This window comes from Polaromonas sp. YR568 (assembly GCF_943371715.1).
Lineage (GTDB): Bacteria > Pseudomonadota > Gammaproteobacteria > Burkholderiales > Burkholderiaceae_C > Polaromonas.
The window spans coordinates 1-115,343 of the sequence record NZ_CALRVW010000004.1; the positions used below are offsets into that span (position 1 = coordinate 1).

Consider the following 115,343-nt stretch of genomic DNA (forward strand, 5'->3'; position numbering starts at 1 on the left):
AATTTGTCTTGGTATTTTTCTCCCCCACCCGTCGGGCTGGGCCGAGGAGCGCAGGCAAAAGCGGATCAGGGCTCGCGATTGTCTGAGCCGAAGGCGAGTTCGAGCGAGACCCCGCTTTTGTCGAGCACCGCAGGTTGCCCCGAAGCGCAGCGCAGGGGTCCCAGACCATCGGGTCGCCTTTCTTTTCCTTAGGTTTCTTTGGCGAAGCAAAGAAAAGTAAGTCGCCCGCCGGGGCGAGACCCGGCTTGCCTGAAGCACTACCAACGATCAAGCTGGCACAGGCTTCGACAAGCTCAGCCCGAACGGACAGAAAAAACTAAACCTCCGCCGCCCGCTTGTAAGCCTGCGCCGCAGCCACCGCATCACCACGCTGCTCGGCCAGCAGCGCCAGCGCGCGCCAGGCGTTGCGGTGCAGGGTGCCGTCCTGCAGGGCCAGCACGGCCTGGGACAGCAGTTGCTGGGCCTTGCCCCAGAGCTGGCGCTTCAGGCAAGCCATGCCTGCGAGGTACTGGACGTTGGCATCGCGCGGCCGCAGCTGCTGCGCCGTCTCGATGCGTGCCAGCCAGGCGGCGTCGATGGAGTCCAGCCCCTGCTCGAGCACCCGGATCAGCTTGATGCGCTGGGAATCGCTGACCTCGGAGTGCGGCCGCATCACCGGCTCCCAGACCTGCAGCAGCCAGCTGCGAGCCAGGTCGGCGTCACCGTGCAGCGCCATCAGGCGCGCGGCGGCGTGGATCACCAGCTCGGGCATGGCGCGTTCGCTGGCGTCGAGGGACTGCCAGGCGGTCTGCAGCTGCGCCGGGTCATGGGCGCCGCCGAGCAGCTCGAGTGCCAGCCCGCGCACGATGCTCTGCGCGGCAGCGGGTGAAAAAGCCCGGTGTTTGGCCAGCAGGCGCGCGGTTTCCAGCGCCTGGGAAATCTGCCCGGCCTGGCGCGTGGCGCGCAGCTTGGTGCGCAGGGCCAGTGTGCGGCGCGACGCGCCCTGTGGCAACTGGTTGAGCAGCTCCAGCGCACCGACCGGGTCCCGGTCGTCGAGTGCCCAGCGCGCGGCGCGCAACTGCACACCTTCACGGGTCTCCTGGGCAATCTTGTGGCTGCTGACTTCCAGCGCCTGCTGCAGTTGCTCTTCACGCTCGGCCTTGTTCTGCAGGGCCTGCGCACTTTCGGCGGCCAGCAGGTGCGCCAGCAGACGCAGCTGGGTCGCGCGCGCCGGACTGTAGCCGCCGACATGGCCGGAAGCCCGGGCCAGCAGGCTGAGGCTTTTTTCCTGGGTGATGGCGTTCTGCGCGAGCTTGGCCGCACGGATAAAGCGCCCGGCCATCAGGTGCGACAGCGCGTCCATGAAGGCGGCGTACATGGCACGCTCTTTTTGCTGGGCACGCCAGCGCCTGGCCTCGGCCGGCAGCGAAAACACCGCCACCGCGGCACGCAGCGCCAGGTACAGCAGGGTGAACAGGCCGGCCAGCAGCAGCACCAGCAGGTTGAAGGAAATGTCGACGCGGTGCGGCGGCCAGAACAGCGTGACCACCGCCTGGTTGTTGCCGGCCACCAGCGCCACCGCCACCGCGATGCCGAACAGGGCCAGGAGCCAGAGAGCGCTGCGCATACCGGGCCCGGCGTCCTAGCGGCCCGCAGCCGCCGTGGCCAGCGCGGCCAGGGTCTCGTCCAGGCGCGGCAACTCGCTGGACTTCATCTGGCTTTGCACCTGCTGCAGCAGCTGGGCCGCCGCCTGGGTCCTGCGCGACGCAGGATCAAAATACTTCGCCAGCGAGGCGCTGGCGGCGGCCAGGTCGGAGCGGGCGCTGGCCGTCTGGCGCGACAGCAGGCCGAGCCGGGCGTTGAGCAGTTTGAGCTTGAGGTTTTCACGCAGGAAAAACGCCTGCTCGGGTGCCAGCAGGGCCGCGTCAGGCTGGTCGATGCGGCTCACGCGCAGCAAGCCGCGGGCCTCGTCCAGCGTGCCCTGCAGTGTGCGCTGCCACCAGGCCCTGAGCGCCAGGCTGTCCAGCCAGGCCGTGGAAGTGCCGGCTGCCGAGGCGGGGCTGGCCGGCGCGGGTGCGGCGGCCGGCGCCACCAGGCGGGCGGCGGCCGCGCCGGTGACCATCGCGTTGGCCAGCGGCAGATCGTCCACCGCACGTGTCAGTTCGTCGAGTTTGAGCAGCAGGCCGGGCACATCGGTCACGGTAGTGGCCTTGATGCGCTCCACGTCCCGGGCAATAGCGCGCTGCAGCGGATTGAGGCGGGGTTGCGCCGCGCGCGCCAGCCGCTGGTCGGCCGACTTGAGGGCGGCCAGCAGCGGCTCGGCACTGCCGGTCAGCTGGGCCTGTTGCTGGGCCAGCCGCAGCGCGGACTCCACATCGACCACCAGGTTTTCATCGCGCGAACGCGACAGGCTTTGCATCAGTTCTTCCAGCTGGGTGCGCTGCAGGCTGACTTCGCTGAGCCGCGTCTCCAGCAGCGCCAGGCGTGCCGTCAATTCGCGCGTGCCTTCCTGCGCCTGCCGCGCCAGGGTGCGGGCCTCGATGGATTGCGCGGTCGAGTCTGTGCTGCGCCGGGCCAGCTCTTCCTGGATGTTGCCGAGCTTTTGCCACAGCAGGATGCTGAGCACGAGGCCGCCGACAGCCACCAACCCGGTCGCCAGCAACCAGCGACGCCCCGCACCCGCCGCGGGTGCGGCCGGCAGCTCGGCCAGGGGCACCGGCAAGGGAGGGGGGACGGGTTCGCTGTCGCTCATGGTGGCATTGATTCTATCGAGCCCACGATGTCCGCTATCTCCGGACGTGACTGCACAACAACACCCCAGCCGGCGGCGCGCGCCGCTTCGGCAATGCGCGGATGGGTGGCGACGGCACGGGCGCGCGACCAGTCGCCTACCGGCAGGTGGGCCAGCGCCTCGGAGCTGCTCAGCAGCCAGACCGAGCCGTCGTGCGCCGCGGCCGCTATGCGCTGGCGCTGCGATACGGTGAAAACCGGCGCGCGGCGCTGGTACACCGCCACCACCTCGACCCGGGCGCCTGCAGCAACGAACTGCTGCGCCAGCCAGTCGCGACCGACGCCGCCCGCCTGCGGGTCCTGGCCTGCGCCCTGACCGCGCAAGATCAGCACACGCCGGCCCTGCCAGTGACGCTGCCCCACCACCGCCCACAAGGCTTCGGAGTCGAACTGCCCGGCGTCTGCCGCCGGGGCGTCGATCAGTACCTCGGGTACACCCGCACGGCGCAGTGCGGCCACCGTGCCCGGACCGGGCGCCAGAAAACGTGGCCCCGGGTTTGCTACTGAATCAGGAGCTGCTTGCGCTCTCTGCACAAGGGCTGCAGCCTGATTTGATGCAAAAAATCCGTCCACGGCATTGCCGCTGACAAACATCAGGGCCGAATAAACGCTGATCTCACGCCAAGCCTGCTGCAGGGCCGGTGACTCTGGCAACGCGGCGATCTCGATCAGGGGCAGCGCCTCGGCCTGCAGGCCGTGCGCCTGCAGGGCCTGCACCCAGCCAGCGGCATCGCGCGCAGGCCGGGTGACGATGACTCGCACAGCGTTCAAGGCTGCGGCGCAGGGGCGGCCCAGACGGCGCCGCCGGCCCGCAAGGCGGCGGCCACACGTTCACCCAGGGCCTCGGCGTCGGCGAAGCTGCGTACCGGCGCGCGATGTTCGGCGCGCACCAGCGGCTGACCGGCCACGCCCTGTCCGTCCGCGCCGGGTTCGCCCCAGGCGGCTTCCAGGGTCATCTCGCCGCCTTGCGGTTCGCGGATGAAGGCGGCCAGCGGCATCGAGCAGCTGCCACCCATGGCACGCGACACGGTGCGCTCGGCCGTCACGGCCAGCCAGGTCGGCTGGTGCGCCAGTGTGCCCAGCGCGTCCAGCAGATCCTGCCGGTCGGCACGCACTTCGATGCCCAGTGCGCCCTGCCCGGCGGCCGGCAGCATCTGCGCCGGCTCGAAGGCACAGCGGATGCGCGAAGCCAGGCCCAAGCGTTTCAGGCCGGCGGCGGCCAGCACAATGGCCTGGTACTGCCCTTCGTCGAGCTTGCGCAGGCGGGTGTCGAGGTTGCCGCGCAGGGGTTCAATTTTCAGGTCCGGCCGCAAGGCCTTGAGCAACACCAGCCGGCGCAGGCTGGAGGTGCCGACGACGGCACCGGGCGGCAGCGCGTCCAGCGACGAAAAGTGATTCGACACCAGCGCATCGCGCGGATCCTCGCGCTCGAGCACGCAGGCCAGGGCGAAGCCGGCTGGCAGGTCCATCGGCACGTCCTTGAGCGAATGCACGGCGATGTCGGCGCGGCCGTCCAGCAGCGCGGTTTCCAGCTCCTTGACGAACAGCCCCTTGCCGCCGACCTTGCTCAGCGAGCGGTCCAGGATCTGGTCTCCCAGCGTGGTCATGCCCAGCAACTCGACCTGCCAGCCCAGGCGGGTCTCCAGCAAGGCCTTGACGTGTTCCGCCTGCCACATGGCGAGCCGGCTTTCACGCGTGGCAATCACAACGCGGGGAGAAGGGGAAGAAGCAGCGCTCACTCGTAACCTGTCTGTAATCTTGGGGGGTGCCCGGATGCTAGCATGCTGCACTGCAAAACAAGAGCCAACACGAGGTGAACCATGGTAACGACGGCGCGTGCGACCCCCCCCAAGGAACAAGCCGGGGGAACTGCCAAAGACAGTGACCGCCCGCGCGCCCGAAGCAGGGACAACGAGCGCCCGCTGGTCGAGGACATCCGCTTGCTGGGCCGCATCCTCGGTGACGTGATCCGCGAGCAGGAAGGCGTGGCCGCCTACGAACTGATCGAGGAAGTGCGCAAGCTGTCCGTGGCCTTTCGCCGCGATGCCGACCACGAGGCCGACAAGGCGCTCAAAAAACTGCTCAAGGGCCTGTCCGGCGACCAGACCGTCAGCGTGATCCGCGCCTTCACCTACTTCAGCCACCTGGCCAACCTGGCGGAGGACCGCCACCACATCCGCCGCCGCGCCATTCACGAACGTGCCGGCGACACCCAGGAAGGCAGCATCGAAGTGGCGCTGGCCCGCCTGCGTTGGGCGGGAATAGCTCCCAAAACCATAGCAAACACGCTGGCGCACAGTTTTGTCTCGCCGGTGCTCACGGCGCACCCGACCGAGGTGCAGCGCAAGAGCATCCTGGACGCCGAGCGCGACATTGCGCAGTTGCTGACGGCGCGCGACGAGATCAAGGCGCTGGCTCTCGCCATCAATGCGGCGCGCGACGCGCTGACGCCGCGCGAACTCGCCGCCAACGAGGCGCAGTTGCGCGCCCGTGTGATGCAGCTCTGGCAGACCCGGTTGCTGCGTTTCACCAAACTCACGGTGGCCGACGAGATCGAGAACGCGCTCAGTTATTACGAATCGACCTTTCTGCGCGAGATTCCCAAGCTCTACGGTGACCTTGAACGTGCACTGGGCAACCAGCCGGTGCACAGCTTTCTGCGCATGGGCCAGTGGATAGGCGGCGACCGGGACGGCAACCCCAATGTCAGCGCCGACACCCTCAACTACGCCCTGCGCCGCCAGGCCGAAGTGGCGCTGCGCCACTACCTGACCGAGGTGCACTACCTGGGCGGCGAACTCTCCCTGTCGGCCATGCTGGTGGACTTCACGCCGCAGATGCGGGCGCTGGCCGAAAGCTCACCCGACACCAACGAACACCGCCTTGACGAGCCCTACCGCCGCGCGCTGACCGGTGTGTATGCGCGGCTGGCCGCCACACTGAAAGACCTCACCGGCACCGAAGCCGCGCGCCATGCGGTGGCGCCGCAAAACGCCTACCTGACGTCCGGGGACTTCCTGGTGGACCTGCGCACGATTGCATCCTCGCTGCACGCCAACCACGGCGGCGCGCTGGTCGCGCAGCGCCTGCATCCGCTGATCCGTGCGGTGGAGGTGTTCGGCTTTCACCTGGCCACGGTGGACCTGCGCCAGAGCTCGGACAAACACGAAGAAGTGGTAGCCGAGCTGCTCGCCGTCGCGCGTATCGAGCCCCACTACGCCGGCCTGGACGAAATGGCCAAGCGCGCCTTGCTGCTGCAGTTGCTCAACGACGCCAGGCCGCTGCGTGTGGTCGGCACCACCTACTCGGCGCACGCCACCGGCGAGCTGGCGATTTTCGAGGCGGCCCGCACGGCGCGTGCACGTTTCGGCCGGGAAGCCATCCGCCACTACATCATCAGCCACACCGAAACCGTCAGCGACCTGCTCGAGGTCCTGCTGCTGCAAAAGGAAGTCGGCCTGATGCACGGCACGCTGGACAGCGCTGCCAGCAACGACCTGATCGTCGTGCCGCTGTTTGAAACGATTGAAGACCTGCGCAATGCCGCCCCCATCATGCGGGAGTTTTATGCCCTGCCCGGCATCGCCCGGCTCGTGCAGCGCAGCGGCGCCGAGCAGGACATCATGCTCGGCTACTCGGACAGCAACAAGGACGGCGGCATCTTCACCAGCAACTGGGAGCTGTACCGCGCCGAGATCGCGCTGGTCGAGCTGTTCGACCAGCTCGCCAACTCGCACAACATCCAGCTGCGCATGTTCCACGGCCGCGGCGGCACCGTCGGCCGCGGCGGCGGCCCGAGCTACCAGGCCATCCTGGCCCAGCCCCCGGGCACGGTGCGCGGGCAGATCCGCCTGACCGAGCAGGGCGAAGTCATCGGCTCCAAATACGCCAACCCGGAAATCGGCCGGCGCAACCTGGAAACCCTGGTCGCCGCCACGCTGGAAGCGACCCTGCTGCAACCCACCAAGCCGGCCACCAAGGCCTTTCTGCAAGCCGCCGACCAGCTCTCGCAAGCCAGCATGGCGGCCTACCGCGCGCTGGTCTATGAGACCCCGGGCTTCACCGAGTATTTCTTCAGCGCGACACCGATCCGCGAGATCGCCGAACTCAACATCGGCTCCCGGCCGGCGTCCCGAAAGGCCACGCAGAAGATCGAGGACCTGCGCGCCATCCCCTGGGGTTTCAGCTGGGGCCAGTGCCGCCTGACCCTGCCGGGCTGGTATGGCTTTGGCGCGGCGATTGCACAGTTTCTCGACCAGGGCGGCACGCCGGCCAGCCGCAAGGAGGCGCTCGCGCTGCTGCAGAAGATGTACAAGCAGTGGCCGTTTTTCCGCACCCTGCTCAGCAACATGGACATGGTGCTGGCCAAAAGCGACCTGGCGCTGGCCTCGCGTTATGCCGAACTCGTCGGCGACGCGCGCCTGCGCAAGAAGATTTTCAGCGCGATCGAGGTCGAGTGGCACCGCACGGCCGAAGCGCTGACCCTGATCACCGGCGACAAGCAGCGCCTGGCAAACAATGCGGCCCTGCAGCGCTCCATCCGCCACCGCTTTCCCTACATCGACCCGCTGCACCATCTGCAGGTCGAGCTGGTGCGCCGCTACCGCGAGGGCAAGGCCGACGAACGCGTGCAGCGCGGCATCCACATCTCGATCAACGGCATCGCGGCGGGCTTGCGCAACACCGGTTGAGGTGCGCTGGGCAGGCGGTGATTGCTATTTATTCAGTAGCTGCTGGCGCCCTTTCCACAAGGGCTTTCGGCCCTTTTTTATCCTGATCGCCTTCCACGCTGATGAATACAAAAAGCGCAGGCCGTGGCGTTTTAACCAAGGAAGTCCCAGTGAATCCATCCGCAGCCCATGCCGACCTGATCGCCACGTACCGGAGGGCGCAGGCAGAGGCTGCCCACAAGTCCGGATTGATCCAGGCTGCTGCAAGCAAAGGGCCCAGGGCGATTCAGGCGGCCGTCGAAACCGCTGCCAAGGCCGCCAAACGCAGGGATTCGTACGCGAAAAAGCTCGCCCTGCTGGGGGTGGATCTCAAGGACTGAGCCTCGGACCCGCAAGCGCGGGGCGGGTTGCGGATAATCAGGATTTGGAAAGAAACCCGATGGACATGGAAGAACCAGAAGAAGTGGAAGGACCGGAGCCGCTGGAGGAATACGTCCCTGGCGTCGCGGGCGGCCGGCACTACATGGCCCAGCTGTGTCATGTCCCTGACGGTCCCTGGTACATCGCCGTCATTCACGTTGAGTCATTGCCGCCTCTGCACGACAGCCACAGGACCTGGCCCACGCGCGAGGAAGCCGTTCAGGCGGCAGACAAGCTGGTGGCCGACCTGGGTCACTGAGCCGGGGGTGCCCCGTCGCCGCCGTGCAGGAGCCCGGGTGCCAGATCCGGCGGCAACCCGTCGGCAGCCCACACTGTCGGACTGTTCCTACAGGTCTTCCAGTGGAATCCGATGGCGGCAACCGCGGGTGAACCCTAGGATGGGTTGAACGCCACACGGCATTGCCTCAGGCAGTGCCGGCGACCCCACCCCCTGGAGCCTGAACCATGTCTACGCCACACGCCGAGGCGGTCAGCCGCCTTTCCGCCTCTCATGACCCGATGAGCAATGAGTTTGTGAGCAGTGACTTCACGGCACTGGCCGCACACATGAACGATTGCCAGCTTTCGCGTGGCCGCTTTTTTGCACTGCGTGCCGCCCTGGAGTCCCTGCATGCCACCGCGTCTCCGCGGATTGTGACCACAGGCGCCGTTTTCGTCTGCTGCGGCGTGGCCTTGCTGGCCGTGGTTTGAGAGGGTGGACGCCGCTGTTCTTGACCGGCTGGAATCCCTCACCCCGCACGCACGCCAGATCCTCCTGACCCAGAGGTCGGAAGCCGATCCGCCGATCCGCGCCGAGCTGTTCGGCATACACCGCTTTGAACAACACGGCCGCAGCCTGGCCGCGGCCCAGACGGTGCAGGCCGACGGCCCTTCGCGGCGCGGCGCTTCCTTTTTTCCCCGTGTCGAGGAAAACCTGGTCGCGCTGCGCCAGGCCTACGACTATGTGGCGCTGACCTCGAGCAGCGGCCACTACGTGACCCCTGCCGCGGAATGGCTGCTCGACAACTTTCACCTCGTCGAAGCCCAGCTGCAGCAGATCCGCGAAGGCGTGCCGCGGCGTTATTACGCGAGCCTGCCCAAGCTGGCGGGCGCGCCGCTGGAAGGCCTGCCCCGCGTCTACGGCATCGCCTGGGCTTACGTCGCCCATACCGACAGCGTGCTCAACCCGGAGCTGTTCACCGCCTTTCTCAACGCCTACCAGGAGCGCAGCGAACTCCGGCTGAGCGAGCTCTGGGCCCTGCCGACCACGCTGCGCGTGGTGCTGCTTGAAAACCTGCGGCGCATGGCCGACAACATTGCCCAAAGCAAGGTGGCGCGGGAAGTCGCCCATGCGGTCTGGGACTGCGTGGACCGGCTCGACGACGCAGACCTGGATGCCATCAATGCCCTGATGCAGCAACGCGGCCTGCAGCGCAACTACCTCACGCAGCTGTGGCAGCGCATGCCCACGGTCAAGCTCGACATCTCGCCGTCCCTGGTTCTCTGGACCGAACGGCATTGCCCGGACGGGCCGGCGCTGATGGTTGAAAGCCAGACCGCGCAGGTGGCGGCCAACCTCACCGTCGGCAACATCGTCACCACCCTGCGCCTGATCGGGCAAGTCGACTGGGTCGAGCTGATCGAGCCGGTGAGCCGGTCGCTGCGCATGCTCCGGCGGCTGCCCAGCTTTGCCCAGGAAAGCGAACTGACGCGCCAGCAGATCACCCAGTCCATGGAGCGCCTGGCGCGCCTGAGCCGCCACTCCGAGCGCGAGGTGGCCGAGGCGGTGGTCGCGGCCGCGCGCGCGGTGCCCCACACCCTGCCTGCGACCGCCGTGGAGCGCACCGCCGGCTACTACCTGCTCGGCGGTGGCCGGGCCGCCCTGGAGGCGAGCCTGGGCATGAAAACACGCGGCGCACCGGCCGCCCTGCGCCACTGGCGCAACTGGCGCCTGCCGCTGTACATCACCCCCATCATCCTGGGCACCGTCCTCATCATGCTGGCAGCCGCCAACCGAATGGATCTGCACAGCTGGCCGGCGCTGGCAGCGCTGTTCCTGCTGGCCTGGCCGGCGTCCGAGGCCGCTGCGGCCTTCGTGCACCGCCTGATTGCCGAATCGCTCAAGATCCGCTTCCTGCCACGACTCGATTTCGCGGCCGGCATTCCGCCCGAACACCGCGTGCTGGTGGTCCTGCCGACGCTGCTGAGCTCCAGCGCGACCATTCTCGAGCTGGCAGAACGGCTGGAGCTGCACTGGCTGGCCAACCGCGAGCGCGAGGCCCAGTTCGCCCTGCTCACCGACTGGGTGGACGCGCCGCGCGAAAACATGGCGGGCGATGCGGCCCTGCTCAAGGCGGCGCTGGCGCAAGTGGCGGAACTCAATACGCGCCACCCCGCACCGGCCGGCGCGGCGGCGCGTTTTCTGCTCATCCATCGCCCGCGCGAATGGAGCGACACCCAGCAAAAATGGCTGGGCTGGGAACGCAAGCGGGGCAAGCTCGAACAGCTGCTGCGCACGCTGGTCACCGGCAGCATGGCCGGCTTCATGCCGCTCGCCGACGGCCAGCAGCTGGCCGACGGCATCCGCTACGTCGTGACGCTGGACAGCGACACTGGCCTGCCGCCCGGCTCCCTGCGCGACCTGGTGGCCGTGGCGGCCCACCCGCTGAACACCCCGCAGGTCGATGCCGCCTCGCGCCGCGTGGTGGCCGGTTACGGCATCCTGCAACCGCGCGTGGTCACCCCGCTGCCGGGCCCTGCCGAACGCACCCCTTTTCACCGCCTGTTTGCCGGCCAATGCGGCATTGACCCCTACAGCAACGGCGTGTCCGAGGTGTACCAGGACCTGTTCGGCAGCGGCAGCTTCAGCGGCAAGGGCCTGCTGCATGTCGCCGCGGTGCATGCGGTCCTCGACGACCGCCTGCCCACGGGCGCCATCCTCAGCCACGACCTGCTGGAGGGCAACATCGCGCGCTGCGGCTTTGTCAGCGACGTGACGCTGGTCGAGGAGCAGCCCCACCATGCGGGCGTGGCCGCCTCGCGCATTCACCGCTGGACCCGCGGCGACTGGCAGTTGCTGCCCTTCATGGCGCGCGCCAGGCACTACGGCATCGATGCGCTGGGCCTGTGGAAAATGGCCGACAACCTGCGCCGCTCGCTGGTCATCCCCGCCACGGTCGGCCTGCTCGTCTGCGTCGTTTTCACGGCGGCCATGCCGCTGGCCACGGCCCTGATCGTCACCTTCGCGGCCTTGCTGGCCGGGCCCCTGCTCGGCGCGCTGGCCGGCCTGGTGCCGACACGCCGCGGCATCGCCTGGCGTCATTTTTTCCATGTGGGCCGCAGCGAGATGCTGCGTGCCCTGGTCGGCGCCGCCTGGCAGTTCAGCCAGTTGCCGGTGCAGGCCGCCCTGCTGCTCGACGCCATCGTGCGCTCTGCCTGGCGCATGCGCGTGAGCCGGCGCGGGTTGCTCGAGTGGAGCACCGCCGCCCAGGCCCAGGCCGCCGCACGCCACGAGCTGTCCGCCTTTGTGCGCCAGCACGCACCGGTGTCACTGCTGTGCGCGGCGCTGGCAGTCGCCGCGCTGTGGAGCCCCTACCCGGTGGCCGGCACCGCGCTGTTCCTGCTTTGGACGGCGTCGCCGCTGGCGGCCTGGTGGGCCAGCAGGCCGCGTCCGCCGGATCCCGCCCACCGCCTGCGCGACGAGGACCGGAAATACCTGCACACGCTGGCGCGCGACACCTGGCGCTTTTTCGAGCAATCGGTCGGCGCCGAGGACAACCACCTGCCGCCGGACAACCTGCAGCTGGTGCCGATTCCCACCCTGGCGCACCGCACCTCGCCAACCAACATCGGCCTGTACCTGCTGGCCGTCTGCTGCGCCCGCGAGTTCGGCTGGATCAGCACCAATGAAGTCATCAGCCGGCTGCAAGCCTCGCTGGACAGCATAGACCGCCTGCCCAAGCACGATGGCCACCTGCTCAACTGGTACGACACGCGAACGCTGGAGGTGCTGCAGCCGGCCTATGTGTCGGTCGTCGACAGCGGCAACCTGGCCGGCCTGTTGCTGGCCGTCGCGCAGGCCTGCACCGTCCTGGCGCAACGCGGCGTGGACGGAAAACCGGCGCAGGCCAGCCTGCTGCAGCTGGCGGCGCGCTGCCAGGCGCTGTACGCGGCCATGGACTTTCGCGGGCTGTACGACGCCAAGCGCCACCTGTTTCATATCGGCCTGCGCGTGCAGGAACATGCGCTGGACGCGAGTTATTACGACCTGCTGGCGTCCGAATCGCGGCTCACCAGCTTTCTGGCGATCGCCAAGGGCGACGTGCCGCGGCGCCACTGGGCCGCCCTCGGCCGGCCTTTTCTGTCGGTGGGCGTGGTGCCGGGCCTGAAGTCCTGGTCGGGTTCGATGTTCGAATACCTGATGCCCTCGCTGCTGATGTCCGAGCCCGGCTACGGGCTGCTGCACACGGCGGCCCACGCCGCGGTGGCCGAGCAACGCGCCTACGGTGCCGCTCAGCAACTCCCGTGGGGCGTGTCAGAGTCCGGTTATTTCGCGCAGGACCATTCGCTGGCCTTCCAGTACTCCCCTTTTGGTGTCCCGCGGCTGGCGCTGCGGCGCACGCCGCACACCGACCGCGTGGTTGCGCCTTACGCCACCCTGCTGGCGACGCTGTTCGATGCGCGCGGCGCCGTGCGCAACCTGCAGCGCCTGGAAAAACTGGGCGCCCGCGGCGAACTGGGGTTTTACGAGGCCCTGGACTTCACCGTCGCACGGCAGCCGGAAAAGTCGGGCACCGAGGCGTTCAGCATTGTGGAAGCCTTCATGGCTCACCACCAGGGCATGGCGCTGGTGGCGCTGTGCAACGTGCTGTGCACCAACGCCCCGCGGCGCTGGTTCTGCGGCGACCCGCTGGTGCGCGCGCACGAGACCCTGCTGCATGAAAATACGCCGCGCCAGATCGTCCGCAGTGCCGACCCGCGCCTGCCGCCGGAGCCCGGCGGCTACGCGCCGGAACCGGTGTTCCAGTCACGCGAGCTGAACCCGCTGGGCACCGGCTGGAAACCCACGCACCTGCTGTCCAACGGCCACTACAACGTCGCGCTGCGCGCCAACGGCGCCGGGCTGAGCCGCTGGCGCGGCCGCAACATCACGCGCTGGCGCGATGACCTGCTGCGTGACAGTTACGGCAGCTTTTTCTACCTGGTCCACCCCGACCAGGCCGGTGTTCCCAGCGTCAGTTCGCTTACCGCGCGGCCTGCGCCGGGACAGGGCTGGCACTACCAGGCCCGCTTCATGGCCGACCGGGTGCAGTTCGACGCGCAGGGCGGGGACCTGAGCACCACGCTGACCGTGCTGGTCAGCCCCGAGGACGACACCGAGCTGCGCACCGTGACGCTGCTCAACACCGGGCGCACCGAGCAGGTGCTGGAACTGGTGTCCTGCTTCGAGGCGGTGCTGGCCGACCCGCGCGCCGACGAAGCCCACCCGGCGTTTTCCAACCTGTTTGTGCAGACCCGCTGGGAGCCGCAGTGGCGCGCCCTTTTGCTCACGCGCCGGCCGCGCCTGCACGGCGACCCGCAAATGGCGGTGGCGCATTTTCTGGCCGAGGCGGATGCCGACCTGATTTCGGTGGCGTGTATCGCCGACCGCCGCGTGTTTGCCGGACGCCATCACCCGGCGCACCAGCCGGCCTTGGGCGACCAGCCGTTCGACGCGCAGGGCCAGCCCGTCAACGGCCTGGACCCGGTGGCCAGCCTGCGCGTGACGCTGCGGCTGGCGCCCGGCGCCCTGGCCCGCCTGAGTTTTGCCACGACGGCCGCCGAGACGGCCGACGAGCTGGTGCCCCGCATCGACAAATACCTGCAGCCCATGCACGTGGAGCGTGCGACCCGCATGGCGGCGACGCTGGCCCAGGTGCGCTTGCGCGACGTGGCGCTGACCCCGGAGGAAAACCTCGCACTGCAGGACATGAGCACGGCGCTGATGTACAGCGTGGCACGGCCTGCCGAACGCACGCCACTGGACCAGCGCCTGCTCTGGCGCTTTGGCATCTCCGGCGACAAACCCATCGTCCTGCTGCGTATTCACTCGCACAGCGGCGTGCCGCTGGTGCATGCGCTGCTGCGTGCCCAGCCGTGGTGGGCCTTTGGCGGGCTGGGTGTGGATGTGGTGGTGCTCAACAGCGAGGCCAACTCCTACCTGATGCCGCTGCAGCGCGACATCCTGGCGCTGCGCGACCGGCTGCTGCAGGCCGTGCAGCACAGCTTCAGGCGTGACGAGGCGGCCAGCTCGGCGCCCGGCTTTTTCCTTCTGCGCGAGCAGGAGATGGCCCCCGGCGAAAAAACCGCCCTCACCGGCCTGGCACGCGTGGTCTTCAGCGCCGACGGCCGGCCGCTGGAAGTGCAGGTCGCGGCCATGCGCGAAGACTGGTCGCCGCAAAAATTCACCGCTCTCACCCGCACCGCGCTGACCGGCGACGCCGCCCATTCCCCTGGCAACCCGGAGCGGCCCGGGCCCGGCGCCTTTGATGCAGAAAGTGGCGAATTCCGCTTCGGGCTCAAGGGCGGCCAGCGGCTACCCAAGCCGTGGATCAATGTGATCAGCAACCCCGGCTTCGGTTTTCAGGTGTCGGAAACCGGCAGCGGCTACACCTGGGCGACCAACAGTCGCCTGCATCCGGTCACCACCTGGTCCAACGACCCGGTGCGCGACCCCGCATCGGAACACTGGCTGCTGCAGGACCTGGACAGCGGCGAGGTGTTTCCCCTGACCCCATCACTGCTCGCCGCGCCCGGCAGCGACTGGCGCGTGCGCCATGGGCAGGGCTACACGGTGTTCGAAGGCAGGCATGCCGGCCTGCAGCTGGAAACCACTTTTTTTGCCGATCTGGCAGACGCCGTCAAGGTGGTCCAGGTGCGTGTGCGGCTGGACGGCGGGCGGCAGCGGCGCCTTCGCGCCGTCGCCATGGTCGAATGGCAGATGGGCGAAGCCAGGGCCCACAGGCGCACCCTTCACACCTGGAACGGCGCCGAGCGGGTGGCCGTGTTTGCGCAGCAGCGCGAAAGCCGCGACGGCTATGGCGGCAGCACGGCTTTTCTGGCCCTGGTCGGCACCGCAGGCGGCACCCAATGGACCTGCGACCGCAGCGAATTTTTCGACACGCTGGGTCAACTCGTGCTGCCGGCCACTTTGGGACGGCGCAGCGGCGCCGCATTTGACCCTTGTGCCGCCATTTCAAGCGAGTTCGAGCTCAACCCCGGGGACGGCGTGGCCTTCAGCTTCGTCCTCGGCCATGCGGCCGACGGCGCCGGCGCCGAGCAGTTGGCCCGCCAGTGGGCGCAACGCGATACGGCCCGGGCGCTGGCAGAGGTGCAAGGCTGGTGGTCAGGACTTCTGGGCAAGGTGCAGGTCAGCACGCCCGACCCGCTGTTCGACGCGCTGGTCAACCGCTGGCTGATCTACCAGACCGTGGTCTGCCGGCTGTGGTCCAAGGCGGGGTTCTACCAGGCCGGTGGCGCATTCGGCTTTCGCGACCAGCTGCAGGACGCCATGGCGCTGGGCCTGGCCGATCCGGCGCGGCTGCGTGCGCAGATCGTCCTCAATGCCTCGCGCCAGTTCCCCGAAGGTGACGTGCAGCACTGGTGGCACGCACCCGGCGGCGAAGGCGTGCGCACGCACTTTTCCGACGACCTGCTCTGGCTGCCCCATGCCTGCGCACACTACATCGACATCACCGGCGACCTGGCCCTGCTTGACGAATCCGTGACCTTCATCGACGGCCCGCCGATTCCCGACGGCGCCGAAGACGCCTACTACCCGCCGCAGACCAGCACCCAGTCGGCCAGCGTCTACGAACACTGCGCGCGTACCATCGACCGCAGCCTGGCCGTGGGCCGGCACGGCTTGCCGCTGATGGGCACCGGCGACTGGAACGACGGCATGAACCGTGTCGGCCATGAGGGCAAGGGCGAGTCCGTCTGGCTGGGCTGGTTCCTGTGCCGCGTGGTGCAGGACTTTGCGCCGCTGGCCCAGGCCCGGGGCGAAACCGCGCGCGCCGACAAATGGCTGCAGGCCCGACAAGGCTGGATCGCCGCCCTGCACGACGCCGGCTGGGACGGTGCCTGGTTCCGCCGCGCGTTTTTCGACAACGGCGCGCCGCTCGGCTCCAGCGCCAACAGCGAGTGCCGCATCGACCTGATCGCGCAGGCCTGGTCCGTGCTGTCCGGCGCCTCCACCGAGGCCTTCACCGTGCCGGCCATGCGGGCCGTCAAGCAGCAGCTGATCGACCCGGACGCCGGCCTGCTGCGCCTGCTGGACCCGCCGCTGCAGCATTCGAAAAACAACCCGGGCTACATCCAGGCCTACCCGCCCGGCGTGCGTGAAAACGGCGGCCAGTACTCGCACGCCGGGGTCTGGGCCATGATGGCGCAGGCCCTGAGCGGCGACACCGAAGCCGCCTGGCGCAGCTTCGAAGCCCTGAGCCCGGCGCACCGCAGTGTCCACCCGGTACGCGGCCCGGCCTATGAAATTGAACCCTATGTGCTGGCCGGCGACATCTACAGCGCAGCGCCCTACGTCGGGCGCGGCGGCTGGAGCTGGTACACCGGCTCGGCGGCCTGGCTGCACCGCGCGGCGCTGGAGACCCTGCTGGGCCTGTCGGTGCGCCAGGGTGAGCTGTCACTGACGCCGCGTGTGCCCGCACACTGGCCGTCGTTTGGCATCACGCTGCGACTCGATGGACGCGTGCTGACCTTGCGCTGGCAGCGCGCCGATGTGGCGCAGGAAGAAGGCTTCAAGCCGGACCGTGTGCTGGCGCCGGGCGAGGTGGTGCGGCTGGCGGACCTGCCGCTGCAGGCCAGCGTGCTGGTGCAGGCCCGCACCTGAGGCGTGGGGCTGCGAGTGCTATTTTTTATGTAGCACCTTGCGCCCGCCCCACCAGGACCAACGGCCGTTTACATGCGCCATGGTGGCGCAGGGCTGCTTTGTGGCGCCGGGGCTGCCTTACTTGTAGATGCCGCAACCAATCACCAGGTCGTCCATTTTTTCGACGTACATGGATTTTTGCTGGACGACTTTGGTGATCGGGTTGGGCCATTTGAAATCGACCCAGCCGTTGCCCTTGGCCTTGGCCAGGTCGACATATTCCTTGACGAAATATTTGCCATCGATGTCCTTGAGTTCGATCAGCGACTTGCCGACGAGTTTGGGATTGACACCATGGGCCAGCATCTTGCCGTCCGTGTCCACCGTGGTCACGTAAAGGTCGCGGTCCCGGAACGGACCGTTCGGATTGGCGAATTCCGCGAAGGCTTTTTCACGGCCGTTGGCCTTGATGTAGGCAATGGCTTTCTTGACGAGCGCGCTGGCTTCTGCGGCCGAACCCTGTTCGCCGGCGGCCAGCGCTGTCATGTTGAAGCTCAGGGCGGCCATGCCGAACACGAGGACCTGGAGAATTTTTTTCATGATGACTGTTCCTGTATTTCTGAAAATCCGGATTGACGGATGACTTGTTGTGAAGGCTTGCGCCACCCATCGCACCCACAGGCCCACAGACGCGGCCGGGTCGCGGCCACGTCTGGCTGCAGGGCAGCGGTTCACGCAGGCAGCGCATGGACGCCTGCCTTCATGCATAACGGCAGCGGGCAGAAAATTGTGAAGGGCCGGGGCTTTTTTCTTTCGGCCCATCGTGTCCAATACAGGCATGACCCACCCTGACCCGAACGACCGCTCCCACCCGCCCGCCCCGCCTGCAATGGCCGCGTCCGCGGTGCTTCAGGCGCACGGCTTGCGCTTTGCGCATCCCGGGCCAGGTCCCCGGCGGGAGCTTTTCACCGGCCTGTCGCTTGTTGTTTCGCCGGGTCTCACCTTCGTGCTCGGCGGCGACGGGCGTGGCAAGACCACGCTGCTGCGTCTGCTGGCAGGGGATCTGGCGGCCGATACAGGCGAGTTCAGCATCCACGGCGTTACCCTGCAAACCCACACAAAGGACTACCGCCAGCAGCTGTTCTGGACCGAGCCACGCACCGACGCGTTTGACCAGATGACACCGGCGCACTACTTCGATGTGCAGCGCAGCATCCATGCCGGCTTTGACGACGGCGTGCTGGCCACCTGTGTGGATGGCCTGGCGCTGGCGCCGGAGCTGAACAAGCAGCTGTTCATGCTGTCCACCGGTTCGAAGCGCAAGGTCTGGCTGGCGGCAGCCTTTGCCTCGGGTGCGGCGCTCACGCTGCTGGACATGCCCTTTGCCGCGCTGGACAAGGCGTCGATTCGTTTTGTGCTGGCGCTGCTGGAAGACGCCGCCGCTGATCCGGCACGCGCCTTCGTGGTGGCGGACTATGCGGCGCCAGCCGGTGTTTCTCTGGCGGGTGTTATCGACCTGGGCGATTAGAAAAATAACCGAGCTGCTGCGCCACAAAGCCGTCAAAGGCCGCCAGCAAGGGCTGGAAGCTTTCCGCGCCGCCTTCCAGTTGCGCCAGTGCCGCACAGGTCGCCTCCAGCGTTGACAGCTGGTCGGGCCGGTGCGCCTTGCGGATGCGGTAGCTGGAAGCGGCAGGACTCTGCAGCGAGAGGCGCGGCAGCGTCTGCAGCGGCGGGCTGAGGCAAAGCATCTTGCGGCTCTTGCGCCAGGTGCCGTCGAGCACGATCAGGCGCAGCCTGGCGGGGTCGCGCAGCCAGCCGGCCGGCAGGGCCGGCGGGGCCGGAACGCCCAGCGCCTGATCCTGCGGCCCGTCCGGGTACAACAAAACGTGGTGTCGCGGAGCGCCGGCCACGGGCCCCGCCGCGTCAAACGGCGCGGCCAGCAGAGCCGCGTCGGCATACACCTCACCCGTCAGCAGGCGGCTGCGCGGCAGGCTCAGGTGCAGCAGCCGCGCGCTGCCCTTGGGGTGATGGACCTCCAGCGGGTGCTGCAGGATCAGCACCTCAACCTCGTGCGCCACCGGTGTGACCCAGGCGCACAGGCAGGCACTTTGCGGTCGCCCGCAGGCCGCGCAGCGTGGGCGGCCGGGCCGGGCCGCAGTGGACGTGTCCAGGGATTCGGTCACTCTCAAATCAATAGCTGCTGGCGACCGCTGCATGCCGGCTGGCGGCCAAAAAGATGGTTAGAACTGCTCAGTCGGCCCGCTTTGCGCCAGGCTGCACGTCGGCCACATAGGCGTCGTGCAGGTGCACCGGTTTGGCCGAGCGCCGCCGCACGCGGATATTGAGCATCTCGACACCGATGGAAAACGCCATCGCGAAGTAGACATAGCCTTTGGGCACGTGGTGGTCAAAGCCCTCGGCGATCAGCACCACGCCGACCACGACCAGGAAGGACAGCGCCAGCATCTTGACGGTGGGGTGCGCCGACACGAAGCGGCCGATGGCGCCGGCGAACAGCATCATCATGGCGACCGAGGCCACCACGGCAGCAACCATCACCGCCAGTTCGTCCACCATGCCGACGGCGGTGATGATGGAGTCCAGCGAAAACACCATGTCCACCACCATGATCTGCAGGATGACCGCGGTGAAGGTGGCCTTGACGGCGGTGGAGGCGTGGCCCTCCTCGCCCTCGAGCGACTGGTGGATCTCACCGGTACTTTTCCAGATCAGGAACAGGCCGCCGGCAATCAGGATCAGGTCGCGGCCGGAGATCTCCTGGTTCAACACCGTGAACAGCGGCGCCACCAGCCCGATGATCCACGACAGCACCAGCAGCAGGCCGATACGCATGAACATGGCCATGAACAGCCCGATGCGCCGCGCCAGTGCCTGCTGCTCCTTCGGCAGCTTGTCGACCAGAATCGAGATGAAGACGATGTTGTCGATACCCAGCACCAGTTCGAGCGCGGTGAGCGTGCCAAAGGCAATCCAGGCTTGCGGGTCGGTCAGCAGTTCCATCATCGGGTTACCTCTTTTGGTTCATTTATACAGGACCGCACGCGGTGACCATGGGACCTTGCCAGCAGGGGCCGCGGAACCGGCTTCGCCGGGCCGCAGGCGCAGCGCCCCCTCGGGGGGCAGCGCAGTACACGCAGTGACAAGCGTGGGGGCATCAGCTTCCCAGAAACTCACCCAGCGGCTTGAGGTCGTCCACCCGGTCGCAGACCGATTTGACCATCATCATGATGGGAATGCCCAGCAACAGGCCCCACACGCCCCAGAGCCAGCCCCAGGCCAGCAGGCCGACAAAAACCGCCACCGGGCTCAGGCGGCTGGCGCGGCTGGTAAGCCAGGGCGTGATCAGGTTGCCGACGATGGTGTGGATCACCAGCGAGGCGCCGCCGACCACCAGCGCCATGTTGAGCGTGCCGAACTGCAGGAAACCGACCAGCGCCGTGGCGGCCGCGGTGATCAGCGAGCCCACATAAGGCACGAAGTTGAGCACGAAGGCCACAATGCCCCAGACCGCAGCGTTCTCCAGCCCGATGGCCAGCAGGGCCAGCCAGGTCAGCACCCCGACCAGCGCGCTGGTGAGCAGTTGCACCTGCAGGTAGCGCTGGATCTGGCCGGTGATTTCATGCAGGGCCTGCAGCGTCACTTTTTTCTTGCTCAGGCTGGGACCGGCCAGCTTGAGCAGCTTGCGCCGGAAGCTGTCGCCCGAGAGCAGCAGGAAGTAGGTCAGGAAAATGACCGCGACGGTCTGACCGATCAGCGCGATCAGGCCGATGGTGCCGGTCCAGAGATAGTCCTTGACGTTGAAACTGGCCCGCTCGACCACCACCCGCATGGCGCCGCGCGTGTTGCCCGGCTTGGCGCCGTCCTGGGTGGCCTGCTCGATCTGCGACGCGGCCTTCTGCACGGTGTCCAGCGTGCTGTCCGACTGTCCGGTCTTGACCTTGGTCGCGTTGCGGAATTTTTGCGCGGCCACCGGCAGCGATTCCACCAGTTGCGCCGCGTTGTCCCGCAGCGACCAGGCGGTCGAACCGATGGCGCCCAGAATCGCCAGCAGCAGCACGGCGGAGCTGAGCCAGCGCGGCACGCGTTTGAGTTCCAGCCAGTTGACCACCGGCGAGAGCGCATAACTGAACAGCACGCCGACCATCACCGGGATGAACACCGCCTTGGCCCAGTGCAACACGAACAGGATGGCCAGGCCGGCCAGCACCATCAGCGACATGTTGCGGATGTCCACCGGCATGTGCAGCAGCAGGCGGTCCGGCTCCGGGAAGGTGGTCACCCCGGGGTCGGCAGGCGCCGCGGAGCCGGGCGCTGCCGGCAGGGTCTCGGGCAGGTGTTCTTCAGTCATCGGTGTTCCTTGTCTGGCGCTCCACGGGCTTGCACTGGCAAAACCGTCCCGGGGCGAAGTCTCCATTCGTGTACCGGCCTCATTTCATCGCGGCCGGTGGCGGGCCGGTGCAGGACGCCGCCGCCGGAACGGGTAGGCGGTTCCGGCCAGGCGGCGTGTTCAAGCGGCGATGGCCTCGCGCACCGCGCTGAGCTGGCGCCGCGACACCGCCAGCAACTCGTCGATGCCATTGAGCCGCACGGCCCAGCCCTCGCCTTCTTCGGGATCAAAGTGTTTTTCCAGGGCGCGCACCGCGCGGCGCGCCACCAGCGCGTTACGGTGAATGCGCATGAACTGCTGGGGGTATTTTTCCTCCAGTTCGTTGAGGCTGCCGTCGAGGATGTAGCTTTTGCCCGCCGTGCGCACCGTGATGTACTTGAGTTCGGCCTTGAGGTACAGCACCTCGGCCAGCGGCACACGCTCGGTCCGGCCGCGGTCCTGGATGATCAGGAATTCACCATTCGAATCACCTTCCAGCCCCTTACCTGCCTGCGCCAGCCGCTCTACTTTTTGTAGCGCCTGCTGCAGGCGCTCGAGCCGCACCGGCTTGGTCAGGTAGTCCACCGCCTCGAGGTCGAAGGCCTGCACGGCGTGTTCGGAATGCGCGGTGACAAACACCACCGCCGGCGGCTGCGGCAGGCGGGCAATGGTCTGCGCCAGGGCGATGCCGTCGGCGCCGGGCATGCGGATGTCCAGCAGCACCACATCAAAGGTGTCGCGGCGCAACGCGTCCATGGCCTGGGCCGCATGCGCGGCTTCGGCGGCCACGCAGGCGGCTGGCGCCGTGCAGTCGCCCAGCAGCGTGCGCAGGCGCGAACGCGCCAGCGCCTCGTCATCCACAATCAGCGCCCTCAGCTTGCCTGTCATAGCGGAATCTCCAGCCTCACTTGAAACACACCGTCCTTGAACACGGTCTTGAATTGCGCCTGCACATCGTGCAGCAGCGCCAGACGCTCGCGCACATTGGCCAGCGCCAACCCGTGCCCCCGCTCGCCGACGCCGGCCGGGGTGGAATTCGTCACCTTGAGCACCACCAGCCCGCCGCGCCGCTCGGTGGTGATCTTGATCTGCGCGCCCTGGGCGCTGGGCTCCACGCCATGGCGCACCGCATTTTCCACCAGCGGCTGCAGCAGCAGCGGCGGCAATTTGGCCGGATCGGCCTCGGGGTCCAGGCTCCACTGCACCTGCAGGCGCTCGCCAAAACGGATCTGCTCGATGGCCATGTAACGCTGCGCCAGGGCGATTTCCTGCCCCAGCGTGACCGACTCGGTCTGGTCGGCCAGCGCATGGCGAAACAGCTCGCTGAGGTCCTCCAGCACGGTTTCGGCCTTGGCCGGTTCGGCGCGCACCAGGGCAATGGCGCTGTTGAGTGTGTTGAACAGGAAATGCGGCCGGATGCGCGACTGCAGTTCGGCCAGGCGCGCCGCGGTGGCCGCCGGTGTGCGCGCCTTGGCGCGCCAGACCAGCCCGGCCACCAGCACCGCCGACAGCAGGGCGCCGGCCGCAGCGCTGGCCCACCAGGGCGCCGGATTGAGCAGGTTCAGCAGCACCAGCAGGCCGCAGCCATACAGGCCCGCCAGCGCGCCCAGGGCCACGCCGGCCACCCACTGCTGCGTCGTGCCGAGCCGGGCCAGCCGCCCCTTGAGCAGACAGGCGGCGATCAGCCAGGCCAGCGTGGCCGGCAACACGCCGCCGGTCAGCAGCGAAAACCGCAGCAGCCAGTCAACAAACAAGCTGGTGCCGAACATCGCGCCGACAGCCACCACCGCCTCGACAAACAAGACGGCGCGCAGTACCACGCCGACATTGCAGGCGTCGAACACATTGACACGGACCGGCAGAGGCGCAGGCGCATCCCCCGGCTGGCTGTAACCACCCAGCACGGTGGACTCGCCAAAGGACGAAAGGTCGGGCTTGAACTGCATGAAAAAGGCTCGCTTGCTCCGTGTCCGGTTCCGCGCGCGGGCCGGCCCGGAAGTCCCGGGCGCCCCCCTTGAGGGGGCTTTCCTGCACGCAGATAAAATCAGGCCCTAGTATTGCACCGGCAACCCGCCTGAAACCGGCGTCAAACCCGTACTTCCTCCAATAATGTTGTCGCCGCGACACGCCATCGCCGCCGCCAGACGGTCCCCCACAGAAAGCCTCCCGTGAGCCAACTCGACAAAAAATCCCAAGCCTGGTCCGCCCTGTTCTCCGAACCCATGAGCGATCTGGTCAAGCGTTACACCGCCAGCGTGTTTTTTGACAAGCGCCTGTGGCAAGCCGACATCACCGGCTCGCTGGCCCACGCCGAGATGCTGGCCGCGCAGAAAATCCTGGGTGCGGACGACCATGCTTCCATCCAGAAGGGCATGGCGCAGATCACTTCGGAAATCGAATCCGGTGCCTTTGAATGGAAGCTGGACCTGGAAGACGTGCACCTGAACATCGAGGCGCGCCTGACCCAGATCGTCGGCGACGCCGGCAAACGCCTGCACACCGGTCGCTCCCGCAACGACCAGGTCGCCACCGACGTGCGCCTGTGGCTGCGCGGCGAAATCGACCTGATCGATGCGCTGCTGACCGACCTGCAGAAGGCGCTGGTCGATATTGCCGAGAAAAACGTCGAGGTCATCCTGCCCGGCTTCACCCACCTGCAGGTGGCGCAACCGGTCAGCTTTGGCCACCACATGCTGGCCTACGTCGAGATGTTTGCGCGCGACGCCGAGCGCCTGCAGGACGTGCGCAAACGCGTGAATCGCCTGCCGCTGGGCGCCGCCGCACTGGCCGGCACCAGCTACCCGCTGGACCGCGAACGTGTCGCCAGAACCCTGGGCATGGTCGATGCGCAGGGCCAGCCCCAGGTCTGCCAGAACAGCCTGGACGCCGTGAGCGACCGCGACTTTGCGATTGAGTTCACCGCCGCCGCCTCGCTGGCCATGGTGCACATCAGCCGCATGAGCGAGGAGCTGATCTTGTGGATGAGCCAGAACTTCGGCTTCATTGAAATTGCCGACCGCTTCACCACCGGCTCGTCCATCATGCCGCAGAAGAAAAACCCCGACGTGCCCGAACTCGCGCGCGGCAAAACCGGCCGCGTGGTCGGCCACCTGATGGGCCTGATTACGCTCATGAAAGGCCAGCCGCTGGCCTACAACAAGGACAACCAGGAAGACAAGGAACCGCTGTTCGACACGGTGGACACATTGAAGGACACGCTGCGGATTTTTGCCGAGATGGTGGGCGGCATCACCGTCAAGCCCGAGGCCATGGAGCGCGCCGCCCTCAAGGGCTACGCCACCGCCACCGACCTGGCCGACTACATGGTCAAGAAGGGCCTGCCCTTCCGCGATGCGCACGAGGCCGTGGCCCATGCGGTGAAAGCCGCCATCTCGCATGCGGTGGACCTGTCAGAGCTGCCGCTGGCCGTGCTGCAGCAGTTCAACCCCAAGATCGAAAAAGACGTGTACGACGTGCTGAGCCTGCGCGGCTCGCTGAATGCGCGCAACACCCTGGGCGGCACCGCGCCGGCGCAGGTGCGCATGCAGATTGCGCGGCACCGCGCGCGGCTCACCCCGGGTTGAACCAGCCGACCGGGATGTTCGACTGACAAGGCGGGTGGTACCCGCCTTTTTTTGCGTCTTTGTTCCGTGGGTCTGCGCTGTCTTGTTACATGCAAATCGGCTACGCTTGACCTCCTCATGAGGAGGATACGTGGCAACAAGCACCATAAGAACAGCCGCAGCGCTGGCGGCAGCCGCCGCTTTGTACCTGCCCACCTGCGTACAGGCCCTGCAGGTCACCAGCGTCTCGCCCCAAGGGGAAATTGCCAGGGTACGGCAGATTGCCGTCAAGTTTGATGACAGCGCCGTCAACTTCGGCGACCCCAAGGCCCCCGCCCCCGTCAGCCTGAGCTGCAGCGACGCGCAGGCTACCCAAGGCTCGGGCCGCTGGATCAGCGATCGCCAGTGGGCATTTGAATTCGACAACGATCTGCCGCCCGGCGTCAGCTGCACGCTGCAGGGCATCACCACCTTCCGTTCGCCCAAAGACCAGCCCATCAGCGGCAAGCTGTCGTGGAAGTTCAACACCGGTGGCCCTTTCGTGCAGAACCTGCGGCCCGGCACTTACCAGCGCATCGACGAAGAACAGTACTTCGTGCTCCAGCTCAACGGCCCGGCCACACTGGTCAGCGTGCGCGAGAACGTCTGGTGCTCGGTCGAGGGCCTGGGCGAGCGGGTACCCGTCAAGCTGATCGAAGGCAAGGACAGGGAGGCACTGCTCAAATCGCAAAACCTGGACAAGGCGGCGGAAAAGGCCCCTTTGAGCGTGGTGACGCTGGCCTGCAACCGCCGCCTCACACCCGCGAGCAAGCTCCAGCTGGTGTATGGCAAGGGTGTGAGCACGCCCAGCGGCGTGGCCAACTCGGTGGAGCGGCGCTACAACTTCCAGGTGCGCGAGCCGTTTTCGGCCAGCTTCAACTGCGAGCGTGAAAACGCGCAGTCGGCCTGCCTGCCGATACGCCCCATGCGTCTGGACTTCAACGCCCCGGTGCCACGCAAGCTGGCCGAGGCTATCCGCCTGAAGTCGGCCAAAGACACGCTCAAGCCGGTGTTCGACACGGAAAGCGGCGACGATGACAACGTGGTCAACGGTGTCAGCTTCAAGCCGCCTTTTGCAGAGCAGACCGCCTTCACGCTGGAACTTCCCAAAGACTTCAGGGACGCCTCCGGCCGCACCCTGCGCAACGCCGACAACTTTCCGCTGAAGGTGGCCAGTGGCGCCATGCCGCCGCTGGCCAAATTTGCCACAGCACCCTTCGGCATCGTCGAGCGCTTTGCCGAACCGGGCGCCAAAGCGGGTGACCCGGCACTGCTGCCGGTCACACTGCGCAACGTCGAAGCCGCGCTGCAGGTCAAGGGCCTCGCGCCGGGCAAGGTCAGCGACCTGCAGCCCAAAACCGATGCCGACATCATTGCCTGGTTTCGCAAGGTGGAGCACTACAACGACTACCAGGTGGACCGCGACCAGGCTGGCCGGGACGTGAAAGGCGCCCTGCCCAAGGCCATTGACCCGCAAGGCAAGGAGTATGTGCAGTCACGCATGCTCTCGCTCCTCAATGGCCAGCCCGGCGTGAAAACGCTGGACCTGCCCAAGCCCGCCAGCGGGGACCCGCGTCCGTTCGAGGTCATCGGCATTCCGCTCTCGCCCGGCTTTCACGTGGTGGAGATCGCCTCGCAGAAACTCGGCACTTCACTTCTGGACGAACGCCACGGCGCCAGCCGCACCATGTATGTCCGCACCTCGGCGCTGGTGACCAACCTGGGCGTGCATTTCAAGCTCGGCCGCGAAAACGCGCTGGCCTGGGTGACCACGCTGGACAAGGGCGCGCCTGTCGCCGGCGCCACCGTACGGGTATCCAGCTGCAATGGCGAGGAACTTGCCCAGGCCGTGACCAACACCCAGGGCATCGCGAGCTTCCAGGGCCTGGCCGCCGAGCCGCCGCGCTGCCGCGGCGATGACGGCCGCAACGCCTACTTTGTCAGTGCGCGCCAGGGTGGCAGCGGTATCGAGGACCTCTCCTTCACCTGGAGCGACTGGCACAAAGGCATAGAACCCTGGCGCTTCAATGTGCCCACCAGCCAGGACCCGCAGCCCGATACACGTGCCCACACCATCTTCGACCGCACGCTGCTGCGCGCCGGCGAAACCGTGTCGATGAAACACATCCTGCGCACCGAGACCAGCCGCGGTTTTGGCCTCGTCGAAGCGCCGCCCGCGGTGCTGGTGGTGACCCACATCGGCAGCGGCCAGCAGTACACCCAGCCCCTGATCTGGCGCAAAACCGCCACCGGCGGCCAGAGCGCCGACAACACCTTTGTCATTCCGCCCGCGGCCAAACTCGGCATCTACGAGGTGCAACTGCGGGCCGACGAAAAAAGCGGCAACTTCAGCAGCGGCCAGTTCCGCGTGGAAGAATTTCGCCTGCCGGTGCTAGAAGGCCGCATCACCCCGGCCGACAAAAAGGCCCTGGTCAACGTGAACTCGGTGCCCACCGATGTGCAGGTCAACTACGTCTCCGGCGGAGCGGCCGTCAACCTGCCGGTGCGCGTGTCGGCCCTGGTGCGCGGCAAAGCCCTCAGCTACAGCGATCACGAGTCCTTCAGCTTCTCGCCGCCGCGCGCCCGGCGCGGGGAAGGCAGCGAAGGCGAGGAGGAAGCCACGGCCGCGCAGGACCAGCGCGTGATTGCCGACAAGCTGCCCCTGAGCCTGGACCGCAACGGCGCCGGCAAGCTCACCATCCAGGACGTGCCGGCCAGCAAGCAGCCCCGGGAGTTGCTGCTCGAAGCCAGCTATGCCGATCCGAACGGTGAGGTGCAGACGATTCGCAGCGTCTCCACGCTCTGGCCGGCCGCCGTGGTCGCCGGCATCAAGACCGAGGGCTGGGTCTCGGCCAGCCAGAAGATCAGGTTCCAGGCGCTGGCTCTGGACCTGACCGGCAAACCGGCGGCCGGCGTACCCCTGGAGGTGAAGGCAGTGGCGCGCATCGTCACCACCAGCCGCAAACGCATGGTGGGTGGCTTCTACACCTACGACAACAAGACCGACATCAAGGACCTCGGCTCTGTCTGCAGTGGCTCCAGCGATGCGCGCGGCCTGCTGCTGTGCGAGGCCAAACTCGGCGAGCCCGGTGAAGTGGAACTGGTCGTGACCGCGAAGGACAAGGACGGCAACACCATCCAGGCGGCCAGCTCGGTCTATGTGACCAAACAGGGCGAGCTCTGGTTCGGCGGCGAGAACCATGACCGCATGGACGTGCTGCCCGAAAAGAAGAGCTACCAACCCGGCGAAACCGCCAAGTTCCAGGTGCGCATGCCCTTCCGTTTTGCGACGGCGTTGGTCGCGATTGAACGCGAAGGCATTATTGAAACGCAGGTGGTGCAGCTCAATGGCCAGGACCCGACCATCCAGCTGCAAGTCAAGGACGGCTGGGGGCCGAATGTGTATGTCAGCGTGCTGGCCTTGCGCGGCCGCCTGCGCGAGGTGCCGTGGTACAGCTTTTTCACCTGGGGTTTCAAGGCGCCACGTGAATGGTGGACCTCCTTCTGGTACGAAGGCCGGGAGTATGTGGCGCCGACCGCGCTGGTGGACCTGAGCAAACCCGCCTTCCGCCTCGGCCTCGCGGAAATCCGAGTCGGCACGCAGGCGCACCAGCTTGCCGTGACGGTTAAGGCCGACAAGGAGAGTTACCCGGTGCGCGGCCAGGCCCAGGTCACCATCACCGCCAAACTTCCCAATGGCCAGCCGGCAGCGAACACCGAAGTAGCCATCGCCGCGGTGGACCAGGCGCTGCTGGAGCTGATGCCCAACACCAGCTGGGACCTGCTGGGCGCCATGCTGCAGCGGCGCGCATGGGGCGTGGAGACCTCGACCGCACAAATGGAAATCATCGGCCGCCGGCATTACGGCCGCAAGGCGGTGCCGGCCGGTGGTGGCGGCGGTCGCAGCAACACGCGCGAGTTGCTGGACACGCTGCTGCTGTGGAACCCCAAGGTCATGCTCGACGCCAAAGGCCAGGCCGTCGTCACGGTGCCGCTCAACGATGCGCTGACCACCTTCCAGATTGTTGCGGTGGCCGACAGCGGCACCGGCCTGTTTGGTACCGGCCAGACCAGCATCAAGGCGACGCAGGACCTGCAGATCATCAGCGGCCTGCCGCCGCTGGTGCGCGAGGACGACCAGTTCCGCGCGCAGATCACCTTGCGCAACACGACCAAAGCGACGATGAAGGTCGAGGTCAGCCCGCGCGCGACGCTGCTTGATCTGAAACCGCAGACGGTGGACATTCCCGCCGGCGAGGCACGTGAAGTGGCGTGGATGGTGACGGCGCCGGCCCAACTCGCGCTGACGAGAACCGAGGCCATCCTCTGGGAAATCGAAGCGAAAGACACGGTCAGCGGCGCGCGCGACGGCCTGAAGGCGCGCCAGCGCATCATCCCCGCCGTGCCGCTCACGGTGCAGCAGGCGACGCTGGTGCAGGTCGATGGCTCGTTCACGCTGGCCGTGAATCCACCGGCCGATGCGCTGCCCGGCCGCGGCGGCCTGAAGATGTCACTGCAACCCAAACTCGCCGAGGGCCTGGACGGCGTGCGCGACTGGTGGGCCAACTACCCGTTCGCCTGCCTGGAACAGAAAACCAGCAAGGCCGTCGGCCTGCGTGACGCGAGACTCTGGCAGACCCTGCTGGCGCAGTTGCCCGGCTACCTCGACCGCGACGGCCTGGCCAACTACTTCCCGCCGCGCGACGGCGACGCCTCGCGCGGCAGCGATACCTTGACCGCCTACCTGCTGGCGGCCACGCACGAAGCCGCGGCCCTGAATCCGGCGTTTGCCCTGCCCGATGAAGCGCGTGCGCCCATGGAGCGCGGCCTGATCGCCTTTGTCGAAGGCCGCATCCAGCGCGAGTTCTGGAGCCCGCGCAAGGACCTGGACATGCGCAAGCTGGCAGCCATCGAGGCACTGTCGCGTTACGGCAAGGCCCAGGGCCGCATGCTGGGCAGCATCACGATTGCGCCCAACCAGTGGCCGACCCACACGGTGATCGATTGGCTGAACATCCTCCAACGCGTGGCCGACGTGCCACAGCGCGAGCAGCGCCTGGCCGAGGCGAACCAGGTGCTCAAGTCGCGCCTGTCCTGGCAGGGCACCAAGCTCGTCTTCAGCACCGAAAAAGACGACTACTGGTGGTGGCTGATGACCAACGGCGATGTCAACACCGCGCGACTGATGCTGGCAGTGATGGACGACCCGGCCTGGAAGGACGACATGGGCCGTCTCGCCAACGGTTTCATCGCGCGCCAGCAACAAGGCGCCTGGCACACCACCACCGCCAACCTGTGGGGCGGGCTGGCGCTGGATCGCTTCTCGGCGAAGTTCGAGGCCACGCAGGTGGCCGGCGTCACCAAGGCTGCACTCGGAGCAGCAACAGCCAGTGTGGACTGGGCAAAAGTGGAACGCATCAAGACCACAGATGCATCGGGCGCAGCGCACCAGGGCACTTTCTTCGGCGCGCCCGCAGCACCGGGCAAGCTGCGCAACAACAGCATGTTCATGCCGTGGGCCAGTGGCGGCAGGGAGCCGCTGACGGTGACGCACCAGGGCGCCGGCAAACCCTGGTTGACCTTGCAATCGCTAGCGGCCGTTCCCCTGAAAGCGCCGTTCAATGCCGGCTACCAGATCAAAAAGACCATCACACCGGTGGAGCAAGCCAATAAATCGTTGCCCATGGGCCTCTACACACGGGGCGACGTGATTCGCATCACCCTCGAAGTCAACGCCAGCGCCGACATGACCTGGGTGGTGATCACCGACCCGGTGCCCGGCGGCGCGACCATTCTCGGAAGCGGCCTGGGCCGTGACTCGCAGATTGCAACAAGTGGCGAGAAGACGGCAGGCGCAGGCTGGCCCGCCTTCGAGGAACGCAGCTTCGAGGCCTTCCGCAGCTACTACGAGTACCTGCCCAAGGGCGTGGTGAAGATGGAATACACCGTGCGCCTGAACAACGTCGGGGACTTTGCGCTGCCGCCCAGCCGTGTGGAAGCCATGTATGCGCCGGAGATGTTTGGTGAAATCCCCAATGCGCGGGTCAAGGTGGAAGCGGTCAAATGATCTCCCGGGTCGTCAGGACAGTTGCAGTCGCTACATTTCTGATAGCTTCTTGCGCTCGTCCCGCCTGGGCTGGAGCCACATTTGACGAAGTAAAACGCGAATACCGCCCGTCCGACACGCTGGTGCTGGACCGCAGCGGTGAAGTCATCCAGCGCCTGCGCACCGATGCCACCGTGCGGCGCGGCCAGTGGGTGGCCTTGTCCGATGTGTCGCCCGCCCTGCGCACGGCGCTGGTGCTCAGCGAAGACAAACGGTTTTACGAACACAGCGGCGTGGACTGGCGCGCGGTCTCCAGCGCAGCCTGGGGCAATCTCTTGAATACCAAGACCCGCGGCGCTTCCACCTTGAGCATGCAGCTGGCCGGGCTGCTCGACGAAGACTGGCGCGCCAGCGCCGGTGGCCGCAGCCTGCCGCAGAAGATCGGCCAGACGGTGTCGGCGCAACTGCTGGAGCGCAGCTGGCGCAAGGACCAGATTCTCGAGGCCTACCTCAATCTCGTTCCCTTCCGCGGCGAGATCGTCGGCATCGATGCGTTGAGCCGCACCCTGTTCGGCAAGGCCGCGCACGGGCTGGACGAGCGCGAGGCAGCCGTGGCGGCGGCGCTGGTGCGGGCGCCGAATGCGAAAGCGGCGCCGGTGACCCAGCGGGCCTGCGGTGTGTTGAAAGCCATGCAGGCACCGGCCAAGACAGATTGCGAGGGGCTGGACCTGTTTGCAACGGCGGCCCTGCAACGCAAGTCATTCGACGCCACCGAGGGAGGAGCGCCGCATCTGGCGCGACGTCTCCTGTCCGTTCGGGCTGAGCCTGTCGAAGCCCTGCGCGGGAAGACGCTCACTTCGACAAGCTCAGTGCGAACGGTCGTTTCCACGGTACGCGCCCCGCTGCAACGCTTTGCGGCGCAAACCCTGACCCAGCATCTGCGCGAACTGCGCGGCCGCCACGTGGAAGACGGCGCCATCGTCGTGCTCGACAACGGGACGGGCGAGGTGCTGGCCTGGGTCGGCTCCTCGGGCGAGCTCAGCGGCGCGGCCGAGGTCGATGGCGTGCTGGCGCTGCGCCAGCCCGGCTCCACGCTCAAGCCTTTTCTGTACGCGCAGGCGATCGCGGAGCGGCGCATCACCGCTGCGTCGCTGCTGGACGATTCGTCAGCGCACCTCAATACGGCGAGCGGCCTCTACATTCCGCAGAATTACGACCGCCAGTTCAAGGGCCTGGTGTCCAGCCGCACCGCGCTGGGTGCCTCACTCAATGTGCCGGCGGTGCGCACCCTCGTGATGGTTTCGCCCGATGCATTTCACAAGCAGCTCCGGGCGGTGGGCCTGCCTTTGCGCGAGACCGGCGACTACTACGGCTACAGCCTGGCGCTGGGCAGCAGCGAGGTCTCGCTGCTGGCGCTGACCAACGCCTACCGCACGCTGGCCAATGGCGGGCGTTACAGCGCCACCTCGCTCAGCCGGCAGGCCAGACCCGATTTCAAACACGCAATCGACCCCGGCGCGACCTTCATCGTCAGCGACATCCTCTCGGACCCGCTGGCGCGCGCGCGCACCTTCGGTACCGACAGCCTGCTGGCCACCCGTTTCTGGACTGCGGTGAAAACCGGCACCAGCAAGGACATGCGCGACAACTGGGCACTGGGCTACTCGCAGCGCTACACCGTCGGCGTCTGGGTGGGCAACGCCAGCGGTGCGCCCATGTGGGATGTCAGCGGCACCAGCGGCGCCGCGCCGGTGTGGGCTGCGCTCATGAAGCACCTGCACCAGCACGAGCCCAGCCGGGCGCCAGTGCCGCCCGCGGGCCTGGTGCAGAAAAACGTGCAGTTCGGCATGCAGGCCGGTGCGCCTGTCGAAGCAGCGCGCTCCGAATGGTTTATTCGTGGTACGGAACAGGTGGTATTTGCTATGGATTCAGGAGCTGCTGACGCCCGCGCAATAAGGGCCAGCAGCACAAAACGCATCATCACTTCGCCCGAGGGCGCGGTTTCCCGCATCACGGCGCCTGCCAACGGCACCATCGTGGCGCTGGACCCCGACATTCCACCCAACCGCCAGCGCCTGAGCTTTGCGGCCGAGGGCAACAACCTGCGCTGGCAAATGGACGGCAAGGAGTTTGCGCGCGGCAACAACGCCAAGTGGTTGCCCTGGCCGGGCCGGCATCGTGTCACGCTGGTTGATGCCAAAAATCAGGTGCTGGACGAGATTCGCCTGGAAGTACGGGGCGCAGGTATACGTGAGGCCAAAAGCCCGGCACCCCAGCTTCGCTAAGCAGGAGGAGAAAAATGAATGCACGACTCAAAACGAATACCAAAACCCCCGCCTGCGCGTGCGTCATTGGCGGAACAATGGTTCATACCAAAGAAGGTCTGATCGCGATCGACAAGCTGAAGGTCTCTGATTGGGTGCTTTCAAGGCCTGAGAACCCGGGGGATGGGACAGAACCCTCATACAAGCGGGTAGTGAACACCTTCCGCCATGAAGCCAGGGAAATCGTCGAGTTCACGTATGAGATCGGGGACAACCTGAATCCATACAAGAACAAGCACTACCAAGTGACAGCCACGCTCAACCACCTCTTGTGGGTGATGGGCGAAGGATGGACCAGCGTCGAGAAGCTGAACGACGGTCGGGACCACCGGCCGAGCTTCGTTCTGACGGACGGGGCCCCTTCCTTTGCCGGAACCTTTTCACGCATCTACCGCACCAATGTTCCGGATCGCGGGTGGGTGGCAACGCACGGCATTTATGGTCCGGGTGATCTTCTCGAATACGGATCAGTGCCAAAGTGCATCGAGAGCAGCGTCGAGTTCGATCGCGAGAATTGGCCGGGCGATGTCGTCGACGACGACATATTTCAGCCATTCCAGACGACCGTCTACAACATCGAGGTCGAAGACTTCCATACCTATTTTGTCGGCGAGCACGGCACCTGGGTGCATGATGCCACCTGCGCGCGTATTAAGTGATGCGGTGGGAGAGGCACAGCACAGGTCCGCCTCAACCACAGGCCCCGCATCCGAGCTTTGCTAACCGGGAGGAGAAAAACGAATGCACAAATCAAAACAAAATCCGGAATCCGAAGCCGGCTTCGTGGCAGGCACTCTTGCCCACACGCGGGAAGGGCTGCGTCCGATCGAACAATTGAAGGTCGGGGACGAGGTGCTCTCGAGGCCTGAGAACCCGGCGGAAGGCACGGGCACCGTCTACAAACGCGTCGTCAACACGTCCCAGCATAAGAACAAGCAGGTTCTTCGCGTCGAGTACATGGTCGAAGAAAACGGTGTCAAGAAGTACGCCCAGGTGACCACGACAGTTGACCATCCTTTCTGGGTGATAGGAGAGGGATGGACTGCGGCCAACGGCATTCTGGGAAACTGGATGGGGCCGTCCAGGTTGATTTTGAAAGACGCCACCGAGATCGATGCAGAGGGAAAGATCTGGGTCTACGCAACCAACGATCCGGACGTTGGCTGGATCGCCGTCAATGGTACGGAAGGCGCGGGGGCGCTCTGGGACTATGCTCAAAGCAGGCTGGTCGAGGCAATCAGGGTCTACGATTTCGAAGCTTGGAGCTCGGGTCCTGACGACACACCCTACTTGCCTTTTACGACACCCGTCTACAACATCGAGGTCGAGGACTACCACACCTACTTCGTGGGAACACACGGGGTGTGGGTGCATGACGCCGACTGCGCGCGCATCAAGCCGGTCAGCGGCGCTACTCCCAAACGGCAGCAGTGATACGCTTTGGAAGCTGAGCTGCTGGCCGTGCCTGGCAAAGCGCCGTCACTCTTGAGAATCCGGGTCCTGTTCAACCTTCATAACCTTATTCCATGAGCCACAGCATCTACATCTTCGACACGGAGCGCCTGAAGCTGCTGCGGCCTTACACAATCGCGCTGCTCTGGAACCATATCCAGAAATTCCGCGACGAGCCGGCGCCGGTCAACCCGCGCTACGTCAAACTTGCTTCAACGATGCTGGAGGAGTTTCCCACCCGCGAAATGCTGGTTGAGCGCGGTGAGGACGAGCGCGACAGCGTCTGGCTCAATTCGCCGCTGAACGAGGCCAGGCAAATTACTCAAGCGGTCTGGCACATGGACTTACCCACGGATCAAGGCCCGCAGGTGCTGGCCAAGCTCGTGAAGTATGGTACCCAGCTTGGGCTGACGATGTACAACGACCAGTTGGGCATCGGCTTCTTGCCGGACGGAGGCGTCATTCCTTCGGAGCGCGCAGAGGAGTGGGAAGCGTTCCAGGACGAAGCCGAATCGATCAAGCATCCGACGAAGGCGCAAATGCGCAGCAAGATGCGAAAACTGTTTACGGATAGCTTGGCCGCGCACGGGTTTTCACCTTATGAAGTTCCCGTGCGACTGGGCTTTGATGCGGCATATCTCCGTCAGGATGCTGATGCCTGGCAGGTAGCCGCTTTTTTCGTTAAGGAACGTTACGGCAATTTTTACTGTGAGGTCAAGTTTTACGGCGCCAATTTCGCAGCTCGCGCGGTCTATGACGCTGCCATGTCTACAGTCAGCAAACCAGGTGACTGGGTTCCGGGGAACTACGAATTCGGACTCAATGACGTTGAGTGGCCTCGGCGCAGCCCCTTTCTGATCGACACACAGCAGCATATCGAGGAACTCAACGACTGGTTGCTCAATAAGGCGATACCGCTTCTGGATAGGGTGCGTACGGTGGAGGGACTTAACTGGCTCATGAACCACCCCGACATGGAGTTCTTGGGACGGTATCTACGCGAAGTGGAATACACATCGCTGATCACCGCCTGGCTCACGAAAAATCCCTGTTTCGAGGAGCGGGTGCGGCGGTTTGCACAGATCGAAGCGGAAGAGGCCCAGCGTCCCAACGGGCGCCCGGCGGGGCGGCTCGCCAGGCTGCTGACGCACCTCCGCGAGCGCTAAAGACCCTGCCCCGACTACTTCGCGTTCACGATGCCCTTGAAGTCATAGGGCACCACAATGGTGTGCACCTTGCCCGCCGCCACACCCTCGGCGATCTTGAGGTTGGCCATGGCGTTCATGTATCCGATGGCCCCTGCGTTGGCGTTCAAGGCGGCAATACGTTCAGCCTCCTTTTTGGCGGTCTGGACCTCAACCTCCTTGGTTTTCAACTCATTCTGGGCCCGTACCAACTCGTTCGCGCTGTGAACGATCACGTCAGCGGGCGTGATGGCCCGCACCTGGATCTGGGAAACCGTGATCTTGTCCGCCAGCTTTTCCTCGCTCAGTGTCTTCATGACGTTTTCGCGGATTTTCTGTTCGATCGCAGGCCGGTTGTCAGCCATCTTGAGAGATTCATACTCGCGCGCGGCCTTGTAGGCCGCGTTGCGCGCGCTCATCGCCACGTAGTTCTGCATCAGCAGGATATCCCCGCCTTTTTCAGACAGGCCATGAAACGTGCGGTTCTTGGTGGTCCACAGTTCGGAAACGGCGGTCGGGTTGACGTTGTAGACAACCGTCATGTCAAAGTCCTTGACGGTGGAGTTGTCAGACGCCAGGGGGGTCATGTTATCCACGGCCACCGCCACGTCCTGAATCTTGAAGGTCAGGATGTCCCCGATCAGCGTTTGATTAAAGGAGCCCGGCAGACGCTCGGTCGGGTCGGTGGTTTTGTCAAAGTTGATACGCAGGCCCACTTCACCGGTTTCAATGCGGGTACAACCCGCAAGCAGCGCAAGCGTCAGGACTGGAATAAGCGTACAGATAGTGCGTTTCATAAATGAGAAATCCCCCGGTATTCGGCCAAGCAGGCCTGTGAGCGTCTCCTTTTTTTTTTACCGCCACAAGGGCGCGCCGGCCCAAATTATGCGGGACCGGGCGGGAGCCAGGCCCTCCACGCAAAGCCGCGTATCAATAATTTCAAAACCCGAGAAGCAAAATTCACGCAGCACCACATGCTCCAGCGCTACCATGACGGCAGCTTCCCCAAAAAAACTGCTGTCTGGAGACTCCATGCCCGTGATCACCACCATCGAAGACCTGCGCGTTCTAGCCAAAAAGCGCGTGCCGCGCATGTTCTACGACTATGCCGACTCCGGCTCATGGACCGAAAGCACCTACCGCGCCAATGAAAGCGACTTCCAGTCCATCAAGCTGCGCCAGCGCGTGGCGGTCAACATGGAAAACCGCAGCACGGCCACGCAGATGATTGGCCAGAACGTGGCCATGCCGGTGGCGATTGCGCCGACCGGCCTGACCGGCATGCAGCATGCCGACGGCGAGATCCTGGGCGCACGTGCGGCGAAAAAATTCGGCATTCCCTTCACGCTCTCGACCATGAGCATCTGCTCCATCGAGGACGTGGCCGCCGGGACCGATCGCCACCCCTTCTGGTTCCAGCTTTATGTGATGAAGGACCGCGACTTCATCGAGCGCCTGATCGACCGCGCCAAGGCCGCCAACTGCTCGGCGCTGGTACTCACGCTGGACCTGCAGATCCTCGGCCAGCGCCACAAGGACCTCAAGAACGGGCTGAGTGCGCCGCCGAAACCGACACTGGCCACCATCCTGAACCTGATGACCAAGCCGCGCTGGGGCCTGGGCATGCTGGGCACCAAACGCCACGGCTTCGGCAACATCGTCGGCCATGTCAAGGGCGTGGAGAACATGGGCTCGCTGTCCGAGTGGACCGCCAAGCAGTTCGACCCGGGCCTGAACTGGGGCGACGTGGAATGGATCAAGAAACGCTGGGGCGGCAAGCTGATCCTCAAGGGCATCCAGGACGTGGAAGACGCGAAACTCGCGGTCAACTCCGGCGCCGACGCGCTGATCGTGTCCAACCATGGCGGGCGCCAGCTCGACGGCGCCGAGTCGTCGATCCGCGCGCTGCCGCAGATCGTGGATGCGGTCGGCAGCCAGATCGAGGTCCATATGGACGGCGGCATTCGCAGCGGCCAGGACGTGCTCAAGGCACGGGCGCTGGGCGCCAAGGGCTGCTACATCGGCCGCTCCTTCCTGTACGGCCTGGGTGCCATGGGGGAGGAAGGTGTGACCAAGGCGCTGCAGATCATCCATCGCGAGCTCGATCTGACGATGGCGTTTTGCGGCCACACCAACATCGAGACGGTGGACAAGTCCATCCTGCTGCCCGGCACCTTCCCGACCTGAAACGCACAGCGTTTCCAGCCATGCCGGGGCACAAGGGAAGCGGCCAGCCGCAGCCCTTGCCGCGGCATGGTCCGGTTGGGGAATGCCCCGATGACAATACAAGGCAGAATCAATAAGCTTGCTTATCAATTGTCTGCCGCCATTCCGACCTCCCCACACCATGACTTCTTCCCAGGAACCCACCACCCACACGCCCCCGGTGCGCCGCTTCAAGGACCCGGACTATGTCGAGGTGGCCCCGACACTGGCCGCGCTGCGCGAGCGCATCGACACGCTCGATGAACAGATCGTCGAACTGCTCGCGCAACGCGCGCTGTGTGTGCGTGACGCCACCCGTTTCAAGCGCGACGCCTTCCAGGTGGCCGCGCCGGCGCGCCAGGCCGAGGTCTTCGCGCGCGTGCGGGCCCTTGCCGCACGCCATGAAGCCGATTTCCCCGGACTGCCCGATATCATGGAGTCCACCTACCGCACCCTCGTCGCCGGCTACATCGCCGGCGAGGGCACCTTTTTTCACGACACGGAACTGATCACCCCATGAACACCCGCACCATCTCCCGTTTTCCGCTGACCCGCCTGCTGGCCCGCTGCACCGTGGCGGCCACGGTGGCACTTGCCACCGCAGGCGCCATGGCCCAGGCCTGGCCGAACAAGCCGGTGCGCATCGTGGTGCCTTACGGCGCGGGCTCGTCACCGGATGTGATCGCGCGCATCATGGCCGAAAAACTCTCGCCGCGCCTGGGCCAGCCGGTGATCATCGAAAACCGCGCCGGCGCCGGCGGCAACAACGGCACCGGCGCCGTTGCCAAGGCGGCAGGCGACGGCTACAACTTCGTCATCAGCACCAACGGCCCGCTGGTGTACAACACCGTGCTTTACAAGAAGCTGCCATATGACCCGTTCACCGAACTGCGCCCGGTGGTGCTGGCCGGCGGCCAGGCCAATGTGTGTGCCGTACGCGCCGATTCGGGCATCACCACGCTCAAGGAGCTGGTCGATGCGATGAAGAAAAACCCCGGCAAGTTCAATTTTTCATCCACCGGCGTCGGCAGCCTGTCGCAGCTTGGCGTGGAGCTGCTCAAGGTCAAGACCGACACCTTCGCGGTCCACATTCCGTATGCCTCCTCGCCGCTGTCCATCCTGGCGATCCTGCAGGGCGACGTGCAGTTTGCCTGCGTGCCCGCGGTGGCGGTGATCCCCCAGGTCAAGGCCGGCAAGATGCGCGCCCTGGCCGTGTCCACCGCCAAACGCAGCCAGCTCATGCCCGACATTCCGACCATGAAGGAAGCCGGCCTGCCCGAGATCGAAAACCTCGCCTGGATGGCCGTGATGGCCCCGGCCAGCACACCGACCGACATCGTGCGGCGCATGAACCAGGAAATCAATGCCGTGCTCGCCATGCCCGAGGTCAAGGAAAAACTCCACGCCCAGTACATGGAACCCATCGGCGGCTCCGAGCAGGACCTGCAGAAGTTCATGCAGCAGGAATTGCGCGTGATGACGCCCATCATCAAGCGCACCGGCATCACCGTCGAGTGATGAGAGCATGATCGGCCTGCGCGTCCAGCGCAGCGCGGCCACCTTGGCGCAGGTGGATGCGGCGCTCGCGCGGCTGGACAGCCAGGCCGGCATGTATTTCGGCGTTGATGCCGGCATTCCCGGCCTGCATCCGCTGCAGGCCACGCTGCTGGTCGAACCCGCGCTCGCCCTGCGTCTGTACGGCGACGGGCTGGAGGTCGAGGCCCTCACCGGTTTTGGCCGGGCCCTGCTGGCGCAGCCGGGGCTGGCCTACTGGCACACGCAGACCGCGCGGGGTGCAAGGGTTTCCGGCATCAACGCCCTGCGCGCTTTCCTGGCCTGCTTCGAACCCTCCCCTGACGTTCTGCTTCTGGGCGCCCTGCCGTTTGCGGCCCACCGCCTGGCCGACCCCGGCAACGATGCCGGCGCGCTCGGCGTACTGTTTTTCGGCCAGCACCTGCTCAGGCGGGATGGCGCCGGCGCCTGGCAACATATCGCCCTGAGCCTTCCGGGTCCCCTGCTGCCAGCGGCCGCCCCCCCTGCCCCCATCGCTGCCGAAGCCGACACCGATCCTGTCGCCGCCGAACCCCGTGACGATTTTCCCGTGGGCGCTTATGCCGACATGGTGCGTCGCGCGCTGGTCTGCCTGAACGAGCGCCCGCTGGTGTCGCTGACCCTGAGCCAGAGCTACCGCCGCCGTGTGCAACTGCCGGCGGTGGCGGCCTTCGGGCGCCTGCGCGAGGCCAATCCCGCGCCAGCCAGCTTTTTTGTCAACGATGGTTCGGGGCTGCAGCTGTTCGGCGCTTCGCCCGACCTGCAGCTGGTCGTCACCAAGCGCAACATCCAGAGCCTGCCCGTCTGTGGCACGGTGGCACGCCGGCCCGGCGCCATCGGCGAGGCCGAGTCACTGCGCGAGCTGCTCAATGAAGAGGTGGACGCCGCATCGCTCGCTGTCTGCACCGACGCGCTGCGCAATGACCTGGCGCCGCTGTGCGAGCCCGGCTCGCTGCGCCTGCTGGACCGGCGCCGGCCGATGTCGCTGGCAACCGTGGTGCACGCGGTGGACCGGCTCGAAGGACGGCTGCGCGACGGCGCCGATGCCTGGGACGCCATCGTGGCCACGGCCGCGCCGGTGATGGTCACCGGCACCCCGCGCGCCGAGGCACTGCGGGCCATCGGTGAACTCGAAGCCAGCCCGCGCGGCTGGTACGGGGGCCTGGTGGTGCAGGTGGCGTCCAACGGCGATGCCCTCGCCGGCACCATCCTGCGCGCCGCTGCGGTCCGGGGCGGCGTGGCCGAAGTGCGCACCGGCGGCGACCTGATGGCCGACTCGTCGCCGCAGCGCGAGGAGCAGGAGTCCCGACTCAAGACACTCTCACTGTGGCGCGCCTTCGGCCTGGAAGCTGCTGCCGCACAAGCTGCTGCGCAACAAGACATCTCCCTGCCGGCTGCCGTTCACCTGGTGGATGCCGGCGATCCTTTTGGCCATGCCATGCGCGACTGCCTGCTGGGCCTGGGCCTGGATCTCGCGTCAGACGCGCCGTGCTGCCTGCTCGTCGGGGCGGGTGACCCGGCTGCTTGCCCGGAGCGGCACCTGGTCGCCGTCGGTGATGCGGCCCTGCGCCTGCTCGGTGCCTCGGGCTGGACCGTGTTGTCCGACCGGCCCGAACATGGCCGCACGCTGCTGTGTACACCCACCGCGGCAGCACCGTGGCGCAGCGACGGCCCGTTTGCGGCGGCGCGTTATGCCAGCGCCGCGCTGCAGGCCGGCGACCTGCCGGCCGGCTGGCAGGCCTGGGCGCTGGACGACCAGAAGCAACCGGTGGCCCTGGCCCATGCCGGCCGGCGCGTGGTCTGCCTGCTGTTCCGCCCCGACTCCATGCTCTCGGGCCCGCAGGCGCTGCAGCTGCTGCGCGCGGCCCTGGCTTTTTCGGCCGTCACCACTGTGCAGTGAGGCACTGCCTGCCGCGCAACTACCGCTGCCCAAAAGGACGGGCCGGCACGGTTTTCAGGTAGGCGTACAGCGCCTGGGCATCCACGTCGTTGAGTTCGCGCAGTGACTCAAAGGGCATGACAGTGACGGCCGTGCCGTCCGGCCGCTTGCCGCTGCGCAGCATGGCGACGAACTGACCGGCATCCTTGTAACGTGTCATGGCGCTGCCCTCACCCGGTGTGAGATTGGCGGCCGGCGCCCAGTCGGGCGGGGTGCCTGGAATCTTGCCGCCGGAAAGCCCCGGCCCGTGGCAGCTGATACACATGTTGGCCACATAGGCGCCGTGCGCCACCGTCACGCCTTCGGCCACGGCGGTGGCCGGCGGCAGGGAATGGTCAATCTTTTGCGCCGCGTCTTCAATCGCGCCGAAGCCATACAGCAGCTTGACCGGCAGCGACAACTCCAGCACGGTTGCGCCGCCCGGCTGCGGCGGCAGGCTGCGCACATAGGCCACCAGCGCACCGAGATCGGCATCGGTGAAGCGGTTGTAGTCTTCGCTGGGCATGACAAACAGTGGCCGGCCATCGGGCTTGAGGCCGTGGCGCAGCGCACGCACCCAGTCTTCCGCTGTGTAGCGCGCCACCACCGTGCCCGCGCCCGGTGTGATGTTCGGGCCAGCCAGGCGCAGGCCATGGCCGTCGTTGACGAACTCGCGGCCAGCGCCGTTGGCACCATGGCAGTCCGTACAACCGCGCGAATTGAACAGGTATTTGCCGCGCTCCAGGGACTGGGCATCGGCCGGAAAAGCCACAGGCTGAACGTTCACCTGAACGATGCGCTGCGCTTTTCGATCCGCCAGCGCCGTTCCCACCAGCGTCGCACCGGCCGCCAGCACCACCAGGGCGGCCACCGCGCCCAGAACCCACTTGACCCATCGTTTCATGGTTTTCCCCCTTGGTTTGATCCCTGTCCCCATCCGTCCGGGACAAAGGCAAAATTCTAGAAAACAGGCACTGCCTTGTCACGCTGAAGGCCGGGCAAAAAGTCACAGCCCCCTCTGTAAAAAAGGCAACGATTTACAGCACCGATCCGGGGGAAAGTCAGACGACCGCAGGGGCTGGCAGGAACGGCGGGTAGCCGTGTTCAACGTTATGCTTGCCGGGTGAGCGCCTCTGTCCCGTCCAACCCTTCCAGCCCGTCCAGGATCCGCCGCATTGCGCACCTCGACATGGATGCCTTTTTTGCGTCCATCGAGCTGCTGCGTTACCCGCAACTCAAGGGCCTGCCGGTGGTCATAGGCGGCGGCCGGCGCAAGGTGGACGAAGCGCTGATGGCGGCGCAGGGTGAACGCGCGCTGCGTTTCATCCCGGTCGCGGAATTTCCGCTGCTCAAGGACTATGTGGGCCGCGGCGTCATCACCACAGCGACCTATGCCGCGCGCCAGTTCGGCGTGGGTTCGGCCATGGGCATGATGAAGGCCGCGAAGCTGTGCCCGCAGGCCATCGTGCTGCCGGTGGATTTTGACGAGGTGCGCAAGTACTCGCGGCTGTTCAAGAGCACCATCACCGACATCGCGCCGCTGATGGAGGACCGCGGCGTCGACGAGGTCTACATCGACTTCACCGACGTGCCCGGCGGCCAGCGCGAAGGCGGCCGTGTGCTGGCGCGCCTGATCCAGAAAGAGATCTTCGAAAAAACCGGCCTGACCTGCTCGGTCGGCGTGGCGCCCAACAAGCTGCTCGCCAAGATGGCCAGCGAGTTCAACAAGCCCAAGGGCATCTCGGTTGTTTACGAAGCCGACCTGCAGGAAAAAATCTGGCCCCTCCATGTGCGCAAGATCAACGGCATCGGTCCCAAGGCCGGCGAAAAACTGGCGGCCCTGGCCATCCATACCATCGGCGAGCTGGCCGCCCAGGAACCGGCCTTCCTGATAAGGCATTTCGGCAAGGCCACCGGCGCCTGGATGCATGAAGCCGCCTGGGGCCGCGACGAGCGGCCGGTGGTCACCGAAAGCGAGCCGGTGTCCATCAGTCGCGAAACCACGTTTGAACGCGACCTGCATGCTGTGCGCGACCGCGCCGCGCTGGGCGCCATCTTCACCAGCCTCTGCGAGAAACTCGCCGACGACCTGCAGCGCAAGGGTTACGTGGCCAAAACCATTGGCATCAAACTGCGTTACGACGATTTCAAAATTGCGACGCGCGACCAGACGGCCGACTTCTACACCGCCGACGGCCCCACCATCCGCAGGGCGGCGGGCCTGTGCCTGAAGCGGGTGCCGCTGGACAAGCGGCTGCGCCTGCTGGGCGTGCGCGCCGCCACGCTGGTGAAAGCCGGCGAAGCGCCGGTTGATGAACAAAATAGAGGCTCAGCCCAATCAGGACGGGCGCAAGCAGCTACTGAATCAATAGCAACCGACCAGCTGTTCTAAGCCGGCCGCCGCTGCCGGCGCGACTCATTTCAAGGTCGCCAGCCAGGCAATCAGGTCGGCGCGCTCTTGCGCGTCGTCCACTTGGAAACCCATGCGCTGGCCGGCCACCAGGTCTTCCGGGTCCTGCAGCCAGGTGTTGAGCGTCTGCGGCGTCCAGCGCAGGCGCGACTGCGCCAGTTCATCCGAATAGCGGTAGCCCTGGAGGCTGCCCACGCGGCGACCCATCACGCCACGGTGCGCCGGCCCGACCTTGTTGCTGTCCACCGCGTGGCAGGCCGTGCAACGCGCCTGGTACAGCGCCTGGCCACGCGACACGTCGCCGGGCGGCGGCGTGCGCCATTCGCGCGCGGCCGTGCCGCCTTGCGCCAGCGCCGGCCCGGCCAGCAGCACGGTGACGGCCATGCCCCCCAGGCCGGTCCGAAGCCGGTCCGACCACATCAACCAGCGTGTATGCGTGAAGTTCATGCCCGGATTACGCAGGAGTCGGCCGGCCGGATTCGGCACCCCTTTGCTCAGACCTGGAAATAGTTTGAATCCAGCGTGCCGGCAGCGCCGTATCACCGCTGCGTACAACTGATTACATCTTTTTTTCAACCCGCGGCCCTGTGCCGCCCCAGGAGCCTGACCATGACATTCACCCCCTCCCTGCTGAGCGCCTGTGCGGCGATCCTCTGCGCCGGTGCCAGCCTGAGCGCCCATGCCGACACCGGCAAGCTGTTGCTGACTGGCGGCGTCAGCAGCGTGGACGGCGCGGCCGGCGGTGGCCTGACGCCGTGGGCCGTGATCGGCAGCAACGCCACCGAGGGCGAAATCGGCGGCTCGGCCTTTGTCACCACGGCCGGAACCAAGGACTACGGCCTGAACATCGTCGGCGCGGCCATCGGCATCCACGACCGTTATGAACTGTCGGTCGCCCAGCAGGACTTCAACACCCGCAACACCGGCACCGCACTGGGCCTGCCCGGCCTGCACCTGAAGCAGACCATCGTGGGCGCCAAGGTGCGCGTGCTCGGCGATGCCGTGCTTGACGCCGACACCCTGATGCCGCAGGTGGCGGTCGGTGTGCAGTACAAAACGCTCGGCTCGACCGGGCTGGACGGCACGCTCCGGGCGCTGGGCGCCAAACGCGAAGGGGTGGACCTGTATGTGAGCGCCACCAAGCTGTTCCTGGGCCAGAGCCTGCTGGTCAACGGCACGCTGCGCGCCACCAAGGCGAACCAGAACGGCCTGCTCGGCTACGGCGCCACCCTGGGTGGCAACGAGAACAAGTACAGCCTGCAGCCGGAGTTCTCGGTGGCTTACCTGCTCACAAAAAATATCGCGGTAGGTGCCGAATACCGCTTCATGCGCAACAAGCTGGAAACCGCCGGCCGCGCCGCCGGCCTGGGCAACGGCCTGCGCTCGGAAGACTGGAAAGACATCTTCATCGCCTGGGCACCGAACAAAAACGTTTCCGTGACCTTGGCCTATGTGGACCTGGGCGTGATCGTGCCCGCCACCACCGCCAGCCGCAAGCAAACCGGCTACTACCTGTCGGCCCAGCTGGCTTTCTGAACCCGCCCCCCACCCGCCCCACTTTTCACAAGGAACTGCCATGAACAAAACCCTGATCTCTTTCGCCCTCGCCGCCGCCAGCCTCCTGGCCGTCGGCACCTCGTTCGCACAGACCGCCCCGCAGGGCGACCAGCTCTACAAGGCCTTCGGCGAAAAGGCCGGGCTGGTCACACTGATGGACGACTTCATGGTGCGCCTGCTCGCTGACCCGCGCACCGGTCCGCACTTCAAGCCGGCCAACCAGCAGCGCGTCAAGGAGCAGCTGGTGGACCAGCTGTGCGCCCTGGCCGGCGGCCCCTGCATCTACAAGGGCGCCGACATGAAAAGTTCACACGCCAACCTGGACATCAAAAAGTCCGACTTCCACGCGCTGGTCGAGGTGCTGCAGCAAAGCATGGACGCCCGGGGCATTCCCTTTCGCACCCAGAACCAGATGCTCGCGCTGCTGGCCCCCATGCACCGCGACACCATCACCGTGCGCTGAACGACTCCACCGACACCCCAAGGACCCGCTGCCATGAAAAAAACCCTGCTCACACTCGCACTGGCCACCCTCTCGGGCTGGGCCGCCGCCGGCAACCTGCAAGTCCTGGTGCTGGACAAGGAAGGCAAACCCGTGGCGGATGCCGTGGTGGTGGTCCTGCCTGCCAACAAGGGCGAACCAAAGGCGGTGCTGCCGCTGCAGGTGACCATCAATCAGGAAAAGATGCGCTTCATTCCGGCCGTCAGCGTGGTCGGGGTGGGAGCCAGGGCGAAATTCATCAACAACGACCCGTGGGAACACCATGTCCGCGGCTCGGCCGCAGGTGTTGCGCAGTTCAACGCCGCCGCCGGCAGCGGCTTCGAGTTGCGCCTGGACGGCAAGGCCGACGGCAAGTCCGGCAAATCGGCCGAGGCCGTGTTCGAAAAAGCCGGCGCCGTGCTTCTGGGCTGCCACATCCATGGCTCCATGCGTGGCCATGTCTATGTCAGCGAGTCGCCATGGACGGTCCTGACCGGTGCCGATGGAATCGCCAATGTGGAACAGATTCCCGACGGTCCCGCCCAGGTCAAGGTCTGGCACGCCGATCAGCTGATCGACATCGCCTCGCAGCAGGCCAGCGTGAGCGCCGCCCCCGCCAAAGCCACGATGCAGCTGAGCGTGGTGCCGCGCCGGCGCCGGATCTAGGGGCCCGACGGCCTTTGCCGGGCCAGCCGAACTCCCTATACTCGGCCGCATGACGCTGGACACCCAAGCGGACTCCCGCAGCCTGGAGGCCCTGATCGCTGCCGCAGCGCGGGGCGACCATGCCTGCTTCGCCCGGATCTATGAGCGTACACACCGGCATCTGTTTGGCGTGGCCGTTCGTATATTGGGCCAGGGACAGGCAGCCGAAGATGTGCTGCAAGAGGCCTATGTGAGCATCTGGAAAAACGCCGGCGGCTACCGCAACGAGGTAGGCGGGCAAACCATTCAACCCATGACATGGCTGATCGCCATTGTCCGCAACAAGGCGCTGGACGCCTTGCGTGCCCGCACACGCCGCCGCGAAAGCGAGTTGCCCGAGTCTGGCGACGTGGATGAAGACGATGTCCAGTCTGTCAACAATCCGGCACCCAGCGCCATGCAACTGCTCGAGCAAGCCAGCCAGGCCCTGCACATTGAGGGCTGCATGAGCGCGCTGGACGGCAGTTACCGGCAAAGCCTAGCGCTGGCCTACTACCAGGGCCTGAGTCACACCGAAGTCGCTCAACAAATGGGCGCGCCGCTGGGTTCGGTCAAGGCCTGGATACGGCGCGGGCTGGAAAAGCTCAAGGGCTGCCTGGCCGCGCAGGGGGTGGTGGCATGAAATACACACAACCCGAACTGCTTGAACACCTGGCGTCGTCGTATGTACTGGGCACGCTGACAGGGGGCGCCCGGCGCCGTTTTGAACGGTTGCAGCGAGACCGCGCCGATGTACGTGGGCTGGTGACGCAATGGGAAACGCGCTTGGGCCAGCTGGCTGTGTCGGTCCCGGCGCAGCAGCCCTCGCCGCAGTTGTGGAAAGCGATTGCGGCACGCACACAACCAGCGGCTACCGCTGCCGCGGCAAACGCCTCTCCGCGCGGATGGCTGGGGTGGCTCAAGCCGGCCGGGGTCGGCCTTGGCGGTCTGGCTGCCGGCGTGATAGCCGCCAGCGTCCTGTTTGTCACGGCGCCTGGCCTATTCATGACCAGCGACCAGATCGCCATGCGTACGGGTGAAAAGCTGCCGCAAAGTTATGTGGGCCTGCTGACCGACGCGCAGGGCAACGGCAAGCTGCTGGTCAGCTCCCTGCGCCACGGCAAGACCCTGACGGTCAAGGTCATCGGTCCCATCACGGCGCCGGCCAGCGGCACCCTGGTGCTGTGGGCCGTGCCCGCCAGCGGTCCGGCCTTCGCGCTGGGCCCGGTGCCGGCCAGTGGTTCGGCCGTGTCCTTGCTGCCTGACACCTCTGAAAAGCTGCTGTCCAAAGTCAGCAAGCTGGTGGTCACCCTGGAGACCAGCCCCGCCGCTGTCAGCCCCAGCGCGACGGTGCTGTTCAGCGGCAACTGCGCCAAATTGTGGTGACGCCGCCATTCATCCATTTCAGGCTGGTTTGCATCCGTTTTCCGGTTTCCGTCGTTTGTCTCAGGTGCTGATCTGACAGCGCACCTCAATCACCAACCCTCAAGGAGCCCGACATGAACGCATTGAATCTTCGCCAATGGACCGCCCTGCCCGTCCTGAGCCTGGCGCTGGCCGGGGGCGCGCTGGCCGCCGACACCCCCACCACGCCGGTGGAAAACGCACGCATCGACGACTTCGCCGCTGGCAAAAAGGCCATGGATGCCAAAAACTGGGCGCAGGCCGTCGCCAGCTTCAACAAGGTCGTCGCGCAGAACCCGAAAAACGCCGACGCCTACAACTACCTCGGCTATTCGAACCGCTGGCTGGGCAAATACGACGAGGCCTTTGCCGCCTACAACAAGGCGCTGACACTGGATCCAAAACACAAGGGCGCGCTTGAATACTCGGGCATCGCCTACCTGAAGACCGGCCAGAAGGCCCAGGCCGAAGCCCAGCTCGCCAAGCTGCAGGCCATCTGCGCCAGCTGCGAGGAGACCGCAGATCTGGCCAAAGCCATCGCGGCCGCCAAATAGCCGGGGACGGCCCGGCCACCCCACCGGGCCCGCACCAAGGGGCGTTGACACAAGCTTGCTTGAAACTTACATTGAAGCCTCTGCAGGAGGCTTTATGGCGTACCCCAGGACATCCGCGCACCACCCCGCCCTCTCGCTGCTGGACTTGCAGCGCATCAAGCGATGGCATCTGGCGCACAAGGACTCGCGCCCGCTGGAATACCAGGTGTGGGACGCCGTGTTGACACTGTGGGTCATGGGCTGGGTCGGCTGGCTGCCGGCCTTTGCACTGGAGGTGCCGCTGGCCTATCCATTCTGTGTGTTGGGCATGGCGGCCCCGCAACTGTATGTACGCTGGCGCGCCCGCGCCCATGCCCGGGGCCGTCTCAGGTGTGACTGGCTGGAACCGGCGCACTGATTTACATTGGCAGGCATGAACCCACTGACCTGCTTCACCCTTTCCACCACCGACCACATCGCCCACCTGGTGCTCAATCGTCCCGAGGCGATGAACACCATGCACCCGACCTTCTGGCGCGAGCTCGATGCGGTGCTGACCCACCTCCACAAGGCCGGCGAGGCGCGGGTGCTGGTGATCTCCAGCACCGGCAAACACTTCAGCGCAGGCATGGCGCTGGAAACTTTTTCGGGCGCCATCGCGATGGACGACCAGAGCCCCGAAGGCCGAGCCGCCATCTTCGACATGCTGACCGAAATGCAGGCCACCTTCACCAAACTCGAGACCCTGCGCATTCCGGTGATCGCGGCCATCCAGGGCGGCTGCATTGGCGGTGCGGTGGACATGGTGACGGCCTGCTGCATTCGTTATGCGACGGCCGACGCGTTTTTCTGCATCCAGGAAATCAACATCGGTATGGTCGCCGACGTCGGCACGCTGCAGCGCCTGCCCAAGCTGGTGCCGCTGGCGGTGGTCAAGGAACTGGCCTACACCGGGCGTCGCCTCAGCGCCACCAAAGCGCTGGGTTACGGCCTGGTCAACGAGGTCTTCGATTCGCCCGAAGCCCTGCTGGCCGGCGCGCTGTTGTGCGCAAAGGAAATTGCCAGCAAGCCGCCGGTCGCCATTTGGGGCACCAAGCAGGCGATCCACTACACGCGTGACCATTCGGTGGACGACGCGCTCAAACAAATGGGCTGGCTGCAGGGCGCGATCTGGAGCAACCAGCATGTGCGCGAGGCGGTGACCGCCATGAAGGAAAAACGCGCGGGCCAGTTCGCGGGCCTGTCACCGCTCCAGAGTTTCAAGGAAATCGGCCTCTAGCCCTTATTGGACGGGCGCGAGCAGCTATTTATTCAATAGCACTCACGAAGAACTCTGTCATTGCGGACCTGATCCGCAATCCATGTATGCATCCTTACGGCCTGGGTTCAAAGGCATGGATGACGGGTCGAAGCCCGCAATGACAGCCACCCCGCCTACTGCCTCGCCGTGCGGATATTCGGCGGCAGCGCCTGCGGGTAACTCGTGCGGAACGGGTTGATGTCCAGCCCGCCGCGCCGGGTGTAACGCGCGTAAACCGACAGCTTGAGCGGCCGGCAGCGCGTCCAGATGTCCATGAAGATGCGCTCCACGCACTGCTCGTGGAACTCGTTGTGGTTGCGAAAACTCACGATGTACTGCAGCAGGCCTTCCTGGTCGATGGGCGCACCCGAATAACTGATCTGCACACTGCCCCAGTCGGGCTGGCCGGTCACCAGGCAGTTGCTCTTGAGCAGGTTGGACACCAGGGTCTCGGTGACCGGTGGCTCTTCATGGTCGGCAAACAACAGCTCCGGCGCCGGTGTGTAGTGCCGGCACTCCACGTCGAGCCGGTCAAGGTTCAGGCCGTCGAGTTCGTGCACAGGCTCCTGGTCAAACAGCTCCGGCCCCAGCGTCTTGACACCCACGCCGGCACCCACCGCGGCATTGAGGTCGGCACGGATGCGCTCGCGCACCTCGCGTGCATCCGCAAAACGCGTGTTGTTGAAACTGTTGAGGTAGAGCTTGAAAGACTTGCTTTCAACGATGTTCGGCGACTCGCAGGGCACGGTGATGTGCGCCAGCGCCACCTGCGGCTTGCCGCGCAGGTTCAGCCAGCTCAGCTCGAACACGGTCCACATGTCGGCCCCGAAAAAAGGCGGATTCTCGCCCAGGCCCAGCTCCTCGCGCTTGACCGCGCGCGGAATGGGAAACAGCAGCGAAGCGTCGTACTGGTCGATGTAGGGCGTCGGCTTGCCCAGTTGGGATTGGTCGGGCGTGTTCATGATGCGGCCTCCGCAGCCTTGAGATGGGGAATCAACGGTTCAAGCAGGCGTTCGACCACCCCTTTGGGCAGGTCATGGCCCATGCCCTCGATGCCGACCAGGCGGGCACCCCGGATGCGCCGCGCGGTGTCCTCGCCGCAGGCAAAGGGCACCAGCGGGTCGGCCTTGCCGTGCACCACCAGGGTCGGCACACGCAGGCCGGCCAGTTCGCTTGCGCGGCGATGGTCGGCAACGATGGCCATCATCTGGCGCAACACCCCTGCCGGATGAAAGCTGCGCCGCGCGGCGGTGGTGATGTGTTCGCGCAGTTCGGCGTCGTCCACCGGAAACCCCGGACTGCCGATCGTCTTGAAGAGCCTGACGTAGTGGTCTGTCACCGAGGAAAGGTCTTTGCCCGCGGGGCGGCTCAGCAGTACACGCATGACGTGCGGCGCGGCCTGCGGCAGGCCACGCGCGCCGCTGGAGCTCATGATGCTGGTCAGGCTCAGCACGCGTTCGGGCGCGGCCAGCGCCACACGCTGGGCGATCATGCCGCCCATGCTGACGCCCACCACGTGCGCCTTCTGCACGCCCAGCGCGTCCAGCACGGCCAGCGCATCGGCGGCCATGTCATGCAGCGCATAAGGCGCCTTGACCGCCAGACCCAGCTTGTACTTGATGCTGGCCCATACCAGGTTGGGCTGACCCAGGTGATCGAACTTCTGCGACAGGCCGATGTCGCGGTTGTCCAGGCGGATCACGCGGTAACCCGCGTCGATCAGCGCCTGCACCATGGCCGGCGGCCAGGCGACCAGCTGCATGCCCAGGCCCATGATCAGCAGCACCGCCGGACGCGGCTGCGCGCCGCTGCCGGGGCCCGAATCCTCGACTTCGATGTTTATGCCGTTTGCTCTTAATTTCATAGCTGCCTACGCCCAACTGCCGGGCGCTTGATGGTAATTCGACCGAAAGAACGATTTTAGGTGAACTCCCGTTCACGCAGCCATTTGGTGGCCACCCATTTTTCGCCGGCCAGCACCGGCGCACCGCCATGCAAGGTCAGTGTGGAGGCATGCGGCTGGTCGTAACTGAAAAAAACCGCATGGCCGCGCTGCGGCATCACTTCCAGCCCGATGTCCGGAAACACCGTGGCGCCGCCGGCTTCGGGCTCGCCCAGGTAAAGAATCAGCGTGCCCACCCGCTGGCCGCCGCGCGCCAGAATGGAGGCCGTGCCGGGCTCGGCGGGATCGAAATAATCATGGTGCGGCTTGTACTCGGCGCCCGGCAGGTACTGCAGCACCTGCAGGCCTTCGCCGTTTTCAAGCGGCCAGCCCAGCAGCCGCGCGATACGTGCCTCGATGCGGCTGACCAGCTCGTTTTCGCCGCGCGTGAAAAACATGCCGCGGCTGGTGCGGTCGTCATTCAGTTCCTCGCCGCCGGTCTTGACCGCCACGGTCAGCGAACGCGACAGGCGCGGCCTGGCGGCCTGCATCAGCGCGTCGCATTCGTCGTCACTGAGCAGGTTGCCGAACAGCACGATGTGCGGCTGGCTCATCTGCATCAACACGTCGACCTGCCGGTCGCCGGCATCGAGCCGCAGCGCCGCACCAATGGCCGGCCGCGGCACCGGCACGGCGGACGGCGTCTGCAAGGTCGCGGCAAGGACTTCGCGTGCCACGTCCGCCAGCCAGCCCGACTTGCGCAGGGCCTTCAGGATGGTGGGCGCCGTGTGGCCCAGAGCGGCCTGGGCACGCACCCAAGCCTGCACCTCGGGCGTCACATGCTGGGGCTGGACCTCGTAGTCGCGCATGCTGGGCGCAGGACTCAGCCGGCCTGCTGGCGGCGAAACACCAGCCGGTCGGGCCCGGACACGGCCGGTGCAAAACGGTAGCCTTCGGCGTCGAAGCCTTCGAGCTTCTTGACGGTGGCCAGTTTCCTGTCGATCGCGTAACGCACCATCAGGCCGCGCGCGCGTTTGGCATGGAAGCTGACGATCTTGTACTTGCCGCCCTTGAACTCCTCGAAGACGCAGCTGACCACGCGCGGCTTGAGAGCCCGGCGGTCCACCGCCTTGAAATACTCCTCGCTGGCCAGGTTGACGATGACCGGCGAGGTGTCGGCAGCCGCACGCGCATTGAGGTAGTCGGCGATCTGCGCGCCCCAGAACTGGTAGAGGTTGCTGCCCTGCGCCGTGGCCAGCCGCGTGCCCATCTCCAGGCGGTAGGGCTGCATCAGGTCCAGCGGACGCAGCACGCCGTACAGGCCGCTGAGGATGCACAGGTGCGCCTGCGCCCAGTCGAGGTCCGCGGCCGGGAGGCTTTTGGCGTCCAGCCCCTCGTAAACATCGCCGTTGAAGGCCAGCACCGCCTGCTTGGCATTTTTGACACTGAACTTCGGCGACCAGGCCTGGTAACGCGCGACATTGAGACCGGCGAGGGTGTCCGACAGCGACATCAGGTCACTGATCTGTGTCGGGGTTTTCTCCCTCAGCACCTTGATCAGTTCGGTGGACTGCTTGACGAACAGCGGCGGCGTGTGCGTGGCGACCTGCGGCGGCGTGGCGAAATCCAACGATTTCGCCGGCGAAAGTAAAAACAGCATGGACCTGGGGATGAAGTAAAGCCAGTCCCGACTTTACGACAGCCCGCGGCCCGGCGCCGCAACATGCCAAAAGCCCGGCTCAGCGCAGGTCGCTGGCCAGCGAGGCCAGCGTTTCGGCGGGGATCGCCACATGCGCCGGGTAGTGGGTGTGGTCGCAACCGAGCTTGACGCCCGCGCCGGCCTTGACCGCGGCGCACATGGCCGGGGTCAACTCAAAACGCACAAAATGCACGGCCGAGGTTTTGTCGTCGTTTTCCCGGTCCATGTCCTCGTCGGCAATGGCGTACACCCGCGGGTGGCCTTCGACCTCGACAAACAGCCGGTCTTCCACACCGATCAGCCGGGCCAGCTCGCGCTTGCGCTCGTTGACGTCGGGGTACTCCAGCATCACGGTGGCCTTCCAGTTGCTGCCGTCGGGCACCAGGGGTGCATAGGCCTCGATCTCCTGGTTGATGCCTTCATCCTCGAAGATTTTTTCGATGCGCAACATTTCCTGGATCTGGTAACGGATGCTGGTCTCGCTTTCGAACTGCAGGTTGATGTGTTCACCCAGGCGCACGCTGCGCAAGCGGCGGTGCGCCATGACGGCGGCCTTGTTGTCCTTGCGGTACCTGCTGTAGGCCTCCAGGGTCATCAGGCTGTCGCGGGTGATTTTTCCGGTGACTTGCATAAGGGCTCCTTGCTGGCTACTTCAGTCCGTAGGCCGTGCGGACCAGGGTCAGCGGGTGTTTTAGCAAAGGCGCGCCGAGCTGGTTGACGTCAAACCCCTGCGCAATGTGGTGACCGCCCAGCGGGCAGTCGCTGCTGATCACGTCGGGCAGGCCGCCGTCCTTGTGGCTGGCCATGGCCTTGAACAGCGGCTTGCCGATTTTCATGGCCTGCTGGTGGTAGGGCACCTTCACGCCGAAGGTGCCGGCGTGGCCCGAGCAGCGTTCGTGCGTATGCACGCTGGTGCCCGGCACCATCTTGAGCATTTCCTCGGTTTTCTTGCCGATGTTCTGCACCCGGCCATGGCAGGGGATCTGGTAGCTGATCTTGCCCAGCGGCACCGGAAATTCGGTTTTGAGCAGGCCGTCGCGCTTGCGTGCCATCAGGTACTCGAACGGGTCCCACATGTGTTCCCTGACCAGCTGCACGTCGGCGTCGTCCGGGTACATCAGCGGGATTTCCTGTTTGAACATCAGGGTGCAACTCGGCACCGCACTCAGGATGGCAAAGCCGTCCTTCGCGTAGTTGGCCAGCACCGGAATGTTGGCTTCCTTGCTCTCGTTGACCGAATCGAGGTCGCCGAGCTCCAGCTTGGGCATGCCGCAGCATTTTTCCTTTTCGACCAGCACATAGGGCACTTCGTTGTGGTCCAAGACCTTGAGCAGGTCGTGGCCGATACCGGGCTCGTTGTAGTTGATGTAGCAGGTCGAAAAAATCACCACCTTGCCGGGTGTCTTGGCGCCGTCCTTCACCGGATGTGGCGGCGACTCGGGGGCGCCAGAGCGGAATTTTTTTGTCGCCAGTTCGGGCAGCCAGGCATTTTTGTCGACCCCCAGGACTTTTTCCATCACGGCGCGGGCCGGCTTCGTCTTGTTGACCGCATTGGCCACCTGGACCACGATGGGAATGCCGGCAAACTGTCCGTGCACATCGGTGGACGACAGGAATTTTTCCCCCAGGCCCACCCCGCCCTTTTTGAACTTGATGGCCTTGGCGCGCAGCATGGTGTGCGGAAAGTCGAGGTTGAACTCGTGCGGCGGCACATAGGGACACTTGGTCATGTAGCAGAGGTCGCACATGTAACACTGGTCGACCACCTTCATGTAGTCCTTCCTGTCCACCCCATCGACCTCGCCGGTCTTGCTTTCGTCAACCAGATCGAACAGCGTCGGGAAGGCCCCGCACAGACTCACACAGCGGCGGCAGCCATGGCAGATGTCGAAGATGCGCTCCATCTCGTGGAAGGTCGCCTCCTCGTTGTAATAATCCGGGTTTTTCCAGTCGATCGGATGACGCGTGGGTGCCTGCAGATTGCCTTCTGTAGCCATGGCTTACCTCTTCTTGTCGTGGGATTTATGAAAGGGCTTGCGTGCGACAAACCCCTTTCATAAATCGCTACGCCCGGGCGGCGTAGCGAGGGGCCGATCAATCAACGAGTTCGGCGAGTGCTTTGGTATAGCGGTTCGCATGCGAACGCTCGGCCTTGGCCAGCGTCTCGAACCAGTCGGCCACTTCGTCGTGGCCCTCGTCACGCGCGGTTTTGGCCATGCCGGGGTACATGTCGGTGTACTCGTGGGTCTCACCGGCCACCGCAGAAGCGAGGTTCTCGCGCGTGCCGCCAAAAGGCATGCCAGTGGCGGGGTCGCCGCACTGCTCCAGCCATTCGAGGTGACCGTGCGCGTGGCCGGTTTCGCCTTCCGCGGTGGAGCGGAACAGCGCGGCGACATCAGGCTGGCCTTCAACGTCAGCCTTGTTTGCGAAATAAAGATAACGGCGGTTGGCCTGTGATTCACCGGCAAATGCGGCTTTCAGGTTTTCTTCCGTTCTGGAGCCTTTGAGAGCAGCCATGGAAATCTCCTTCGTGGTTGGTAAAAATGGTCCTTGCCTTGAACACCATCGTCAAGGACGGAATCACGATAGCCCCATTGCGGTGCGGCGTCTAATTGCCAGGATCAATTTGAACAAAAGACAAAAGCTATGAATCAACTGCAATTGACAATTATTCTCAACAACTCCGCAACACCCGCCAGCAGACCTGCACTTGGCAGGTCCAAATAGTTACGTTATAGTAAACGCATTATGAATAGGTGAATTTGAGACCTTGCTCATCCAAGGCGCAAACACCCGAACCCACCCAATCCGGAGATCGCCATGGCTGCCCAGATGACCGCCCCCACCCTGCGCCCCGCCACCTCGCCGTTGCCGCCGCCTGCGGCGGTGCAGCAGCTGCACCACTACGCCTACCGCGCCAAAGACGCCGAGGAAACGCGGCATTTTTACGAGGACATCCTCGGCCTGCCGCTGTACCACATCATCCAGAGCGACTACGTTCCAAGCACCGGCGAGTACTGCCCCTACACCCACTTCTTCTTCCGCCTGCAGGACGGCTCCTTCATCGCCTTTTTCGACCTTGGCAACGACGAGGCAGCCCTGCCTTCGCCGAACACACCGCTGTGGGTGAACCACATCTCGTTTCGCGTCGACACCGTGGCCGACCTGGAAGCGATGAAAGCGCGCCTCGAGGCCGATGGCATCGAAGTGCTGGGTGTGACCGACCACCACATCTTCAAGAGCATTTATTTCTTCGACCCCAACGGCGTGCGCCTGGAGCTGACGGCGCAGCTGGCCGACGAGTTCCAGATGCTGGAGGAAAGCAAGACCGCCCATGCCCGTCTGGCGGAATGGACAGCACGCAAGCAGCAGTGGCGCAAGGACAAGGCGGCCGGTCAGGCGGCCGAAGCCCTCAAACCGCAGCAAAACGACAGGCCGGAGTTCGGCGGCAAACCCGCCGCCTGACGCGCTCCGGTTACTATTATTTTGATAGCTGTCTGCGCCCTACTGACAAGGGCCAGACCCCAAAAACACTGAAAATCTATCAACGCCGGGAGCGAGACACGCCATGCTGGAGACACCACCTGCCTACGCCGGGACGGCGTTCACCAACGGTTATGAGTTCACCCAGGGCACGGGTTACACCCTGCCGGAATACCCTTTCGTGGCCCCGCCCGAACTCGGCGCGAAACAGCTCGTCCGCCACCCCATCGTCATCGTCGGCGGCGGCATCACCGGCCTGAGCCTGGCCTGCGCGCTGGCGCGTTACGGTGTCAAGGCCGTGCTGCTGGACGAAGACAACACCGTGGGCGTCAAAGGCGCCTCTTCGCGCGGCATCTGCTACACGCAAAAATCGCTGGAGGTCTTCCACCGCCTCGGCATCTACGAGCGTATTGCCGCCAAGGGCGTGCAATGGAGCGTGGGCCGCACCTTTGCAGGCAACGACGAGGTCTATTCCTTCGACCTGCGCCAGCAGAGCAACTTCAACCTCTCGACCCAGCCGCCCTTCATCAACATCCAGCAGTTCTACATCGAGGGCTACCTGGTCGAACGCATCTACGAACTCGGCCATGTGGACCTGCGCTGGAAGTCGCGCGTCACCGCCTTCACGCAGAACGCCGATGTCGCCACGCTGACGGTGGAAACGCCTGCCGGCAGCTACCAGATCGAGGCCGACCACGTGATCGACGCTTCCGGCTCCCACACGCCCTTTCACGACTGGGTGGGCGCCACCATGCAGAACAAACGCGGCGACGACCGCTGGTGCATCGCCGACGTGCGCTTTTCCAAACATCCGCCGGTCGAGCGCCACACCTGGATCGAGGCGCCCTTCAACGACAACCGCGCGGTCTGGCAGCACCTGATGGCCGACGATGTCTGGCGCATCGACTACCAGATGGCGCCCAATGCCGATCCTGACGCCGTGAGCCGCGAAGACGTGGTGCGCGAGCGCCTGCAGCGCCAGTTCGGCAAGGACGTCGAGGTCGAGATCGTCTGGGTGGGCCCCTACGCCTACCGCAGCCGCTGCCTGGACAAGCTGCGCGTGGGCCGCGTGTTCTTCATGGGCGACACCGCCAAAATAGTCAGCCCCTTCGGCGCGCGCGGCGGCAACACCGGCGTGGCCGATGCCGACAACCTCGCCTGGAAGCTGGCGGCCGTGCTGCGCGGCCGTGCCAGCCCGACCTTGCTGGAGAGCTACAACGCCGAGCGGCTCGAAGCGGCCCAGCAGAATGTGCAGGTGACCAACCGCACCGCACGCTTCCTGCGTCCGGCCGACGGCATGGAGCGCTGTTTTCGCACGGCGGCCATCAGCCTGGCCAGGCAGTACCCGTTTGCGCGCTCGCTGGTGAATACCGGCCGCATGGCGGTGGCCAACACCTACACACGTTCGTCCATCTGCGACAACACCGGCGGGCAGTCGGTGCAGAACGTGGCCTTCCGCTGGGCAGACGGCTCCCAGGGTGCCGTCAACGACCTGCTGCAGTGGGCCGACGGCGACCTGCTGGTGCTGGTGTTCGGCGAGCTGCCGGCCGCCGGCCTGCAGCGCCTGCGGCAGCTCGCCCAACACGCCCCGGTGCGCAGCGTGCAGGTGCTTGGCCCGGACGACCGCGCACAGGCACGTGAACATGTGCGCGACATCAATGCCCGCGGCACCGGCCACTTGCAGGGCGCCTGCCACGTCTTCGGCCACGCCTGGGCCCTGCTGCGGCCCGACGGCTACCTGGCGGCCACCGGCGAGGCCGTGGACGGCCACCTGATCGCTGCTGTCGAAAAAACCCTCGGCCTGCGCTGAATCCGGAAAGACATTCATGAAAACCGAAGCCGCCATCAAGACCGCTCCCAACTTCCAGGATGCGGATGCCTTTTACGAATGCCTGCTCGACGCCCACCAGGGCCTGAGCCGCGAGCAGTCCGAGCTGCTCAACGCGCGCCTGATCCTGATCCTGGCCAACCAGCTGGGTGACACCGCGCTGTTGCAGGCCTGTATCACCGCGGCCAAGCCGACCGAGACCGACTGACGCGGCGCGGGCGATATGGAGGCGCCGGCCCCGCCGGTGCGGCGAGTCGAATAAAATCAGGGCAGTACCTCCAACCCAAGGCGGCATCTATTGCAGTGTTGCACGCTATCTGGAACATAAAAATGCGTCTTTTGCGCCATGGCGGCGTTGCAAATCCGCGCGATACCCGGGGTATCGCTGTGGTTTGCGCCTAGCCCTGACCCAAAATCCATCATTTTTATTTGTTCCATCCAGCATGCAACACTGCACTAGGCGATGCCGTTTTTCATTGCCCCATGACCGCCTCTGCCCTCCCCACGCCCGCCAGCCCCGCTCCTGCCGACACACCAGCAACCCGGGTGAGCGTGCCCACCCCGGGCCTGGACGGCCTGGCCAAGTCCTTCGAGCCCGCGGCGATTGAACGCCAGTGGGCTCCGCTCTGGGAAGCAAGCGGCATGTACGAGCCGACGCTGGACGCGGCCAAACCCTCGTTTTCCATCCAGCTGCCGCCGCCCAATGTGACCGGCACCCTGCACATGGGCCATGCCTTCAACCAGACCATCATGGACTCGCTCACGCGTTACCACCGCATGAAGGGCGACAACACGCTGTGGGTGCCGGGTACCGACCACGCCGGCATCGCCACGCAGATCGTCGTCGAACGCAAGCTGCAGGCCGAAGGCCAGAGCCGGCACGACCTAGGGCGCGAGAAGTTTGCCGAAAAGGTCTGGGAGTGGAAAGAAGAGTCTGGCACCACCATCACGCGCCAGATGCGCCGCATGGGCGACTCGGTCTCGTGGAAACACGAGTACTTCACGATGGACCCGAAGATGTCCAAGGTGGTCACCTCCACCTTTGTGCAGCTCTACGAGCAGGGCCTGATCTACCGCGGCAAACGCCTGGTCAACTGGGACCCCATCCTCAAGTCGGCCGTGTCCGACCTGGAAGTCGAAAGCGAGGAGGAAGACGGTTTTCTGTGGCACATCTCCTACCCGCTGGCCGACGGAACCGGTTCGCTGACCGTGGCGACGACCCGGCCGGAAACCATGCTGGGCGACGTGGCCTTGATGGTGCACCCTGACGATGAACGCTACCAACACCTGATCGGCAAGCTCGTGAAGCTGCCGCTCTGCGACCGCGACATCCCGGTGATTGCCGACGACTACGTGGACAAGGCATTCGGTACCGGCGTCGTCAAGGTCACGCCGGCGCATGATGCCAACGACTACGCGGTCGGCCAGCGCCACCAGTTGCCCATCATCGGTGTGCTCACGCTGGACGCGGCCATCAATGACAACGCGCCCGAGAAATACCGCGGCATGGACCGCTTCGTGGCACGCAAACAGGTGGTCGCCGACCTCGACGCGCTGGGCCATCTGGTCGAAGTCAAGAAACACAAACTCATGGTGCCGCGTTGCGCCCGCACCGGCCAGGTCATCGAGCCCATGCTGACCGACCAGTGGTTTGTCGCGGTCAACAAGGTCAGCCCGCAAGACCCGACCGGCAAGTCGATTGCGCAAAAAGCCATTGATGCGGTGGACAGCGGCGCCGTCAAGTTTGTGCCCGAGCAATGGGTCAACACCTACAACCAGTGGATGGGTAACATCCAGGACTGGTGCATTTCGCGCCAGCTCTGGTGGGGCCACCAGATTCCGGCCTGGTACGACGAGGACGGTCAGGTCTATGTCGCCAACAACGAAGCTGCGGCGCAAGCGCAGGCGCCGGGCAAGACCCTGACGCGCGACCCCGACGTGCTCGACACCTGGTACTCCTCGGCACTGGTGCCTTTTTCTTCGCTCGGTTGGCCGGAAAAAACCAAGGAGCTGGACCTGTTCCTGCCGTCCAGCGTGCTGGTCACCGGCTACGACATCATCTTCTTCTGGGTCGCCCGGATGATCATGATGACCACGCATTTCACCGGCCAGGTGCCCTTCCACCACGTCTACATCCACGGCCTGGTGAAAGATGCGCAGGGCAGGAAAATGAGCAAGTCCGAAGGCAATGTGCTGGACCCGGTGGACCTGATTGACGGCATCGAGCTGGCGCCCTTGCTGGACAAACGCTCGCAAGGCCTGCGCAAACCCGAAACTGCGCCGCAAGTGCGCAAAAACACCGAAAAGGAATTTCCGGCGGGCATCCCGGCCTACGGCGCGGACGCGCTGCGTTTCACCTTTGCCTCGCTGGCCAGCCTGGGCCGCAGCATCAACTTCGACAGCAAGCGCTGCGAGGGCTACCGCAACTTCTGCAACAAGCTCTGGAACGCGACACGTTTCACGCTGATGAACTGCGAAGGCCAGGACTGCGGCTTGGCGGAACACACCAAGGAGCAATGTGCACGGGGCGCCGAATTCCACAACTACCTGACGTTTTCGCAGGCCGACCGCTGGATCGCGTCCACGCTGCAACGCGTGGAAGCCGACGTGGCCAAAGGTTTTGCTGAATACCGCCTGGACAACGTGGCCGGCAGCATTTACCAGTTTGTCTGGGACGAGTTCTGCGACTGGTACCTGGAAATCGCCAAGGTGCAGATCCAGAACGGCAGCCCGGCCGAGCAGCGCGCCACCCGCCGCACGCTGATCCGCACACTCGAGGCCATCCTGCGCCTGGCGCATCCGGTGATTCCTTTCATCACCGAAGAGCTCTGGCAAAAAGTCGCCCCGGTGGCTGGCCTGAAAAAGGGCGAGTACATCGGCCAGGCCGCCTACCCGCAAAGCCAGCCCGGCAAGATCGATGCGCTGGCCGAGGCGCACGTGGCCAAGCTCAAAACCCTGGTCGATGCCTGCCGCAACCTGCGTGGCGAAATGAAGGTGTCACCCGCGGCGCGGCTGCCGCTCTTCGTGGTCGGCGACACCGCCTTCATGCGCCAGTCCGCGCCGGTGATCAAGGCGCTGGCCAAGCTCAGCGAAGTCAGGGTGTTCGACAGCGAAACCGAATGGGCGACTGCGGCGCAGGCCGCGCCGGTGGCAGTGGTGGGTGAGGCGAAAGTCTGCCTGCACATGGAAGTGGACGTTGCCGCCGAGAAGGCGCGCATCGGCAAGGAGATCACCCGCCTCGAGGGCGAGCTGGTCAAGGTCCAGGCCAAACTCGCCAACGAGGCCTTTGTGGCCAAGGTGCCGCCGGCCGTGCTGGAGCAGGAACGCAAGCGGCTGACGGACTTCACCGCCACGCTGGAAAAACTTCGCGAGCAGCGGGTGCGTCTCGGCTGAAATCCGGGGTTTGGCCGTTCTAGCGGGCCTCGAATTCCGGTTCAGACCACTGCGAGGACGACACGACGCCGGGCAGCTCGAAGTCCATGGGCGCGCTGGGCACGGAATCCGGGCTCCGCTGCTGGCCGGCCATGATGGCTTCGTGCATGCGGTGCGCCACATACCAGCTGGAGCGCAGGCGCGCTTCACGCGTATGGGAGCCCAGGCGGGGCGTGATGAACAGGTTCTTCAGTCCCAGCACGGGTGAGCCGGCGGCCGTGAAATTGCCCTCGGCGCCGTCCAGGATGCAGGCCTCAATACGGCCATCACACAAGGCCGCAGCCAGCGCGTTTTCGTCAAACAATGCGCTGCGGCTGATGCCCACCCACAACTGGCCGTGTTTGCAGGCGGCCAGCAGCTTCTCGTTGACAAAGCTGCGGAAGCGCTCGGCATAAAGCATCTGGACCGACACCGCGTCCGCCTGGCTGACCAGCTCGGTCAAGGTCACCGGCTGGATGCGCAATCGCTCCCAGATCGGTGCGGTATGGTGAACAGCGGGGTCATAACCGATCAGCCGCACGCCCAGGCCGGTGAGCATGCCCGCCAGCGTGTGCGCGGTTGGCGCCAACCCGAGAATGGCCACCGTGCTGCCGTGCAGCTCACGGCCCATCTGGGTGCTGGGATGACGCCGTCCCATCAAGGCCGACACCACACCACGCCGGTACAGCAGCAGCAGGCCGCTCAGCAGGAACTCGGCGTTGGAGCGCACATTGGCGCTGCTGGCATGAATGACCTTGATGCCGCGTTCCTTGCAGGCCTCCAGGTCGGTGTTGTCGGTGCCGACGTGGAGGCGGCCGACGGCCCTGAGCTTGGGCATGAAGTCGAGAAACTCACGGGTGACCACCGTCTGGCGCGGAAACACGATGCCCCGGCTCTTGTAAGCCGCCTTGCGCAGCAACACCATGTCGTCCGCGAGTTCGGGACGGTATTGCACGCCATGCCGGGTTTCGAGCCAGGCCATGGCTTCGGGAACCAATGCATCAAGAAGTAAGATGTCCACGCGGCGTCCTCTTTACTGTTATTCTTTTTCGTCATGCTTCTGACTCTGTGTCAGTAACGCAACACTCTAGTTCCATTCCCAAGCCAAGTAAATGAAAAAAGTCACAACTTTAAAGAAGGCGGTTTTCCCCGTCGCAGGTCTCGGAACGCGGTTTTTGCCCGCCACCAAAGCCCAGCCCAAGGAAATGCTGCCGGTTGTGGACAAGCCGCTGATTCAGTACGCGGTCGAGGAAGCCTATGCGGCCGGAATACGCCACATGATTTTTGTAACCGGACGCAATAAACGGGCCATCGAAGACCACTTCGACACCGCTTACGAACTCGAGACCGAACTTGAAGCCGCCAAGAAGCACCATTTGCTGGAGCTCGTCCGCTCGATGAACCCGGGTGACATGGATTTTTCCTACGTGCGCCAGCCGCGCTCGCTCGGTCTGGGCCATGCGGTGCTGTGCGCGGAACACCTCGTCGGCGACGAACCTTTTGCAGTGCTGCTGGCCGATGACCTGATGGTCGGCGAGCCGGCCGTCCTGGCCCAGATGGCCGCCCACTTCGAGCAGGTCCAGCAATCGATTCTGGCTGTGCAGGAGGTGCCGCTGGAACATACCCGGCGCTACGGCATTGTGGCGACCGAGCCTGTGGTCGATGGCCTGATGAAGGTCACCAAGATGGTGGAAAAGCCGGCGCCGGACGTGGCGCCTTCACGCATGGGGGTGGCGGGACGCTACATCCTGACGCCTGCCGTGTTCAGGCACATACGCGGCCAGCCCACCGGCGTTGGAGGAGAGATTCAGCTCACCGACGGCATTGCCGGTCTGATGGGTGAAGAGAGCGTCTACGCGCTTCAGTACGCCGGCAAACGGTATGACTGCGGCAGCAAGGAAGGTTTCCTCGAGGCCACCGTCGAGCTGGCTCTGCAGCACCCGGAAGTAGGCGCCCATTTCAGAAACTATCTGGAAAACCTTCAGATCGGCTGGTCAGGCCAGGAACGCAGAAAACCGCATTAAGCGGTTCACTGCGCTGCATCGCCGTTCAGCGGCGCTTGAGCACGTGGATGAAGTCGCCGCCTTCGGCCTGCTGCTCCACCAGATCATTGCCCGTCTGCTTGGCAAACGCCATGAAGTCGCGCGTCGAGCCGGGATCGGTCGAAACCACCCGGAGCAACTGACCGCTGCTCATCTCGGCCAGGGCCTTTTTGGCCTTCAGGATAGGCAGGGGGCAATTCAGGCCGCGGGTGTCTAGCTCTTTGTCGATGTGCATGCGTTTGTCCTTGGATGCCCTGATTTTAAGCAATTCCGGCGCCGGCACCTGCGGGCCACGCCAGACCCTCGCTGCGCGTCCGGGCATCGCCCAATTGCTACAAAAAACAGAGCTGCCTGCGCCCGGTCAGCATGGCCTGGAGCCCATTTTCTTGTACGCCACCAAGAACAAACCCCCGGTCCTGCGTGGCAGGCCGGGGGGTTTGGCGCCGGGAAAAAATCCCGTGCGTCCGGCTTATTTCATGCCGAACTTGGCCTTGGCATCGGCCTCGCAGGCATCCTTGGCATTGCCTGTCATGGCATCGCAACGCTCCTTGGCCGCCTTGTACAGTGCATCATTTTTGTCAGATGCTGCGTCTTTTTTGGCATCGGCCATGGCGCCGGCCTTGTCCTTGTTGGCCTCGGCGCTGACCTTGCTGACCTTGGCATCGGCCTTGGCGGTCGTGCGGGCGGCCTTGGCGTCTTTCACGCAGACATCCTTGGCATTGCCGTTCAGGTCATCACATTTTTCCTTGGCGATGTCGTAAGCGGCATCGGCCTTGGCCTCTGCCACCTGCTGATCGTGGCGGGGGCTGGGTTTGTACTGCGCTTCAAGCTGAGCCTTGGCGACTTTCTCCGCGCCTTTGGCTTCGGCCTGGCAGATATCCCTGGCGTTGGCCGTCAGGGTCTTGCATTTTTCACGGCTGGCCTTGTAGTCAGCTTCCACGCGGTCCTTCTGCGCTTTGTATTCGTCCTTGGTCAACGCCATGGCGTTGCCGGCGAAGGCACAGGACACGGCGAGCGTGAGCATGATCAGTTTCGATTTCATGGGTGATTTCCTTTTCGATGAGGTGAGGTATTTTTCAGGGCTCATGGACCGGAGACCGGCCAGCACGCCCTGGGGTCAATAACGCTCGAAAAACCCGGTCGGGTTGCGTTCCTGAAAGGCTTCCAGCTGTTTTTCAGCCTCGTCCCGGGCAATGCCGTGCCGCTCCTGGATACGGCCCAGCAGCTGGTCCCGCTTGCCGGCAATGATGTCGAGGTCGTCATCGGTGAGCTTGCCCCACTGCTCCTTGACCTTGCCCTTGAACTGCGTCCAGTTGCCCTCGATACGATCCTGGTTCATGGTGACTCCTTTGGTGAATGGGTGTCACGCGGCGGCTTGGCCACGCGACGGGAAAATTCACTGTAGAAGTGCCGTCGGCAGCGTCAGGTAGGCACACGCGGGCGAAGGGCGTAGGTGCCTGCCTACACCCCAGGCATAACGGACCGTGTGACATGCGCACGCCGCCGCTCCCGCGGCTTAACGCGCGCGCAGTGAGCGGCCCAGCAGCAGCACCGGAAACAGACCGACAAGCACCAGCACCAGGGCAGGCAGCGCTGCCTCGCCCAGGCGTTCGTCGCGGGCCAGCTGGTACGTCACCACAGCCAGCGTGTCGCTGTTGAAGGGACGCAGCACCAGTGTGGCCGGCAACTCCTTCATCACGTCGACAAACACCAGCAAGGCAGCCGCCCCGACGGAGCGTTTGAGCAGCGGCCAGTGCACCCTGGCCATCAAGGCAGAACCAGTGGTGCCCAGCATGCGCGCGCTGTCGTCGAAACTGGCCGGTATGCGCGAGTAGCCGCTTTGCACGGACTGCAGCGCCACGGCGGTGAAGCGCACGAGGTAAGCCCAGACAATGCCCAGCGCCGTCCCCGTGATCCAGTAACCCGCGGAGGTCTGCGGGGCCACGGCCTGCAGCCAGCCCACGGGCAGCAGCAGGCCGACCACAATCACGGCGCCGGGCACGGCATAACCCAGGCTCGCCAGTTGCGCCGCGACACGTGTCAGCCAATGGGGCTGGCGGCGCAGCGCAAAGCTCAGGCCAAGTGCCACAGCGGTGGCCAGCACAGCGCTCAAGCCGGCCAGGCTCACGCTGTTGAGGGACCAGCGCACAAACTGCGTCCAGGGCAACTCGCTCCAGCCGGCCACCAGGGGGCGCAGCATGAACAGCACAGGCAGGACAAACCCGAGGGTGATGGGCAGCGCACACAGGGTCCACGCCAAACCGGCCCGCAGCCCGTGCAAGGGCGTGGGCGCAGCGTCGGCGGCGCCGGCGCGGCCACCGCGGCTGCCGGCAAAACGCATGCGTTTTTGCGCATGGTGCTCGATTCTCAGCAGCACGGCCACCACCAGCAACAGGACCGTGGCCAGTTGCGCAGCCGCCAGCCGGTTGTCCATCGCCAGCCAGGCCTTGTAGATGCCGGCGGTGAAGGTCTGGATGCCGAAATAGCTGGACACGCCGAAGTCCGCCAGCGTCTCCATCAAGGCCAGCGCCACACCGGCCGCCACGGCAGGACGGGCCAGCGGCAAGGCCACCTCCCGGATGCGGCGCCGCAGCGGCGCGCCAAGCAGGCGGGCGGCTTCCATGAGATGCACCGCCCGTTCGGACAGCGCGGTGCGGGCCAGCAAATACACGTACGGATACAGCGTGACCGTGAAAACCAGCACCGCCCCGCCCAGGCTGCGGATTTCCGGCAGCAGACGCCCCTGCCAGCCAAAACTCGCGCGCAACCAGCTTTGCAGGGGCCCCGCGTATTGCAGGAAGTCGGTGTAGGCGTAGGCCACCACATAGGCCGGCATGGCCAGTGGCAAGAGCAGCGCCCAGGCAAAAAACCGCCGCCCCGGAAACTCGAACAGCGTCACCGCACAGGCCGTGCCCATGCCGATCAACGCCACACCGCCGGCCACGGACAGACACAGCAGCACCGAGGTGAAGGCGTATTCCGGCAGGACGGTCTGCAGCATCTCCCGCAGGATGGGCAAGGACTGGCTGTCGAGTTCAAACCACGACAGCATCACCGCCAGCACCGGCAGCGTGAGTACCGCCATCAGCAGGAACAGTGGCACGGATGAAAGAAAGCGACGAAGCATGAAGTCCCGAAAAAAAGCCTCTGCTCACGCCGCAGGGCGGATACCTGATGCAGGCGGCGGGCCGTACATCAGGCGAGTGCAAATGAGAATTGTAAGCATCTACAATTGCACCCATGTTCCTGGAACTTTCCAACCTGGTGGTGCATTACAAGGGCCGCTCCAGTCCGGCCGTCGGCGGCGTCTCATTGGGGCTGCGCACCGGTGAAATCGGCGTGCTGATCGGCCCTTCCGGCTGCGGAAAAACCACCCTGTTGCGGGCCGTCGCTGGCCTGGAGCAGGCCCAGGCAGGCAGCATCTCGCTGGCAAAGGAAATCGTCAGCAGCGGCAAGCAACATGTGCCAGCGGAACAGCGGCGTATCGGCATGGTGTTTCAGGACTACGCCCTGTTCCCGCACCTCGATGTGGGCCACAACGTGGCCTTCGGGCTGACGCACCTGAAACCGGCCGAGCGCCAGCAGCGCGTCAGCGAAGTGCTGGACATGGTTGGTCTCGGCAAGGCGCACAAACGTTACCCGCATGAACTGTCGGGCGGGCAGCAGCAACGTGTGGCGCTGGCGCGCGCGCTGGCCCCCCGACCGCGCCTGCTGTTGCTGGACGAGCCTTTTTCCAACCTCGACGTGGATCTGCGCGAGCGCCTGGCGCATGAGGTGCGCGGCATCCTGAAGCTGGCCGGCGCCACGGCGCTGTTTGTCACCCATGACCAGCTCGAAGCCTTCGCCATCGGCGACCGTATCGGCGTCATGCATGAAGGCCAGTTGCACCAGTGGGATGAGGCCTATGAGCTGTACCACCGGCCCGCAACCCGTTTTGTGGCCGAGTTCATTGGTCACGGCGTGTTCACCCATGCCCAGCTGACGCAGCGGGACCACAACGTGGTGGTCCACACGGCACTGGGGGACCTCAGCGATGTGCTGGAGTGCCCCCTGCCCAGTGCCTACCCCGACGGCATCTGCGACGTGCTGCTGCGCGCCGACGACATCGTGCACGACGATGCGGCTCCGGTGAAAGCGCAAATCCTGCGCAAGGCTTTTCGCGGCTCGGAGTTTCTCTACACCCTGCAGTTGCAGACCGGCGAAACCGTGATGGCGCATGTGCCGTCACACCACGACCATGCGCTCGGCGAATGGATCGGCATTCGCGCCGAAGTCGACCACGTCGTGACCTTCCAGCGTGACGAACACGCGCCCTCCGCCGCCTCTGACAGTTAAGAACTTGTTCTAAGGGCCTTCGCGCAGCAGGCGCTCCACTTCGCGCTGCAGATCGGCCGCCCAGGTGCGCCGGTCCCGCCCATCGCAGGGCTGGAGCTCCCCGAACGTGACCTCGGCGCGAAGATGCCGCACGTTCAGGGTTTCCCAGATCGACACGAAAATCGAGTCGTCGTCGATGTAACGTGGCGCAAAACAGGTCTGCCCTGTATCAGCGTCCACAAAGCGCAGGGCCACCGGCTGCACCGGTGCGTCCGCCGCAATCGCCGCCTGCAGCAGGTTGGCATGAAAGGGCTTGAGGCACGTGCTGTCGCCGGTCGTTCCTTCGGGGAACACGGCGAGCACGTCTCCAAGTTGAAGCTGCCGGGTCATGTGGTGCACCACGCGGTGGGCATCCCGCCTGGACTCCCGCTCGATGTACAAGGTGCCGGCACCGCCGGCCAGCGTACCGACCAGCGGCCAGTGCTTGATATCCGACTTGGAAACAAAACGGCAGTAACGCGAGGCATGCAGCACCACGATGTCCAGCCAGGACAGGTGGTTGGCCACCAGCAGGGCCGGCCCCTGCGCCACGGGTGAACCCCTGACCAGCAGCTCGATGCCGACGATCTTCAACATGGCCTGAGCCCAGACCTGGACCCGGGCCTCTTTTGCCGGCTGCCCGAGCCGGGGAAACAGCGTCAGGATAGTAACCATGCCGACCGCGATATGCGCCAGGGCGCGCAACAAGCGCCAGACGGCCCGCATGCCGTTCAGGCCTCGTATGCGACTTGCCCGCCGACCAGCGTCCAGCACACACGCGCCGGCAGCTGGTAACCGGAAAACGGTGTGTGTTTGCCCTGGCTGCGCAAGGTGTCGGGCTGCACCGTCCATTCGGCCTGTGCGTTGAAAACGCAGAGATCGGCCACGCCACCCTTGACCAGTTGCCCGGCACTGGCCTGAAAGGTCCCCAGTGCGCTACCCAGGACGCGGGCCGGCTCGCTGGTGAGCACCGCCAGCGCGCGGGACAGGCCCACACCGCTGTCCGTGCCCCATTTGCAGGCCAGGCCCAGCAACAGCTCCAGCCCGGTGGCACCCGGCTCGGCCTCGGCAAAAGGCAGGGTCTTGGCGTCAGCCTCCACCGGTGTGTGGTCAGACACCAGCGCGTCGATGACGCCGTCGGCGAGCGCCTGCCGCAGGGCATCGCGGTCGCGCTGCTGGCGCAGCGGCGGGTTCAGGCGCATGCGGCTGTCGAAATAACCAATATCGGTGTCCGTCAGGTGCAGGCTGTTGATGCTGACGTCCGCCGTCACAGCCAGGCCGTCGGCCTTGGCCTGGGCCAGCAAGGCCACGCCGGCCGCGCTGCTGATGCGGCAGACATGCACTCGCGCGCCGGTGACGCGCATCAGCTCGAACAGCGTGTGCAGCGCAATGGTCTCGGCCGCCACCGGCACACCGCTCAGGCCCAGCCGGGTCGCCAGCGCCCCGCTGGCGGCCACGCCCCCGCCCAGCCAGCTGTCCTGCGGACGCAGCCACACGGTGTAGCCAAAGCTGGCGGCATATTGCAGGGCGCGCAGCAACACCTGGGTGTTGGCCAGCGGCACCTCGGCCTGGCTGAAACCGACGCAACCGGCCTCCGTCAGTTCGACCATTTCCGTCAATGCTTCCCCCTGCAGGGCCCGCGTCAGCGCGCCCAGCGGAAACACGCGCGACTGGTGCAGCTTCTCCGCACGGAACTTGAGCATTTCGACCAGGCCGGGTTCGTCGAGCACCGGATCGGTGTCGGGCGGACACACCAGGCTGGTGACGCCGCCAGCGACCGCCGCCGCGAGCTCGCTTTCGAGCATGCCTTCATGCTCGTAGCCCGGTTCGCGCAGGCGCGCCGACAAGTCGATCAGGCCCGGCGCCACGATGCAGCCGGTGGCATCAATCGTGCGGTTCGGCGTGAAATCTGCCACCGTGGTCTTCAGCGACAGAATGCGCCCGGCGGCAATCGCCACATCCCCCACTTCGTCGAGGCCGGAAGCCGGATCAATGACGCGGCCGTTTTTAATGAGGATCTTCATGCTTCGTTCCCGGCAACAATGCTCATCACCGCCATGCGCACGGCGATGCCGAAAGTGACCTGCGGCAGGATCACGCTTTGTGCGCCATCCACCACGGCGGAGTCGATTTCGACACCGCGGTTGATCGGGCCGGGATGCATCACGATGGCATCGGGTTTGGCGTGCCTGAGCTTGTCGTTGGTCAGTCCAAAACTCTTGAAAAATTCATGGCTGCTGGGCAACAGCGCGCCGGACATGCGTTCGTTCTGCAGCCGGAGCATGATGATCACATCGGCTCCCTTGATGCCCTCTTCCAGGGTGTGGCAGACGCGCACGCCCATTTGTGCCATGTCGGCCGGCACCAGGGTTTTCGGACCCACCACCCGTACCTCGGGGCAACCCAGCGTGGTCAGCGCGTGGATGTCGGAGCGGGCCACGCGCGAGTGCAGCACATCGCCGACGATCGCCACGGTGAGGTTGCTGAAGTCCTTCTTGTAGTGGCGAATGGTGTACATGTCCAGCAGCCCCTGCGTCGGGTGGGCATGACGGCCGTCGCCGGCGTTGATCACGTGCACGTGCGGGGCGACGTGTTGTGCGATCAGGTAAGGCGCGCCCGATTCGCTGTGGCGCACCACAAACAGGTCGGCCGCCATCGCGCTCAGGTTGGAGATTGTGTCGAGCAGCGACTCGCCTTTGGAGGCCGACGAGCGCGCGATGTCGAGGTTGATCACATCGGCCGACAGCCGCGTCGCCGCGATTTCGAAGGTCGTGCGGGTGCGGGTAGAGTTTTCGAAGAAGAGGTTGAAGACACTTTTGCCGCGCAGCAACGGAACCTTTTTGACCTCGCGGTCGCTAACGCTGACAAAGCTGGCCGCGGTATCGAGAATGTGGGTCAGTGTCGCTTTGGGCAGTCCCTCGATGGACAGCAGGTGAATCAGCTCACCATTCTTGTTGAGCTGCGGGTTTCGTCGGTACAACACAATCAGGCCTTTCGCAGGACGGCAGGAATGCAGGCGGGAAAACCATCGGTGCGGGCGGTCATGGCGTCACCCCCTGCACCTGGAAGCTGAACCGGCCGTCGTCACTGCGCGCCAGTGCCAGCGACTGGGACACCGGCAGGGCCACCCGGGCAGCCGCAAAGTCGGCCTGTATCGGCAGCTCCCGGTCACCCCGGTCCACCAGCACCACCAGCTTGACGCTGGCCGGCCGGCCGTAATCAAACAGCTCGTTGAGAACGGCGCGAATGGTGCGCCCGGTGTAGAGCACATCGTCGAGCACGACGAGGTGGGCGCCGTTGACATCAAAAGGCAGCACGGTCTGGCCGCTGGCCGACAGGCCGCGTTGGGAAAAATCGTCACGGTGCATGGCCGAGGACAAGGTACCGATTTCGTCGGCCAGTCCCAGGTCAGCGCGCAGGCGTTCGGCCAGCCAGACGCCACCGGAGGCCACGCCGACCAGCCGCGGCGGGCGGTCATAGGTCGCCAGCAGCTGCTGCATGCCGCGCAGGACTTCGCGGTACAACGCCTCGGCGTCCAGGGTCAGGCTGGTCATGGAAAGCTCCTTAAAAACTGCTCGAGGATTATGCAGGCAGACGCCGCGTCCGCGTCAGGCGTGCCCTGCGACAGCGCTTCGGTGGTGCTGTAGCGCTCGTCAACCTCGAACACCTGCAGCCCGAAACGCCCGCGCAACTGGCGGGCGAATTTCCGGGCGCGTGCGGTGTTGTCGTGGCTGGCGCCGTCGGGATGAAAAGGAATACCCACCACCAGGGCATCGGGTTGCCACTCCCGGATTTTCAGGGCGATCGCCGCGAAACGGGCGTCACCTTCCGCGGCGATGCTGCCCTGCGGTGTCGCCGTACGCGTCAGCCGGTTGCCGGTGGCCACACCGGTGCGTTTGACACCAAAATCGAAAGCCAGAAATGTTTGCAGGTTGGCAGCCACGGCAGGCGGAGCCACTGCTCTCACGCGTGCCCTGCCTCGGGCGACAGCATCCAGCTCTGCAGGCCCAGCAGCATCAGCGCCTTGTCGTAACGCTGCTCGACCGGCGTATCGAAAATCAGCGAGAGGTCCGCCTCCACGGTGAGCCAGCTGTTGTCGGAAATTTCGGACTCCAGCTGCCCTTCACCCCAGGCCGAATACCCCAGGGACACAAACACCTTGCGGGGACCGGCACCTGTGGAGAGGGCTTCCAGCACATCCTTGGAGGTGGTCATCTCCAGCCCACCGGGAATGGTCATGGTCGACGCGTACACCGTCTCGCTGCCTTCGAGCATGCATTCATGGAGCACAAAACCACGCTCGGTCTGCACCGGTCCGCCCTGAAACACCAGGGACTTGATCAGGTCGTCACGCCCCAGAGGCAGGGCCACCTTGTCGAACAGGCCCTGGAGGTTGATGTCGCTGGGCTTGTTGATCACCAGGCCCAGCGCGCCGCGATCGCTGTGCTCGCACATGTAGACCACGCTTCTTGCGAAAGCCTCATCATCCAGCCCGGGCATCGCAATCAGGAAGTGATGGGTCAGGTTGATCGGTGCAGAATCCAGTGCCATGACGCAATTTTACGCGCTGCCGGTGCGCGCTGGAAGAAAAACCACCGTCCTGTTGCGCCATTCCCGGGCGCCATCCCTGCAGCGTTCGCCACACCCATGATGGGTCCTGGAACATGAATAAAAAATACGACACGAGCCTGATGTGGTTCAGACGCGACCTGCGCAGTGATGACAATGCGTCGCTGTACCACGCCCTGAAGGCCAGCCGCCGGGTCTTTTGTGTTTTCGTGTTTGACCAGGCCATCCTGGACGCCCTCCCGCGGGCCGACCGCCGCGTGGAGTTCATCCGGGAGTCACTGGTGGATCTGGACAGGCAGCTGTCGGATTTGGGCCACCGCCATGGCGTGTCCCATGCCGGACTGATCGTGCAGCATGGCCGGGCGGACGAGATCCTGCCGGCGCTGGCACGGAAACTGTCCGCCGACGCGGTTTTTGCCAGCCACGATGACGAACCCGGGGCGCTGGCGCGCGACGCGCGGGTCAGCGAGGCATTGGCGGAGGACGGCAAGGCGTATCACAGCTTCAAGGACCACGTGATCTTCGAGCGCAGGGAGGTGCTGACCCTGGGCGGCACGCCGTACAGCGTCTTCACGCCCTACAAAAATGCCTGGCTCAGGAAAGTGGACGACTTTTACCTCCGGCCCTACCCGGTGCAGAACCACGGCGCCGCCCTGGCCCCGCTGCCGGAGGACTGTCGCACCGGCGTGCCCGCGCTGGAAGACATCGGTTTTGCGCCGACCAACCTCGCCGAACTGAAGATTCCCACAGGCAGCCACGGCGGCTCGCGCCTGTTTGAGGAGTTCATGGCGCGTATCGATCAGTACCACGCCACGCGCGACTTCCCTGCGGTCAAGGGACCGAGTTATCTGGGGGTGCACCTGCGTTTTGGCACGGTCTCCATCCGCCGGCTGGCGGGCACCGGCCTGCGCCTGCAGACGCAGGGCAGCCCGGGTGCCGCGGTCTGGCTCAGCGAACTGATCTGGCGCGATTTTTATGCGCAGATCCTGAGCAATTTCCCGCATGTGGCCGAGCGTGCCTTCAAGCCCGCGTACGATGCCATCGCCTGGGAACAGGGGCCTGCTGCCGAGGCCTTGTTTCGGGCCTGGTGTGCAGGCCGGACCGGCTACCCGCTGGTGGATGCGGCCATGGCCCAGATCAACCAGACCGGCTACATGCACAATCGCCTGCGCATGGTCACCGCCAGCTTCCTGGTGAAAGACCTCGGCATTGACTGGCGCTGGGGCGAAAGGTATTTCGCCGAACATCTCAACGACTTCGACCTGTCGGCCAACAACGGTGGCTGGCAATGGGCCGCCAGCAGCGGCTGCGACGCGCAGCCCTACTTCCGCATTTTCAACCCGACCAGCCAGAGCGAGAAGTTCGACGCCGACGGGAAGTTCATCCGCAAGTACCTGCCACAGCTGGCCGGACTGAGCGGTGCCGACCTGCACAGCCCCTGGCTGGCCAGACCCGTGGCGCTGGCCTCCGCCGGTGTCCGGCTGGGAGAGAACTACCCGCTTCCGGTCGTGCAGCATGACGAGGCACGGGCGCGGACCCTGCAACGCTACGCGCCTGTCAAAAAAACAGCAGCCGAATAGACGCTCCCATTTTTATAGCTGGAAGCGCTTGTCCAGCAAGGGCTGGATGCCAATTTCTCTATGAAACTGCGGCTTCTGCGTTGCAGTAGTGGCGAATCAGGCTGAGCAGCTCGTCCTCGGCATAGGGCTTGCCCAGGTAGTGGTCAACGCCAAGTTCCTTGGCATGTTCGCGGTGCTTCTCGGCAATGCGCGAGGTGATCATGATGATGGGAAGATCGCTCAGGCGGACATCGCCGCGAATGTTGCGCGCCAGGTCGAACCCGTCCATGCGCGGCATTTCAATGTCGGACAGCACCACCGTGGGACGCTCCTCCTGCAGGCGTTCCAGCGCCTGCAGGCCGTCCGCGGCCATGGAGACGCGATAACCCTCACGCTGCAGCAGGCGCTGGGTCACGCGCCGCACCGTGATCGAATCGTCCACCACCAGAATCAGAGGTATCTGCGGTGCTACCGGCACCGGCGAAGCTGCGGCCAACCCGCGCCCGTCGGCAGCGCCCGATTGCTCGAGCATGTGGGGCTCGGCACTGTCGGAGCTCCAGGCGCGCGCTTGCTGCCCATAAACCGTCGCCAGTGCGACGGGGTTGTAGATCAGGACAACCGCGCCCGAGGCCAGCACCGACATGCCCGCCAGACCCGGCAGACGGGAAAGCTGGGGGCCGAGGTTTTTGACCACCACCTCCTGGTTGCCCAGCACCTCGTCGACGTGCAGGGCCAGTCGCTGCGCGGCGCTTCGGAAAATGACCACCGGTGCGGTTTTTCCCTGGGGCTCGCTGCTCATGCGGGAGGCCTGCAGCAAGGCACCTGACCAGAAAAACGGTACCGCTTCGCCGGCGACATCGAGCACGCCGCTGTTGTAGGCCTGCTGCAAATCCTTCGCTGAAATACGTCGCACGGTTTCGACCACGTTGGCCGGCACACCGACAGAAGAGCCTCCAGCGCGCAACATCACCACCTGCGTCACCGCCGTGGTCAGGGGCAGCACCAGCTTGAAGTTGGTTCCCTTGCCGGCAACCGTGCTGGTTTCAATCCGACCGCCCAAGGCGTTGACCTCGGAGCGCACCACGTCCATGCCGATACCCCGACCTGAAAGTTCGGTCACGTGCGACGCCGTACTGAAGCCTGGCATGAAAATCATGTTGGCCGCTTCGTCGTCACCGATCTGCTGGCCCGGAGCCAGCAGGCCGGAGGCGGTTGCCTTCTCCCGGATACGCTCCAGATTGAGGCCGGCGCCGTCATCGCGGAATTCGACCGACACGTCATTGCCCGACTGCTGCAGACTCACGGTGATCAGGCCACTGGGGTCTTTGCCCGCGTCGGTGCGGGTCTGCATGTCTTCAATGCCGTGAGCCACGCAGTTGCGCAGCAAGTGCTCGAACGCCGGCGTCATGCGATCGAGCATGCCGCGATCCATCTCGATCGTGCCACCCTGCAGGTCCAGCCGGACCTGCTTGCCCGTTTCCTTCGAGGCCTGGCGCACCACACGGTACAGGCGCTCGGAAATACCCTCAAACTCCACCATGCGGGTGCGCAACAGATCGCGCTGCAATTCACGCGTCTGGCGCGCCTGGGCGATCAGATCGTCCTCGGTCGCCTCTACCGTACGCTGCAAGGTGCGCTGCACGGTCGCCACGTCGTTGACCGACTCGGCCATCATGCGGGTCAGTTCCTGCACACGCGTAAAACGGTCGAATTCCAGCGGGTCAAAGCCGAGCTGCGCTTCCTTGGCCTGCTGCAGGCGCGACTGCATCTGCGTTTCGGAGTGCATTTCCACGTCCCGCAGCTGTGCACGCAGACGGTTCAAGTTGCCGCTCAAGTCGTTGAGCGAGCCACGCAACTGGTTCAGCTCGGCTTCCAGTCGCGAGCGCGTGATCATCACCTCGCCGGCCTGGTTGACCATGCGGTCCAGCAGCTGGGACCGCACGCGTATCGAACCCGAGGCCGCAGGGCGCAATGGTTGCAATGCGGTGGCCTGGGCCATGGACATCATGACTTTGCGCGAGCCCGGTCCGGCTGGAACAGCGGGCACGGTCTGTGACGCCCCGGCCGTCTCCCCGGTATCCGACACCGGACCACCCGCCGCTTCAGCGGCAGGAGAAAGTGGTGCCAGTGCTTCGAGTGCCTGGGCTGTCTCGCCGGGGTGGCGCAGGGCCTCGAAATTGGCCTGCATCGCGTCAAAAGTGGTCAACAGCGAATCAAAATCCTGCGAAGCGGCGGCATCGGAGCCCATATGCTCAATGTCCGACTCGATGCGGTGGGCCATCTCGCCCAGCCGCATGGCGCCCGCCAGACGTGCACTGCCCTTGAGCGTGTGCAGTGACCGCAGCACTTCGTTGCGTGCGCCATGGTTGTCGGGACGGGCCGACCATTGCCGCAGAGCGCCGCCCAGTTGGGGCATCAACTCGGCACCTTCTTCTTCGAAAATCGCAAACAGATCCGGATCGATCGCGTCGACTGCGTCGATCTCGTCGTCCATGTCTTCACTGAACGCAGCGGACGCCAACGAAGCAGCCGCGGCAACAGGTGCAACAGGCACAGCCGCAGGAATGGCAGGGGGCACCGGGACCGCGGCGGCAACGGGGGCAGCGGGCACAACCTTGACAGTCACAGAGAGGGAGCGTTCCTGAGCGGGAATGACCGTGCCCGTCAGCGGCACGCCGGCAGGCGACACTGGCGCCGCTGGAGGGGCCGCTGCAGAGACGGTTTCCTGCAATGCCGCGGGGCTGTCGGCAGCCTCCGGGCTGGGGCTGACCAGGGAAGCCTCAGGGGCTTCATCGGCAAAATCAATTTCCCGCAGTGCCTGAAGAATCCCGGGGTCCGGCTGTTTGAGAAAGCCCGCTGCAAACTGATGGAGCAGGCGCCGGATGTCTTCCGCTGCATCGATGAACAGCTGGTTGTGCCTGCCGCTGCTTTTCCCATGCTGGCTTTGCGTCTGCTGCAAGGCATTCTCCAGCGCGCGTGCCATTTCAGACAGGGCTTCGAAGCCAACCGTCGCCGAACTGCCTGCCAGCGAATGGGTGAGCGCCAGCGTGGAGTCGCCGATCGGGCGGTCGCGCTCCATCGTCCATTCGGTGACCTCGGTGACCAGCCGGCGTGACCATTCGTCAGCTTCATTGAGGTACACGTTGTAGAGCGGAATGCCAATGCGCAACGAGCCGATCACTTTGATCTGTTCATCCCCAGCCGTTTCGCCGGATAACGCTTCGTCGGAGGGATTCGCGAAGGATGCAGTCGGCACCTCTTCCTGCGCAGGCGCTGTGGGCTGGATTTCCGGATACTCCGGCTCGGCAAAGACAAAATCATCCAACTCAACTGAAGCCGTCGATTCGGGCAGGGCCGCAGCAGCAGCCCGAACAGGCTCTTCCTCCACGGCAGGTTGACCCAGAAAATGCACGTCAAAATCGCTGGCCGACAATTCCAGCGGTTCCGCCTGTTCAGCCGGTGCCGGATCAGCGAAGTCCATCTCGAACACGATTTCTGGAGGAGCAGCCTGCGCTACGGTCGGCAGGTCTGCAGCGGGCCCTGACAAGGCAGCCAGGCTGTCAAAGTCAATACCCTGTATATCCGCCAGCGCTGGGGCCGGCGGTGCAGCAGGCGCCTCGGCAACAGGCGCTGCGGGCTCCACATCCATCACAAAATCGAAATCCAGATCCGTGCCCTGCACCACTGGCAAAGAGGCCAGGTCCTGCCCTTGTGCAGCAGGAGAAACGCCACTCGCTGCAGCAGGCGCCTGCGGCACGGCAGGCTGCTGGATCGGGCTGAAACGCCCCTCCTCCCGCATCGCATCCGCACTCGCACGAAATGCGGAGGACGTCCACGGCGTCTCACGATTGGCGGCGATATCCTCGATCCAGGCAGCAAACCCGTCCATGGCCTGCACGCACAAGGTCCGGAACTCGTCACTTGACGGCTTCTGCTCGGCCAGCCAGCCATTGAGCATTTGCTCCATGGCCCAGGCGGCTTCACCAAATTCGTTGAGCCCGACCATGCGGGAGCTGCCCTTGAGTGTATGGAAAGCCCGGCGCAATATGGTCAGTTCGCCAATGTCTCCCGGCTCGATCGCCAGGGCGGCAAGTGCAGCCTGCGCGTGGCCAGCCACCTCGCGTGCCTCCTCCAGGAAGATGTCGCGCAAGTCGTCTTCCTCGAAATCGTCGGCGCCGGTGGCCGATCCCGCCGGTGCAAGCTCTGGCGCAGCCACCGGCGCAGCGGCGGCCACCAGACTGGTCAGGGAACCGGTATTGGATCGCGGGCCCTGTCCGGTAACGGCCAGAGCGGCATCGCGGGCGGTCTGGGCCAGCGCCGGCTGGTCAGCCAGTGCCGCATGGGTGGCCAGAACATCGAGCTTGACGCTCAGACTCTCCGCAGAATCGCCTGCCTGGGCATCCTGAACAACGGACAACACCTCCTGGGACAACTCGTTGTTGACCGTTACTGCTGCGGCGGCATCCTGCGCGGTGTGAATGCGCCCCATCAGGGGTTTGAGTTCGCCCTTGACATCGTCGTACACAAACAGCTTTTTTGCCAGCGCGGGTTGGTAATTGAGCATGTCGATCAGAAAGCTCAATGCGCCAAGGTTGTTGCCCAGCTGTTCGAAGGTTCCGGACGTACGCGCCAGCTGCTCGTCCACGTCGGTCACCAGCATTTGCTCCACGCTCTCGCGCATGCGCAATACCGCCTGCGCGGCCTGATCCAGCCCCAGCACGGACAACACACCGCGCATCTGCGAGAGCTGGCCGGGAACCGCGACAAGGGCCGTTTTTTCCTGCGGGTTGCGGAAGAACACATCCAGCGATTTTTCAAGCTCGCTCAGGGAAATGCGCAATTCGCCGACCACACTGCCCATGGTTTGTTTGTCGCTGACGCGCCGGTACAACTCCTCCATCCAGGACTCAAGCGGCTGCGCCTGGGCACCACTTCGCGCGCTGTCGAGCCGCTGGGCCAGACGGGCCGTCCGGGTGGCCAGCTGCGGATCGGCGGGATCCAGGTCATCAAAAGCAGCCTCGAGGTAGAGCACGGCCGTGGCCACTTCAAGCGCCAGCTCGATGGGAGGCGCCTGCCCGGAGCGCACGGTCGCGTCAATCACCTGCGACAGCGCAGTGGCCAACGGTTCACTGGGCGGATGCAACTTGACCAGGGAGTCGGTCACCAGACTGAACTGGTCAGCCAGCGTCTTGAACTTGCTCACGTCCCCCGCCGTCAGCGAGGACCAGGTTTCCTTGGCCGAAACAATCCGTTTGCGGGCCTGGGCAAGCAGCGCAGGATCGAAGCGACCGAACTGGACCGCTTCATAGTCCACCGGCTTGACGCGGGCCAGACCGTAACTGGCGCGAATGGCCGACAGAACAGGCGTATCGGTGGCGCGGGCCGCCACAGCCTGCGAGCAAAAAAACAGCAGATCCTGGGCCAGCCTGTCCGACGCGTCGGTGCCGCCCTTGGCAAAGGATGCATATTGGAGAAGCACGCGCGACGCGGCACGTTTGACGTAGAGATCCACCGTCAGCAGACCATGGGCCAGCGCTTCAAAATAACCAGCTGCAATTTTCCAGAAAGCCCGGGGCTCGCCTGCAGACTCGGTTTGGGCAAACCCCAGGCACATGTCCCTGAAACTCTGCGCGGCCTGCGGGTCGCCGGTACGCATGATTTTCAGGACCAGTTGGTCCAGCAACTGCCTCGACGCATCATCGTAAGCGGCCGGATGAACGTTCACAGCCAGCGCCGGGTCCATCCAGCGCCATTCGTACATCCAGAGGTCGGCCGGATGGATGCGGTCCGCACCGACCAGCCCCTGCACATCACGGTACTGGGGGAACAGCGAGACGGCAGACACCGGCTTGTCGGCCAGCACGCCTTCGAGGTATTCAGTCAAGGCGAAACTGGCCTGTTCGACCTTGGCTGCCGCCTCCTGGCTACATTGCTCCGGCCGCTGGACAAACCGCTGCACAGCGGCCTCCATCGCGCGCAGCAGCAGCGCAGGCGCACCCAGCCCGACCATCTCCAAAGCGCCCACGGCCTGGTGCAACTGTTGGCGCGCGATACGCAACTGGCTGGCGTCCAGGGCCGCGAGGTCGGAGCCCCGTGCCAACTCGGCGTCACGCACAAAGCGCTTCAGGGCCTTGGCAGCGCCGTCCAGGGATTTTCGAAGTTCGTCCAGCACCCACGCCAATGGACCCAGATCATTCACGGCCAGGTCGAGTTCGGCAGGAGATGAATTCGGAGCATTCGATTGCATAGATGGCAGGCCGGTTCAGAAATCGGAGGTCACGGACAGGGAAAACTTAGCGATGTGTCAGGCGATCTTGAATCGGGACACGGACTGCCTGAGTTCTTCGGCCATGCGGGACAAATCCCGCACCTGCTGCGCCGTGGATCGCGTACCTTCTCCGGTTTGCTCGGTCACCGCAAAAATGTGCTGGATGTTGCCGGCCACCACGTTGGCCGACTCGGCCTCTCTGGAAGCCGAGTTGGAAATCTGCTCAATCAGGTCGGCCAGCCGGCGTGACACCAGGTCAATCTCGGACAGTGCGGTACCGGCGCTGTCCGACAGCTTGGCCCCTTCGACCACACCCTGCGTGGAGCGCTCCATGGCGGCCACCGCATCCTGGGTGTCGGTCTGAATCGCCTTCACCAGCGCAGAAATCTGGCGCGTCGCATCCGCGGAACGCTCAGCCAGTCGCTGCACCTCCTCGGCAACCACCGAGAATCCGCGTCCGGCTTCACCGGCGGACGCGGCCTGAATGGCCGCGTTGAGCGCCAGCACGTTGGTCTGTTCGGTAATGTCCGAAATCAGCTCGGTGATCTCGCCAATCTCCTGGGACGACTCACCGAGTCGCTTGATCCGCTTGGAGGTTTCCTGGATCTGGTCACGGATGGAGTTCATGCCGCCAATGGCGTTTTGCACTGCCTGCAAACCCGATTCGGCGGCAGTCAGGGATTGACGCGCCACCTGGGAAGATTCCTGGGCCTGGGTGGACACCTGGTTGATTCGGGTCGCCATGTCGAGCACCGACTGGCCGGTTTCGCGAATTTCCCGCAGCTGCTCGGTGGACGCTGCCAACAGCTCGGTCGAGGTGCTTTCCACCTGAGCCGTCGTCTGCGCCACCCGGGTCGCCGTGTTCTGCACGTTACCTACCAGCTGGCGCAACTCCTCCACCGTGTAGTTCACCGAGTCGGCAATGGCGCCGGTGATGTCTTCGGTCACGGTCGCTTCCTGGGTCAAGTCACCTTCAGCCACTGTCTGCAACTCGTTCATCAATCGCAAAATGGCGGCCTGGTTGGCGTCATTGACGCGCTTGGCGTCCTGCTCCATGCCTTTGGCTTCCAGTCGCTGGCTTTCAGCAACACCCTGGCGCTGCCGGCTATCCAGCACCTGCAAACGGGCCAGACCTGCCGCGCAAAGCAGTGCAAAGGCAGCAGCAGCGGCCAGCGTCGCCAGAGCCCCGACACCCAGACCGGTTTGTGACGACAGCTTGCCCTGGATGTCTTCCAGACCCCGGCGCAAAGGCTCACTGTCGGCAATGATCGAGGCCTGGGCCTCACGCGCCGACACCAGACCCTGCAAGTTGCCCAGAATCGCACCGGCCTGCACGCGGGTCTGCTCATACAGCGCCATCAGCGCCTCGAGTCGTTCGCGGGTCTGCGGGTCCTTGGAACCCGCCAGGCGCAGCTCGGGGCTGCCCTCCTGCAGGCCCTGAGCAATTTCCTTGAACGAGTTCAAATCCTTGCCCAGCAGGAACACGGCTTCAGGACTCACGCCTTCCATGGTCAGGAATTCGTTGGCGGATTTACCGATACGCTGGGTCAACATCACCAGCTGGCCAGCCGCAGAAATTTCTGCAGGCGCCGCGTTCTGCTGAAGCTTGAGCGAAGACACCGTCTCGGCAATTTCAAGCAGGTCCGACGACTGCCGGTTGATGGTGCGCAGCGCGTTGCCCACCTGCGTCAAAATCGCCTGCTGGGCCATCACGGTAGATGCATTTTTCTCGGCGCGTTCCATCAGAGGCGTCACGGTGTCGACATCCGGCTGCAGGGGATCCGCGACCGGCTCCAGCCGCAGGGACTCATCACCCGACCTCAGGCCGCGCACGGTTTTGGCCAGCACGTCCGAGCTTTCACGCACGTCCGGGAAAGCCTGGGCACTTCCCACCAGCGCCTGGGACACCGACTTCGCGAGTCGCTGCGACTGCATCAGCGACTGCCCGGTGGCGGCCACCTGCTGCGCGACCCTGTCCGCCTGGTTCAGCGCCACAAAAGTCACGGAACCGAGTACCACCACCGCAAAAGCAAGCAAGATCACCAGAATCCGCTGGTGCTCACCCATGGACCGCCGACCCAGGACCGGCAAGGCCAGTTTTTCGACATTTTCTGAAACGTCCTCGGCAGACTGGCTTTCAGGACCGTCACCGTCACCCAGGCGAGCCATGCTGGCCGAACCACCTGAAGCGTCCATGGCCCCCGTTGCCAGGGGATCGACCGACATATCCAGAGAGACACCATCCATGCTGTCCTCGGGGGGAGCAGGCTTTGTTTTGAACAGCTTCTGAATGAAAGACATGGTGGGACCTTCCTGGGAAAAAACGTGATAGCGCTAGGCGCTGATAGTCAAAAAATGGGCTTGTTGCGCCAGCAACTGCAGGTTGATTTCCTGCCAATGCGCACCGTTCGCATCCACATAGCTGTGGCCGAAAAACTCCGGCGCTTCGGGTGATCTTTCAGCAAAGTCCGTGAACGCTTCCGGATTGCGCAGACCGGCCAGCTTGTCGATCTGCAAGGCGCAATTGATCTCCAGAGCGCTGTTGAGCGCCACCAGTCGCGACTCGGTGCGTGCCAGTTCGCTACGCGCCGGCGGCATTTTGCCGGTCACAAAACTCGCCAGATCCACCACGCCGTAAAGGCCGCCTCGCAGATTGGCCACCCCGGCAAACCAGGCTTGCGTGTAGGGCACATTCTGCGCACTGACCCAGGGAAAGATTTCTCCGGACTGGTTCAAGGGGAAGAGGTATTTCCCGCCCCCTGCCTCAACCGCCAGCCAGGACGCCGAAACACCCTGGGTCTTGGCCGCCTTCAGCCTGTCGGCGAGACGGCTCTGCAGCTCTCTAAGTGCTTGTCGATTGGCCATGCTTTAGCGGGATGGGAACGGGATCAGCCCAGCGCCTTGATTTTGGCCATCAGGTCGTCGGCATCCACCGGTTTGGTGATGTAGTCCTTGGCGCCCTGGCGCATGCCCCAGACGCGGTCGGTTTCCTGATTTTTGCTGGTACACATGATGATGGGCACGTCTGCGTACAGAGGGTCCCGCGTAATGGCGCGCGTCAGTTGGAAACCATTTTGCCCGGGCATCACCACGTCCATCAGGATCAGGTCGGGTTTTTCCTCGGCCAGCCGACGAAAGGCGTCTTCCGCGTTCTCAGCGGTTTTCACGGCAAAACCTTTTTTGACCAGCAGGTCGGTCATGAACATCAACTCCGTTTTAGAGTCATCCACAATCAGAATTTTTTTAATCGCCATTACGCTACTCCTTGTTTTGCGCTACCCAGTTCCTGAACGGTGTGCAGCAACTGGTCTTTGGTAAATGGTTTGGTCAGGTAGTCTTGCGAGCCGACCATCCTGCCTCTCGCCTTGTCGAAAACACCGTCCTTGGAGGACAGCATCACGATCGGCACATTGGAAAATTTCGGATTTCGCTTGATGATGGCGCAGGTCTGATAACCGTCGAGACGAGGCATCAGGATGTCGCAGAAGATGAGGTCGGGCAGGTAGTCGTTGACTTTGGAGAGAGCGTCAAAACCATCCTCGGCCAGCAACACCTCATGGCCGCCCTGCTTCAGGAAGATCTCCGCGCTGCGCCGGATCGTGTTGCTGTCGTCGATGACCAAGACCTTGAGACCCGAACTGGTAATACTCACTGACTGTGCTCCTTGAACCGCGCCGCCGGCCCGGCGCCGCCCACTGCGCGTTTTTGTTTAGACACCTGGCGCGGCCATTCAGATCTGAACCATTTCAAAGTCTTCCTTGCGCGCGCCGCATTCAGGACAGGTCCAGTTCATCGGCACCTGGGCCCAGGGCGTGCCTGCCGCGATGCCGTGTTCCGGCGCGCCGGTTGCTTCGTCATAAATCCACCCACAAATTAAACACATCCAGGTCATTGATTGAGTCACAGCTTAAGTTGCCTTCGAATAGAATGCAACAATTGTATCGAGGCGGCGTTGCTTATTCGCTTACGAGGCAAAATTCCAGCCCTATGGCAAACCCCACCCCCACTCCTCTGGATATCCCGCAAATGGAAACAGAGGACAGCGAAACCTCTCCCGCTTGCGTGATGAGCTTCAACGCCAATGACCCCAGCGGCGCTGGCGGCCTGACGGCGGACATCAGCGCCATCACGTCCGCCGGCGCCCATGCGCTGGCGGTTGTCACCGGGGCCTATGTGCGTGACACAGCGGAAATTTTCGATCATGTTTCCTTCGATGAAGAGGCGGTCACCGAGCAGGCCCGCACGGCGCTGGAAGACATGCCGGTCGCGGCCATCAAGGTCGGTTTTGTCGGAAGCCCGGAAACCATCAGTGCGATCGCGGAAATTGCATCGGACTATGCCGATGTGCCGCTGATTGCCTACATGCCCAACCTGTCGTGGTGGGAAGAAGAAGCCATCGACAGCTACCTCGACGCCTTTCGCGAACTGATGCTGCCGCAAACCACCGTGCTGGTGGGCAACCACAGCAGCCTGTGGCGCTGGCTGCTGCCGGACTGGACCGGAGACAAAAGCCCGTCGGCGCGCGATATCGCCAAAGCCGCTTCCGAGTTCGGGGTGCCGTACACGCTGGTGACCGGCGTGCCCCTGCCGGAACAGTTCATCGACAATGTGCTGGCCACGCCACAGGCCATTCTCTACAGCGAAAAATTCGAACGTTTCGAGGCGGTGTTTGCCGGCGCTGGCGACACGCTGACGGCCGCCCTGACAGCCCTGCTGGCCAATGGCCACAACCTGCAGGCCGCCACGGCCGAAGCCCTGACCTACCTCGACCATAGCCTGGACGCCGGCTTTCATCCCGGTATGGGCAATATCGTGCCTGACCGTCTCTTCTGGGCCCAGGCCGAAGAAGACGCCATGGACGATGACGATGAAGGCAACGATCCGGGCGCCCCCCTGCTCCCCCTGCCCCCCTTTGACCTACCCCCCAATGGCACCAAACACTAGTTCCGACACCTCCCGCAATGCAGCCCTGTTCGAGCGCGCCAAACAACTGATCCCCGGCGGCGTCAATTCACCGGTACGCGCCTTCAAGGCCGTCGGCGGCACCCCGCGCTTCGTGCAGCGCGCCCAAGGCGCCCATTTCTGGGATGCCGACGGTCAGCGCTACATCGACTACATCGGCTCCTGGGGCCCGATGATTCTGGGCCATGGCCACCCCGCGGTGGTCGAAGCGGTGCAACAGGCCGTGCTCGAGGGCTTCTCCTACGGCGCACCGACCGAACGCGAAGTGGAGCTGGCCGAAGAGATCGTCAAGCTCGTGCCGTCCATCGAGATGCTGCGCCTGGTGAGTTCCGGTACGGAAGCCACCATGAGCGTGATCCGGCTGGCGCGTGGCGCCACCGGACGCAGCAAGATCATCAAGTTCGAGGGCTGTTACCACGGTCACTCCGACGCGCTGCTGGTCAAGGCTGGCTCGGGCCTGGCCACTTTTGGCAGCCCGACCAGCGCCGGTGTGCCGCCTGAAGTCGTGCAGCACACGCTGGTGCTGGAGTACAACCACATCGCCCAGCTGGAGGAAGCTTTTGCACTGCACGGCAAGGAGATTGCCTGCCTGATGATCGAGCCGATTGCCGGCAACATGAACTTTGTGCGCGCCAGTGTGCCCTTCATGAAGCGCTGCCGGGAACTCTGCACGCAACACGGCGCGCTGCTGGTGTTCGACGAAGTCATGACCGGTTTTCGCGTCGCCCTCGGTGGCGCGCAAAGCCTGTACGCACGGAGCATTCCCGGCTTCAAACCCGACATGACCGCGCTGGGAAAGGTCATAGGCGGCGGCATGCCGATGGCCGCCTTCGGTGGCACGCGCGCCGTGATGGAACTGCTGGCACCGCTGGGTTCGGTCTACCAGGCCGGCACGCTGTCGGGCAACCCGGTGGCCACGGCCTGCGGGCTGGCGACTCTGCGCGAGCTGCAAAAGCCCGGCTTTTATGAAGCGCTCGGCGAGCGCACCCGTAGCCTGGTCAGCGGCCTGACGCAAGCCGCCGCCCAGGCGGGCGTTGCTTTTTGCGGCGACAGCGAAGGTGGCATGTTCGGCTTTTTCCTGTTGGACAAACTGCCGCAGAACTACGCCACGGTGATGACGACCGACAGTCCGGCCTTCAACCGCTTCTTCCATGCGATGCTGGATCAGGGCGTGTACTACGCGCCGGCGCTGTATGAAGCTGGCTTTGTCAGTTCGGCGCACACGGCGGCCGACATCGCCGAAACCGTCGAGGCCGCAACCCGGTTTTTTGCCGCCCGCTGAACGCCGCGCAGGCCAGCCGGGAAAAAGGCCGCGGCCCGGGCAGGCATCCGAAACGCTATTATTTTAATAGCTGAACACGCTCGTGAAATAAGGGCTACAGGCACTTTTTACCAATAGCCCCCCGGACTCAATGCCGGAAGTGCCGCACGCCGCTGAGGACCATCACCACACCACGTTCGTCGGCCGCAGCTATCACTTCCTGGTCGCGCATGCTGCCGCCCGGCTGGATCACGCAGTTCGCGCCTGCATCCACGACCACGTCGAGACCGTCGCGGAAAGGAAAGAAGGCGTCGCTCGCCACCGCCGTGCCCTTGAGCGACAGGCCGGCATGACCGGCCTTGATGCTGGCAATCCGTGCCGAGTCCAGTCGGCTCATCTGTCCGGCGCCAACACCCATGGTCATGCCATCGGCGCAGAACACGATGGCGTTGGACTTGACGTACTTGGCCACTTTCCAGGCGAACATCAGGTCCTGCAGCTGGGCCGGTGTCGGCTGCAGCTTGCTGACCACCTTGATGTCGGCCAGCGCCAGTTCGTGGTTGTCGGCGGTCTGCATCAAGAGGCCTGAACCGACGCGCTTGATGTCCATCAGGTTGCGGCCCTGTTGCCAGGCCGTATCACCGCCGGGCGGCAGGTCGATCTGCAGGATCCGTACATTGACCTTGGTCTTGAAGACCTCCAGCGCCGCGGGCGTGAAGGCCGGGGCCATCAGCACTTCGACAAACTGCTTGGCGATCTGCTGCGCTGCCGCTTCGTCGAGCGGGCAGTTCAGCGCAATGATGCCGCCGAAGGCCGAAGTCGGGTCGGTCTTGAAGGCCTTGCTGTAGGCCTCCACTGCGTCCTTGCCCAGAGCCACGCCGCAGGGGTTGGCGTGTTTGACGATGACGCAGGCCGGCCCGTCAAAACTCTTGACGCACTCCCAGGCGGCATCGGCATCGGCAATGTTGTTGTAGGAGAGCTCCTTGCCCTGCAGCTGTTTGGCCGTGACCAGCGAACCCGGCGCCGGGTACAGGTCGCGGTACAGCGCGGCCTGCTGGTGCGCGTTTTCACCGTAACGCAAATCCTGCACTTTGATGAAGCGGCCATTGGCCTGGCCGGGAAACAGGCTGTGGGAGCCGTCAGGCTGGATGCCCGAGAGGTAGTCGCTGATGGCACCGTCATACTGGCTGATGCGGTTGAACGCGGCCACCGACAGGGAAAATTTGGTGGCATCAGCCAGCTGGCCGGCCGTCCTGAGCTCTTCCAGCACGCCGGCGTACTGCGAGGCGTCGGTCAGCACGCCGACATCTTTCCAGTTCTTGGCGGCCGACCGCACCATGGCCGGGCCCCCGATGTCGATGTTCTCAATTGCGTCTTCCAGCGTGCAGCCGGCCTTGGCCACGGTCGCTTCGAATGGGTAGAGATTCACGACCAGCAGATCGATGGTGTCGATGCCGTGGGTCTTCAGCGCGGCCATGTGTTCGGGCACATCGCGGCGCGCCAGCAGGCCGCCGTGCACCATCGGGTGCAGGGTCTTGACGCGGCCATCGAGCATTTCGGGGAAGCCCGTCAGTTCGGCGACTTCGGTCACGGGCAGCTTTTCGTCGGCCAGCAATTTAGCGGTGCCACCGGTGGAGATCAGCTTGATGCCGAGGGCGTGCAGCGCGCGTGCGAAGTCAACAATGCCGGTTTTGTCGGAGACGGAAATCAGGGCGTTCATGCGTGTCTTTGGTTTCTGGGAAGGGGGTGCGACGATCGGGTCACTTGATCAGCTTGTGTTCAACGAGTTTCTTGCGCAGAGTGTTGCGGTTCAGGCCCAGCCATTCGGCGGCACGCGACTGGTTGTGGTCGGCATGCTGCATCACCACCTCCAGCAAGGGCTTTTCGACCACGCGCACCATCATGTCGTACATGCCGTCCGGCTCCGTGCCGCGCAAGTCCCTGAAATAGCCTTCCAGGCTGGTGCGTACGCATTCTTCTATGTGTTTCTTGCTCATGCGGGCTCCCCTTCCTTCTTTTTCTGTTCTGCTGCATTGTCGCCGACGGCCGGATGCGCCAGCCCGGCACCCACCACGGGCATGCGGTCCATGCACAAGCCGAGCGCGTCAAAAAAGTCCGCCACCGCCTGCCATTGCGCCTGGCTGTCGTCCAGCAGGTTCATGCGGCTGCGGAAAGCCTCGCCACCCGGCAGCGTCCGGACATACCAGCCGATGTGCTTGCGCGCCGACCTGACGCCGCTGAAGTCGCCGTAGAGTGTGTAGTGGTCCAGCAGATGATCGAGCAGCAGGCGTTTGACCTCGGCCACCAGCGGCGGCGCAAGATGCGTGCCGGTCGCCAGGAAATGCGCGATCTCGCGAAAAATCCAGGGGCGGCCCTGGGCGGCACGGCCCACCATCACCGCATCGGCACCGGTGTAAGCCAGCACGTCGCGGGCTTTCTCGGGCGTGTCGATGTCGCCGTTGGCGACCACCGGAACGACGACGGCAGCCTTGACGGCGGCAATCGTGTCGTACTCGGCCTGGCCCTTGTAACCCTGCTCACGCGTGCGGCCGTGGACCGTGAGCATCTGCACGCCCGCGCTTTCAAAGACACGCGCCAGCGCGACGGCGTTTTTATGCGATTCGGCCCACCCGGTGCGCATTTTCAGCGTCACCGGCACGCCGCGCGGTTCGCAGGCGGCCACCACGGCCTGAACGATGGCCAGGGCCAGCGGTTCGTCCTGCATCAGGGCGGAGCCGGCCCATTTGTTGCAGACCTTCTTGGCCGGGCAACCCATGTTGATGTCGATGATCTGCGCGCCGCGGTCGATGTTGTAGGCAGCGGCCTCGGCCATCATCTGCGCATCGGTGCCGGCAATCTGCACCGCAATCGGCGCCACTTCCCCGTCGTGGTTGGCACGGCGCGAGGTCTTCAGGCTGTCCCACAGGTCGCGCCGCGAAGTGACCATTTCACTGACCGCGTAACCCGCCCCCCCGGCCTTGCACAGACGCCGGAACGGCCGGTCGGTGACACCCGCCATCGGCGCGGCAAACAGGTTGTTCGCCAAAACGTAGGGGCCGATGTTCATGGGAATGGGAGGCAGGGTGTGGATGCTCAAAAACGAGGCATGATTGTAACTGCCCAAAATTTCAGCAATTGAAATTTGCACACGGCGATGCAGGCGTCTGCCTTACAGCCAAAACCTGAGGCTCTACCTATACTCACACCAAATGGAACTCTGGTTACAACACCTGATCGAGGCCCTGGCTCTGCCCGAGTACGGCTTGAGCACGGTGTTTGTGGTCTCGTTCATCTCCGCCACCTTGCTGCCGCTGGGTTCCGAGCCGGTGGTCTTCGGCCTCGTCAAGCTCAGCCCGCACCTGTTCTGGCCGGCCGTGCTGGTGGCCACCGCGGGCAACACGCTGGGTGGCGCGCTCGACTGGTGGCTCGGTTATGGCGCCCACAAGGTGGTGGACAAGTATTCGCACTCCTCGCACCACAGCCGGGCCATCCGCTGGCTGGAAAAGCTCGGACCCAAAGCCTGCCTGCTGGCCTGGCTGCCTGGGGTCGGCGACCCGCTGTGCGCGGTGGCAGGCTGGCTCAAGTTTCCGTTCTGGCCCTGTGTGGCCTACATGGCCGTCGGAAAATTCGCGCGTTACGTGACGATGACAGGCGCTCTGGTCTGGGCTTTTCCGGGCAGCATCCGGTTTTGGGGCGGGTAGAAGGCCCCCACGGTCGCTCACTTCGCGTAGCTCCCGAGGCCTTGCAGGCCGCGGCTCGCGAGACGCTTCGCCTCTGTCGCCTGTCCAAAGCTGCTCAAGCAGCTTTGGAGCCGCAGGCTCCAGCCCCTCGGGGGCCGTTGCGCCTGCGCCCCGGCTTGAACGGAGAAGACACGGGCTACCCAAAAGATGGGGTACTGGTCGAAAGCTAGAACCGTTCGGCAGGCAGCAGATAGCGCCACTGTCCCATCGGCAGGCTGCTCATGGATACCCGCCCGACACGAATGCGTTTCATCGCCTGCACGGTGAGTCCGACGCTTTCACACATGAAGGCAATTTGCCCGGGGCGTTCGCCCTTGAGCGCAAAACGCAGACGGGTCTCGTTTTGCCAGCTCACTTTCGCTGGCGGCAACAACACGCCGTTGAAGGTGAAGCCATGGTCGATGCGATTGAGCCGCTGCAGGCCGCCCGGCGCGATGGTACCGGTCACGTCCACGATGACCTCGTGCTCCATGACCACGGCGTCTTCGCTGAGCTTGCGCGCCACGCGCCAGTCCTGCGTGAAAACCACCAGGCCGCTGGCCGGGGTGGCCAGCGGTGTCACCAGCGTCAATGCACTGACATGTTTTTTCAGGGGCCGGATGCCCGAGCGGTCGTCTTTCGCGTGGTTGGCCGGCACGAGCAATTGCGCAGACGGGTTGGCGGGGCGCTTGCTCCCTGCATCCAGGCCGGCGTCGTAGCCTGGCGGCTTGTTCAGCAGCAGCGTGACCGGCGTCAGCGCCAGCAGGCTGGCGTCCGGGTCGAGTTCGACTTTCTGGTCCAGCACGCGGTGCTGCGGCTCTTCCACGACCACGCCATCGACGCGCACCCAGCCGCCTTCGATGTACTGCTCGGCTTCGCGGCGCGAGCAGTTGAGCATCTGGGCCAGATGTTTGGCGAGGCGGACGGGTTCAGTCATGGACGCGGGAGGTCTCAGGGTGGTACAAAAAACATGCTATTGAATAAATAGCGGCTTGCGCCCGCCAGCAAAGGGCTGACGGCATAAAACACTCTCAACCCGGGGCCAACGCCCGCGCCCTAGCTGCTGAACAGGAAATTCATCACGTCGCCATCCTTGACGATGTACTCCTTGCCTTCGCTGCGCATCTTGCCGGCGTCCTTGGCGCCCTGCTCGCCCTGGTAGGTGATGTAGTCGTCAAAGGCAATGGTCTGGGCGCGGATGTAGCCCTTTTCGAAATCGGTGTGGATCACGCCGGCCGCCTGCGGCCCGGTGTCGCCGACATGGATGGTCCAGGCGCGCACCTCTTTCACACCGGCGGTGAAATAGGTCTGCAGGCCGAGCAGCTTGTAGGCGGCGCGGATAAGGCGGTTCAGCCCGGGTTCTTCCTGGCCGATCTCGGCGAGGAACATTTTTTTGTCCTCTTCCTCCATGTCGGCCATCTCGGCTTCCATCTTGGCGCAAATGGCCACGACAGGCGCATTCTGACTGGCCGCGTAGGCACGCAGCTTGTCCAGGAAGGGGTTGTTTTCAAAGCCGTCTTCAGCCACATTGCCGACGAACATGGCCGGCTTGGCGGTGATCAGGAAAAACTGCTTGAGCAACGGCTGCTCTTCCTTGCTGAACTCCAGCGTGCGCACGGGCTTGGCTTCATTGAGGGCCGCCTGGCATTTTTCCAGAATCGCCACCAGCTTGATCGACTCCTTGTCGCCCGAGCGCGCGGTTTTCGTCACGCGGTGCAGGGCTTTTTCGACCGCTGCCAGATCCGCCAGGCACAGCTCGGTCTGGATCACCTCAATGTCGGAAATCGGGTCCACCTTGCCGGCCACGTGGATCACGTTGTCGTCCTCAAAGCAGCGAACGACGTTGACAATCGCATCGGTCTCACGGATGTGCGCGAGAAACTTGTTGCCCAGGCCTTCCCCGGTGCTGGCGCCTGCCACCAGGCCGGCGATGTCGACAAACTCGACAATCGCGGACTGGATCTTCTCGGGCTTGACGATGGCCGCCAGCGCCGCCAGCCGCGGATCGGGCACCTCCACGATGCCGACGTTGGGTTCGATGGTGCAGAACGGGTAGTTTTCCGCTGCGATGCCCGCCTTGGTCAGGGCATTAAAAAGGGTGGATTTACCGACGTTAGGCAAGCCTACAATACCGCACTTCAGACTCATGAAAAACCTTCAAAAACAGGCTGAGAAGTGTATGCGATACGCAGCAGGCCGGGGAATCGGCTTGCTGACAGCCCTGCTTCTGGCTGCATTCCTCAGCCTGCTGGGCACGGCCAGCCAGGCCCAACCGCTGGTCGTTCTCGACGACAACACCCCCGTGTCGGACCTGCAGGCCAGCAGCCTGGTGTGGGTGGATGCCGATGCCGGCGCCACGATCGAACAGATGGTTGCGGGCGACTTCCGGCGTTTGATGAGCCCTGCCCGGGCAAACGCCCACTACACACTCGGACCCGAGGCCGCGCTGTGGCAGCATTTCCGCTTCAAGAGGTCCGTCGACTCCAGGCAGGACTGGCTGCTGGAGTTCCCCTTTCCCATGCTCGACCTGGTGACCGTGTTTCAGCGCGACCGCGCGGGTCGCTGGAACAGCCAGACGGCGGGCGACACCATGGCCGTTTCCAGCTGGCCCGAGCCGGGCCGTCATGCGCAGTTTCATCTGGCGCTGGAAGACGACACAACGCATGACGTGTATGTCCGCATCAAGCATGTGACGCCGGCCCATTTTCCGGTCATTGCCCTCTCCGGCCAGGCCCGCAGCCATCAACTGCAGCTCGACTACATGATCATTGGGGTCGTGCTCGGCACCCTGCTGCTGCTGATCGTGGCGGGCGCCGCGCAAAGCTGGGTCTACCGCGACTGGGCCTACGGCTGGTATGCCGTCTATGCCGCCATCATGACCCTGGTCGTCGCCACCACGAGTGGCATGGCCGGCCACCTGCTGTGGAGCAACTTTGCGGACTGGAACAACGCCGTCCAGGGTGTGCTGGGCTTGCTGGGCGGCAGCGCGGCCCTGCTGGTGGTTCGCAAGCTGTGCGGCATCGCCGGCCGCCACCGCTGGTTTGACCAGACGGTGTACGCCACCGGCCTGGCCGGCCCCGTGCTGGCTTTTGCCTACGTCGGGCTGGACCGGCAATGGGGTGTCCACCTGATCGGCGCCTACCTGCTGGTGATCGTGGTGCTGGGACTGGCGACCGCCTACGCCACTTGGCGGCGCCAGGACGTGGTGGGCGCCTGGGTGCTGGCGGCCTTCACCCCGCTGGCACTGAGCACCGCGCTGGCAGCGGCCCGGATTTTTGGCTGGGTGCCGACCTCCTGGCTGTCGCAATATGCCTTCATGCTGTCGCTCGCCGTCGAGGTGCCCTTGCTGCTGGTGGCCCTGAACATCCGTTCCCGCGAAAGGCATGGGGTCGAGGCCCGTGAGCAGGCCATGGCCAGCCAGGATGCACTCACCGGCCTGTTGGCCAGGCACCTCTTTGAAGACCGGCTCAAGCAGGTCGTGTCCCGCGCCAAACGGCACGGGGAACCGGCCGCCGTGGTGTACGTGAAACTGGTGAACTACGACTACGTCAAACGCAGCTACGGCATCGCCGTGGCCGAGCAAAGCCTGCTGCGCAGCGTGATCAAGCTGCGCCGCATCATGCGCGACGTCGACACCGCGGGCCGGGTCGATGAAGCCTGTTTTGGCCTGATCATGGAAGGCGTCTCCTCGCGCGAGGTGATCACGGCCATGGCGGCGCGGCTGATCGCGGCCGGCCTGATGCCGCTCAAGGGTCTCAAGCCCGAAGTCATCCTGCAGTTTCACATCGCCGGTGTGCTGCTCAGCGAGAAGCTGATGGAAGGCCCCGAACTCTCCAGGGCACTGGAAGCCATGCTTTCGGGCATGGCGGCGCGCACGCGCCGGCCCATCCGTTTTCTGGAGCCTGAACTGACCCGGCCCATGCCGCTGGCGGCGGACTCCGGCTTCGATGAGGCCGATGGCCACAGCCAGCCCGCCTAGGCAACGACAAGGCTCAGTCGAAGTTGTAGTTCGCCGTGACGCTTTGCCCCACCCTGAGCAGGTGGTCGTTGCCCTGCAGCACGATGGCATTCATGCCAAAACTCACCGCTCCCTTGAGGCGCGGGTCCTGCCGGTAGGTCTGCAGGGTGTCGCCGACCTCGGGGCTGCTCAAGGCTGTGGCCGGGTCGATATTGGGAATCGGGCAACGCGCGCAGGGCTTGACCGGCTTGAGCTGTACCACGCCCTGTTCCGTGGCAATTTTCAGCAGGTCGAGCCGGTCTTCATCGTGCGGCACAAGTTCGCTGGCACCGGGCGCATCGCCGATCACGATATTCGGCCGGAAACGCGCCATGCCGACAGCCGTAGCGCCCGCGGCCTGCAGCTTTTCATTCAACCCTGCCAGCGAAGCTTCACTGAGCACCAGCACCGGGTAGCCGTCGCTGAACTGGTTGAGAGCCTCCACGTCGCCTGTCCATTGCCGGCTGGACACGCGCTTTTCCTCGGGATCAAAACGTACCAGCCGCGCCTTCACGCCGAGGAAATCGCTGAACCACTGGGCCGCGATGGGTCCCATGTCGTAAGCCTGGGCCTCGTCGTCCCAGATCGTGACGCGCAACGGCTCCTGCACCTGGTCGAGCGCAATATGCAGCGCCAGCATACCGGGTGCACGCAGGACCATGTCGTGGTACTTGAGCTGGGGCTGGATCAGCGCCATGCGCGGCAGCTCACGCTGCGTCAGGAAGGAACCCTCCTCGTCAACCACCATCCAGGCCCGGTCAAATTCGAGCCCTGTTTCGGTCAATATCGCTTCCTGCACCTGCACCCCGGCGCAGGACTTGACGGGATAGACCCACAGCCCGGTAATCACCGCCCCGACGTCGCCCGACGCGGCGCCCGATGTTTCGCTCATTGATTCACGCACGTGTCAAACCCTTCAAAAATTCAGTTCAAGATGCCCTGTCCGGGGACGATTTTGCCCTGCCTTCTAAAATGAGCCATGTCCAAGCCTTTTGATGTGTGTATCCGCGGTGGCGGTGTGGTCGGCCGTACGCTGGCATTGCTGCTGGCACGCGAGCGCCTGCACGTGGCGCTGGTCACCCGGCCCGCGCCGGCCGGCAACCCGGCGGAACCCGCCGTCCCGCAGGATGTACGGGCCTACGCCCTGAACAGCGCCTCGCGGCAACTGCTGACTTCGCTGAGGGCCTGGCCCGACGCGCCTGCAGCCACGCCTGTGCTGGAAATGCAGGTCTGGGGCGACGACGGAGGCCGGCTTGATTTTGCAGCCCCGCCGGGCAGCACCGAGACAGCCCTGGCCTGGATCGTCGATGTACCGGCGCTGGAGCTGCAACTGGCCGAAGCCGTGCGCTACCAGCCGCAGATCGAAACCGTGGAGGCGCCTGTCAAGGCCGCGCTCACGGTGATCTGCGAGGGCCAAAAAAGCACCAGCCGCAACGAATTCGGCGTGCAGTGGATCATCAAGCCCTATCCGCAAAAAGCCATCGCCGCCCGCCTGCAAAGCGACCTGGCACATCGGGGTGTGGCCCGCCAGTGGTTCCACAACGGCGAGATTCTGGCTCTTTTGCCGATTGGCGGCGCCGACGGGAACTCTGTGGCGCTGGTCTGGTCTGTCTCTGTGGAGCGCGCAACCGCGCTGGAGAAGTTGACCCCGGAAGAATTTTCCGCGGCGGTGCAAACCGTCTGCGGTGCCGAAGCAGGTTGCCTGCAGTTGGCGAGCAGCCTGTCGAGTTGGCCGCTGGCGCTGTCGCGGGCCGAACGCTGGGTCGGGCCGGGCTGGGCGCTGGCCGGGGACGCCGCCCATGCCGTGCATCCGCTGGCGGGCCAGGGCCTGAACCTGGGCCTGGCCGATGCGGCCGGACTCGCGGCCGTGATTCACGGACGCGAATATTGGCGCGGTCTGGGCGATGAAAAGCTGTTGCGGCGTTATGAACGCTCGCGCAAGGCCGATGTGGCGGCCATGGGCGCAGTGACGGATGGATTACACGGCCTGTTCGCGCAAAACGACGCGCGTTGGCAGGCTTTGCGCAATTGGGGCATGAAGGGCTTTGCACGCAGCGGACCGCTGAAGGAATGGGTCACGCGCCGGGCCATGGGTTCATCGCCGCACCGCCCGGGATGAGCTGCCCCTGGACGGGGCAGCGCAAGACACCGAAAGACACGCTGTGAAAAGCGTGAGAGTTCATCACACAGACTGGAAAACAATGACACTGTTCAAGACCATCCTGACCGGCACCCTGCTGGCCCTTAGCCTGGGCGCCTTTGCGCAGGAAGCGGCCATCCGCAAGAACCTGGCCGAGCGCCTGCCGAACCTGCCCAGAATCGACGAGATCAACAAGACGCCCATGGCCGGCCTGTATGAAGTGCGCGTCAACGGCAGCGATATTTTTTACACCGATGCCGAAGGCAACTACCTGATCCAGGGCAACCTGATCGACACCAAGGTCAGGCGCAACCTGACGGAAGAACGCGTCGACAAGCTCAACGCCGTGTCTTTTGATGCGCTTCCACTGAAAGACGCCTTCACCATTGTGCGCGGCAACGGCAAGCGCAAGGTGGCGGTGTTTGAAGACCCGAACTGCGGCTATTGCAAACGTTTTGAACGGGACATGCAAAAGGTCAGCGACGTGACCGTCTACATGTTCCTGTATCCCATCCTCAGTGCGGATTCGACGGAAAAGTCGAAAAACATCTGGTGCGCCAAGGACAAGGCCAAGGCCTGGCAGGACCTGATGGTGCGTGACCAGCCGGTGGCCAACGCCAGTTGCGACGCCGGCGCGTTGGCGCGCAACATCGAGTTCGGCAAAAAACACCGCATTACCGGCACCCCGACGCTGATTTTTGCCGACGGCTCGCGCGTGCCCGGCGCCATCAGTGCCCAGCAGGTCGAGAAATACCTGACCGACGCCAAGCCCCAGTAAACCCGCCGCGCCTGAATTGATGCATCAAAAGGCCTGCTAGCCCTTGTCCGGCGGGCGCCAGCTGCTCTTTTTTCAGTAGCATGCTCACCCGCCACCAGCAGCGGCAACGCCGGGTGAGCCCCGGCCGATGCGGTATTCTTTGGGCCTATGCCCAAACCTTCCTCCAAGCCCTCCGGAACGCCATCCGCGGGGATCCACTACCGCGTCGAGATCGCCGACCTTCACGCCCACCTGTTCCGTGTCACCCTGACCATTGCCCGACCCGCCGCGTTGCAGCGGGTGGCGCTGCCGGTGTGGATTCCCGGCAGTTATCTGGTCCGCGAGTTTTCGAAAAACCTGCAGAGCCTGCGCGCACGGCAAGGCGCACGGGCGCTGCCCGCCGGCCAGATCACGCAGCTCGACAAATGCAGCTGGCAGATCCGCTGCAATGCAGACAAGCCGCTGGTGCTGCTCTACGAGGTCTATGCCAACGACAACTCGGTGCGCACGGCCTCGCTGGACGCGGGCCGCGGCTTCTTCAACGGCAGCTCCCTGTGCCTGCGGGTCGATGGCCAGGACCAGGCACCGCACCTGCTTGAAGTGATGGCCGCGCCGGCCATCAGCGACTGGTCCTTGGCCACCGGACTGAGCCCTCTGAAAGTCGACAAGCAGGGTTTCGGCAGCTACCTGGCCGCCAACTACGACGAACTGGTGGATGGCCCGGTCGAGATGGGGAGCTTCTGGAGCGGATCTTTTCTGGCCTGCGGTGTGCCGCACCGCTTTGTGGTGGCCGGCGCCACGGCAAGCTTTGACGGCGCCCGGCTGCTGGCCGATGCCCGGAAAATCTGCGAGGCCCAGATACGCTTCTGGCACGGCGGCAAAAAGCCGCCGTTCAAAAATTACGTTTTCATGCTCAACGCCGTGGACGACGGTTACGGCGGGCTGGAGCACCGCAACTCCACCGCGCTGATCTGCAAACGCCAGGACTTGCCGCGCCTGGGCAGCAGCAAGCTGCCGGAGGGGTACACCACGCTGCGCGGACTGATCAGCCATGAATATTTCCACACCTGGAACGTCAAGCGCCTGCGCCCCGCGGAGTTCGGCAACTACGACTACGGCAGTGAAAACTACACGCAGCTGCTCTGGTTTTTTGAAGGCTTCACCAGTTACTACGACGACCTGGTCCTGTGCCGCGCCGGCCTGATCGATGAAGCGGCTTATCTGAAACTTCTGAACAGGACCATCAACCAGGTCATGCAGGCGCCGGGGCGGTTGGTGCAGTCGGTGGCCCAGGCCAGTTTCGACGCCTGGGTCAAGTATTACCGCCAGGATGAAAACACGCCGAATGCCACGGTCAGCTATTACACCAAGGGCGCCTTGGTCGCCCTGTGTCTTGACCTGAGCCTGCGCGCCGAAAGCAGGGACACGGTCCCGGCCAGCCTGGACGACGTGATGCGCAGCCTGTGGCTGCGTTGCCGCGGCGGCGTGATGAGCGAAGCGGATGTCACCGCCGCACTGCTGGAGGTCGGCGGTCGCTCTTATGCGGCGGAAATCGCCAGCTGGGTGCATGGCACGGGCGAGCTGCCGCTGAAAGACCTGCTGCAGCGCCACGGCGTCGCCGTACTCGAGGAGCCAGCGCAGCTGGCGCAGGCACTGGGCCTGCGGGTGCAGGAAACGGGCGGCATCCAGATCAAGACGGTATTGCGCGGCGGTGCGGCCGAACAGGCCGGGTTTGCCGCGGGCGACGAGTGGCTGGGCCTCGAAACACCTGTGACCGGAAAAAGCAAAAAAACGGCGCAGCCACCCCATTCCGGCTGGCGCCTGGGCAAGCTCGATGAGTTGCCGTTTTACGCCGGACCCAGCAAAAAGATCACGGCGCTGGTGGCACGCGACAAGCGCCTGCTTCGGCTCGAGTTGACGATGCCGCCGGACACGACCACCTGGCGGCTGCTGGCCAAGGATGCGGCGCTGGTGAAAAAGTGGCTGCTGCCCGCCGGCTGAGCCCGCGATTCAGCCAGCAGGCATCTGCGCTTCGATCTGGGCCACAAACCGCTCGGCTTCAGCGGCGCCCTTGATCTCGCGAACGATCTCGCGGGCCCGCTTGATCACGGCGACAAAATCGGCGAGATCGCGCGCGCCCTCGATCTTGATGCACAGCGGCTCAGCCATCGGACCGAGCAGGTGCTCCAGCAAATGCGAGGAAAACCGCTGCGCCTGCGCCAGGTTGGCTGCGCGCTGCGGTGCTGCCGTGGCCGACGGCTGCGGCCCCCCCGCCGGCTCCAGCGCGGCCGGCATGGTTCTTTCTTCAGCCACTGCCGGCGCCACCAGGCCCTCGGCCTCGAGTTCTGACAGACGCTGCGGATCGCCGAGCGCTGCGGCCATGGTGGTCAGTTCTGCGTAGGTTCTTTTGCCATCAACCATGATCAACAGGGAACGCAATCTGGGGGCCAGGCCGGAATGCCGGTTTGCAACCGCCTCCGTTCCCTTCTGCGTTTTTTGATAGATCACTTGCTTGTTCGGCATGGCAACCTCCTGTAACTATTTGTCAGCTCAGTCTAGAACCAAAACAGTACAACGTCGAGAGGGTGCTTACCCCGGAAAACCCGGAAGCGCAGCTCAATGCCGGCGGTCCAGCACCCGCTTGGCCTTGCCCAGACTGCGCTCCACACCGCCCTCGGCACGCAACTCGATGTCCACACTGGTCCCGATGTAAGCCTTGATCTCATGCTGCAGCAGGTGGGCCGCTGCCTGCGCGGACGGGCTGTCGGGTGCCAGGCCGGGGCGGGTCTCCACCGCCACACGCAGGCAGTCCATGCTGCCCTCGCGGGTCAGAATGCACTGGTAATGCGGCGTCAGCTCATGGCGCTTGAGGATCAACTCCTCGATCTGCGTGGGAAACACGTTGACGCCGCGCACGATCATCATGTCGTCGCTGCGGCCCGTGATCTTCTCCATGCGGCGCATGCTGCGCGCCGTGCCGGGCAACAGGCGCGTCAGGTCGCGTGTGCGGTAGCGAATGATGGGCAGCGCTTCCTTGGTGAGACTGGTGAACACCAGCTCGCCGATCTCGCCGTCGGGCAGCAGTTCACCGCTGACGGGATCGATGATCTCGGGATAGAAATGGTCTTCCCAGATGGTCGGGCCGTCTTTGGTTTCCACACACTCGCTGGCCACGCCCGGGCCGATGACCTCGCTCAGGCCGTAGATGTCCACGGCATCGATGCCCATGCGCTTTTCAATCGCCAGGCGCATGTCGTTGGTCCAGGGTTCGGCGCCGAAGATGCCGGTGCGCAGGCTGGCGTCGGCGGCGGACAAGCCCTGCTTTTCAAACTCGTCGGCGATCGCCAGCATGTAGCTGGGTGTGACCATGATGATGTCGGGCTTGAAATCGGTGATCAGCTGCACCTGCCGCTCGGTCTGCCCGCCGCCAAACGGCACGACGGTCAGGCCCAGTTTCTCGGCACCGTAGTGCGCGCCCAGCCCGCCGGTGAACAGGCCGTAGCCGTAGCTGATGTGCACCAGGTCGCCGGGGCGCGCACCCGCCGCGCGTATGCTGCGGGCGACACAGCCGGCCCACATGTCCACGTCATTTTTGGTGTAGGCCACCACGGTCGGTTTGCCGGTGGTGCCGCTGGACGCGTGAATACGCACACACTGCTCGCGCGGCACCGCAAACATGCCGAAGGGGTAGCTGTCGCGCAGGTCGTGTTTGGTGGTGAAGGGAAACTTCGCCAGGTCGGCCAGCGACTTGCAGTCCCCCGGATGCACGCCCGCAGCATCGAACTTGGCCTTGTAGACCGGGGAATGCCGGTAGGCATGCTGCAGCGTGGACTGCAGGCGTTTGAGCTGCAGGGCGCGCAGTTCGTCGAGGCTGGCCTTTTCAATCGGTTCGAGCGGAAAACTTGTCATGAGATCTCCGGAATCACGTGGCCTGCAATCTGCGCGCTTTTCCCACGGAACATCGCAATGACCTCGCCGCGCTGGTTGCTGACCTTCATGTCGTAAATGCCGTGCCGGCCCTGCAGCGTCTGCTCCACCCCTTCGCAAGTCAACACATCGCCGAGCTGGCCGGGTTTGAGAAACTCGATGCTGCAACCTGCCGCCACCGCGACCTTGTTGTAGCTGTTGCAGGCAAAGGCAAAGGTCGAGTCGGCCAGCGTGAAAATCAGTCCTCCGTGGCAGATCTTGTGGCCGTTGAGCATGGGCTCACGCACGGCCATGCGCATGACGGCGCGGCCGGGTGCGCAGGACACCAGTTCCATCTGCATGAAGTCGCGCGAGGCACTGTCGGCGGCAAACATGGATTCGCCCACGGCGCGGGCCAGCTGCTGTGCATCCATCTAATTGCCCCTGAACGCAGCCGGGCGCTTCTCGAGGAAGGCCATCACGCCTTCGATGTAATCGTGGCTGCGGCCCAGCGCCGACTGGGTGTCGCGCTCCTGGTCCAGCTGGGCATCCAGGCCCCGGCTGGCGCCTTCGCTGAGCAGGCGCCGCGTTTCGACAAGGGCGCGGGTCGGCATGACGGCCAGGCGCGCGGCCAGCGCCATCGCCTTGTCCAGGCAGTCTTCGCCCTCGGCGGCCACGTCCCAGATCATCCCCCACTCTTTCGCATCCTTCGCGCTGAGCTTGTCGCCCAACATGGCCAGCCCCATCGCGCGCGCCAGGCCCAGGCGCTTGACCAGAAACCAGGAGCCACCCGCGTCAGGTACCAGGCCGATCTTGCTGAAAGCCTGGATGAAGCTGGCGCCCGGCGCGGCAATCGCCAGGTCGCAGGTCATGGCCAGCGATGCGCCTGCCCCGGCGGCCACGCCGTTCACGGCGGCAATCGTCGGCACGCGCAGCTTCTGCAGGCGCCGCACCGTCGGGTTGAAGGCCTGGTCGATGATGGGCCCGGGGTCGGCCCGTTCGACGAGGTTGGGGCCGGGCGCGAAGTCGAACTCGGCCAGATCGGCGCCCGCGCAGAAGCCGCGGCCGGCGCCGGTGATCACGAGGGCGCGCAGCGACGGATCGGCCTCCACGGCGTCCAGCGCTGTCCAGAGCTGCTGGTGCATCTGGCGGGTAAAACTGTTCAGGGCCTGCGGCCGGTTCAGCGTCACAAGCGCCACGGCGCCTCGTGTGGACAACAGCACGGCAGGTTCGGAAGGGACATCGGTCATAAGCATCTCCTGTGACGAATCTAGCATTAACCGACCGTCAGGTCGGTTAATGTTTTCCCTTGCTTTTCCACCTCATGGCGCGCCCGCCGGGCAAAAGGATCGTGGCATGATTCAGCCTCCAAAGGAACCCGCCATGACTTATGAATTGATCCAGACCCGCACCGAAGGCCGCGTGGGTATCGTCACCCTGAACCGGCCCAAACAACTCAATGCACTCAACGACCAGTTGATGGACGAGCTGGGCGCTGCGCTCAAGGTCTTCGACGCGGACGACAACATCGGCTGCATGATCCTGACCGGCAGCGAAAAAGCCTTTGCGGCCGGCGCCGACATCGGCGCGATGGCGAGCTACAGCTTCGCCGACGTCTACAAGGGCGACTACATCACGCGCAACTGGGAGCAGATCCGCAGCATCCGCAAGCCGGTGATCGCCGCCGTGAGCGGCTTTGCACTTGGCGGCGGCTGCGAGCTGGCCATGATGTGCGACTTCATCATTGCCGCGGACAACGCCCGCTTCGGCCAGCCTGAAATCAAGCTCGGCATCATCCCCGGCTCGGGCGGCACGCAGCGCCTGCCGCGCGCCGTGGGCAAGGCCAAGGCCATGGACCTGGTCCTGACCGGCCGCATGATGGATGCGGTGGAAGCCGAACGCAGCGGGCTCGTCAGCCGTGTCGTGCCGCTGGACAAGCTGATGGAGGAAGCGCTGGGCGCCGCGCTGCAGATCTGCGACTACGGGCAGATTGCCGTGATGGCTGCCAAGGAAGCCGTGAACCGCGCCTGGGAAGGCACCCTGGCCGACGGCATCATGTTCGAGCGGCGCCTGTTCCACGCGACCTTTGCCACCGAGGACCAGAAGGAAGGCATGGACGCTTTTGTGGGCAAGCGCAAGCCGGTGTTCAAGCACAGGTAGAGCCCCCACGGTCGCGCACTGCGGGTCGCTCCCTGAGCCCGAGGGCCACTGCGCCTGCGGCCCGGCGAAGCCGGTTCCGCGGCCCCTGCCTGACTGAAGAACCCCACAGTTTCTCAATGTGTAGCGCGTCTCGTCAAAAATCCGTTCAGGTTTGGCTATAATCTGCGACGCGCGGTGATATAGCTCAGTTGGTTAGAGCGCAGCATTCATAATGCTGATGTCGGTGGTTCAAGTCCACCTATCACCACCACGGTTTCGCGGAGCCCCAGAGGTTGATCCTCTGGGGCTTTGTTACTTCACAGCCTCTGGACATAAACCATGAAACGCTGCCTGCCCTCCCTGCCTCTGGCCCTGCCGGCCGCGCTGATCGCCGTGCTGATGACGCTGGTCAGCCTGTTCGCCACGCCGGCGCTGGCCCAGACCGACGAAGTCCCCAGCGTCCGCAATTTCCCCAAGGCCGCCCTGCGCGGCCTGCTGGTGGTCCGGGCGCCGCCCGACATCAGCCTCAACGGCAAGACCGACCGCCTGTCGCCCGGTGCACGCATTCGCAACGCCAACAACAACTATGTGTTGTCGGGCGCCCTGCTGGGCCAGGAGTTGCTGGTCAATTACACCCGCGACAGCGCCGGTCTGGTGCACGAGGTCTGGGTGCTGACCCGCGAGGAAGCCAAGGAAAAACGCGCAGGCCTGTCCACGCGCAATTTCCTTTTCAACTTCGAGGGTGAAGCCGCGCCGCAGGACGACGGCAAAACCCCTTACAACCAGCTGCCGCGCTACCAGCAGTAGCCGGCTCCGCGCCGGCCCGCCAGCCGTTTTTATAATAAAACAGGCCTCCAGCCCTTTACTGACGGGCGCCAACAGCTCCCAATTCGATAGTAAATCCATGAGCAAAAAAGTCTTTATCAAAACCTTCGGCTGCCAGATGAACGAGTACGACTCGGACAAGATGTCCGACGTGCTGCACGCCGCCCAGGGTTACGAGCCCACCAGCAATGTGGATGAGGCCGACCTGATCCTGTTCAACACCTGCTCGGTGCGCGAAAAGGCGCAGGAAAAGGTGTTCAGCGACCTCGGGCGCGTCAAGCACCTGAAGAAAAAGGGCGTGCTGATCGGCGTTGGTGGCTGTGTGGCCAGCCAGGAGGGCGACGCCATCATCGAACGCGCGCCCTATGTCGATGTGGTGTTCGGCCCGCAGACCCTGCACCGCCTGCCCGACCTGCTGGCCAGGCGCATCAGCCTGGGCAAATCGCAGGTGGACATCAGCTTTCCCGAGATCGAGAAATTCGACCACCTGCCGCCGGCCCGCGTGGAAGGCCCGAGCGCGTTTGTGAGCATCATGGAGGGCTGCTCCAAATACTGCAGCTACTGCGTCGTGCCCTACACGCGCGGCGAGGAAGTCTCGCGCCCGTTCGAGGACGTGCTGGTGGAAGTGGCGGGTCTGGCCGATCAGGGCGTGCGTGAAGTCACCCTGCTGGGGCAGAACGTCAACGCCTACCGCGGGCCCATGGGCAACACTGCCGACATCGCCGATTTCGCCACCCTGCTCGAATATGTCTCCGACATTCCCGGCATCGAACGCATCCGTTATGTCACCAGCCACCCCAACGAGTTCACCCAGCGCCTGATCGATGCCTATGGCAAGCTGCCCAAGCTGGTCAACCACCTGCACTTGCCGGTGCAGCATGGCTCCGATCGCATCCTGATGGCCATGAAACGCGGCTACACGGCGATGGAATACAAGAGCACCATTCGCAAGCTGCGCGCGATCCGCCCCGAGCTGGCCATGAGCAGCGACTTCATCGTCGGGTTCCCCGGCGAGACCGAGGACGACTTCGGCAAGATGATGAAGCTGATCGACGACATCGGCTACGACACCTCCTTCAGCTTCATCTTCAGCCCGCGGCCCGGCACGCCCGCGGCCAACCTGCTAGATGATACGCCGCACGAGGTCAAGCTCGCGCGGCTGCAGCGCCTGCAGGCCGCCATCGACGACAGCGTGCGCGCCATCAGCGCCAGCCGCCAGGGCACGGTGCAGCGCATCCTCGTCGAAGGGGCCTCCCGCAAGGACCCGACCGAGCTGATGGGCCGCACCGAATGCAACCGCGTCGTCAACTTCAGGGGCCAGCCCCGCCTGATCGGCCAGATGGTGGACGTGACCATCACCGAAGCCTCGCAACGCTCCCTGCGCGGCGACGTGCTGCACCATGAAGAGCCTGCACTGAGCGCTTGAACCGCGCGCAGTACCCCGCCGGCAAGGTCCTCCCATGCTTGAGCGCGTTTCCTTCCGCCAGCTGCTGGTGGCAGCCTTTTTGCTGATTGCCGGCCTGCTGGCGGCCGCCTCGCTGCGCGCCGTGTTCACGCTGGAGCAACTCACGATGCAAAGCCGCGACGGTGCGGTGCGCGCACTCGACCTCAGCGCGGCCGCCCAGTCCCTGGACGAACGCAGCGTGGCGATGGAACGCACCGCGCGCCAGTCGCTGGTGCTGTCGGACCGCGTGCTGCGCGAGCGCTTCGACGAAGCCGCGGCCGATGCCCGAACCGTGCTGGCGCGGCTGGGTCCGCAAAACGTGCCGGCCGCCCTGGTCACCGACTGGAAGAACCACCTGCAGGCCGTCACCGCGCTGCTGTCGGGCTCGCCCGATACCGCGCTCGACAGGGACAGGCAGGTCGCGCAGGAATTCCGCGAGCTGGACCGCATCAACGCAGCCATTGCGCAGCAGGTCCGGCAGACCATCGCGACGCAAAACCGCAGCCTGCTCGACACGCTGGAAAACCGCCGCCGGCAATTGACACAACAGGTGCTGGGCGCAATCGCGCTGGCCGTCCTGATGGCGCTGGCCTTCGGCATCTGGCTCACGCGCCCGCTCAACCGCCTGGAAAAAGCCATCATCGGCCTCGGCGAAAACCGCCTGGACGAAGCCATCCGCATCGACGGCCCGGCCGACTTGCAACTGGTCGGACAGCGGCTGGAATGGCTGCGGCTGCGGCTGGTGGAGCTGGACGCCGACAAGTCGCGGTTTTTGCGCCATGTTTCGCACGAACTCAAAACCCCGCTCGCGTCGCTGCGCGAGGGCGTGTCGCTGCTCGAAGACGGCGTGGCCGGCGAGCTCAGCGCCAATCAGCGGGAGGTGGCCAAAATCCTGCGCCACAACACCGGCCTGCTGCAGGGCCAGATCGAGGACCTGTTGCGCTTCAATGCGGCGGCGTTCGAGGCCCGTCAGCTGCGCCGGGAGAAAACCGACCTGCTGCAGCTCATTGAAGAACAGGTGGAAAGCCAGCGCCTGCAGTGGCGCGCGCGCGATCTGCAGGTCAGCGTCGAGGGACCGGCCCTGCAGGCCGAGGTGGACCGCGACAAGCTGGGAACCGCCATCGCCAACCTGCTGTCCAACGCCATCCGGTTTTCTCCGGCTGGAGGCAGGATACGCATCCGCCTGAGCCAGTTCGCCGACGTTGTGCACATCGATATGGACGACGAAGGCCCGGGCATCGCCTACGACGACCAGGCGCGCATTTTTGAGCCCTTTTACCGCGGCGAGCGGCAACCCCCGCAAGTGGTGCGAGGCAGCGGCATTGGCCTGTCCATCGTTCACGAGTACATTGCTGCCCATGGGGGCCGGGTGCAGTTGTTGCCGGACGGCCCGGGTGCCCATTTCAGGATAGAACTTCCCCATGCTTTCAAGTCTTGAGGCCTTCAGCCCCGTCTTTTGCCGCGCCCTGCCCTGGGCGCTGGCCCTCAGCCTGGCTGCCGGCTGCACCATGCCTGCCGCTTCGCCAGCCATGGCCACCGTGACGAAAGCGGCGCCGGCAGCGCCGCCAGCACCGTCCAACGCCGCACCTTCGGAGGCAGACGCCGTCACGCCCCTGCTGGCCTACGCCGACCGGCTGCGCAGCCTGCCCGGCCCCGAACTGGCCCAGGAAATCACCCGGCTCGGCAACGCTGCGTCAGCGGGCGATCAGCTGCGCCTGGCTCTCACGCTGAGCCAGACCCGGCAGCTCCCCGATCTGGTGCGCGCGCAGGAACTGCTGCAGCGCGCCCTGGCAAACAACAGTGAGGAAGCCCGACCACTGCATGCCCTGGCGCGCCTGCTGGCCGCACGTTTTGCCGAGCAGCGGCGGGCCGAAGAACAGCTGGACCGGCAGAACCAGCAGCTGCGCGATCTGCAACGCCGCCTCGAACAGACCCAGGACAAACTCGACGCCCTCAAGGAAATCGAACGCAGCCTGAGCAACCGCCCTGCGGCGGCCCCGGCATCGTCGCCACGCGGCCGCACCCGGCCACCAAGCCCATGACAAGCCCCAACGCCCACCTGCTGGTCGTCGACGACGACGCCGACATGCTGCGCCTGCTGACCATGCGGCTGACAGCGGCGGGTTACCGCGTCAGCGCGGTGAGTTCGGCCGAAGCCGCCCTGACCCAGCTCGAGATCGAGCGCCCGCAGCTGGTGCTGAGCGACGTGCGCCTGCCCGGCAAGGACGGCCTGGCGCTGTTTGACGAGATTCGCAGCCAGCACCCCTCGCTGCCGGTGATTCTGCTGACGGCCCACGGCACGATTCCCGATGCGGTGGAGGCCACCGAACGCGGCGTGTTCACCTACCTGACAAAACCGTTTGACGGCAAAGGCCTGCTCGACAAGATCGCCCAGGCCCTGTCGCTGAGCGCGCCGGTGCCGGCGGTGCCGGCCGGCCAGTCGCCGGCCTGGCAAAGCGGGTTCATCAGCCGTTCCAGCCGCATGGCCGAAACCCTGGCCGAGGCGCGCATGGTGGCCCAGTCGGACGCCAGCGTGATGTTGCGCGGCGAAAGCGGCACCGGCAAGGAACTGCTGGCCCAGGCCATCCACCAGGCCAGCCCGCGCGCCGCCCGGCCGTTCATCGCCGTGAACTGCGGCGCCATTCCCGAGGCCCTGCTCGAGTCCGAACTGTTTGGCCATGTCAAGGGCGCCTTCACCGACGCCTCGGCCAGCCACAAGGGGCTGTTCCAGGCTGCCGAGGGCGGCACCCTGCTGCTCGATGAAATCGGTGACATGCCGCTGGCCCTGCAGGTCAAGCTGCTGCGGGTGCTGCAGGAACGCACCGTCCGGCCGCTGGGGTCCAGCCAGTCCATCCCCGTCGATGTGCGCATTCTCTCGGCCACCCATCGAGACCTCGATGCGGCCATGGCCGAAGGCCAGTTCCGCACCGACCTGTATTACCGGCTCAATGTGGTCACGCTGACCCTGCCCCCCCTGTCCGAACGGCGTGAGGACATCGCGCTGCTGGCCAATCATTTTCTCCTCAAGCTCTCTGAAAAATACGGCAAGCGCCTGAGCGGCTTTGCGCCGGAAGCGATCAAGGCCCTGAACACCGCCGCCTGGCCGGGCAACGTGCGCCAGCTCTACAACGTGGTCGAACAGGTCTGCGCGCTGGCCAGCACACCACTGATTCCTCTGACGCTGATTCAACGTGCGCTGCGCTCGCCAAGTGTGCAGGTGCTCACCTTGGCTGAGGCACGCCAGCGTTTCGAACACGAGTACCTGGTCGGCCTGCTCAAACTGACCGACGGCAACGTGGCCGATGCTGCCCGGTTGGCGGACCGCAACCGCACCGAGTTTTACCGTCTGCTGCAAAAGCACGGCCTGACGCCGGGCCACTTCAAAACCGACCCGGCGACTACCCTTTCTGATCCTGTCGCCGAGGAGCGACAGGGCCAAGCCCCTGATTCCAAACACTAATTTCATCAGGCCGGCGATAGCTGTCGCCCGAAGGCGACAAAAACAGCGGTCCACCAGCCTTTTTCACGGTCGGGATCAACGGTTCAGCGGTTAAATCGATTCAAGCCGTTGATTTAAAACAACTTTTTCGGGTTGGCACAGGGTTTGCCCTAGTCAACCCATGCAAGCTGTTTTCCCCCGCTTCTCAACGCTTTTCCTGCACGTACGGCCAGCACGCTTTTTTGCGCTGCTGGGCCTGTGTGCCGCGCTGGCCAGTGCCCATGCCTGGACTCTGGACGACGTGGGCGCCCTGGCGCAAAAACGCGCGCAAACCCCTTACCAGCAGCCACGGGCCGCTGTTCCGGCCGAACTGGCTGCCCTGGACTACGACGGCCTGCGGGACATCCGTTTCAAGGACGACAAGGCCTTGTGGCGCGCCGACCAGCTTCCCTACGAAGCCAAGTTTTTCCATGTCGGCCGGCAGACCGACGCTGTACACATTCACGAGTTGTCTGCCCAGGGCAACAAGCTCCTGCGTTACAGCGCCGACGACTTCAGCTACGGCAAGAACCAGCTGAACCCGGCGCGCTGGGGCGATATAGGCCACGCCGGCTTTCGCCTCCACACCGCTCTCAATTCACCCGCCTACAAGGACGAGTTGGTTGCCTTTCTGGGCGCCAGCTACTTCCGCGCCCTGGGTGCCGGCCAGCGTTACGGCCTGTCGGCCCGTGGCCTGGCGGTCGACCCCACCGGTGCACAGCAGGAAGAGTTTCCGCGTTTCACCGATTTCTGGCTCGAAAAGCCGGCTCTCGGTGCGAAGCAGGTCACGGTCTATGCCCTGCTGGATTCGGCGCGCATGACAGGCGCCTACCGCTTTGACATCCGTCCCGGCGAAGAAACCGTCACCGAGGTGCATGCCCGCATCTTCATGCGCGCAGGCGCCGGCCCGCGGGTGGCCACCCTCGGTGTGGCGCCGCTGACCAGCATGTTTTTCTTCGGCGAAAACCAGCCGCGCGCTGGCGACTTCCGGCCAGAAGTGCATGACTCGGACGGGCTGATGGTGGCCACCGGGGAAGGTGAATGGTTATGGCGTCCGCTGCAGAACCCGGTTTCCCCCCTGGTGACCTCTTTCAGCATGAAAAGCCTCAAGGGTTTTGGCCTGATGCAGCGTGACCGCGCCTTCTCCAGCTACGAAGACAGCGAAGCCCGGTACGAGCTTCGGCCCAGCGCATGGGTGACCCCGCTGGGCGACTGGGGCGCGGGCCGCGTCGAGCTGCTGCAGTTTGCGACGCCGGACGAAACCCATGACAACGTGGCCGCCTACTGGGTACCGGCAAAAATGCCCGCCCCGGGCGAATCATTGAACCTGGCGTGGCAGATTGGCTGGCAGGGCAAAAACCAGCAACGCCCGCCCAACGGCTGGGTCATCCAGTCGCGCCGCGGCACCGGCTACAGCAAGCTCAGCGCCGAGGCCCTGGCCCAGCAGACACAGTTTGTCATCGACTTTGCCGGACCGGCCCTGGACGCGTTGCCCGAGGACGCCAGGGTCGAGGCGATCACCACCGCCAGCAGCAACGCCCGCGTCGTCGAAAGCATCGCTTACCGCAACCCGGCCACCGGCACCTGGCGCATGAGCCTGCGCGTGCAGCGCCTCGCCCCCCCTGTCAACCAGAGCGCCCAGCCGATCGAGCTGCGCGCCTTTCTCCAACACAACACCCACACCCTGACTGAAACATGGACCAACCTGATCACACCCTGACCCCCCGCAGCCTGCTGCGCGAAGAACGTCATCCGAACTCGGTCACCGCGCCGCCGCTGCACCGCGGATCGATGGTGCCGCGTCCCTGGCGTGGTTTCTGGAACAGCCTGGGCATGACCGCGCTGGGGCTGATACGTCCCGCTGCCGCCCAGCCCAGCACCGTGCCGGTGCAGGCGCTGCAGCCTTGGCAACAGGCCGCCACGCGGCGCCGGGCCGTCTTCGTGCTGCTGACGGTGCTCAGTACCGTGCTGGCCACCAGCCTGTTTGCCGATATGCAGCCCGACTACGACAGTGCCTGGCTACAGTACGGCCAGCTTGTGCTGTTTGCGCTGCTGTCCGCCTGGGTGGTCACCGGGTTCATGACCGCCATGATGGGTTTTTACGTGACGATACGCGGCGACAAACACGCCCTGTCGGCCAGACAGGTCCAGCACCATGCGCTGGACGACGCAACGAGGACGGCGATCATCATGCCGATCTGCAACGAGGATGTGCGCACCGTGTTCGCGGGCCTGCGCGCCACCTGCGAATCCGTCGCAGCGACCGGCCATGTGAAAGCCTTCGACGTGTTTGTGCTGTCCGACACCAGCGACCCGGCCACCCAGAAGGCCGAACGCGCGGCCTGGGAAGACCTGCGCACCCAGCTGGCGGCCCAGCCCGACCAGCCCCGGATCGAGGTGTACTACCGCCTGCGCAAGCGCCGCACCGACCGCAAGGCCGGCAACGTGGCCGACTTCTGCCGCCGCTGGGGCAAGGACTACCGTTACATGGTGGTGCTCGATGCCGACAGCGTGATGAGCGGCGACTGCCTGGTGGCCATGGTCAAGCTGATGGAAGCCAACCCGAGCGCCGGCATCATCCAAACCGCCACCCAGGCCATCGGCCATGTGACGCTGCATGCGCGGGCGCAGCAGTTCGCCTCGCGCGTGACGGGGCGCCTCTTCACGCTGGGCATGCAGTTCTGGCAGATGGGCGAGTCGCACTACTGGGGCCACAACGCCATCATCCGGATCGCGCCTTTCATGCAGCACTGCGCGCTGGCGCGCATCCCGGGCACCGGCGGCATGTCGGGCAGCATCATGTCGCACGACTTTGTCGAAGCCGCGCTGATGCGCCGTGCCGGTTACCACGTCTGGCTGGTGGCCGACCTGGTGGGCAGCTATGAACAGCAGCCGCCCGACCTGCTGGCCGAACTGCAGCGCGACCGCCGCTGGTGCCAGGGCAACCTGCAGAACTCGCGCCTGATTGCCGAGCCCGGCATTCACCCGGTACACCGCTCGATGTTCGGCACGGGCGCCATGGCTTACCTCTCGGCGCCGCTGTGGCTGTGTTTCCTGACGCTGGGGACAGCGCTTTGGCTCTCCGGCACACCCATGGTCAGCGACTGGGACCTGCTGCCCGGCGAACTGCTGACCTTGTGGGCGTGGACCTTGGCCATGCTGTTTTTGCCGCGCCTGCTCGGCATAACCGCGGTGCTGATCAACCGCCAGCAGCAGGCCTACGGCGGCACCGCCAGCCTGCTGCGCAGCGCGCTGCTGGAAACGCTGATCGCCCTGCTGCAGGCACCGATCCGCATGCTCGCGCACTCGCTGTTCGTGCTGGTGGCGCTGACCGGGCTCAAGCTGGACTGGAAGTCGCCCCCGCGCGAAGCGGCGGCCGTGCCCTGGCGTGTGGCCCTGCAACAGCTCGCCCCCATGAGCGCGGTGATTGTGCTGCTGGCCGCCGGCATCACGCTGATTGACGCCAGCGCGCTGGTCTGGCTGCTGCCCGTCGGCCTGCCCTTGCTGCTGTCCATCCCGATGACCGTGCTGACCAGCAAGGTCGGCGTCGGGACGGCCATGCGCACCAACAACTACCTGCTGATTCCCGAAGAAACCAAATCACCGGCGGTCTTGCGTCGCGCCTGGTTCCATGCCAGCCAGCAGGTGCGGCCGCGGCTCAGGGCCATTTAGGCCAGTGAAAGCCAACGGGCGCCATCAGCTATCTATTTGATAGCTGATGGCGCCCGTTTTTATTGGGCCAATGGCCCTTTTTAATGAAGAACGGAGGGGGCCTCAGAACTTCGGCATGCCCTTCATGCCGCCCATGCGCTTCATCATTTTCATCATGCCGCCGCCCTTCATCTTTTTCATCATGGTCTGCATCTGCTCGAACTCGTTGAGCAGGCGGTTGACCTCCTGAACCTGCACACCGGAGCCCGCGGCAATGCGGCGCTTGCGCGTGGCCTTGATCAGTTCGGGCTTGCGGCGCTCCAGCGGCGTCATGCTCTGAATGATGCCTTCCTTGCGGCGGATGTCCTTTTCGGCCTTGTCCATGTCGACCTGGCCGGCCTTGGCCGCCATCTGCGCCGGCAGCTTGTCGAGCAGGCTGGACAGTCCGCCCATGCTTTTCATCTGCTGCAGCTGGCTCAAAAAGTCATTGAGGTCGAAGCCACTGCCGGACTTCATCTTGGCGGCGAGTTTTTGCGCCGCTGCCATGTCCACGCCGGCCGTGACCTGCTCGACCAGCGCGACGATGTCGCCCATGCCGAGAATGCGGCCCGCGTGGCGCTGGGCATCGAAGACTTCCAGCCCGTCGATTTTTTCGCTGGTGCCCGAGAACTTGATCGGTGCGCCGGTGATCTGCCGCACGCTCAATGCTGCGCCGCCGCGCGAGTCGCCGTCGGTCTTGGTCAGGATGATGCCGGTCAGCGGCAACGCTTCCTTGAAGGCCTTGGCCGTGTTGATAGCGTCCTGGCCCTGCATCGCGTCCACGACAAACAGGGTCTCCACCGGATTGAGCGCCGCATGCAGTGCCTTGATCTCGGCCATCAGCGCTTCGTCGATCGCCAGGCGGCCGGCGGTGTCGACCAGCAGCACATCGAAGAAGTGTTTGCGCGCGTAGTCGAGCGCGGCCAGCGCGATGTCCACCGGCTTCTGGTCGGCCGTGCTTGGAAACCATTCGGCGCCAGCCTGCTTCGTGACGGTCTTGAGCTGCTCGATGGCCGCCGGGCGGTACACGTCGCCCGACACCGTCAGCACCTTCTTCTTGCGTTTTTCGATCAGGTGTTTGGCCAGCTTGGCGGTGGTGGTGGTCTTGCCCGCACCCTGCAGGCCGGCCATCAGGATCACCGCCGGCGGCTGGGCCGCGAGGTTGATGTCGCTGACGCCCTCGCCCATGGTGGCGGCCAGCTCCCGGTTGACGATGCTGACCAGCACCTGCCCCGGCGACAGCGAGGCCATGACCTCCTGGCCCAGCGCCTTCTCCTTGACGCGGGCGATGAAGTCGCGCACCACGGGCAGCGCCACGTCGGCTTCGAGCAGCGCCATGCGCACCTCGCGCAACATGTCCTGCACATTGGATTCGGTGATGCGGGCCTGGCCGCGCATTTCCTGGACGAGGCGGGAGAGTTTGTCGGTGAGGGCAGAGGCCATGAATAAGCTCCACAACTGGAGCGGAAAGGAAGTGAAAGAAGGACCAGCCGTCTGGCGCAGAAGCTAAACTGTAGCCATGATTTTAACTTTGAGCGCCTGGTGGGGTCTGGCCACGGCCATCGGCGCGGCGCTGGCCTATGCCATCCTGGCGCTGGCCACCGCACGTTTGAGCGAAACCACCACGCGTGGCGTGCTGCTGCTGGCCTGGCTGCTGCACGCACTCACCCTGGCCGAGGGCCTGCTCGGCGAACCGCCGCGGTTCGGGTTTGCGCCGGCCCTGTCCATGACGGTCTGGCTGGTGCTGAGCGTGTACGCGGTGGAAAGCCGGCTGTTTCCGCAGCTCAAGGCCCGCTGGACGCTGGCCGGCCTGGGCACCGCCGCCGTCCTGCTGGCGCTGGTGTTTCCCGGCACCAGCTACCACGTGATTGCCTCGCCCTGGCTGCCTCTGCACTGGGCGCTGGGCATTGCGTCCTACGGCCTGTTTGCCGCCGCCGTGGTGCATGGCTGGCTGATGAACCGCTCCGAGCGCTCCATCCGTTCCGCCACGCAGCCCGACACCGGCGTGCCCCTGCTGACGCTGGAACGCTTGACCTTTCGTTTTGTGCAGGCAGGTTTTGTGCTGCTGACGGCCACACTGCTGGTCGGCTGGCTGTTTGCCGAAACCCTGTATGGCCCGGGCCTGGCCGGACAATGGAACCACAAGACCATTTTCTCGGTGCTGGCCTGGA

96 protein-coding genes and 1 tRNA gene (1 of these 97 running past the window's edge) are annotated in these 115,343 nt (G+C 64.9%); 49 read left to right on the plus strand and 48 right to left on the minus strand.

Annotated features, from left to right (window positions below):
- Positions 1-316: 316 nt before the first annotated feature.
- Genes AAG813_RS04215 through hemC form a run of 4 tightly spaced genes read right to left on the minus strand, consistent with a single transcriptional unit; the run spans position 317 to position 4,508 of the window.
- Entirely contained in the window at positions 317-1,606 is a 1,290-nt protein-coding gene (locus tag AAG813_RS04215) for a heme biosynthesis HemY N-terminal domain-containing protein (RefSeq protein WP_341912149.1), read from the minus strand.
- 15 nt (positions 1,607-1,621) lie between these two features.
- Positions 1,622-2,731 carry a uroporphyrinogen-III C-methyltransferase gene (locus AAG813_RS04220; RefSeq protein WP_341912150.1) on the minus strand — a complete coding sequence of 370 codons (1,110 nt, stop codon included), beginning with the start codon at positions 2,729-2,731 and terminating at the stop codon, positions 1,622-1,624.
- Positions 2,728-3,540, minus strand: a complete 813-nt coding sequence (locus tag AAG813_RS04225; RefSeq protein ID WP_341912152.1) for a uroporphyrinogen-III synthase — start codon at positions 3,538-3,540, stop codon at positions 2,728-2,730. Before AAG813_RS04225 ends, AAG813_RS04220 begins: the two co-directional genes overlap by 4 nt.
- The gene (gene hemC / locus AAG813_RS04230) at positions 3,537-4,508 is read right to left on the minus strand and encodes a hydroxymethylbilane synthase (RefSeq protein WP_341912153.1); all 972 of its coding nucleotides are present in this window, start codon (positions 4,506-4,508) and stop codon (positions 3,537-3,539) included. Before hemC ends, AAG813_RS04225 begins: the two co-directional genes overlap by 4 nt.
- An 81-nt stretch (positions 4,509-4,589) precedes the next feature.
- On the opposite strand from hemC, the gene ppc reads away from it, so the two are divergent.
- The 5 genes from ppc (at position 4,590) to AAG813_RS04255 (ending at position 16,743) form a co-directional block, all read left to right on the plus strand.
- A complete protein-coding gene (gene ppc, locus AAG813_RS04235) occupies positions 4,590-7,460 on the plus strand; it encodes a phosphoenolpyruvate carboxylase (protein WP_341912156.1) in 2,871 nt (956 codons plus the stop codon).
- A 149-nt stretch (positions 7,461-7,609) separates the two neighbouring features.
- On the plus strand, positions 7,610-7,819 hold the full coding sequence (locus AAG813_RS04240) for a hypothetical protein (protein WP_341912158.1): 210 nt from the start codon (positions 7,610-7,612) through the stop codon (positions 7,817-7,819).
- A gap of 65 nt (positions 7,820-7,884) precedes the next feature.
- On the plus strand, positions 7,885-8,118 hold the full coding sequence (locus tag AAG813_RS04245) for a hypothetical protein (RefSeq protein WP_341912160.1): 234 nt from the start codon (positions 7,885-7,887) through the stop codon (positions 8,116-8,118).
- A gap of 206 nt (positions 8,119-8,324) precedes the next feature.
- Positions 8,325-8,570 carry a hypothetical protein gene (locus AAG813_RS04250; RefSeq protein WP_341912162.1) on the plus strand — a complete coding sequence of 82 codons (246 nt, stop codon included), beginning with the start codon at positions 8,325-8,327 and terminating at the stop codon, positions 8,568-8,570.
- A gap of 4 nt (positions 8,571-8,574) precedes the next feature.
- Entirely contained in the window at positions 8,575-16,743 is an 8,169-nt protein-coding gene (locus tag AAG813_RS04255; protein ID WP_341912163.1) for a glucoamylase family protein, read from the plus strand.
- Between the two features lie 117 nt (positions 16,744-16,860).
- Here the strand turns inward: AAG813_RS04255 and AAG813_RS04260 are convergent, their stop codons facing one another.
- The gene (locus tag AAG813_RS04260; RefSeq protein WP_341912165.1) at positions 16,861-17,322 is read right to left on the minus strand and encodes a cache domain-containing protein; all 462 of its coding nucleotides are present in this window, start codon (positions 17,320-17,322) and stop codon (positions 16,861-16,863) included.
- A gap of 238 nt (positions 17,323-17,560) precedes the next feature.
- Between AAG813_RS04260 and AAG813_RS04265 the strand changes: the two genes are divergently transcribed.
- Positions 17,561-18,250, plus strand: coding sequence for an ATP-binding cassette domain-containing protein (locus AAG813_RS04265; RefSeq protein WP_341912168.1), 690 nt, complete (start codon positions 17,561-17,563; stop codon positions 18,248-18,250).
- On the opposite strand, the gene AAG813_RS04270 is transcribed toward AAG813_RS04265, so the two are convergent.
- From AAG813_RS04270 to AAG813_RS04290, 5 genes are all read right to left on the minus strand, one after another.
- The gene (locus AAG813_RS04270) at positions 18,231-18,905 is read right to left on the minus strand and encodes a tRNA-uridine aminocarboxypropyltransferase (RefSeq protein ID WP_341912170.1); all 675 of its coding nucleotides are present in this window, start codon (positions 18,903-18,905) and stop codon (positions 18,231-18,233) included. The two genes, AAG813_RS04265 and AAG813_RS04270, sit on opposite strands and share 20 nt — an antisense overlap.
- A gap of 67 nt (positions 18,906-18,972) precedes the next feature.
- Positions 18,973-19,746 (minus strand): TerC family protein, encoded by a 774-nt coding sequence (locus tag AAG813_RS04275; RefSeq protein WP_341912172.1) that lies wholly within the window; start codon positions 19,744-19,746, stop codon positions 18,973-18,975.
- Between the two features lie 151 nt (positions 19,747-19,897).
- The gene (locus AAG813_RS04280) at positions 19,898-21,091 is read right to left on the minus strand and encodes an AI-2E family transporter (protein ID WP_341912173.1); all 1,194 of its coding nucleotides are present in this window, start codon (positions 21,089-21,091) and stop codon (positions 19,898-19,900) included.
- A 159-nt stretch (positions 21,092-21,250) separates the two neighbouring features.
- A complete protein-coding gene (locus AAG813_RS04285) occupies positions 21,251-21,997 on the minus strand; it encodes a LytTR family DNA-binding domain-containing protein (RefSeq protein WP_341912175.1) in 747 nt (248 codons plus the stop codon).
- Complete coding sequence (locus AAG813_RS04290; RefSeq protein ID WP_341912176.1) at positions 21,994-23,055, minus strand: histidine kinase; 1,062 nt, start codon at positions 23,053-23,055, stop codon at positions 21,994-21,996. Before AAG813_RS04290 ends, AAG813_RS04285 begins: the two co-directional genes overlap by 4 nt.
- Before the next feature lie 222 nt (positions 23,056-23,277).
- On the opposite strand from AAG813_RS04290, the gene argH reads away from it, so the two are divergent.
- The 6 genes from argH (at position 23,278) to AAG813_RS04320 (ending at position 35,699) form a co-directional block, all read left to right on the plus strand.
- Positions 23,278-24,693: an argininosuccinate lyase gene (gene argH / locus AAG813_RS04295; RefSeq protein WP_341912178.1), complete on the plus strand. Its 1,416-nt coding sequence runs from the start codon at positions 23,278-23,280 to the stop codon at positions 24,691-24,693.
- A 145-nt stretch (positions 24,694-24,838) separates the two neighbouring features.
- Positions 24,839-30,778 carry an MG2 domain-containing protein gene (locus AAG813_RS04300; protein WP_341912529.1) on the plus strand — a complete coding sequence of 1,980 codons (5,940 nt, stop codon included), beginning with the start codon at positions 24,839-24,841 and terminating at the stop codon, positions 30,776-30,778.
- The gene (gene pbpC, locus AAG813_RS04305; protein ID WP_341912180.1) at positions 30,775-33,042 is read left to right on the plus strand and encodes a penicillin-binding protein 1C; all 2,268 of its coding nucleotides are present in this window, start codon (positions 30,775-30,777) and stop codon (positions 33,040-33,042) included. The genes AAG813_RS04300 and pbpC overlap by 4 nt, the downstream gene beginning before the upstream one ends.
- A 14-nt stretch (positions 33,043-33,056) precedes the next feature.
- Positions 33,057-33,740, plus strand: coding sequence for a hypothetical protein (locus tag AAG813_RS04310; protein WP_341912182.1), 684 nt, complete (start codon positions 33,057-33,059; stop codon positions 33,738-33,740).
- 82 nt (positions 33,741-33,822) lie between these two features.
- On the plus strand, positions 33,823-34,515 hold the full coding sequence (locus tag AAG813_RS04315) for a hypothetical protein (RefSeq protein ID WP_341912184.1): 693 nt from the start codon (positions 33,823-33,825) through the stop codon (positions 34,513-34,515).
- Positions 34,516-34,607: 92 nt separating this feature from the next.
- The gene (locus AAG813_RS04320) at positions 34,608-35,699 is read left to right on the plus strand and encodes a hypothetical protein (protein WP_341912186.1); all 1,092 of its coding nucleotides are present in this window, start codon (positions 34,608-34,610) and stop codon (positions 35,697-35,699) included.
- Positions 35,700-35,713: 14 nt separating this feature from the next.
- Here AAG813_RS04320 and AAG813_RS04325 read toward each other — a convergent pair whose 3' ends face one another.
- Complete coding sequence (locus AAG813_RS04325; RefSeq protein WP_341912188.1) at positions 35,714-36,514, minus strand: SPFH domain-containing protein; 801 nt, start codon at positions 36,512-36,514, stop codon at positions 35,714-35,716.
- Positions 36,515-36,749: 235 nt separating this feature from the next.
- On the opposite strand from AAG813_RS04325, the gene AAG813_RS04330 reads away from it, so the two are divergent.
- The 4 genes from AAG813_RS04330 (at position 36,750) to AAG813_RS04345 (ending at position 41,373) form a co-directional block, all read left to right on the plus strand.
- Complete coding sequence (locus tag AAG813_RS04330) at positions 36,750-37,904, plus strand: alpha-hydroxy acid oxidase (RefSeq protein WP_341912190.1); 1,155 nt, start codon at positions 36,750-36,752, stop codon at positions 37,902-37,904.
- 160 nt (positions 37,905-38,064) lie between these two features.
- Positions 38,065-38,442, plus strand: a complete 378-nt coding sequence (locus AAG813_RS04335) for a chorismate mutase (RefSeq protein WP_341912192.1) — start codon at positions 38,065-38,067, stop codon at positions 38,440-38,442.
- Positions 38,439-39,440 (plus strand): tripartite tricarboxylate transporter substrate binding protein, encoded by a 1,002-nt coding sequence (locus AAG813_RS04340; RefSeq protein ID WP_341912194.1) that lies wholly within the window; start codon positions 38,439-38,441, stop codon positions 39,438-39,440. Before AAG813_RS04335 ends, AAG813_RS04340 begins: the two co-directional genes overlap by 4 nt.
- Positions 39,441-39,447: 7 nt before the next feature.
- Positions 39,448-41,373: a chorismate-binding protein gene (locus AAG813_RS04345; RefSeq protein WP_341912196.1), complete on the plus strand. Its 1,926-nt coding sequence runs from the start codon at positions 39,448-39,450 to the stop codon at positions 41,371-41,373.
- 19 nt (positions 41,374-41,392) lie between these two features.
- On the opposite strand, the gene AAG813_RS04350 is transcribed toward AAG813_RS04345, so the two are convergent.
- Positions 41,393-42,295 (minus strand): cytochrome c, encoded by a 903-nt coding sequence (locus AAG813_RS04350; protein WP_341912198.1) that lies wholly within the window; start codon positions 42,293-42,295, stop codon positions 41,393-41,395.
- A gap of 285 nt (positions 42,296-42,580) precedes the next feature.
- On the opposite strand from AAG813_RS04350, the gene AAG813_RS04355 reads away from it, so the two are divergent.
- Positions 42,581-43,783 carry a DNA polymerase IV gene (locus AAG813_RS04355; RefSeq protein WP_341912531.1) on the plus strand — a complete coding sequence of 401 codons (1,203 nt, stop codon included), beginning with the start codon at positions 42,581-42,583 and terminating at the stop codon, positions 43,781-43,783.
- A 24-nt stretch (positions 43,784-43,807) separates the two neighbouring features.
- Here the strand turns inward: AAG813_RS04355 and AAG813_RS04360 are convergent, their stop codons facing one another.
- Positions 43,808-44,248 (minus strand): c-type cytochrome, encoded by a 441-nt coding sequence (locus AAG813_RS04360; RefSeq protein ID WP_341912200.1) that lies wholly within the window; start codon positions 44,246-44,248, stop codon positions 43,808-43,810.
- Positions 44,249-44,410: 162 nt separating this feature from the next.
- Between AAG813_RS04360 and AAG813_RS04365 the strand changes: the two genes are divergently transcribed.
- The 8 genes from AAG813_RS04365 (at position 44,411) to AAG813_RS04400 (ending at position 49,739) form a co-directional block, all read left to right on the plus strand.
- Positions 44,411-45,337, plus strand: coding sequence for a DUF3034 family protein (locus AAG813_RS04365; RefSeq protein WP_341912202.1), 927 nt, complete (start codon positions 44,411-44,413; stop codon positions 45,335-45,337).
- A 40-nt stretch (positions 45,338-45,377) separates the two neighbouring features.
- Positions 45,378-45,821: a group 1 truncated hemoglobin gene (locus AAG813_RS04370; RefSeq protein WP_341912204.1), complete on the plus strand. Its 444-nt coding sequence runs from the start codon at positions 45,378-45,380 to the stop codon at positions 45,819-45,821.
- A 33-nt stretch (positions 45,822-45,854) separates the two neighbouring features.
- Positions 45,855-46,505 carry a plastocyanin gene (locus tag AAG813_RS04375; RefSeq protein WP_341912206.1) on the plus strand — a complete coding sequence of 217 codons (651 nt, stop codon included), beginning with the start codon at positions 45,855-45,857 and terminating at the stop codon, positions 46,503-46,505.
- A 49-nt stretch (positions 46,506-46,554) separates the two neighbouring features.
- Positions 46,555-47,166 carry a sigma-70 family RNA polymerase sigma factor gene (locus AAG813_RS04380; protein WP_341912208.1) on the plus strand — a complete coding sequence of 204 codons (612 nt, stop codon included), beginning with the start codon at positions 46,555-46,557 and terminating at the stop codon, positions 47,164-47,166.
- The gene (locus tag AAG813_RS04385) at positions 47,163-47,909 is read left to right on the plus strand and encodes an anti-sigma factor (protein ID WP_341912211.1); all 747 of its coding nucleotides are present in this window, start codon (positions 47,163-47,165) and stop codon (positions 47,907-47,909) included. The genes AAG813_RS04380 and AAG813_RS04385 overlap by 4 nt, the downstream gene beginning before the upstream one ends.
- A gap of 113 nt (positions 47,910-48,022) precedes the next feature.
- Positions 48,023-48,481 (plus strand): tetratricopeptide repeat protein, encoded by a 459-nt coding sequence (locus AAG813_RS04390; protein ID WP_341912212.1) that lies wholly within the window; start codon positions 48,023-48,025, stop codon positions 48,479-48,481.
- A gap of 94 nt (positions 48,482-48,575) precedes the next feature.
- Positions 48,576-48,878: a hypothetical protein gene (locus AAG813_RS04395; RefSeq protein ID WP_341912214.1), complete on the plus strand. Its 303-nt coding sequence runs from the start codon at positions 48,576-48,578 to the stop codon at positions 48,876-48,878.
- 15 nt (positions 48,879-48,893) lie between these two features.
- The gene (locus tag AAG813_RS04400) at positions 48,894-49,739 is read left to right on the plus strand and encodes an enoyl-CoA hydratase-related protein (protein WP_341912216.1); all 846 of its coding nucleotides are present in this window, start codon (positions 48,894-48,896) and stop codon (positions 49,737-49,739) included.
- Between the two features lie 155 nt (positions 49,740-49,894).
- Here the strand turns inward: AAG813_RS04400 and queF are convergent, their stop codons facing one another.
- The 7 genes from queF to AAG813_RS04435 all read right to left on the minus strand — a co-directional run bounded on the left by queF (position 49,895) and on the right by AAG813_RS04435 (position 55,858).
- Positions 49,895-50,722 carry an NADPH-dependent 7-cyano-7-deazaguanine reductase QueF gene (queF, locus tag AAG813_RS04405; protein WP_096671687.1) on the minus strand — a complete coding sequence of 276 codons (828 nt, stop codon included), beginning with the start codon at positions 50,720-50,722 and terminating at the stop codon, positions 49,895-49,897.
- A complete protein-coding gene (locus AAG813_RS04410; protein ID WP_341912220.1) occupies positions 50,719-51,624 on the minus strand; it encodes an alpha/beta hydrolase in 906 nt (301 codons plus the stop codon). The genes queF and AAG813_RS04410 overlap by 4 nt, the downstream gene beginning before the upstream one ends.
- Positions 51,625-51,680: 56 nt before the next feature.
- A complete protein-coding gene (locus AAG813_RS04415; protein WP_341912222.1) occupies positions 51,681-52,511 on the minus strand; it encodes a 2OG-Fe(II) oxygenase in 831 nt (276 codons plus the stop codon).
- Positions 52,512-52,525: 14 nt separating this feature from the next.
- Positions 52,526-53,302 (minus strand): peroxide stress protein YaaA, encoded by a 777-nt coding sequence (gene yaaA, locus AAG813_RS04420; RefSeq protein ID WP_341912224.1) that lies wholly within the window; start codon positions 53,300-53,302, stop codon positions 52,526-52,528.
- Between the two features lie 79 nt (positions 53,303-53,381).
- Entirely contained in the window at positions 53,382-53,972 is a 591-nt protein-coding gene (locus AAG813_RS04425) for a DUF3501 family protein (RefSeq protein WP_341912226.1), read from the minus strand.
- Between the two features lie 16 nt (positions 53,973-53,988).
- Entirely contained in the window at positions 53,989-55,338 is a 1,350-nt protein-coding gene (locus AAG813_RS04430) for a heterodisulfide reductase-related iron-sulfur binding cluster (RefSeq protein WP_341912228.1), read from the minus strand.
- Positions 55,339-55,435: 97 nt separating this feature from the next.
- Complete coding sequence (locus AAG813_RS04435; RefSeq protein ID WP_096671699.1) at positions 55,436-55,858, minus strand: rubrerythrin family protein; 423 nt, start codon at positions 55,856-55,858, stop codon at positions 55,436-55,438.
- 303 nt (positions 55,859-56,161) lie between these two features.
- On the opposite strand from AAG813_RS04435, the gene AAG813_RS04440 reads away from it, so the two are divergent.
- From AAG813_RS04440 to AAG813_RS04455, 4 genes are all read left to right on the plus strand, one after another.
- Positions 56,162-56,806, plus strand: a complete 645-nt coding sequence (locus AAG813_RS04440) for a VOC family protein (protein ID WP_341912232.1) — start codon at positions 56,162-56,164, stop codon at positions 56,804-56,806.
- 103 nt (positions 56,807-56,909) lie between these two features.
- Entirely contained in the window at positions 56,910-58,634 is a 1,725-nt protein-coding gene (locus AAG813_RS04445) for an FAD-dependent oxidoreductase (RefSeq protein ID WP_341912233.1), read from the plus strand.
- A gap of 16 nt (positions 58,635-58,650) precedes the next feature.
- The gene (locus AAG813_RS04450; protein ID WP_341912236.1) at positions 58,651-58,860 is read left to right on the plus strand and encodes a DUF2783 domain-containing protein; all 210 of its coding nucleotides are present in this window, start codon (positions 58,651-58,653) and stop codon (positions 58,858-58,860) included.
- Between the two features lie 275 nt (positions 58,861-59,135).
- Positions 59,136-62,045, plus strand: a complete 2,910-nt coding sequence (locus AAG813_RS04455) for a valine--tRNA ligase (RefSeq protein ID WP_341912238.1) — start codon at positions 59,136-59,138, stop codon at positions 62,043-62,045.
- 19 nt (positions 62,046-62,064) lie between these two features.
- On the opposite strand, the gene AAG813_RS04460 is transcribed toward AAG813_RS04455, so the two are convergent.
- Complete coding sequence (locus AAG813_RS04460; protein ID WP_341912240.1) at positions 62,065-63,084, minus strand: NAD(P)-dependent oxidoreductase; 1,020 nt, start codon at positions 63,082-63,084, stop codon at positions 62,065-62,067.
- Between the two features lie 91 nt (positions 63,085-63,175).
- On the opposite strand from AAG813_RS04460, the gene galU reads away from it, so the two are divergent.
- Entirely contained in the window at positions 63,176-64,087 is a 912-nt protein-coding gene (gene galU, locus AAG813_RS04465) for a UTP--glucose-1-phosphate uridylyltransferase GalU (RefSeq protein WP_341912242.1), read from the plus strand.
- Between the two features lie 25 nt (positions 64,088-64,112).
- On the opposite strand, the gene AAG813_RS04470 is transcribed toward galU, so the two are convergent.
- The 4 genes from AAG813_RS04470 to AAG813_RS04485 all read right to left on the minus strand — a co-directional run bounded on the left by AAG813_RS04470 (position 64,113) and on the right by AAG813_RS04485 (position 67,232).
- Complete coding sequence (locus tag AAG813_RS04470; protein WP_341912244.1) at positions 64,113-64,340, minus strand: sulfurtransferase TusA family protein; 228 nt, start codon at positions 64,338-64,340, stop codon at positions 64,113-64,115.
- 234 nt (positions 64,341-64,574) lie between these two features.
- Positions 64,575-65,147, minus strand: coding sequence for a hypothetical protein (locus AAG813_RS04475; protein WP_341912247.1), 573 nt, complete (start codon positions 65,145-65,147; stop codon positions 64,575-64,577).
- A gap of 75 nt (positions 65,148-65,222) precedes the next feature.
- Positions 65,223-65,444 carry a CsbD family protein gene (locus AAG813_RS04480; protein ID WP_341912249.1) on the minus strand — a complete coding sequence of 74 codons (222 nt, stop codon included), beginning with the start codon at positions 65,442-65,444 and terminating at the stop codon, positions 65,223-65,225.
- A 177-nt stretch (positions 65,445-65,621) separates the two neighbouring features.
- Positions 65,622-67,232 (minus strand): iron ABC transporter permease, encoded by a 1,611-nt coding sequence (locus tag AAG813_RS04485; RefSeq protein WP_341912251.1) that lies wholly within the window; start codon positions 67,230-67,232, stop codon positions 65,622-65,624.
- 113 nt (positions 67,233-67,345) lie between these two features.
- Between AAG813_RS04485 and AAG813_RS04490 the strand changes: the two genes are divergently transcribed.
- Positions 67,346-68,440, plus strand: a complete 1,095-nt coding sequence (locus tag AAG813_RS04490) for an ABC transporter ATP-binding protein (RefSeq protein ID WP_341912253.1) — start codon at positions 67,346-67,348, stop codon at positions 68,438-68,440.
- Between the two features lie 9 nt (positions 68,441-68,449).
- Here AAG813_RS04490 and AAG813_RS04495 read toward each other — a convergent pair whose 3' ends face one another.
- Genes AAG813_RS04495 through AAG813_RS04520 form a run of 6 tightly spaced genes read right to left on the minus strand, consistent with a single transcriptional unit; the run spans position 68,450 to position 73,009 of the window.
- Positions 68,450-69,184 carry a lysophospholipid acyltransferase family protein gene (locus tag AAG813_RS04495; protein ID WP_341912255.1) on the minus strand — a complete coding sequence of 245 codons (735 nt, stop codon included), beginning with the start codon at positions 69,182-69,184 and terminating at the stop codon, positions 68,450-68,452.
- 5 nt (positions 69,185-69,189) lie between these two features.
- Positions 69,190-70,482: a dihydroorotase gene (locus AAG813_RS04500; RefSeq protein ID WP_341912258.1), complete on the minus strand. Its 1,293-nt coding sequence runs from the start codon at positions 70,480-70,482 to the stop codon at positions 69,190-69,192.
- Complete coding sequence (locus AAG813_RS04505) at positions 70,479-71,441, minus strand: aspartate carbamoyltransferase catalytic subunit (protein WP_096699358.1); 963 nt, start codon at positions 71,439-71,441, stop codon at positions 70,479-70,481. Before AAG813_RS04505 ends, AAG813_RS04500 begins: the two co-directional genes overlap by 4 nt.
- A gap of 58 nt (positions 71,442-71,499) precedes the next feature.
- Positions 71,500-72,012, minus strand: a complete 513-nt coding sequence (gene pyrR / locus AAG813_RS04510; protein ID WP_341912264.1) for a bifunctional pyr operon transcriptional regulator/uracil phosphoribosyltransferase PyrR — start codon at positions 72,010-72,012, stop codon at positions 71,500-71,502.
- Positions 72,009-72,425 carry a Holliday junction resolvase RuvX gene (gene ruvX, locus AAG813_RS04515; protein ID WP_341912266.1) on the minus strand — a complete coding sequence of 139 codons (417 nt, stop codon included), beginning with the start codon at positions 72,423-72,425 and terminating at the stop codon, positions 72,009-72,011. The genes pyrR and ruvX overlap by 4 nt, the downstream gene beginning before the upstream one ends.
- Positions 72,422-73,009 carry a YqgE/AlgH family protein gene (locus AAG813_RS04520; protein ID WP_341912268.1) on the minus strand — a complete coding sequence of 196 codons (588 nt, stop codon included), beginning with the start codon at positions 73,007-73,009 and terminating at the stop codon, positions 72,422-72,424. The genes ruvX and AAG813_RS04520 overlap by 4 nt, the downstream gene beginning before the upstream one ends.
- A 113-nt stretch (positions 73,010-73,122) precedes the next feature.
- Here AAG813_RS04520 and AAG813_RS04525 point away from each other — a divergent pair, with 113 nt between their 5' ends.
- Positions 73,123-74,607, plus strand: coding sequence for a deoxyribodipyrimidine photo-lyase (locus tag AAG813_RS04525; protein ID WP_341912270.1), 1,485 nt, complete (start codon positions 73,123-73,125; stop codon positions 74,605-74,607).
- Between the two features lie 58 nt (positions 74,608-74,665).
- Here the strand turns inward: AAG813_RS04525 and AAG813_RS04530 are convergent, their stop codons facing one another.
- From AAG813_RS04530 to AAG813_RS04555, 6 genes are all read right to left on the minus strand, one after another.
- Positions 74,666-80,833 (minus strand): Hpt domain-containing protein, encoded by a 6,168-nt coding sequence (locus AAG813_RS04530; RefSeq protein ID WP_341912272.1) that lies wholly within the window; start codon positions 80,831-80,833, stop codon positions 74,666-74,668.
- 57 nt (positions 80,834-80,890) lie between these two features.
- Positions 80,891-83,155: a methyl-accepting chemotaxis protein gene (locus tag AAG813_RS04535; RefSeq protein WP_341912274.1), complete on the minus strand. Its 2,265-nt coding sequence runs from the start codon at positions 83,153-83,155 to the stop codon at positions 80,891-80,893.
- A gap of 33 nt (positions 83,156-83,188) precedes the next feature.
- Positions 83,189-83,719, minus strand: coding sequence for a chemotaxis protein CheW (locus AAG813_RS04540; RefSeq protein ID WP_341912275.1), 531 nt, complete (start codon positions 83,717-83,719; stop codon positions 83,189-83,191).
- A 23-nt stretch (positions 83,720-83,742) separates the two neighbouring features.
- On the minus strand, positions 83,743-84,108 hold the full coding sequence (locus tag AAG813_RS04545; protein ID WP_304833774.1) for a response regulator: 366 nt from the start codon (positions 84,106-84,108) through the stop codon (positions 83,743-83,745).
- A complete protein-coding gene (locus tag AAG813_RS04550; RefSeq protein ID WP_096699843.1) occupies positions 84,108-84,506 on the minus strand; it encodes a response regulator in 399 nt (132 codons plus the stop codon). Before AAG813_RS04550 ends, AAG813_RS04545 begins: the two co-directional genes overlap by 1 nt.
- 78 nt (positions 84,507-84,584) lie before the next feature.
- Positions 84,585-84,758, minus strand: a complete 174-nt coding sequence (locus tag AAG813_RS04555) for a rubredoxin (RefSeq protein ID WP_096671274.1) — start codon at positions 84,756-84,758, stop codon at positions 84,585-84,587.
- Positions 84,759-84,841: 83 nt separating this feature from the next.
- Here AAG813_RS04555 and AAG813_RS04560 point away from each other — a divergent pair, with 83 nt between their 5' ends.
- Both AAG813_RS04560 and hemL read left to right on the plus strand, forming a co-directional pair.
- On the plus strand, positions 84,842-85,798 hold the full coding sequence (locus AAG813_RS04560; RefSeq protein WP_341912278.1) for a bifunctional hydroxymethylpyrimidine kinase/phosphomethylpyrimidine kinase: 957 nt from the start codon (positions 84,842-84,844) through the stop codon (positions 85,796-85,798).
- Positions 85,782-87,098: a glutamate-1-semialdehyde 2,1-aminomutase gene (gene hemL, locus AAG813_RS04565; protein ID WP_341912280.1), complete on the plus strand. Its 1,317-nt coding sequence runs from the start codon at positions 85,782-85,784 to the stop codon at positions 87,096-87,098. The genes AAG813_RS04560 and hemL overlap by 17 nt, the downstream gene beginning before the upstream one ends.
- A 127-nt stretch (positions 87,099-87,225) precedes the next feature.
- On the opposite strand, the gene purH is transcribed toward hemL, so the two are convergent.
- From purH to dusB, 3 genes are read right to left on the minus strand one after another with little or no spacing between them, the layout of a single operon-like run.
- Positions 87,226-88,797 carry a bifunctional phosphoribosylaminoimidazolecarboxamide formyltransferase/IMP cyclohydrolase gene (purH, locus tag AAG813_RS04570; protein WP_341912282.1) on the minus strand — a complete coding sequence of 524 codons (1,572 nt, stop codon included), beginning with the start codon at positions 88,795-88,797 and terminating at the stop codon, positions 87,226-87,228.
- A 40-nt stretch (positions 88,798-88,837) separates the two neighbouring features.
- A complete protein-coding gene (locus AAG813_RS04575; RefSeq protein ID WP_300542112.1) occupies positions 88,838-89,074 on the minus strand; it encodes a Fis family transcriptional regulator in 237 nt (78 codons plus the stop codon).
- Positions 89,071-90,144, minus strand: coding sequence for a tRNA dihydrouridine synthase DusB (gene dusB / locus AAG813_RS04580; RefSeq protein ID WP_341912284.1), 1,074 nt, complete (start codon positions 90,142-90,144; stop codon positions 89,071-89,073). The genes AAG813_RS04575 and dusB overlap by 4 nt, the downstream gene beginning before the upstream one ends.
- 142 nt (positions 90,145-90,286) lie before the next feature.
- Between dusB and AAG813_RS04585 the strand changes: the two genes are divergently transcribed.
- Entirely contained in the window at positions 90,287-90,778 is a 492-nt protein-coding gene (locus tag AAG813_RS04585) for a YqaA family protein (protein ID WP_341912286.1), read from the plus strand.
- Between the two features lie 205 nt (positions 90,779-90,983).
- On the opposite strand, the gene AAG813_RS04590 is transcribed toward AAG813_RS04585, so the two are convergent.
- Positions 90,984-91,733, minus strand: a complete 750-nt coding sequence (locus AAG813_RS04590; protein ID WP_341912288.1) for an rRNA pseudouridine synthase — start codon at positions 91,731-91,733, stop codon at positions 90,984-90,986.
- Positions 91,734-91,852: 119 nt separating this feature from the next.
- A complete protein-coding gene (gene ychF, locus AAG813_RS04595) occupies positions 91,853-92,944 on the minus strand; it encodes a redox-regulated ATPase YchF (protein ID WP_341912289.1) in 1,092 nt (363 codons plus the stop codon).
- A 31-nt stretch (positions 92,945-92,975) separates the two neighbouring features.
- On the opposite strand from ychF, the gene AAG813_RS04600 reads away from it, so the two are divergent.
- Entirely contained in the window at positions 92,976-94,775 is a 1,800-nt protein-coding gene (locus AAG813_RS04600; RefSeq protein ID WP_341912291.1) for a 7TM diverse intracellular signaling domain-containing protein, read from the plus strand.
- Positions 94,776-94,788: 13 nt separating this feature from the next.
- Here AAG813_RS04600 and AAG813_RS04605 read toward each other — a convergent pair whose 3' ends face one another.
- The gene (locus AAG813_RS04605; RefSeq protein ID WP_341912294.1) at positions 94,789-95,685 is read right to left on the minus strand and encodes an MOSC N-terminal beta barrel domain-containing protein; all 897 of its coding nucleotides are present in this window, start codon (positions 95,683-95,685) and stop codon (positions 94,789-94,791) included.
- An 87-nt stretch (positions 95,686-95,772) separates the two neighbouring features.
- On the opposite strand from AAG813_RS04605, the gene AAG813_RS04610 reads away from it, so the two are divergent.
- The 3 genes from AAG813_RS04610 to AAG813_RS04620 all read left to right on the plus strand — a co-directional run bounded on the left by AAG813_RS04610 (position 95,773) and on the right by AAG813_RS04620 (position 99,691).
- Positions 95,773-96,912: an FAD-dependent monooxygenase gene (locus tag AAG813_RS04610; RefSeq protein ID WP_341912296.1), complete on the plus strand. Its 1,140-nt coding sequence runs from the start codon at positions 95,773-95,775 to the stop codon at positions 96,910-96,912.
- 82 nt (positions 96,913-96,994) lie between these two features.
- Positions 96,995-97,711 (plus strand): DsbC family protein, encoded by a 717-nt coding sequence (locus AAG813_RS04615; protein WP_341912298.1) that lies wholly within the window; start codon positions 96,995-96,997, stop codon positions 97,709-97,711.
- Between the two features lie 147 nt (positions 97,712-97,858).
- Complete coding sequence (locus tag AAG813_RS04620) at positions 97,859-99,691, plus strand: peptidase M61 (protein WP_341912301.1); 1,833 nt, start codon at positions 97,859-97,861, stop codon at positions 99,689-99,691.
- Between the two features lie 9 nt (positions 99,692-99,700).
- Here the strand turns inward: AAG813_RS04620 and AAG813_RS04625 are convergent, their stop codons facing one another.
- The 4 genes from AAG813_RS04625 to AAG813_RS04640 all read right to left on the minus strand — a co-directional run bounded on the left by AAG813_RS04625 (position 99,701) and on the right by AAG813_RS04640 (position 102,846).
- On the minus strand, positions 99,701-100,213 hold the full coding sequence (locus AAG813_RS04625) for a hypothetical protein (RefSeq protein WP_341912303.1): 513 nt from the start codon (positions 100,211-100,213) through the stop codon (positions 99,701-99,703).
- A gap of 93 nt (positions 100,214-100,306) precedes the next feature.
- Positions 100,307-101,599, minus strand: a complete 1,293-nt coding sequence (gene paaK, locus AAG813_RS04630; protein WP_341912305.1) for a phenylacetate--CoA ligase PaaK — start codon at positions 101,597-101,599, stop codon at positions 100,307-100,309.
- Positions 101,596-102,030 (minus strand): hydroxyphenylacetyl-CoA thioesterase PaaI, encoded by a 435-nt coding sequence (paaI, locus tag AAG813_RS04635; protein WP_341912307.1) that lies wholly within the window; start codon positions 102,028-102,030, stop codon positions 101,596-101,598. Before paaI ends, paaK begins: the two co-directional genes overlap by 4 nt.
- Positions 102,031-102,846: an enoyl-CoA hydratase-related protein gene (locus AAG813_RS04640; RefSeq protein ID WP_341912310.1), complete on the minus strand. Its 816-nt coding sequence runs from the start codon at positions 102,844-102,846 to the stop codon at positions 102,031-102,033.
- Between the two features lie 133 nt (positions 102,847-102,979).
- On the opposite strand from AAG813_RS04640, the gene AAG813_RS04645 reads away from it, so the two are divergent.
- From AAG813_RS04645 to mdoH, 9 genes are all read left to right on the plus strand, one after another.
- Positions 102,980-103,756 (plus strand): enoyl-CoA hydratase, encoded by a 777-nt coding sequence (locus AAG813_RS04645; protein WP_341912312.1) that lies wholly within the window; start codon positions 102,980-102,982, stop codon positions 103,754-103,756.
- A gap of 173 nt (positions 103,757-103,929) precedes the next feature.
- Positions 103,930-104,006: transfer RNA gene (locus tag AAG813_RS04650), tRNA-Met, on the plus strand.
- Between the two features lie 68 nt (positions 104,007-104,074).
- Complete coding sequence (locus tag AAG813_RS04655; RefSeq protein ID WP_341912314.1) at positions 104,075-104,542, plus strand: hypothetical protein; 468 nt, start codon at positions 104,075-104,077, stop codon at positions 104,540-104,542.
- Positions 104,543-104,639: 97 nt separating this feature from the next.
- A complete protein-coding gene (gene miaB, locus AAG813_RS04660) occupies positions 104,640-105,986 on the plus strand; it encodes a tRNA (N6-isopentenyl adenosine(37)-C2)-methylthiotransferase MiaB (protein ID WP_341912317.1) in 1,347 nt (448 codons plus the stop codon).
- 34 nt (positions 105,987-106,020) lie between these two features.
- A complete protein-coding gene (locus AAG813_RS04665) occupies positions 106,021-107,442 on the plus strand; it encodes an ATP-binding protein (RefSeq protein ID WP_341912319.1) in 1,422 nt (473 codons plus the stop codon).
- Entirely contained in the window at positions 107,426-108,046 is a 621-nt protein-coding gene (locus AAG813_RS04670; protein WP_341912321.1) for a hypothetical protein, read from the plus strand. Before AAG813_RS04665 ends, AAG813_RS04670 begins: the two co-directional genes overlap by 17 nt.
- Complete coding sequence (locus tag AAG813_RS04675; protein ID WP_341912323.1) at positions 108,043-109,464, plus strand: sigma 54-interacting transcriptional regulator; 1,422 nt, start codon at positions 108,043-108,045, stop codon at positions 109,462-109,464. The genes AAG813_RS04670 and AAG813_RS04675 overlap by 4 nt, the downstream gene beginning before the upstream one ends.
- Before the next feature lie 160 nt (positions 109,465-109,624).
- Positions 109,625-111,202: a glucan biosynthesis protein G gene (locus AAG813_RS04680; RefSeq protein WP_341912325.1), complete on the plus strand. Its 1,578-nt coding sequence runs from the start codon at positions 109,625-109,627 to the stop codon at positions 111,200-111,202.
- On the plus strand, positions 111,178-113,154 hold the full coding sequence (gene mdoH / locus AAG813_RS04685; protein ID WP_341912328.1) for a glucans biosynthesis glucosyltransferase MdoH: 1,977 nt from the start codon (positions 111,178-111,180) through the stop codon (positions 113,152-113,154). Before AAG813_RS04680 ends, mdoH begins: the two co-directional genes overlap by 25 nt.
- A gap of 102 nt (positions 113,155-113,256) precedes the next feature.
- Here mdoH and ffh read toward each other — a convergent pair whose 3' ends face one another.
- Positions 113,257-114,615, minus strand: a complete 1,359-nt coding sequence (gene ffh, locus AAG813_RS04690; RefSeq protein ID WP_341912330.1) for a signal recognition particle protein — start codon at positions 114,613-114,615, stop codon at positions 113,257-113,259.
- Between the two features lie 76 nt (positions 114,616-114,691).
- Here ffh and ccsA point away from each other — a divergent pair, with 76 nt between their 5' ends.
- On the plus strand, positions 114,692-115,343 hold the 5' portion of the coding sequence (ccsA, locus tag AAG813_RS04695) for a cytochrome c biogenesis protein CcsA (protein WP_341912332.1). It continues 149 nt past the right edge of the window; the window shows 652 of its 801 coding nt (coding positions 1-652); it begins with the start codon at positions 114,692-114,694; its stop codon lies off the right edge, out of view.

What these genes read in the sequence shown, in the direction of transcription:
- AAG813_RS04410 (WP_341912220.1), bottom strand. Translation starts at nt 51,624, where the DNA reads ATGAAATTAAGAGCAAACGGCATAAACATCGAAGTCGAGGATTCGGGC.
- AAG813_RS04360 (WP_341912200.1), bottom strand. Translation starts at nt 44,248, where the DNA reads ATGAACTTCACGCATACACGCTGGTTGATGTGGTCGGACCGGCTTCGG.
- AAG813_RS04340 (WP_341912194.1), top strand. Translation starts at nt 38,439, where the DNA reads ATGAACACCCGCACCATCTCCCGTTTTCCGCTGACCCGCCTGCTGGCC.
- AAG813_RS04490 (WP_341912253.1), top strand. Translation starts at nt 67,346, where the DNA reads ATGTTCCTGGAACTTTCCAACCTGGTGGTGCATTACAAGGGCCGCTCC.
- AAG813_RS04680 (WP_341912325.1), top strand. Translation starts at nt 109,625, where the DNA reads ATGCAAGCTGTTTTCCCCCGCTTCTCAACGCTTTTCCTGCACGTACGG.
- hemL (WP_341912280.1), top strand. Translation starts at nt 85,782, where the DNA reads ATGGCACCAAACACTAGTTCCGACACCTCCCGCAATGCAGCCCTGTTC.
- AAG813_RS04395 (WP_341912214.1), top strand. Translation starts at nt 48,576, where the DNA reads ATGGCGTACCCCAGGACATCCGCGCACCACCCCGCCCTCTCGCTGCTG.
- AAG813_RS04485 (WP_341912251.1), bottom strand. Translation starts at nt 67,232, where the DNA reads ATGCTTCGTCGCTTTCTTTCATCCGTGCCACTGTTCCTGCTGATGGCG.
- AAG813_RS04445 (WP_341912233.1), top strand. Translation starts at nt 56,910, where the DNA reads ATGCTGGAGACACCACCTGCCTACGCCGGGACGGCGTTCACCAACGGT.
- AAG813_RS04545 (WP_304833774.1), bottom strand. Translation starts at nt 84,108, where the DNA reads ATGGCGATTAAAAAAATTCTGATTGTGGATGACTCTAAAACGGAGTTG.
- miaB (WP_341912317.1), top strand. Translation starts at nt 104,640, where the DNA reads ATGAGCAAAAAAGTCTTTATCAAAACCTTCGGCTGCCAGATGAACGAG.
- AAG813_RS04575 (WP_300542112.1), bottom strand. Translation starts at nt 89,074, where the DNA reads ATGAGCAAGAAACACATAGAAGAATGCGTACGCACCAGCCTGGAAGGC.
- AAG813_RS04265 (WP_341912168.1), top strand. Translation starts at nt 17,561, where the DNA reads ATGACCCACCCTGACCCGAACGACCGCTCCCACCCGCCCGCCCCGCCT.
- AAG813_RS04440 (WP_341912232.1), top strand. Translation starts at nt 56,162, where the DNA reads ATGGCTGCCCAGATGACCGCCCCCACCCTGCGCCCCGCCACCTCGCCG.
- AAG813_RS04605 (WP_341912294.1), bottom strand. Translation starts at nt 95,685, where the DNA reads ATGAGCGAAACATCGGGCGCCGCGTCGGGCGACGTCGGGGCGGTGATT.
- AAG813_RS04425 (WP_341912226.1), bottom strand. Translation starts at nt 53,972, where the DNA reads ATGCAAGTCACCGGAAAAATCACCCGCGACAGCCTGATGACCCTGGAG.
- AAG813_RS04620 (WP_341912301.1), top strand. Translation starts at nt 97,859, where the DNA reads ATGCCCAAACCTTCCTCCAAGCCCTCCGGAACGCCATCCGCGGGGATC.
- AAG813_RS04455 (WP_341912238.1), top strand. Translation starts at nt 59,136, where the DNA reads ATGACCGCCTCTGCCCTCCCCACGCCCGCCAGCCCCGCTCCTGCCGAC.
- AAG813_RS04330 (WP_341912190.1), top strand. Translation starts at nt 36,750, where the DNA reads ATGCCCGTGATCACCACCATCGAAGACCTGCGCGTTCTAGCCAAAAAG.
- AAG813_RS04310 (WP_341912182.1), top strand. Translation starts at nt 33,057, where the DNA reads ATGAATGCACGACTCAAAACGAATACCAAAACCCCCGCCTGCGCGTGC.
- AAG813_RS04600 (WP_341912291.1), top strand. Translation starts at nt 92,976, where the DNA reads ATGCGATACGCAGCAGGCCGGGGAATCGGCTTGCTGACAGCCCTGCTT.
- AAG813_RS04520 (WP_341912268.1), bottom strand. Translation starts at nt 73,009, where the DNA reads ATGGCACTGGATTCTGCACCGATCAACCTGACCCATCACTTCCTGATT.
- AAG813_RS04390 (WP_341912212.1), top strand. Translation starts at nt 48,023, where the DNA reads ATGAACGCATTGAATCTTCGCCAATGGACCGCCCTGCCCGTCCTGAGC.
- AAG813_RS04315 (WP_341912184.1), top strand. Translation starts at nt 33,823, where the DNA reads ATGCACAAATCAAAACAAAATCCGGAATCCGAAGCCGGCTTCGTGGCA.
- AAG813_RS04335 (WP_341912192.1), top strand. Translation starts at nt 38,065, where the DNA reads ATGACTTCTTCCCAGGAACCCACCACCCACACGCCCCCGGTGCGCCGC.
- mdoH (WP_341912328.1), top strand. Translation starts at nt 111,178, where the DNA reads ATGGACCAACCTGATCACACCCTGACCCCCCGCAGCCTGCTGCGCGAA.
- AAG813_RS04470 (WP_341912244.1), bottom strand. Translation starts at nt 64,340, where the DNA reads ATGCACATCGACAAAGAGCTAGACACCCGCGGCCTGAATTGCCCCCTG.
- AAG813_RS04365 (WP_341912202.1), top strand. Translation starts at nt 44,411, where the DNA reads ATGACATTCACCCCCTCCCTGCTGAGCGCCTGTGCGGCGATCCTCTGC.
- AAG813_RS04275 (WP_341912172.1), bottom strand. Translation starts at nt 19,746, where the DNA reads ATGATGGAACTGCTGACCGACCCGCAAGCCTGGATTGCCTTTGGCACG.
- ppc (WP_341912156.1), top strand. Translation starts at nt 4,590, where the DNA reads ATGGTAACGACGGCGCGTGCGACCCCCCCCAAGGAACAAGCCGGGGGA.
- AAG813_RS04480 (WP_341912249.1), bottom strand. Translation starts at nt 65,444, where the DNA reads ATGAACCAGGATCGTATCGAGGGCAACTGGACGCAGTTCAAGGGCAAG.
- AAG813_RS04540 (WP_341912275.1), bottom strand. Translation starts at nt 83,719, where the DNA reads ATGGCCAATCGACAAGCACTTAGAGAGCTGCAGAGCCGTCTCGCCGAC.
- AAG813_RS04530 (WP_341912272.1), bottom strand. Translation starts at nt 80,833, where the DNA reads ATGCAATCGAATGCTCCGAATTCATCTCCTGCCGAACTCGACCTGGCC.
- purH (WP_341912282.1), bottom strand. Translation starts at nt 88,797, where the DNA reads ATGAACGCCCTGATTTCCGTCTCCGACAAAACCGGCATTGTTGACTTC.
- AAG813_RS04250 (WP_341912162.1), top strand. Translation starts at nt 8,325, where the DNA reads ATGTCTACGCCACACGCCGAGGCGGTCAGCCGCCTTTCCGCCTCTCAT.
- ffh (WP_341912330.1), bottom strand. Translation starts at nt 114,615, where the DNA reads ATGGCCTCTGCCCTCACCGACAAACTCTCCCGCCTCGTCCAGGAAATG.
- AAG813_RS04215 (WP_341912149.1), bottom strand. Translation starts at nt 1,606, where the DNA reads ATGCGCAGCGCTCTCTGGCTCCTGGCCCTGTTCGGCATCGCGGTGGCG.
- AAG813_RS04670 (WP_341912321.1), top strand. Translation starts at nt 107,426, where the DNA reads ATGCTTTCAAGTCTTGAGGCCTTCAGCCCCGTCTTTTGCCGCGCCCTG.
- AAG813_RS04355 (WP_341912531.1), top strand. Translation starts at nt 42,581, where the DNA reads ATGGATGCCTTTTTTGCGTCCATCGAGCTGCTGCGTTACCCGCAACTC.
- AAG813_RS04290 (WP_341912176.1), bottom strand. Translation starts at nt 23,055, where the DNA reads ATGCAGTTCAAGCCCGACCTTTCGTCCTTTGGCGAGTCCACCGTGCTG.
- AAG813_RS04615 (WP_341912298.1), top strand. Translation starts at nt 96,995, where the DNA reads ATGACACTGTTCAAGACCATCCTGACCGGCACCCTGCTGGCCCTTAGC.
- AAG813_RS04370 (WP_341912204.1), top strand. Translation starts at nt 45,378, where the DNA reads ATGAACAAAACCCTGATCTCTTTCGCCCTCGCCGCCGCCAGCCTCCTG.
- paaI (WP_341912307.1), bottom strand. Translation starts at nt 102,030, where the DNA reads ATGGATGCACAGCAGCTGGCCCGCGCCGTGGGCGAATCCATGTTTGCC.
- AAG813_RS04625 (WP_341912303.1), bottom strand. Translation starts at nt 100,213, where the DNA reads ATGCCGAACAAGCAAGTGATCTATCAAAAAACGCAGAAGGGAACGGAG.
- AAG813_RS04280 (WP_341912173.1), bottom strand. Translation starts at nt 21,091, where the DNA reads ATGACTGAAGAACACCTGCCCGAGACCCTGCCGGCAGCGCCCGGCTCC.
- AAG813_RS04535 (WP_341912274.1), bottom strand. Translation starts at nt 83,155, where the DNA reads ATGTCTTTCATTCAGAAGCTGTTCAAAACAAAGCCTGCTCCCCCCGAG.
- queF (WP_096671687.1), bottom strand. Translation starts at nt 50,722, where the DNA reads ATGAACACGCCCGACCAATCCCAACTGGGCAAGCCGACGCCCTACATC.
- AAG813_RS04560 (WP_341912278.1), top strand. Translation starts at nt 84,842, where the DNA reads ATGGCAAACCCCACCCCCACTCCTCTGGATATCCCGCAAATGGAAACA.
- AAG813_RS04585 (WP_341912286.1), top strand. Translation starts at nt 90,287, where the DNA reads ATGGAACTCTGGTTACAACACCTGATCGAGGCCCTGGCTCTGCCCGAG.
- AAG813_RS04645 (WP_341912312.1), top strand. Translation starts at nt 102,980, where the DNA reads ATGACTTATGAATTGATCCAGACCCGCACCGAAGGCCGCGTGGGTATC.
- paaK (WP_341912305.1), bottom strand. Translation starts at nt 101,599, where the DNA reads ATGACAAGTTTTCCGCTCGAACCGATTGAAAAGGCCAGCCTCGACGAA.
- galU (WP_341912242.1), top strand. Translation starts at nt 63,176, where the DNA reads ATGAAAAAAGTCACAACTTTAAAGAAGGCGGTTTTCCCCGTCGCAGGT.
- AAG813_RS04640 (WP_341912310.1), bottom strand. Translation starts at nt 102,846, where the DNA reads ATGACCGATGTCCCTTCCGAACCTGCCGTGCTGTTGTCCACACGAGGC.
- AAG813_RS04320 (WP_341912186.1), top strand. Translation starts at nt 34,608, where the DNA reads ATGAGCCACAGCATCTACATCTTCGACACGGAGCGCCTGAAGCTGCTG.
- AAG813_RS04260 (WP_341912165.1), bottom strand. Translation starts at nt 17,322, where the DNA reads ATGAAAAAAATTCTCCAGGTCCTCGTGTTCGGCATGGCCGCCCTGAGC.
- AAG813_RS04435 (WP_096671699.1), bottom strand. Translation starts at nt 55,858, where the DNA reads ATGGCTGCTCTCAAAGGCTCCAGAACGGAAGAAAACCTGAAAGCCGCA.
- AAG813_RS04415 (WP_341912222.1), bottom strand. Translation starts at nt 52,511, where the DNA reads ATGCGCGACTACGAGGTCCAGCCCCAGCATGTGACGCCCGAGGTGCAG.
- AAG813_RS04375 (WP_341912206.1), top strand. Translation starts at nt 45,855, where the DNA reads ATGAAAAAAACCCTGCTCACACTCGCACTGGCCACCCTCTCGGGCTGG.
- AAG813_RS04500 (WP_341912258.1), bottom strand. Translation starts at nt 70,482, where the DNA reads ATGAAGATCCTCATTAAAAACGGCCGCGTCATTGATCCGGCTTCCGGC.
- AAG813_RS04495 (WP_341912255.1), bottom strand. Translation starts at nt 69,184, where the DNA reads ATGCGGGCCGTCTGGCGCTTGTTGCGCGCCCTGGCGCATATCGCGGTC.
- dusB (WP_341912284.1), bottom strand. Translation starts at nt 90,144, where the DNA reads ATGAACATCGGCCCCTACGTTTTGGCGAACAACCTGTTTGCCGCGCCG.
- AAG813_RS04350 (WP_341912198.1), bottom strand. Translation starts at nt 42,295, where the DNA reads ATGAAACGATGGGTCAAGTGGGTTCTGGGCGCGGTGGCCGCCCTGGTG.
- AAG813_RS04245 (WP_341912160.1), top strand. Translation starts at nt 7,885, where the DNA reads ATGGAAGAACCAGAAGAAGTGGAAGGACCGGAGCCGCTGGAGGAATAC.
- pyrR (WP_341912264.1), bottom strand. Translation starts at nt 72,012, where the DNA reads ATGACCAGCCTGACCCTGGACGCCGAGGCGTTGTACCGCGAAGTCCTG.
- AAG813_RS04475 (WP_341912247.1), bottom strand. Translation starts at nt 65,147, where the DNA reads ATGAAATCGAAACTGATCATGCTCACGCTCGCCGTGTCCTGTGCCTTC.
- yaaA (WP_341912224.1), bottom strand. Translation starts at nt 53,302, where the DNA reads ATGCTGTTTTTACTTTCGCCGGCGAAATCGTTGGATTTCGCCACGCCG.
- AAG813_RS04400 (WP_341912216.1), top strand. Translation starts at nt 48,894, where the DNA reads ATGAACCCACTGACCTGCTTCACCCTTTCCACCACCGACCACATCGCC.
- AAG813_RS04430 (WP_341912228.1), bottom strand. Translation starts at nt 55,338, where the DNA reads ATGGCTACAGAAGGCAATCTGCAGGCACCCACGCGTCATCCGATCGAC.
- AAG813_RS04385 (WP_341912211.1), top strand. Translation starts at nt 47,163, where the DNA reads ATGAAATACACACAACCCGAACTGCTTGAACACCTGGCGTCGTCGTAT.
- AAG813_RS04345 (WP_341912196.1), top strand. Translation starts at nt 39,448, where the DNA reads ATGATCGGCCTGCGCGTCCAGCGCAGCGCGGCCACCTTGGCGCAGGTG.
- AAG813_RS04675 (WP_341912323.1), top strand. Translation starts at nt 108,043, where the DNA reads ATGACAAGCCCCAACGCCCACCTGCTGGTCGTCGACGACGACGCCGAC.
- AAG813_RS04450 (WP_341912236.1), top strand. Translation starts at nt 58,651, where the DNA reads ATGAAAACCGAAGCCGCCATCAAGACCGCTCCCAACTTCCAGGATGCG.
- AAG813_RS04285 (WP_341912175.1), bottom strand. Translation starts at nt 21,997, where the DNA reads ATGACAGGCAAGCTGAGGGCGCTGATTGTGGATGACGAGGCGCTGGCG.
- AAG813_RS04610 (WP_341912296.1), top strand. Translation starts at nt 95,773, where the DNA reads ATGTCCAAGCCTTTTGATGTGTGTATCCGCGGTGGCGGTGTGGTCGGC.
- AAG813_RS04380 (WP_341912208.1), top strand. Translation starts at nt 46,555, where the DNA reads ATGACGCTGGACACCCAAGCGGACTCCCGCAGCCTGGAGGCCCTGATC.
- AAG813_RS04655 (WP_341912314.1), top strand. Translation starts at nt 104,075, where the DNA reads ATGAAACGCTGCCTGCCCTCCCTGCCTCTGGCCCTGCCGGCCGCGCTG.
- ychF (WP_341912289.1), bottom strand. Translation starts at nt 92,944, where the DNA reads ATGAGTCTGAAGTGCGGTATTGTAGGCTTGCCTAACGTCGGTAAATCC.
- AAG813_RS04665 (WP_341912319.1), top strand. Translation starts at nt 106,021, where the DNA reads ATGCTTGAGCGCGTTTCCTTCCGCCAGCTGCTGGTGGCAGCCTTTTTG.
- AAG813_RS04590 (WP_341912288.1), bottom strand. Translation starts at nt 91,733, where the DNA reads ATGACTGAACCCGTCCGCCTCGCCAAACATCTGGCCCAGATGCTCAAC.
- AAG813_RS04525 (WP_341912270.1), top strand. Translation starts at nt 73,123, where the DNA reads ATGAATAAAAAATACGACACGAGCCTGATGTGGTTCAGACGCGACCTG.
- pbpC (WP_341912180.1), top strand. Translation starts at nt 30,775, where the DNA reads ATGATCTCCCGGGTCGTCAGGACAGTTGCAGTCGCTACATTTCTGATA.
- AAG813_RS04220 (WP_341912150.1), bottom strand. Translation starts at nt 2,731, where the DNA reads ATGAGCGACAGCGAACCCGTCCCCCCTCCCTTGCCGGTGCCCCTGGCC.
- AAG813_RS04325 (WP_341912188.1), bottom strand. Translation starts at nt 36,514, where the DNA reads ATGAAACGCACTATCTGTACGCTTATTCCAGTCCTGACGCTTGCGCTG.